Raw genomic sequence first — 115,343 nt, 5'->3', positions numbered from 1 at the left:
TTCAATTTCAACTGGTGAAACATGAGGTCGAACGGCCGGGAAAGACCGGTCTCAATGATCGCCTTGTAAATGAAATAGATCGAAATAAGAATCAGGAAGTGCCCGACGGCATTCAGGAAGCCATATGCGTCGGTGTAGAGGGTAAACGCCATCTCAGCCGCTATGTTCACCAGCATGGCGGCTGTGAGGTAGGAGACGACATTGAGTCCGAACTTGGCTCGATGCCGCCGGAGCAGCAGGGCGGCACCCAGCAGGATCCCCGAAATGGCATACTCGCTGATGATTTTGAAAGCGGTAAGTCCGCTCCCTGTGACAAAAGCGGCGGGAAAGACCTGCCAGACAAGAATTGACATGATGATCAATGCCGTGGCAATGCCAAAGACTGTGAACGCAAGGTTGGAATTCAACCGGCGGTGGATGAATAAGGGCGCCAGAATCAATGTGAAACTTTGCAGGTAACGGGCGGCAATCCAAAATTGGGCGGCGAGGTTGGTGGGTTCAAAGCCAATAAAAACTCCCATGCCGCGGTAGGACAGGGTATGCATGGCGCTCAAAATGCTGACAAATAAAAAACCGACGCCGATAAACAGCAGATAATCGTTCGACATAAACCGGCGGGCGTTCCACGCGATAACGAAGATGCTGAACGTAATGGCGACGCCGAGCAGTTCCACAATGCTGTGGAAAAGGAGGTAATCCGCCCTTGATAAGATGTAAAACCCGGCAAAAGCCAAAACCCCGGCAATGAGCATTCGTACCGAAATTGTGGCGGTTTTGGTCTCAGGTGCTAACATTACGTCTTAGGCAACATAAAATGGGTTATTATACCTTTCATGTGGACCAGGGCAAAAGTGGAACGTTTTTTGTCAAAAACTGTTTTCACGTTGAATGAAGTCAAAATTCAGCCCGCTTCGATTTTCCAGGGCCTTGGAGTAGATCACGCGAGCGGTTGCGATGTCCTGGATCGCCAGCCCGGTTGAGTCGAAAACGGTAATATCTTTCGGGTCGGCGCGCCCCACCTTTTTCCCAGACGTCAGCTCGCCCAGGGTGGCGTAAATTTTCGCTGGGCTGAATGACCCGTTTGAAACCGGAACATTAAGCTCCCCGGCGTGGGTTGATTGTTCAATGTCGTCGACGACCACTTTGGCAATCTCCAGCACCTCAGGTTCCAATTCCTCTTTACCAGGCGCGTCAGCGCCGATGGCATTGACATGCGCCCCCGGCTTGAGCCATGCGAGTTTGAGGAAAGGGCTTCGCGTCGGCGTCAGGGTACAGACGATGTCGGCGCCGCAAGCCTCTTTAAGGGTCACGATCTTGACGGGAAAATGGGGGAACAGCGATTTGAATAGTGTTGCTGATTCAAGCGAGCGGTCGAAGACCAGTATCTCGTCAAAATTGAAAAATTCGGCATGGGCCAGCAGTTGCGTTTGTGCTTGCTTGCCAGTGCCGATGAGCCCCAGCGATCTGGCATCCTTCCGGGCCAGGTATTTACTGGCAATGGCGCCAGCCGCCCCGGTCCGGTAAGCGGTGAGTTCGGTGGCGTCCAGGATCGCCAACGGGTAACCGGTATCCGGATCAGAATAAACAACGATCGCCATGACCGTCGGCAATCCGCGTTTATTGTTCTGGGGATGCACGTTGACCCATTTCAGGCCGGCCGCGCCCGGCACGGATGCCGGCATCGCCCGGAAATCGCCCGAAGCTAAAGTCAGATAAGCCTTTGAGGGCATTACTGCCTTGCCCAGGGCATAATCTGTAAACGCCTGTTCGACGGCTCTCAATGTTTCCGGGATGGTGATCAGTGCCAGAACGTCATGCCGGGTGAGGAGCAAAGTAGACATCGGGAAACTCCCCTCTTTATCGCGATTTTCCTATCTAACAATCAGGTGGCGGTTTATCCCCGTTTGTAATCCCGGATCAAATAGAAGAGATCCAGCCCTGTTTCCCATTCCCGGTCCTTATCGCGCGAGTTTTTCCGCCGTATCGAGGACGGAGAGATCAAGTTTTTTGAGGTTGGTTACGACGTCCGCGTACGGGGTCGCGGCGATTTCCCCGCAAGCCAAACCGAGCAGCGAGCCCGCGCGGCCAGATACAAGTTCTTTGACGGCCGCCACACCAATGCGGGTACCGAGCATCCGGTCAAAGGCAGTGGGCGCCCCGCCGCGTTGGACGTGGCCCAGGATGGTCGTTCGGATTGAAAATCCCAGGCTGGCATTCTCTTTGAAGTGTTCCTGGAGCCTTGTTGCGTTCCAGTAGGCGCCTTCGGCAACGACAATCAGGCAATGAGATTTACCACGCGCATAAGTCTCTTCGATGACCTGGGCGATCTGTTTGGGTTCAACCTCTACCTCGGGGATAACAATGAATTCCGCTCCCCCGCAGATACCGGCGGTCAAAGCCAGGTAGCCGTGGCTCCTTCCCATCGTCTCCACGATATGGGCTCGATGGTGAGATGTGGCCGTGACTTTGATGCGGTCAATAGCTTCCAACACGATATTTAGCGCCGTGTCGACCCCAATGCTCTGATCCGTGCCATACAGATCATTATCGATGGTCGAAGCAATTCCAACAACCGGGAAGCCCATCTCGTTAAGAAGATGAGCGCCGGTCTGGGAACCGTTGCCGCCGATGACGACCAATGCCTCGATCCCTGATTTGACAAGATTATCGAGGGCTTTTTGTCTTCCGGACTCAGTTTCGAATTCGGCAGAGCGGCTGGAGCCCAGGATGGTGCCCCCTGATTGGATGATTCCGGAGACATCGCGCGCGCCAAGAGGCCGGAACTCTCCAGCAATGAGTCCGCTATAGCCGTTATTGGTGCCTATAACCTCTAAACCGGAAGCGATGCCAAGCCTGACGACGGCTCTAATCGCCGCGTTCATCCCCGGTGCGTCACCGCCGCTGGTGAGAACGGCTATCTTCTTCAACTGAGCCTCTCCAGATAAGTTCTTTTCAACTATTATAACGCAAAATTTTTGGAATTCAGGATGTTTTGGGCTCCCTGGCGCCGAGGAATTTAGCGGCAGATTCACCCGCTACCCAGCCGGTCGAAAACGCGGCCTGGAGATTATAGCCGCCGGTATCGGCGTCTAAATCCAATACCTCGCCAGCCAGGTAAAGACCCGGCACCAGCTTAGAAGCCATTGTTTTCGGATCGACTTCGCTAAGTTCGACGCCGCCGGCCGTGACCATGGCCGCACCCAGAGGCAGGGTACTCCTTACTTCGAAAGTCAGGTTTTTGAGGAGGCTGACCAGGGCACGTCGATCTTCGACGGTAAAATTTGAGGCGGTCCTGCCTAACGGGATCCCTGACATTCCCGCCATAACCTCCACCATTTTTTCAGGCAACAATTCCCGCAGGATTGCCGGAAGTTGGCGCTTCGGAGAAGCGGCAAACTCCCGCTGCAAGCGCGCATCGAGTTCTTTGTTTGAAAGTGCCGGTTTGAGGTCGATGCTGATTGATACCGGTCCGGAATCCAGAGCCCGCGCTACCGCCTGGCTCATCAGCAGCGTTATCGGTCCGCCGATTCCGAAATGGGTGAACAGCATCTCGCCAAAGCGGCTCTCGATGATCGGTTTCGCGGGTTTTTCATAACCCGTGCCGCGGCCGTAATCATGCTCGATGGTCATCTTCGGGATGGAACCTTTATCACACCCGAAGGCGGTAAGGCGGATGTTCTTCAGGGCGACACCCTGGCAGGCGATAGCGAAACTGATCTCTTTTAGAACCAGCGGCACCAGGCCTGGATAGAGTGGATTGATCTTGTGGCCGAGTGCTTCGGCGAGGTTGAAGCCGTCGCCGGCGGATCCCGTGGCGGGGTAAGAGGCACCCCCAGCGGCCAGTATCACGGCGCCGGCGGGAATTATCTCACAAGATTCGAGACGAACCCCGGTGACGGCGTCGCAATCGCGCTCAATGGTAATAACGCGGCTATTCGGCCTGATTTCTACCCCGTGGCTCTCGCCGTAAGACACCAGCGCGTTAACTACGTCGGCAGCGTTGTCGGAAACGGGAAAGACCCGGCCGCCCCGCTCATTCTCGGTTTCGACGCCTTTCTGCCTGAAAAGTTCCAGCAGTTCATCCCTGAAAAATCTATGGAAGGCGCCGTGGAGGAACCTGCCGTTGGGTCCGAACGCGGTCAGGAATTCCTTGAGAGGAGCGGTGTTGGTGATATTACAGCGACCTTTGCCGGTGATGAGGAGTTTCTTGCCGGGAGCTTCCATTCTTTCGAGGAGGGTAACTTGGGCGCCAAGTTCAGCCGCCCGGCCCGCGGCTATCAGTCCGGCGGCTCCCCCGCCTATAACGATGACGCCGGCTTTATTCGAAGGATTAATCATTTGCCTGTCAATAGTCCCAGAGGTCAAGCCTATAAGTCCGCCAGTTCTTCCCACAGGATATCGTGCGCTTCGAACACGGGACCGTCTTCACAGACCTGTTTGAGTCCGCTCTCCGTCTTAATGGTGCAGCCGTAGCAAAGCCCGATTCCGCAGGCCATTCGGACTTCCAGCGATACCTGCATCGGCTTGGACTTGAATCGGGCGTCTTTCATCAGGGCGCGGTACATGGGCAGCGGACCGCAGGTGAAGATCTGGTCGGCGGCTTCGATATGGGCGTCCGGGCAGTCGGTGACCCGGCCTTTGATGCCCACTGAGGCATCTTCGGTGCAGAAGACACACTCGTTGACTTCAGGGAGATACGTCGACGGGCAAAGGAGCTCGCCGGTTCGGGCGCCTAATACTAAAGTGACCCTTTTTCCGAGTGTGGCGGCCCTTGTTGCCAGGAAATTAAGCGGGGCGATACCCATGCCGCCGCCGATCAAGAGCAGGTTTTCAGCCTTGTCGCCGATGACGAAACCGTTGCCCAGTGGCCCTATGATATCCAATTCCTCGCCAGGCTTTCGTCCCGACAACCAGTCTGTGCCTTTTCCAATATTGGCGATCAAGAGACCGATCTGGCCGCTGGGAGGGTTAGCCTCGCTGATGCTGATCGGGCGGCGAAGCAGCAGACGATCGCCGCACTTCAGCATGACGAACTGGCCGGGTTGGGCCTTTGCGGCGATTTCGTCGCATTGTAGTCTCAGCCGGAAAACTCCGGGCATGACCGGTTCATTTGACAGGATGCTGGCGATACCAAGGTATGGTCTATTGTTTGCCACTGCGGTATTCCGGCATGGATTTGATATTGTAATTGTAGCTCCTATCGGCCAACGCGTCGATGGCTACCCGCGCGGTATCCAGGGATGTGAAGCATGGGACACGTTTTTCGGCGGCCGCGCGCCTGATATGGAAACCATCCCGAAGCGGTACCCTGCCGCCGGTTGAGGTGTTGATAACCCCCGATACAATCTCGAGGCGGATCATATCTACGATATTTGGATGGCCTTCGGACAGTTTTTTCGAGATCTTTTTCACAGGCATCCCGGCGACCTCGATCATCGCCGCCGTACCTTCGGTGGCATAGAGGCCGTAGCCGATGCCATGCAACTTGCGGATAAGCGGCAGCGCCTCGGCTTTATCCCGGTCCGCAATCGAGAGCAGGATGCTGCCTTCGGCAGGCAATGCCAGACCAGCCGCAATCAGTGCTTTGATCAAGGCGCCTTTGAGGTCATGATCAATACCCATGACCTCGCCGGTCGACTTCATTTCCGGCCCAAGATAGGTATCAACGCCGATCAGCTTGGACATGGAGAATACCGGGGCTTTGACAGCCACCAGCGGCTTAGCCGGCCAAAGACCGCCCTCGTAGCCTTGATCTTTGAGGCTTTTGCCCAGCATAACGTTAACCGCGACATCAACCATCGGGACGCCGGTGACCTTGGACAAGAACGGAACAGTACGGGAACCCCTGGGATTAACCTCCAGGATATATACCTTGCTCTGGCCCTCGGAGCGCATGATGACAAACTGGACGTTCATCAAGCCGCGGACGTTCAGCGCCAGACCGATACGGCTGGTGTAATCGACAATGGTCTCGGTTTCCTCGGCCGTCAGCCCAAGTCCGGGATAAACAGCCATGGAATCCCCGGAATGGACGCCGGCGCGTTCAATGTGCTCCATGATGCCGGGGATGAGGACGCGCTCCCCATCGGCGATGGCGTCGACTTCGCATTCTTTCCCCATGAGATATTTATCAATAAGCACCGGGTGTCCGGTCTGCAACTCCATCGCCAATTTCATGAAGCGGACCAACTCCGTAGCATCGTAGACAATTTCCATGGCCCGGCCGCCCAGGACGTAGCTGGGTCGCACCAGCACAGGATATCCGATCAGGTTGGCGACATTCAGGCCCTCGTCGAGCGTGGTCACCCCGGCGCCGGGAGCCTGCGGGATATCCAATTCGGAAAGGAAAGCCTCGAAACGGCGCCGGTCTTCTGCCAGGTCGATAGTCTCTGCCGACGAGCCGATGATGGGGTTTCCAGTGCGTGTCAGCGGGTAAGCAAGGTTGATCGCCGTCTGACCCCCGAACTGGCAGATCGAGGGCGTAGGACGGGAGCAACCTGAGTTTTCGTTGTCCAGGATATCCCGGACGCTCTCGTTATCAAGCGGCTCGAAGTACAATCGGTTGGACGTATCGAAATCGGTGGACACCGTCTCAGGATTGGAGTTTGCCATGATGGACTGGTAACCGGCCTTGGACAGCGACATGGCGGCGTGGACGGAGCAATAATCGAACTCAATGCCCTGTCCTATGCGGATCGGGCCGGAACCGATAACCAGGGCTTTATCGCAGTTTACAGGGACTGCCTCATTTTCCGACTCATAGGTCGAATAGAAATATGGCGTCTCAGCGTCGAACTCGGCGGCGCAGGTGTCAACCATCTTGTAGGTCGGCAGGATTCGCCATTGTTTGCGCAGTTCACGGACCTGTTCGGGCAACCTGTCGCCCAGGGTGCCGATTTGTTCATCGCCGAATCCGAGCCGCTTAGCTTCGTACAACAGGTCCGGGTTCAATGTTTCCGACAGCAGGCGCTTTTCCATCGCGATAATGTTAAGCAGCTTGTTCAGGAACCACAGGTCTATCCTGGTGACTTCAAAGATCTGCCGCGGGGAGATGCCCCGCCGCAAGGCAGCCAAAATCGCCCAAAGCCGCAGGTCGGTCGGCTTCAGGGGATAGCTCGAGATATCGCCGTTTAGCACCCAGGATGGGTCTTCCCATAGGATCGATTTCTTACCGAATTCCAGTGAACGCACCGCTTTTTGCAGCGCCGCCTCAAAAGTTCTGTCGATAGCCATGACTTCGCCGGTGGCTTTCATCTGGGTATTGATGATCCTGTCGCCGGTGGCAAACTTATCGAACGGCCAGCGCGGTATCTTGACCACCACGTAATCCAGAGCCGGCTCGAATGAGGCCATGGTTTTTCCGGTAACGGCATTGGGTATCTGGTCGAGCGTTTTGCCGGTCGCTATCTTGGCCGCCACCCTGGCGATCGGATATCCGGTCGCCTTTGACGCCAAAGCGGAAGACCGGCTGACGCGGGGATTGACTTCGATTACATAGTAGGTGTCGCTGTATGGGTCCAGGCCGTATTGGATATTGCAGCCACCCTCGATGCCTAGGGCGCGGATGATATTTATCGATGCCGTCCTGAGCATCTGGTATTCCTTGTTGGTCAAGGTTTGTGACGGCGCTATGACGATGGAGTCCCCGGTGTGGACGCCGACCGGGTCGAAGTTCTCCATGTTACAGACGGTGATGCAGTTGTTGGCCGCGTCCCGCATCACCTCATATTCAATTTCTTTCCAGCCGGCGATCGATTTCTCGACCAGGATCTGGTGGATCGGCGAGGCGGCAATACCGCCCGCGGCGATTTCCTCGAATTCATCCATGTCGGTGGCGATGCCGCCGCCGGTGCCGCCGAGGGTGTAGGCGGGACGTATGATGAGGGGCAACCCCAGTTTTTCGGCAACTTTCTTTGCCTCATCCAGGGTAGTAACCGTCTCGGACGGCGGAACGTGCTCGCCGATTGACAGCAAAAGTCTCTTGAAGAGTTCCCGGTCTTCGGCCTTACGGATGGTGTCGATAGGAGTGCCCAGGACGCGGACATCGTATTTTTCCAGCACTCCGGAATCGGCAAGGTCCACTGCGAGATTGAGGCCTGTCTGACCGCCCAGCGTCGGCAGCAGACCATCCGGGCGCTCTCGTTCTATGATTCGGGAGACCGATTCCACGGTCAGGGGTTCGATGTAGACAATGTCGGCGATCTCTTCGTCGGTCATGATAGTGGCCGGGTTGGAATTGACCAGGACGCTGGTCACCCCCTCCTCGCGCATGGCTTTGCAAGCTTGCGTACCGGCGTAGTCGAATTCCGCCGCCTGACCGATGACGATCGGACCGGACCCGATGATCAAGACTTTAGAAGGTTTAACGGGCATCGGTCCTCCCCATCATTGTCATAAACTGTTCAAATAAATATGTGTTATCCAGCGGCCCGGGCGACGCTTCGCTGTGATACTGGATGGTGAAGATCGGCAGAGATTTGTGTTTCATACCTTCCACTGTGCCATCGTTCAGGTTGATGTGGGTCACTTCCAAACCGCTGCCTTCGATGGATTCCGGGTTGACTGCGTAACCGTGGTTCTGGGCAGTGATGTGAACGCGCCCAGTGGCAAGGTCTTTGACCGGGTGATTGCCGCCACGGTGGCCGAATTTCAACTTGAAGTTATGCCCGCCGAAAGCTTTTGCGATGAGTTGGTTGCCAAGGCAGATGCCCATGATCGGCTTACCGCTGTCGACTAGTCCCGTGACCGTCTCGGTGGCGTAATCCAGTAATTCCGGGTCTCCGGGTCCGGGTGAGAGTAATATCCCATCGGGGTTTACGGCCAGCATTTCTTTGGCAGTGGCTGTGCATGGAAAAGCCGTGACCCGGCAACCATGATGCCGAAGTATCCTCATGATGTGGAACTTGCAGCCGCAGTCCAGCAGGGCGACACGTGGGGCTGTCTCGGGTATATCTTCCAAGTCCCAGTCATAAGTTGCTTTGGTGGACACTTCTTTAACCAAGTCTGTCGTACCGTATATTGGAGACATCCGCAGGATTTCGAGTGCTTGCCCCGGCGTCTTGTCCGAGGTTATCATGCCCATCATCACGCCATGGCTTCGCAGTTTCCGGGTAATGGCGCGAGTGTCGAGTCCCCATATCCCCGGAATGCCGCCCTGTTTCAAATAGGAATCAATCTTTGCTTCGGATTGGTAGTTGGACGGATCAGTACACTCTTCCCGAACCACAAAACCCTTTACCTGAAGCCTATCTGATTCCCAGTCGGCGGGATTTACCCCATAATTACCGATCAGCGGGAATGTGGGGATGAGTATCTGCCCGGCAAAGGACGGGTCGGTCAACATTTCCTGGTAGCCGGTCATGCTGGTGGAGAATACCACTTCGCCGAAAGCATCGGTTTCGGCTCCGAAGCTGTTGCCCTCATAAACCGACCCGTCGGCCAGGACCAGGATGGCGCGTTTGGTCATCTGATGTCCTCTTCGTGTACGATGTTGCCATTATAGATGGTGACGATCACCTTGCCCTTGAGTTTTTCGCCGGCGAGCGGGGAATTCTTGCCTTTGGACGCGAATTTGGCGGTTTCAACGATCCATTCCGCAGCCGGGTCGGAAATTACTAAATCGGCGGGGTTTCCAACCTTGAGGGAACCGGCCGTTTCAAAGCCATTACCGAGAACCCGGGCCGGCCCGGCGGTCAATTTCTCGACGATCAGCGGCAGCGGCATTTTGCCGCTGTGCACCAGTTTCATCAGGCTGCCAAAAGCTGTTTCCAGGCCGGAAATACCGAATGGGGCAAGGGCAAATTCGCAGCACTTGTCGTTTTCAGTGTGCGGCGCGTGGTCGGTCGCGATGGCATCGATCGTGCCGTCAAGCAGTGCCCCTATAAGCGCCTCGATGTCAGCGTAAGTCCGCAGCGGCGGATTGACCTTGGCGTTGGTGTCGTAGCCCAGGCACCGTTCCTCAGTCAGGGTGAGGTGGTGTGGGGTGACCTCGGCGGTCAGTTTCAGGCCCCCGGTTTTGGCAGCCCGTATGAGATCAATCGAGCCTTTGCTGCTGATGTGGCACAGGTGCAGCCTGGCGCCGGTAAGTTTAGCCAGGGCTATGTCGCGTGCGATCATAGTCTCTTCTGCGGCGTTGGGTATGCCGGCAAGCCCCAACCGCGTGGCGACAATTCCTTCGTTGATCTGGCCGCCCTCGGCCAGGCTGGGCTCCTCGCAATGATCGATAATCGGCAGGTTGAGGCCAGCGGCATATTCCATTGCCTGTTTCATCAAGCGCGCGCCGGGAACCGGCGAACCGTCATCTGAGAAGCCGATGACACCCGCGCCTGCCATTTCACCAAGTTCGGCCAGAGTTTCACCCCTTCGTCCTTTGCTGATACATCCGATAGGGAGTACTCTGACTACAGCTTCACGGGAGGCGACGCACTTGACATAATCGACGGTGGCGCGGTTATCAACCGCCGGGTTGGTGTTGGGCATTGAGCAAATCGTGGTGAAGCCGCCTCGGGCCGCCGCGGCTGTTCCCGTCGAGATCGTTTCCTTTTCTTCGAATCCAGGTTGCCGCAGGTGGGTGTGCAGGTCGATAAAACCCGGCGTTACGGTCAGGTTGGTGGCATCGATAACGGTATAGTCGTTTTTCGGCGGTTCCCCGGCACCGATCCATGAGACTTTACCGTCTGCCATCGCGATATCGAATTTACCGTCGATACCCTGCGCCGGATCTACCAGCCTTCCGCCTTTTATCAAAAAGTTTTTCATAGTTCACCCTGTCTGCCGGAGAGCAGGTAGAGAATCGCCATGCGGATGGCAACGCCATTACTCACCTGTTCATTAATGACCGATTTTTCACCGTAAGCTGATTCTGTCGCCAGTTCGATATCCTCGTTTACCGGGCCCGGATGCATTACCAGGACATCTTTGGCAGCCTTTTTCAGACGTTCAGACGTGATCTGGTAGCGCTCCACATATTCCCGCACTGATGGCAGCAGCCCGCTCTGCTGCCGTTCACGCTGTAACCTCAAGGCCATGACGACATCGGCGTTGGCAACGGCTTTTTCTACCTGATTTTCGACCCTGACCTTCGGAAAATTGGCGCCGGGATTATCAAGCCCGTACGGAAGGAGCGTTGGCGGCCCGCATAAAGTGACCTCCATCCCCAGCTTGGTCATGCCCCAGATATTGGAATGGGCTACCCGGCTGTGCCGCACATCCCCGACGATAGTCGCTTTGAGCCCGGCCAGGCTACCTTTATGCTTCCGGATTGTATACAGGTCGAGCAACGCCTGGGTTGGGTGGGCGTGCCAACCGTCGCCGGCGTTGATGATGCTGGCTTTACTGTGTTTCGCTGCCAGGTATGGGGCGCCGGAGAAATTATGGCGCATCACGATGATATTCGCGCCAAGGGCTTCCAGCGTTTTCAGCGTGTCGATGAGACTTTCACCTTTAGTTATCGAGGAAGCCGTTGAGGTGACATTCAGGACATCCGCGGAGAGGTTCTTGGCGGCGATTTCGAAGGAAGCGCGGGTCCGGGTCGAGTTCTCGTAAAAGAGGTTGACTACCGTTTGGCCGCGAAGCGCCGGCACCTTTTTGATTGGCCGGGATAGAATTTCCGACATGGCGTCTGCCGTTGAGAAGACTATTTCGAACTCTTCAGGCGTGAAATCATCGACGTCAAGGAGGTGACGGTGATTCCAGGCGTTCGTCTTGGGCGCGGCGGTAGTTTCGTTCAACATGTTATTCACCTGAGGAGATGAGTACTTCATCCGCCCCATCAGTCTCAGCCAGCTTTACCTTGATGTCTTCATTGGCCGCGGAAGGTATGTTTTTGCCGACGTAATCGGCGCGGATGGGCAACTCCCTGTGACCGCGGTCAATCAGGACCGCCAATTGAATGATTTTCGGTCGGCCGTATTCGATCAAGGCATCCATGGCAGCGCGGGTCGAGCGGCCGGTGAAAAGTACGTCGTCCACCAGGATGACAACCTTACCTTCTATGCCGACCGGGATGTCCGTCGATTTCACCTGCGGATTGAAATTGCGCCGTCCGAGGTCATCACGGTAGAGGGAGAAGTCAAGCGCGCCGACCGGCGCCTCTATCTTTTCATACTCGGTGATCAGACTCGCCAGGCGGTTTGCCAGAGGTACTCCCCGAGTCTGCATTCCCACAAGCACCACCGACCTGATATCCCTGGTGCGTTCGACAATCTCGTGGGCGATCCGGGACAGCGTTCTCCGCATATCCTCGGCAGTCATAACCGTTTTATTTGGCATGAAAAAACCTCTTGCGACTCAGTGCCGGCAAGAGGTGTCTTTGCGTGCTTAGTCCCGCTAACCCTTGCCGGCCTCACAGGACCGGGTTTAAAGGAGTGGGGTCCGATATTTAATTGATGGTCATTATAGCAGGGATGGGCGGATTAGACAATAGGTCATTCGTAATGCGGGCACAAGCTTAAAACTGCCGCCGGAACCCAAAAATGCTATAATAAGCGGCTTTGACGACCGACCTTCTAAAAGAATTGAATCCCGCCCAACGTAAGGCGGCAGAGGCTATCCACGGTCCCGTGTTGATACTGGCAGGTCCCGGTTCGGGCAAGACCAGGGTTATCACCTATCGGATCGCCTACCTGGTGAGGACGGTGGGTATTAACCCGCACCGGATCCTGGCCGTGACCTTCACTAACAAAGCCGCACGTGAAATGCGTGAACGGCTTGAGAAGCTGCTTTCCGGGTCGGTCAAGGACATGACCCTGGGGACTTTTCATGGTATCTGCGCCGGGATTCTGCGCAAAGACGGCGAGAGCATCGGCATCCATCCCGAATTTGTCATCTTCGATGCTGATGACCAGGAAAAGCTGCTTAAGCAAGCGGCAATCGACACCAACGTGGATCCCAAGCAATTCCCGGTGCCCAAGATCGCCGCGGCCATCAGCCAGGCCAAAAGCCAGATGGTGACGCCTGAAAAATACCGGGAGACCAACAAGAGCTACTTTGACGAGATAGTGGCGCGGGTTTATGAACGCTATGAAAAGATGCTCTCGCAGAACAACGCCGTCGATTTTGACGATCTGCTGCTCAAAACGGTTTTCCTTTTCAAGCGGAAACCTGAGATACTGAAACGTTACCAGGACCGCTATGTCCACATAATGGTTGACGAATTCCAGGATACCAACCTGGTACAGTACGAACTGGTGAAACTGCTGGCAGGCGGACACCGCAACATCGCTGTTGTCGGAGACCCTGACCAGTCCATTTACTCATGGCGGGCTGCCGACCTGCGCAACGTGTTCAATTTCGAGAAAGATTTTCCGGACGCCCAGATACATTACCTGGAGCAGAATTACCGTTCGACCGCCAAAATTCTGGAGACCGCCTCCAACATTATCGCCGACAATCGGGCCAGAAAAGGTATCAAGCTGTGGACGGAAAACGAACCGGGCGAACCGGTCTGCCTTATTGAAGCCTACAACGAGCAGGAAGAAGCGCAGATGGTCGTCAGGGAAACCGAGCGGCTGACGGCTTCGAAAAAGTTTCGCCTCAATGACATCGCGGTGATGTACCGCACCAATGCCCAGTCCCGGGCGCTGGAAGAAGCTTTCATCCGGTACGGCGTTCCCTATAAACTCGTGGCCGGTACCCGTTTCTACGAACGGCGCGAAGTCAAAGACCTGATCGCCTACTTCAGGCTGATCCATAATCCCGCCGATTCGGTATCCCTGATGCGCGTGATTAACGTGCCCCCTCGCGGGTTGGGTGATAAGTCGATCGTCGAAATGCAGGCTTGGGTGAAACAACAAGACGTCTCTTTTTTCGAAGCCCTGGAACAGGCATCGGCCGGTGCCGATAAACCGCCGTTAACCGCGAGGGCTCTCGCTTCTTTCGATATTTTTTACAAGCTGATCCATGGTTTTATCGACGAAAGTAAGACCCTGCCGATTCTGGATTTGTTTGACCACGTCCTCGAAAAATCCGGCTATTCCACTTATCTCAAGGCTCAACCCGACGGCGAGGAACGCCTGGAAAATATCGCGGAGTTGAGAACCGTGGCCGAGCCGTTCAATTCCCTGCCCCCGGGAGAGGCGCTTTCTCCGTTCCTGGAGAGCGTCAGCCTGGTTTCCGATGTCGACAATCTCGACGAGACAGAAGGGGGGGTCACCCTGATCACATTGCATCAGGCAAAAGGACTCGAATTTCCGGTGGTGTTCATGGTCGGCCTGGAAGAGGGAATTCTGCCTCATTTCCGGTCCTTCGATGATACCGCCCAGATGGAAGAAGAACGCCGGTTATGCTACGTCGGTGTAACTCGCGCCAAGCGGCGGCTGTATTTGTTGAGGGCGTTCCGTCGGAGCCTGATGGGCGGAAGCACGGTCAACGAACCGTCCCGTTTCCTCTCATCTATTCCCGCCCACCTCACCACGGCAGCGCCTTTCCGTGAAGAGCCGGTCAAGCCGCTGATCCCGCTCCAGAAAAAGCTCTATGACTACGCCGAGCGGCCGCCGCAACCGTCCGTTCCGGTGAATCCCGCGACCGGCGGACTAGCCCGAACTCACGTTAAGGCAACACCCCAGGCTTTCAAGACCGGGGACCAGGTAAAACATTCGATGTTCGGTGACGGTGTAGTTATCAGCACGCTGCCAGTAAAAGAAGATACCGAGGTTGTCGTGGCGTTCAAAACAGCCGGACTTAAAAAATTGCTCCTTTCCTTCGCCCGTTTAGAGAAGATGTAAATGCCCATCCGTCTCCTTGACCCCAAGACCGTGGCTAGGATCGCCGCCGGCGAGGTAGTCGAGCGGCCCGCTTCGGTGGTGAAAGAACTGGTCGAAAACGCGATCGACGCCGGTTCAAGGCGGATCGACGTTGAAATCAGGGGCGGCGGCGCCAGCCTGATCAGGGTTACGGATGACGGCTGCGGCATACCGTTAGAGGACCTTCCGTTGGCCTTTACCCGCCATGCCACTTCCAAGCTCTCGTCCTTTGACGACTTGAATACCATCGGGACCCTGGGGTTCAGGGGTGAGGCGCTCGGTTCGATCGCCTCTGTCGCTGACATTGAAGTGACTACTGCTACCGCCGGCGGCATCTCCGGCAGTGTGTTGGCACTTCGAAGCGGGCGGGAAGACACTATTCGACCGGTCGCCCGGTCCTGCGGCACCACCATTTCAGTGTCCCAACTCTTTCGTGAAATTCCGGCCAGATTGAAGTTTCTTAAGTCGGATGGCACTGAAACAGGGCATATAGTGACCACCGTCAGCAATTACGCTCTGGCTTATCCAGAAATTCGGTTTCGACTGACTGTTGATGGGCGTGAATCATTGGCCACCAGCGGCAACAGCAAATTGAGAGATGCGGTAGCTGCGATTCTCGGCCGGGAAACCTCAGCCCGGATGATCGATCTTTCCGGTAACGATGGCGCTTTTTCGATCAATGGGCTGGTTTCAGCTCCGGAAAACTCCAGGGCGAATCGTACCGGGATGTACTTTTTCGTTAATAGGCGGTGGGTCAGGAGCCAGATTTTGTCCCGCGCCGTTGAAGAGGGCTACCGCGGCTTATTGACCGTGGGCAGGTATCCGATCGCGATTATCAACCTCTCGCTTCCGCCTTACGACATCGATATCAACATCCATCCGGCTAAGACCGAGATAAAATTCAGGGAAGACGGCAAGGTATTTGAGTTTGTGCGCCGCGCAGTCCGTTCGGTTCTTCTTGGAGAAGCGCCGGTTCCTGTAGTTCCTATTTCACCTCCGATGATTGGGGACACGGTTGCGGCCTATCGGGCGCCAGGTTTTCAGACAATGCGTCAACCGGCGGATTTGTACGGAGAGAGACAGAATGTCCAAGCCACCCCATCCCAAACCCTGCCGGCCTTGAGGCCTTTGGGGCAAGTTGGCGGATGTTACATTCTTGCCGAGGGGCCGGAAGGGCTGTACATCATCGATCAACACGCGGCTCACGAGCGCATCATGTTTGAGAAAGTTCTGGACGAACGTGAAAAGCGCTCGCCGATGTCCCAGGCTTTCCTTGAGCCGCAAAATCTGGATTTAACCCCGGCTGAGATTAGCAGAGTGACTGTTTTGGCAAAAACACTTGCCAGCTATGGATTCATCATCGAATCCTTCGGTGAGCGCACTTTGCTGGTCCGCGCCATTCCCCAAGCATTATCGGGCAAAGATTGGCAATCCGCCCTGCATGAATTTCTGAACTCGCCTGAGTCGCTTGCCCGCGAGGAGGCAAGATTGGCAGAACTTATTGCCTGTCACGCAGCAGTGAGGGCTGGCAAGGCACTAGCGATGGACGAAATCAGGGCTTTGCTGCTTGATCTGGAAAAAGCCCAGGTGCCTAACTCCTGCCCCCACGGCCGCCCCACCCTGATGAAGCTGGAAATCTCAGCTTTGGAGCATTATTTTAAGCGAACCTAGATTAAACTAATTCTTTCTTCATCTTGAAATATTCCAGAGGTTCGTCCTCAACCATTTCAACTTCGTGAGAGATAACGATCCAGCCCAGCCGTTCCCAGAAACTTCTGGATGTCACAGAGGCATCGAGTTCCAGTACTCTTAGGCCTCCCGCTCGAGCTCGATTCTCCAACTCCCTGGCGATCATTTTCCCGACGCCTCGTGATCGATACTGGTTGCCGACAAATACCCGAGATATGTAATTTCCCACCAGGGTACCGGTGGCGACCGCCGCCTTTCCTTCCCAACCGATCAGAATTATGCCCGCGGCAGCGTCCCGGAGAATATTGACCCTAGCGTGGTAATCGAGGAAAAAGCGTACCGCCTTTGGAGGATAGGCGCGCACATAAGATCGCTCTATCGTCTCATTGATTAGACGCGTAAGGAGTGGTAAATCGTCTTCAATGAATGGTTTGATTAGGTATTGGGTATCGGTAGACATTTCCTATAATTCTTGAGAATCGATTTCCGGCTCACATCGTCGCTCGATGATTTCCCAGCGCACCATGCCGTCTTCGATGAGTTCCTGGATTTTCTTTTCGGAAGGCGTCAGCGCGCAATTCTTGCCGCTCTTGACCTCGACGATGACCACTTCTTTGGGATCGCCGGCGGCAAGCCCTGGAAACACGACGAAATCGATAGGTGAGCCGATAAATCTGGCTTCGGTCGGGTCGTACTTGAATTCAGGCAGGTAAGGGGTCATCTGCTCGGTGAACTTGCCGCCGAGAACCGCCCGGCTCTGGATAACGGCTTGTTTCGAGGCCCGCCCGACCTCGTTTTGCCAGTAGACCTGCTCCTGCGCCTGCCACTGTTTGAACCGGGACTCGAAGCGCCTGCGGATCAGATAATAATTGATCGTGATGACGATAAAAGCCAGCAAAACGATTGCGGCGATGGCCAGCGCCGTACCCACCCTAGCTGCTTCCTGGCTTTTTTAAAGGTTGGCCGGACTTACATAGGGGGCAATCTTCCGGACGGTAGGTGGGCGGCGGAGCAGGCCTCAGGCAGGAGTAAAGTTCGGCTCCGAAGCCGAGAGGGGTCTCGGAACGATCGATCAATACTCCGAAACCGACGATGTCGCCACCATGCTTGCTGACTGCGTCGATTACCTCTCGGATACTCTTGCCGGTGGTCAACACATCATCGACAACCAGGATTTTTTCTCCGGGCTTGATCTTGAAACCTCGGCGGAACTCTCGTTCACCGGATGGCAGTTTCTCGGCAAAGGCGGCAGGCAAGCCCATGAGACGGGCTACTTCGAAAGCCAGGATGATGCCGCCGGTGGTGGGACCGACGACAAGTTCGATCCCTTTGCCTTTGAAATGATCGGCGATCATCTGGCACAGGGGCACCGCTGCCGCTGGATTTTCGATGATGCGGAATTTCTCCCAGTAAACCGGGGAGTGAAGACCGGAAGTCAAGAGGAAGTGACCTTTTAAGACGGCTCCGGATTCGACGAATAATGCTTCGACGTTTTTAATTGGAGTTCTCCTGGCGGCGAAGTATGAAAATCGGCAACAGCAAAGCGCCGGCGGCAATATCGGCAAATTTATGGTTCGGTGCGAGCCCAAAACTCTTGAACGGCCAGAATACCAGCCAGGCTTTACCGTTGATATCGTCGCGCTTTATCGTCCACCCCTGGCGCGAATCGAGGCTTACGGGCCGGTTGTCGCCCAGCACGAAATATTCGCCGTCGGGAATGACCGTAGCGGGATAGCTCCTGGTGTCCTTGTTCACCAGGTACGGCTCGTCAATCGGAGTTCTGTCGATGCTAACCTGTCCGGAGACGATCTGAACCGTTTCACCCGGTAAGCCAATGATGCGCTTGATGAATTCCCGGCCGTCGCCGTACGGTGAGGGGAAGATCACTATATCGCCGCGCTTAGGTTCGCTGAACAGGTAGCTGACCTTGCTGACCAGCAACCGGTCGCCGTTCATCAGATTGGGTTCCATGCTGGAACCGTCGACGATGGAGTTTTGCAGCGTGACCTGGAACAGCAGAAATATTATCAGCGCCCCGGCCAGGATGTAGGCTAATTCCATGAGGGCGGATTTAAAAACTTTCAAGAAGTCTCCAGAGTTTTTCCTATTATAACAGCGCAGTTCTTATTAGTTAAATTAGTTTCACGTTTGGTTCCAGCCCGATGGCGTTGAAGGCGTCTTCAGCATATCGTCGTAAAGAATCGGTGTCGGTCCCGTAAAAAAGGTGAGAACGGCAGCGGCAATCGCTGCAGCCGAACCCTCTGATCGATTTCAGGTCATCGAGCCGCCCCGCCAGTTCACATTCCATCCTCGAGCCGGTCTGCGCCCGGAACACCGCCATTATCCGAGAAACGTCAAGCAGATAGTCAATGTGCCAGTGCCGCTTTTTGTTCGGAGAAAGGTGCCGCGCTATCCTGGTTTCCAGGTTGTTCATCGCCGAACCGACATAGAGATAGAAACCCTTGGGCAAATTGAATTTTCGCCGCAGGGTGTTGATCTCGCTGTCTTTCGGCAGCTCGACAAGCAAAATATAGACGCCTTTGACCGCCATCCGGACGTTTAACCCGTAACGTCTCTCTTCTTGAACAGGTAAAAGGCATAAGTGACGAAAGCGATGGCATAGATGCTTAACACGATCGTTGCGTGAAGCACACTAGGCGCCGCGGCGTCGCCGGCGCCGCCGAAACCACCTCTGAATCCTTCTGGCAGGTTGGCCAGTGCCGTGATGGCGTTTACGTTAGCCCCTAGCAGGTACTTGGGTATCTCAGCCACCCAGCCCCCGGCCAACGTCATCAGCCCGGTGATGACGGGCTCGAAAAACAGAACACCGATCCCCAATGCGATGCCCGGCATTGCGGAACGTCCGGCTATCGAAAGCATAAAACCGAGGAAAATGAACGGCAGCATGACGAAAAACGTCCGCCAGAATTGGAGGAACTGGTCCCAGGCATAACTGCCGGTAAAGAAGCTGAAATTGAAACTGTTGCCGCCTATGGCAGTGGTGATCATGCTCATTACGAAGCCTGTGATCACACCTATGACCATGCCGATAAGGATGAATATGAATGCCGAGATCAATTTTGCACCCAGCAGTTTGAACCGGCTCTCGCTGGCGGTGACGGTATTGCGGATGGTTTTCCAATTGTATTCGTTGCCCATCGAACTGGCCACCAGGATGACTGCCAGGACCGTGCCAAGAGAGGCGATCATGTTGAGGGCGAACGGAATGGCAACAGGGAGGCCTAAAACTGTCTGCAGGTCGCCTTGCCCTGGACCGCCCGGGACGGAAGGCACGTTAGCTCGGGACACTGCGTACAAGATGAGATACAAGATTGCCAATATCCCCATCAGAACGAAAAGGAGTATCCGGCTCATTCCCCGTTTACGAAGTTTGAAGAGTTCGGCGCCGATAAGCCTAAACATGGCTTTCACCTCCGGTAAGCTCCAGGAATATATCCTCGAGGCTGGCCATGTGAGGCACTATTTCTGAAGCGAAGATATTTTTCTCCGCCAATGCCTTATTGACCGGGGCACCGCTTTCCTTGGGGGCATCTACGATAAGGTAACCATTTTCTGATTTGACCGACCTTATCCAAGGGAGACCTTTTAGAACCTCTGAAGCAGCAAGTGAATCCGCATCCGTGACCCTCACCTGCAGCACCTGTCCGGTGGTGACCAGTTCGCGGACCGGGGCGTTTGCTATCATTGTGCCTTTCTTGATGATCGCCACCCTGTCGCAGACAAGCTCGACTTCATGAAGAAGATGGCTGCACAGGAATACCGCCCGGTTTTCGTGGGCTAATTCTGGTATCAAATCCCTGATCTCCTTGGTGCCGGCGGGATCGAGGCCGTTGGTTGGTTCGTCGAGAATTATGAGTTCCGGGTCGCGCACCAATGCGGCTGCGATGCCCAGCCTCTGTTTCATGCCCATCGAGTATGTTTGGTAACGGTCCTTTGACCTGTCTAGAAGGTTGACCCTTTCCAGCACGTCCTTGATCTTGGAGTCGGTCACTCCGCCGATGGCTTTTCCCAAAGCCTCCAGGTTGTCCCAACCCGAAAGGTAAGGATAAAAAGCTGGTTCTTCGATGATCGCGCCGATCCGCCTGAGTATCGGCCATCTGTTTTCTTCCAGCTTGAGGCCGAAAATTTCTATGTCACCGGCGGTCGGGGCGATAAGCCCCAGCAGCATGCCTACGGTCGTGCTTTTGCCGGCTCCATTGGGTCCCAGGAAGCCGAAGACTTCACCTTTTCTGAGCTCCAGGTTCAGGTTCTTGACTGCTGCCAGTGTTCCGAAATATTTGGTCAACCCGGAAGTTCTGAGAATCACATCTCCATTTGAACGTGAACTGTTGTCCAGACTCATATTCTACCTTTTCTGAAGGTCGTTCGACCTAACCCTTTAACCTAGAATAACACAACATGAATGTACCTGAAACGAGAATAGGTGCCGGTTAGACTGATAAATCAAGGGTAAATCGGGTAATTACCGTACCGCCTGGTATCCCCCTGCCACCCCCCGTTTTGAAAGAACCAACTGCCACAACTGATTCTTACGGGCACGGAAAGATCCGGCGCAGGAAAGTAGGAAGTAGCTCCACATCCGGTAAAATCTTTCATCGTATTTGTCCGAAAGATTTGGCCAGTTACCGGTGAAGTTCCTATGCCAGGCCATGAGCGTCCTGTCGTAATCGGCACCAAAGCTGTGGCAATCTTCCAGAACGAAAAGTCCTTCGATCGACTTCGTAATCTGGGCCATGGACGGAATCATCGAATTTGGAAAAATGTACTTAGTGATCCACGGGTCTGAACCGGTCGTTGATTTGTTTCCTCCGATTGTATGGAGCAGGAATAGTCCTCCGTCTTTAAGGAGACGATGAACCGTTTTCATGAATACCCCGTAGTTTTTCTGCCCCACGTGTTCGAACATCCCCAGGGAAACCACATTATCGTACTTGCCATCGATGTCGCGATAATCTTTCAGCTGAGTGTTGGCTGGGATCCCGCAACACATTTCATCGGCGAGTTGTTTCTGTTCCTTGGATACCGTGATGCCGTCGCACTCCGCGTTGTAATGCTCGGAAGCGTATTTGATAAAACATCCCCAGCCTGAGCCGATATCGAGGATCTTCTGGCCGGGTGCAAGGTGGATCTTTTTGCATACTAACTCAAGTTTGGCCTCTTGCGCTTCCTCAAGAGTGCTTGAGTTCTTCCAGTAGCCGCAGGTGTAGGTAAGGCGTTTATCCAGCATCGCCCGGTAGAGGTCGTTACCGATGTCGTAATGCCTCTGGCCGACCTCGAAGGCTTTAGATTTTCTACCCGGGTTGGCAATGGCGTTCCAGGCGAACGATAAGATCAGCCGGGGGTTATTTCTGACTTGTTTATCCAAATCTGCGCCGAGCAGCCGGTAGAAAAACTGGTCTAGGCTTTTGCAGTCCCACCAGCCGTCCATATAAGCCTCCCCCAACCCGAGGGACTTTTCTTGCAGGACCCGCTTGTAAAAACGGGGATCGTGTACCTGGGGGTCGAAGTCTTTATCCCCGTTTAAGGTTATTTCCGCTCCCGATAACAGCTGTTTGAGGATTTCCTTTTCGTTGCCCATCGCACAACTTTTCAGCCGCAGGTTGGCGTCGAATTAGGTCGGTGGAGAGGCGGCGCCGATGCCGGAAGGCCGGTTCCTCCGTTGCAAAAGCGATATTTTTGATAATTATACCATCGGTTTTTATGAAGCCTATAGAGAATTTAGGTTTTTGAAGTTTGGAACTAACTAATGCAGGGACGGGCCGTTATATCTGTTGAGACCAATCGAAAAGGAGATTGAAGAAGATGAAAAAAGGAATCATGGGAGCTTTGATCGCGATTACCATTTTCGCTGTCGGGCTCGGAGTCATGGGCTTCACCTCAGCGCAGTCTGGTGAACTCATCAACACCACCCAGCAGGTTGGGATTTGGGTTTCCGGTGAAGGCAAAGTCACGGTTGTCCCGGATGTGGCTAACCTGACTCTGGGCGTCCAGGTCGAATCCGCTACACTGGCTGATGCCAATCAAAAAGCCTCCGCCGCAATGGATGCTCTGGTAAACGTCCTCAAGACTCAAGGTGTCGCTGATAAAGACATCAAGACTCAGAACTTCAACATCTACCCCGTTTATGATTACACCAAGGACATCGGCACGCCGGTGATCCGCGGCTACCAGGTGACTAACACCGTTACCGTTAAGGTTCGCGTGATCGCCAACACCGGCAAAATTATCGATGCCTCCGTTGCCGCCGCGGGTGACGCTATCAGGGTTAACAACATTTCCTTCTCGGTGGATGATCCCACCAAATCGATCGACCAGGCCCGCGAGCTTGCCCTGCTGGACGCCAAGGCCAAGGCTGAACAGATCGCCAGAGTTACCGGTGTTTCGCTGGGTTCGGTCAGCTACGTTAGTGATTCCTCCAGCAATGTTGCCCGGATCGTCCCACCGTCATTCGACTCCAAGGCTGGAGCCGCCGGTTCGACGACTCCGATTCTTCCCGGTGATACCGACCTGACCGTTTCCGTTCAGGTCATCTACAACATCAAATAGCTCCTCCTCCCTTCCCAAAATAGAAACACGGCCTTCGTTTAGAAGGCCGTGTTTCGTTACCGATGGTTTTTATCAGGACTCGGTCAATTTCCAAAGTTCTTCGACAATACGGACCATGCCGTAGGTATCTTGGCCGCAGTATTCGAGGAGATCTTCAAATATCTTCGTCCTTTCATCGTCTGAAAGACCGCCGAAAGCGGCACTCATGAATTTCAGGCTTGCCGTCTGACCTTCGGCTATGTTCATGCCCTCGTATCTGATACCGGTGACCGATGGCAGCACGTGTTTGAGCGAGGCGCTGCCGCGTTGCTCAGGATGATAATAATGAAAATTCCGGAACGGAATTATCAGGTCGGCCATTCGGGCAATTACCGTTTCAATCCATTCCCGGTATTCAGCATACGTCTCCGCGAGTTTTTCCAAAATCCCCTGCTCGAAACCCTGGTTGTAAACAATTATGGTGCCGCCTTCACCGAGGGAAGTTTTCAGCGCCTCGATGAACTCGATACGGGGATCTCCAGGCCCTCTAGCAAGAAAATACCGATGTACGGCTCCTGACGTTTGCGACTCGACGGTATGCAGAGAAAATTGAAATGGGATGGCCTGGAATGGTTTGATGCCGTTGAATATGGGTATCGCTGTGCCAAAGGTCTCGAAGTCGAGGAAGTGATGAGGGTATTTCAAGTCTCCTAAAAAACTGGCGATCTTACCGCGTTCAATGTGAGGCTGACCGCATTCGACGCACGTTTTCTGGACAAGCTGTTTCTCGTTTAACTTGAAGCCTTCAGGGATATCTCTGATAGAGGTGATTCCCCGCTTGAATAGTTCGTCCATTTTCGATCCGATGCGGTACAGATCGCTCACCGGATGCTCAGGTACGGATGACCAGCACTCGTCCTTGAGAGGACAGTCATAAGGCGAGTCGCAAAGCCTCCCGATGATCGAATCCGGGCAGTCTCCGGCAATGGTTTCGAGCATGTCCTCCACCATGTCTGCCATGCCTCCGGAAACCTCGGAAACCCGCTCCGTAATGTCTTCCGAAATCAACAGACCTGCCGGGTCGATGGGGCCTTGCTTAATGTATTCCCGGTTGATGTGAACGAGGTGGCATCGGTTGACGGTTATTCCGCATCTCTCAACGACGTACTTCTGGAAAGCGACGTCGGCGATGTTTTCGTCCTTGACCTCGGTAGCGCTCTTGACCTCAACAATGTCCCAGCCGACAGCACCCGATGGATTCAGGATATCGACGCGGGCGTATAGCTGATTGCATTGGAAAGCCGCCTCGAAGATGGGCTTGCCATCGGCGAGCCTCGCCGAAGTTTCCGAAAGCATCTCGCGGAAACCAAGGCCGGACATGTCGATGCCGCCCGTGAAAAGCCTCTTGGCGACCTCGCCGACCTCGTGACCCTGGTCAAAGGTATGCTGAGTCACCAGGTCAGGCTGCGGAATGAGGGAAGGATCGTTGACGTAAATCCAAAGGTAGCGTGGGCATTGAAGCCCTGCCATGAACTTGGATTTGGTCAGTAGTTTCCCGCTGCTCCGACGTTTCATCTATTAATTGTAATCCGTTCGTCCTGAGCTTGTCGAAGGATGGACGGAACTTACAGTCAGGTTTGGCTTCTCACCTTATTGATTGCCGCGGTGACGCCGCGGGTTACAGCCCGGGCGATCAATTCGCCCAACTTGACCTGCCCGGAGACATAGAAACAGCGGTCGCCGTGGCCGGGAACGATACAGATCTGGTCGGTACTGGTGCCGGTCGCCAACAGTTTGGGATTATAGGAACTATGGATATCAAGGTCCTGCAGGGCGGCCGTTTTAGCCTCGGTGATGGTGATGAAACTGGAAGCCATCGCTGCCTGTCCGAGATCGGAAGATGTCAGGACTATGATGTTGATCGTACCCGGTTGCGGTGGCTCTTTGTGGTCGAACGGCTGCCACAGGCCTTTGCGTTCTATGCCGTAGGCGGCGTCCCGGCCAATCCGCAGGGCGTTGGTCTTGACGCCGGCGGTGACCCACGCCTGCACCCACAGTTCCTCGTAAGTCTCTTCCACCATAACATGGTTGTGCATGTCCACTCCGGTAAATAGAAGCGCCGTCTTCTCGCCCGGAGCCACTTGTTTCAGCATTTCGCGGTGGATCCAGCGGGTGTATTCCCAATAGGTGCGGTTGGTGTTATCCACGGCATGCCATGACTCCGGCGGGTGGAAGCAGTTGAGGACTGAGGTCACCTTGCGGTAACCCTGGTAAGCGCACAATACCCACTTCGGCTGCGGCAAACGGAGCGCGAGGGTGTTGGCAGGGTAGTCCCAGACACAGTGGCCGATAATCTCAGCCTTGACGCCGTGGAATTCGCCAAGCGGTTCTCGGTACGTCACTTTGGATTCAGGATGTTTGGGATCAGCCGTGCAAGGGTCGAGTGACATAATACCTCCACCAGAAGCGGATGACCCTGAGGAATTCCTTCGGGCTGGGGTTGACCGGGATGTAGAACGAGAACATGCCGTGCCTCAGCGCAAAGAACGTCCGCCGCCAGAAGTAGTATTTTACCAGTTTTTCCTTGAAAGCGGCGGTCATTTCTTTGGGCACTTCCGACCACCTAATGCCGCAATCTGGTTGAGAAATGAAATCAGCCCATTCTTCCGTGGTTTTGGGAGGCTGTAACCCGCGGGCGACGCAATAGTCATAAAGCCCCGTGCCCGGATAGGGCAGGTAAGACACGTATTGGTGCGGCGGGTTGCCGAGTTCCTTGATGAGGTGTTTGGTGGCCTCGAAGTCCTCGACGGTTTCGGTTGGTAACTCCGATATCAGATACAACTTCGGCAGGATTTTAAATTTCACCAGCAGCCTGAAGGTCTGCTTGATGTCCTCCAGGTTAGCCGTCTTCCTGATAAATTTGAGCATTCGCGTCGAACCGCTCTCCACACCAAAGCCGACTGAGGCGCAGCCGCTTTTCTTCATCAAGCGGACGTCCTCCTCGGTCAAGCCGGCTCGAGCGTCGCAATCCCAGCGGATATGCATTTTCTTTTCGATCACAAGTTTACAGAAACGATGCAGCCGTGGCCGGTTGTGGCAGAAATCGTCCTCGAAGAAACGGAAAAGGGTCACTCCGTAGCGTTTCTTGAGGATCTCCATCTGGGATACGATGCGTTCGGCGGAGAACTCGCCGAGCTGGCCTTTGTGGAACGGCGGGTTGTAGCAGAAGATGCATTTGCTGGGGCAGCCGCGGGAGGTGTTCAGGGATTTTTCCCAGTAGTCCTCCATGGGCACCAGGTGCCAGGCGGGGTCCGGCAGTTCATCGAGGTCCTTGATGAATGGGCGGTCCGGGTTGACGATGATTTTACCGTTCTGCTTGTAGGCAAGTCCGTTGATGCCGGAGAGAGAGTCGGGGGTGCCTTTGTCAAGGTGATCGGCCAGTTCCAACATGGTGTACTCGCCGGGTCCGATGGCGACGTAGTCGACATAATCCTCGGTTAAAGTTTGCTCGGGGAGCATGCTCGGGTGAACATTTCCCCAGGCTATTTTGATCGAGGGATCGAGGCGTTTGAAATCCTTGGATTGTTCGATGGCCTCGTAAATGATGCCTCCGACCGAAACGGAAAAACCGACAATCTGAGGTTTGAACGTGGTGAAGAAGTCGTTTGGTTGCCGGCTGTCTACCTGCTGGTCCCAAATCATCACCTGGTGACCGCCCCGCTCCAGTACAGCCCCGATGTAGAGCAGGGAATTCGGCAGCACGGTCGGCTGCAGGGATCTCGTCTTGCCGAGGAACCCCTTGAAACGTTTAGCCGGGTTGACTAGTAAAACACGCATCTACTACGATTTGTCATTCTGAGCGCAGCGAATAATCTCGATGCTGGTTATCGTAACTGCCCCCTGACCTTGCCCTCCGGTACCGGCCGGGTGTTGAAGTAAAGGATGAACCGTTTTATGCCTTTCCATAACTCGTGCGGCCATGGCCTCAAACGGATGAAATAGAATGGCATATGGCGCAAGGCGAAGCGCAGCGGCCGCAGAAAATACATGTTCCTTAAATCGTCTAGGGCTTTATCCAGCATTTCAGGGGGCACTTTCAAGTAATCAGGGTTCGCCGCCCGGAGCGTCACAACTTTGGCCCATTCCGCAAGGCTTGACGGTGCCTTGATCAAGCCCTCCTTGATGCAATAATCATACAGGACGGTGCCGGGGAAAGGATTATAAGGCATGTACTGGTAAGGCGGTCTGTCCAGGCGTTTGATCAGGTCCTGGGTCTCCCGGAATTCTTCAATCGTCTCCGTCGGCAGTTCAGCGATGAAATACAGCCGAGGCATGATCTTGTGGCGTGCAAGCCGGGCTATCGTCTCTTCCACCGCCTTGACCGTGATGCCTTTTTTGATGAACTTGATGATGCGGGGCGATCCGCTCTCGATACCCAGGCCGACGCTGACGCAGCCGGCTTTGGACATCAGCCCGATGTCTTCATCCGACAAGCCGATGCGCGAGTCGCAGTCCCACTGAACCGGCATTCTCTTCTCGATCATCAGACGGCAAAATTCGCGCAAACGGTCGCGGTTGCAGGTGAAAGTGTCTTCAAAGAATCGTACAAACTTCACGCCATAAGTTTTGTGAAGGTGTTCGATTTGGGACACAATGCGGCCGGCCGACAGGTCGCCCGAATACCCCTTGTAGAACAGAGGCGAATAGCAAAAGGTGCACTTTGAAGGGCAACCCCGGGACGTGTTGAGCGATTTTTCCCAGTACCTGGGAACGTCGATGAGGTGCCACGCCGGATCGGGAAGTTCGTCCAGGTTTTCGATGAACTTGGAGGGTTCGTTGAAAACGACCTTGCCATCGTCTTTCCACACCAGGCCTTTTATCCGGTCGACCGGAGGTGTGCCCGTCTCGAGGAAGCTGGCCAGGTCTGCCATCATGTATTCGCCGGCTCCCACGCACAGGTAATCGATGTAATCCTCATCGATCGTCTGCTCTGGCAGGACGCTGGGATGGACGTTCCCCCAGACTGTTTTCACTCCCGGCAACAGGGTTTTAAATTGCTTTGTTTGCTCGATAGCTTCGGCGATGTTCGGCCCGGAGAGTACGGAGAAACCGACTAACCGCGGATTCCAGTCCACAAAGTCCCTGGGCTCGCGCAGGTCCACCTGGTTGTCATAGATCTTGACGTCATGGCCCGCCTGCTCCAGCACGGCGGCGATGTACAGTAAACTGTTGGGAAACACGCTGTGATGGCCGAAGGTGGCCAGGTGTTTTCTCGCCGGATTCACTAAAAGGATACGCATGCGTTGAAATCTCAAATCCTAAGGCTGATCACTGAATGGATATCGGCGCCCGGTCATTGCAGATGCCTGTACACGCCGGCGATAACCCACACCGCCAGGTAGATGACAACAACCGCGCTGATAAGAATGATCACCATTGCCGGAAATTATGCCTTATTGATCAGAGTCGGCGCAAACACCGGAATTGTTTTGCCCCCGTTTGCTAATCACCTATAATGAAATGGTTAAGTTTACTTCGGGAGCGGGATCATGAGACTGAAATTGTCAATCCTCGGGCTGGCCGTAATTTTGAGTTCATTCCTTGGCGCCTGCGGTAACAATCCCGGTTCAACCACCTCGAAAGGCCCGGTGACTGTAGGGTCCAAGCTGGATACTGAAGCCACAGTGCTCGCTCAGGTTATCATACAGATGCTCCGGGCAAACGGATTCACTGTAATCGACCATTCGTCCACCGGCCAGACCGACATTGTGAGGTCGGCCCTGATCAACGGGGATATCGACATCTACCCTGAGTACACCGGCAACGGCGCCTTCTTCTTCAATGAAGAGAATTCCCCGGTCTGGCAGGACTTCCAAGCCGGCTATCAAGAGGTGAAGACGCTAGATAAACAGCAAAATAACATTGTTTGGCTGCAGCCCGCACCCGCTAACAATACCTGGGCGATAGCCGTCCCCAAGTCCTTTGCCAGCAGCAATAACCTTGTTACCCTGGATGACCTCGCCGCCTATATCAACAAAGGCGGAAATTTCAAGATCGCCGCTTCGGAGGAGTTCCTGACCAGCGCCGTGGCTTTACCCGCCTTTGAATCGGTCTATGGTTTCAACCTCGGCGCCAATCAACAGGTGGTGGTCTCTCTCGGCGGTACGGCGGCCACTGAAAAGGCGGCGGCGGAAGGCACCAGCGGGGTCAATGCGGCCATGGCTTTCGGCACTGACGGGGGACTGGCGGCGCTCAACCTGGTTGTTCTTCAGGACAACCGTCACGCCCAGCCCTATTACGCGCCGGCGCCGATCGTGCGGGGAGTCGTCTTCGATAAATATCCTCAGTTGGCCGGTATTCTCAATCCCGTTTTCGCCTCTCTCGACCTCGTTACCCTGCAGACGTTGAACGCCAGTGTCCAGGTCGAAGGCAAGAACGTTGCTTCGGTCGTGCAAGATTACCTGAAATCCAAGGGATTTGTTCCTTAAATGACGCGCAAGCCGGAGATAAACCCGGTGCTGGTGGTGGCCGCGGTACTGGGGTTATCGGCAGCCATCCCGGATTTTTTTAAACTTAAAGCCAATCGCCTGGTCACCGGTGACGGGATAGGCTTTTTTCAAAGTCTCGACCTGCCGGTAGCCGTCCTCCTTTTGATCTCGTGGTTGGCTTGTGCCGCCGCCGCCGTGTACCGGAATTCCCGGCTATCGATGTACGGCGTCGCAGGTCTCTCATTTGTGACCCTGGTTTTATTGGTACCGGGGGCCGGAATCGGGGCCAGGAATCTTCTTTCGGGGGCACCTGAATTAACCCGCGTCAGCCCTTCCGGCGGCTTCTGGCTTTCCGCGCTGGCGGTTTACCTGTTGTATTTTGCCGCCTCCAGGCCAGGCCAGCCTGCCAGGACTCTAATCACCGCCTCGGGCCCCCTGATTGTGGTAGCCGCGGCGGCCTCAGGGTTACTCAATGGTTTCTCATTTGTGGTGGAGTATCAAAATCAGAGCTCCCGCTTTTTTCAGGAACTGCTGAGGCACCTGTTAATATTCGGGGTCAGCATCGGCGCCGCGATAGTCATCGGTCTGCCGACGGGAATTATTGCGGCCAAGTCCAGATTTGCCGCCCCAGTTCTGTACCTCTTCGGCGTCATTCAGACTATTCCCAGCCTGGCGTTATTCGGCTTACTGCTGGTAGCTCTCTCGGCGCTGCGCCAGGCTATCCCCGGTCTGGGTATTTCCGGGATCGGGTTGTTACCGGCTATCATCGCAATAACCCTTTATTCTCTGTTGCCCATCGCCCAGAACACATTTTCCGGCATAAAAGGTGTAGCCAAAGACATCAGGGATGCCGGCGCCGGTATCGGTATGAGCTCCCGGCAACTGTTATTGAAAGTTGAAATGCCCCTTGCCGCCCCGACCATTTTATCCGGACTGCGAATTGCCGCCGTCCAGGCGGTCGGAGGAACCGCGGTAGCTGCCCTGATCGGGGCCGGAGGCCTCGGCTTTTTCATTTTTCAGGGGCTTGAACAGGCGGCCTCCGATCTGATCCTGATGGGCGCCATTTCCGTAGTCGTCCTGGCGCTCGTCATCAACGGTATTTTCCAGTTTCTCGAGGAAAGATTGAAAGCCTCTCTCCCGGGGATGGTAACGGCATGATCGAATTGGAAAGGTTGACCAAGAACTATGGCGATACCCGGGCGGTGGCTAATGTTACGCTTCAGATCCCTGACGGTCAGGTAACAGTGCTTATCGGTCCTTCGGGTTGCGGTAAGACTACGTTGCTGCGCCTGATAAATCGCCTGGTGCGGCCCAGCTCCGGACGGATCCTGATAAACGGCAAAGATAATTCTGATTTCAAACCGGAGGAACTCCGCCGGGGTATAGGTTACGCCATTCAGGGCGTCGGTCTCTTCCCTCATTGGACGGTATATGAAAATATCGCGACCGTGCCGAAACTCCTAGGATGGGACCGGCAGCGTATTCGCCAGAGGGTAATGGAACTGCTTGACCTGATCGGCTTGGACGCGACAGAATTCTCGGATCGGTATCCCGCGGAACTCTCCGGCGGCCAGGCGCAGCGCGTTGGCGTCGCCCGGGCTTTGGCGGCGGATCCCCCGGTCCTGCTCATGGACGAACCCTTCGGCGCCGTGGACCCTTTGACCAGGATCAGGCTGCAAAATCAATTCCTCAACATCCAGGACGAAGTGAAAAAGACCGTTATTTTCGTGACTCATGATCTGGAAGAAGCCATTCGTCTGGCGGACTGCCTGGCGATAATGAACGCCGGGGAAATTGTTCAATACAATACGCCGGAGGAGGTACTGGCGCAGCCGAAGAATAAGTTCGTCCATGATTTTGTCGGCACGGATCGGGCTTTGAAGCGCCTGACCCGCTTTATGGTAAAGGACTACCTGAAACAAGGGCTGACAGTCAAGGAGTCTGATATCGGGCGGTTGGACACCAATGACGAACGTTTTTACTGGGTCATTGACTCCCTTGACAGGTTCCGGGGCTGGGTGGATCTTTCCATGGTGCCGCCAGGCGGTGACGCTTCCGGGGAGATCGTCAAACCGGGATCGGATATTGTTTTAACCGGAGATGACACTATGCGTCAGGCGCTTTCGATTATGTTGGGGCAGGGTGTCAGGAGCCTGCCGGTAGTCGATAAAAACGGCAAATTTGTGGGAGAAGTGACGCTTGCTGATATCGAAAAAGCCACGGCCGATGGCAAGATCACGGCGGCATAAACTCCGCTGGCTCGTACTGGCGGTTTTTACCGTTCTATTTATGGTGATCGTCGCCAATGATAGTTGGTGGCAAGCGGTCCTGGGATTCCTTTTCCCAGCCCAGGACCAGGTGCTGCATCCCAGGGCGCCCCTCTGGGTGTTTGTTGTCGAGCACCTCCGGATCGTCTCCGTTTCCTCTGCACTGTCGATAGCCCTTGGATTGCCCCTGGGCATTCTCATTACCCGGAAGATCGGGCGGAGCCTTCAGCCTATGGCTACACACCTTACTTCCCTGGCCCAAACGTTCCCGCCTGTCGCTGTTTTGGCGCTGGCAGTCCCGGCTTTTGGATTTGGTTTCAAACCTACCGTTTTTGCCCTCTTCCTTTACGGGCTTTTCCCGATAGTTGCCAGCACGGCGGTGGCTTTGAACGGCATCCCGGCGACGGTTATAGATTCGGCCTCGGGAGTCGGCATGACTCCGTTGCAGAGATTGTGGCTGGTGGAGTTGCCCCTGGGCGCGCCAGTGATTCTGGGGGGTATCCGCATCTCGGTGATGATCAACATCGGTACCGCCATGATCGGGGCGGTCATCGGCGCCGGCGGGCTCGGCTCCCCTGTTATAGCCGGATTGGTCCGGTTCAATCCTGCTTTTATTCTTGAAGGAACGTTGCCTGCTGCTTTCCTGGCGATCCTTGCCAGTGGTATTATCTCAACACTCGAACTTAGCCTCACGCCACGGCCAGAACCGGCCGTCTCGGGCTGATCACACGGGAAGTAATTGGGTACCGGCGCGTTAATGCTATAACAGTTCTTTCTACATATCAAAATTAGCTCAAAAACGTTAGACATAATATCCCCTGATAATGTAAACTTGGGCATTCTGAATCTATTCTCTAAGGAGGAGAATCGTGAAAAAGTTTACCTGGTTGGCAATCGCCGTTGTCGCCATGTTGGCTTTGGCATTGCCGGGTTGTTCTAATGGCGGGACTAGCAACACCACCTCCGCCGGTCCTCTTAAGATTCGCGTAGCCACTGACGCCACCTGGGCGCCGTTCGAGTATGTGAACGAGACCACCAAGAAGATCGAGGGCTTTGACATCGACTTGCTCAATGCCATCGCCGCCAAAGTCAATTTGGAGATAGAGTATGTCAACGTCGGCTTCGATCCGCTACTCGCCGGAATGGCGCAAGGTACGTATGATGCGGCCATTTCTTCGATAACCATCACTCCTGAACGGGCAGCCCAGATGATGTTCTCCGATCCTTACTTCACCGCCGGTCAAATGATTACTGTCAAACTGAATAACACGACCATCACCGGTCAGGCATCTCTGTCTGGGAAAAAGATCGGCGCCCAACTGGGAACCACCGGCGAGGTACTGGCACAAGACATCCCCAACGCCACGGTCAGGTCATATGATGAGATCGGGTTGGCTTTCCAGGATCTGTTGAACGGCCAGATCGATGCCGTCATCTGCGATACCCCCATTGCCAATAACTACGTTAAAAAGAATTCCACGGCGCTCAAGACGGTCGGATCAGCCCTTTCCACTGAGGATTACGGCATTGCCGTCGCCAAGGGTAAAACAGACCTGCTGAATAAGATCAACCAGGGCCTGTCTCAGATCAAGTCAGACGGCACCATCGACCAACTCGTCACCAAATGGCTTGCAGGATAAGGAACTGAATCAGAGAGGGTGCTGAAAAGCACCCTCTCTTTTTTACCATCATGAAGCAAGAAACAGAACCAGTTGTAGCTCCAAAAGAAGAGCTCAAATTCGTCACCGGCGGCGAGGTCAATATCCGGCAGGATCCGTGGTGGTGGCTTGTCGCCGGCGTGGCTGGATTGATCATCCTGCTTGTCGTAGTCAAACCTGACCCCTTCAAAAATATCGTTACTTTCGTCTCCGACGGAATCGCTATCACCGCTTTGGTGACCATCGTTTCTTACATTTTGATGGTGGCGCTCGGTTTGTTGGGTGGCTTAAGCAGGCTGGCTAAGAATAAAATAATTTTCGGCATCGCCACACTCTACGTCGAGATCATCCGAGGCATCCCTCTTCTGGTTCAGCTTATCGGCTGGTATTTTGTATCCCCGGTTGTCGTGCAGAAAATCGGCGGCTGGGTTCACATTGCTGCTTTGGCCAACTACCAGGCCAATCCGATCGTCACCGCCATCATCGGCATCACCGTTTGTTACGGCGCCTATATGAGCGAGATTGTCCGGGCAGGCATCCAGAGTATTCCCAAAGGGCAAATGGAAGCTGCCAGGAGTCTGGGCATGAGCCATTTCCAGGCGATGCGTTTTGTCGTCTTGCCGCAGGCGTTCAGGGTTATTCTTCCGCCGATGGGCAATGAGTTCATCGCTTTGCTCAAAGATTCTTCGCTGGTATCAGTAGTTGCCGTTGCCGATCTGACCCGCCGCGGAAGAGAGATCATGGCCACCAACTTCAGTCCCATTGAGACCTGGACAATGGTAGCGCTTCTTTATCTGATCATGACGCTGTTTGCCGCGCGAATCGTTTCGTTTATCGAACGTAAGACTCGCTACGAAAGATAAGAATGCCCGAACCGATTATCGAAATAGAAAATGTTCATAAGCGCTTTGGCCGCGTTCACGCCCTGCGCGGGGTGAGCCTGACCGTCGAAAAAGGTGAAGTGGTTGTGATCATCGGGCCTTCAGGATCCGGCAAATCGACTCTTTTGCGTTGTATAAACCGGCTTGAGGAATACAACTCGGGCAGTATCTCCGTGGACGGAATTCCTCTCGATAGTACCGAAAATATAAACGCGGTACGCCAGGAAGTCGGCATGGTTTTCCAGCAATTCAACCTTTTTTCGCATCTTTCGGTGCTGGACAATCTGGTTCTGGCCCAGTGCCAGGTCCGCAAACGCTGCAAAGAAGAGGCTGTTAAAATCGCCCGGGAATTACTTCAAAAAGTGGGTATCCCGGAAAAAGAGAAGGCGTTCCCCGGTCAGCTTTCCGGCGGCCAGCAGCAGCGGGTCGCCATTGCCCGGGCCCTGGCCATGAATCCCAAGATCATGCTGTTCGATGAACCGACATCGGCGCTCGATCCCGAGATGATCAAGGAAGTTCTGGACGTCATGACCGGGCTTGCCGCTGAGGGCATGACCATGGTGGTTGTTTCTCATGAGATGGGCTTCGCCCGGGCAGCCGCCGACCGCATGATATTTATGGACGAAGGCCGCATAGTTGAGATGGCGTCACCGCATGATTTTTTCACCAATCCCAAGGAAGAGCGGTCCCGTGCCTTCCTCTCCAAGGTCCTCCACATTCACTAGGGATTAACTTCGGGTCACACCGCAATTTTCAATATTGCCTCAAGAGTCACGTATAATTAGTATTGTGACTCGACAGTGGTTGCACGACACCATTTCGTCATCTCTTCCGGTTATCTGCGGTTTGGCAGCCGCCACCGTAGTCATTTGCGACGCTATCGGGGTCAGCCTGAATCCGGGGTATAATCCGCTGAAAGAATCCATCAGCGACCTGGTATTCTATCCCTTCGGGTGGCTGGAACAGATCGGCATGGCCGCTGCCGGCCTCACCCAGGCTCTGTTCGCGGGATTCATCCTGTCCTCCAGATCTGCCAGGATCAATCACTGGGTGAGAATTTCCGGTTTTATTTTCGCCGCGATGTCGATCGGGTTCGGCGTAATCACCTTGTTCAAAACTGATCCCGGGTTGGGCATAGAATCGCTGGGAGGCGGGGTTCACGTGACCACGGTGATCGCCATGGCCGCTTTGTTTCCGGTCAACTGTTATCTGCTTTCCAGGGCCATAGGCGGCAATCCGGATTCGGCAACCATCCTGCATTTCTCGTATGTAATGGCTGCCATCGGCGGGCTGATCGCTCTTCAGCTTCTGCCATTGAACCCGATCAGGTTCATCGGCATCAGTGAAAGGTTGCTTGCGGGGGTAAATCTGGCCTGGATTGTATTTGCCGGTTCTCACTTGCCACACCTGGTGGATACGCCGTTGGAGCCTCCGGCCCGACCCGCAAAATAGTCCTTCAAGCGGTATCGCGGCGTCTGTTGCGCGAGAAAGACAATCGGTTGCGGATCAAGGCGGCGCTCAGTTTTTTCCAGGTGTCTATCAGTTCATTTCTGCTGGCGATGTCGGCACAGCGATTCGTCCCGTAGCGGTAACGGGAAAAGGCATCCGCTATTACCGATATTTCCGTTGCCTTGTCGGTCAGCCTGAAGCCGAGCCGGTTAGAGTATTCCAGCGGCGTATCGGCAGGTCGCCCCTTTTCACCATAAAGCCTGCCCAACCACCTGAGCCGGGCATACATGGCCTGGGGATTTGAAGCCCGAATTAGGTATGCGGTTCCACCGCCTGCGGTCACTATTAATCCGGCGAGCAGACTCCACAGCACCCAGATTATCTGGAAATTGCCGCTCCGGCCGTCCGGCGCGGTTCCCGCCGGGGGACTCAGGGCTGGTTCAGGGTCTTCTCCCGCGATCGGAGCGTCACTTGCCAGAGGAATGGTCCCGTTCGGGATTTGGGTCGAAAACTCGGTGAAGTTGTCCGTAGGTTTTCCGGGAGTAGCCTCAGCGATCACCCAGCCGTAGTCCGGGAAATACACCTCAGCCCAGGCATGGGCATCGCGGCCGTAGATAGAAAGGCTTTTCCCATCGGCGGCGACCTCGGAGCCGAGGTAGCCCTGGACAAACCTGGCGGGCACGCCGGCGGCTCTCAACATCACTACCAGGGCTGAGGCGAAGTTGACGCAGTTGCCTTGGCGGTCAGATAGGAAAGCAGCCACTCCGTCGGCGTTACCGTTGACTATCGCGCCGTCGATGTCATATTTGAAGTTCAAAAGGTAATTTTCGATAGCGACGACCTTGTTGTAGGTCAAAGCACCTGTTGTCGAAAAAGGGATTCCTTGAGTCAATTGCAGGGCAAGTGATTTCAACGATCGCGGCAGATTAGCCGGCAGTTGGAGATATCTTTCCGAGACCCATTCCGGGTAAGGGGCATTGGCCTTGAGAAGGTCGGCGACCGTGGCGACGGGAAGATGGGCAATAACGGAGTAGGAAGCATAGGCAGAAAGGACCCTGGCTGCCGATAATGAAGACACATCTAAACCGCCCGTAGTTGGCAGACCCTTTGCGATAATCGAAATGTCGAGGGCTTGAGGGCGGCCATTGATGAGCACAATATCGGTTTTTACCTCGTTCTCGACCCGGTAATTGATGGTGGTGGCTTTCAGCGGCGGAACGGCTTCTCCGATAGACTGGTTTGCCGGTACACTCGTATCAGTAACCTGGCTGTTGCTCCAACCGCCGGCGGAATACACATCGTAGTAGCGGGTCGCGAAATACCCGGGCATCGCCGGTGTAATGATGAATCTGACCGTGTCGCCCAGGTCCGGCGCCACGCCGAAATCTACCGTGTCTTGATTGGAACTCAAAATAGTTTTTACTTTGGAAGGCACGGCCTCAAAAATATTGAAACCGTTATTCTTGATCGCGGAATATATGGCGCCGCCGTCTAGGTTCAAACTCAGTTTTTCGGCCGGAGATTGGGGCAGAGCAAAAGCTCCCAGGGTAACGAGAACACACACTAGCGCGCCAGGGATCAATCGGAGCCGTAAGCTTCCGGCGCTCTTATTCCGGATGGATTTTGCCCAGTTTGCTTGAACGATCAGAGCCAGCCCCAGAACAATAAACAGCGGCAAGACATAGGAAAAATTCCGCGGCAGATTCACCAGGTTCAGGACGGCCAAAACGGATCCCAGGCCAAAGGCTACCCAGCCGTTCCTCCGCCGCACCGCGTACCAGGCTCCGGCGGAACCGATCAGCCAGGTCACCATGACCAGCACCACGACAAACGCTGCGGGATCCCTGGCCGGTTCTGACAGGGCGGCAAGCCACCGTGCCCAGGTATCGGCTCCAGGAATTTTAGGCATGGAGTTGATAGATTGCCAGATGGAAAGCGGTACCCCAGCCAGAACTAGAACGGGAATCGCCAGCCGCTGCCTTATGCTCGTTAAGGCGAGTATGGTACTCAAGACTATGCTGAACAATAGGATCGCTGCGAACGGGGGATTCGGGTTAAACCAGTCCGCAGACTGCAACGACCAAACCGACACGCCCAGTGCGCAGGCGGTTAATATCGCGCTTGCCAGGGCGGCCCCCAAGGAAGACCTCCCCCGGATATACTCATCGTGACGGAAGCTGGTTTTCATGAACGGCTGACACCATCAAGCCACAGTATAGCGTTGGCTGCTTTATCCAGGGATTGTTTGAACGTTTCTGCCCGCCGGAGCAGATACACCGGGGCTCCCAGCAGGGTCAGACTCCTGCCGGCTGCGGCTGGACTGGAACCGCCGAAATCGGCGCCGTCGATCAGAAAATATGCCACGGCACAGCCGCGGGAACTCAACTGATGGTAACTTTCCGTCAGCGAACTTGCCGGCGAAGCGGTAATTATGATCACCGTTGAATTTGACCCGAACAGCCCCTGGTGTCTTGCCAACCGTTCGTTGAAGGAAAATGAGTCGCCCGAATTTAGGGTTGCCAGGAAATCGAGAACCTCCGTCAAATGATCCTGACCGCTACCCAAAGGAAACACGACAGGTTCAACGCCGAGGCTCAGCATACCGAAATTATACCCGTGCGAGATATATTCCCTGGCCAGCGACGCCGCCATCGTAACGGCGTACTCGGTGGTAGAATCGTTGCCCCGGCCTGAGTGACCGTTTCCCATGTCAAGGATCACCCAAAAGTTTTCGGGGCGGTGGCGGGACCGGTCGGCATCGAACACCTTGACCATGTATCGACCGGTGTGGGCCGTACTCCGCCAATGGATATGACGCATGCTGTCTCCGGAAGTATATTCTCGGATGTTGGAGGCAGACGCCGATAGTGATTCAGGCATCCGCTTGGATAGGCCGCTGCCGTTCAAACCGGGCAATGAAAACGGCGGCAACGGCACGGTCAGGGGGTGGATGAGTATTTCAGAGGCCGATCCAATTGCGATTTCACGTCGGAACAGACCTAACGGGTCGATTGATTGCAGCCTGAATGAGCCCAGATGATACCGCCCGCGGCGCTCCAGGCTATAATCCGCCTGCCACAGGAAAGTCCTGCCCCCTGGCAAGTCTACCGCTGTCGAGAGATGTTCTCCGGGCAGGTCACCGGCAGCCTGTAACTTTAGGCCGGGTTTCGGGAGGAATCCCTTGGCCGAAATTGTGACTTGTTGACGCAGGCAGGTACCCACCTGGGCGCGGTCCGGAAGTGGAGTTGTGCTGAGGGAAATCCCCCTCGAAGTGAATGCAACCCAGAAAATGCCCAGGGCAAGGGAAAGCCCCCAGGCGTAAAAAATCCTTAGGACCAGGACCGAACCTGTCAGGACCACCGTCCCGGCCAGCAGGACGGTGACTGTAATCAGACCCCACCGGTTTCCCATCCGCCGTTCCCCCCAAACGAGATGTTGTTACCTGCCGGAAGCTCCCGGCACCGGTAGTGTTGCGATCAGGTCGCCGATAATGTCGCGGCTACCTGTTTTATGCGCGCTCGACGGATCGAGTACCAGGCGGTGAGCTAGAACCGGCACCGCCAAAGCCTTGACGTCATCGGGCAGTACAAAATCTCGCCCTTCCAGAAGCGCATGGGCCTGGGCGGTGCGGTATAAGGCCAATGAACCTCGGGGCGAAACACCCAGATAGAGTGCGGCATGCTTTCTCGTGGCCCCGGCGATGGCCACGATGTATTCACTGACCAGCCGATCAACGAACACGTTCTTAACCGTCGATTGTAGAGTGAGCAATTCCTCGGCGTGGATGACCGGTCCGAGGTTTTCGATAGGATGGTGATGGCGCTGGTTTTCTAGAATCGTGAGTTCGCCGCTTGCGTCCGGAAAACCGAGCGACAGGCGGAGCGTAAACCGGTCGAGTTGCGTTTCAGGCAGAGGAAATGTGCCCTCGTACTCGATCGGATTTTGAGTTGCCAGCACGTGGAATGGCGCCGGCATGGGATGGGTAACCCCGTCGACGGAAATCTGGCGTTCTTCCATGCATTCGAGCAGAGCTGACTGGACCTTCGGCGTCGCCCGGTTGATCTCGTCGGCCAGTACAACCTGAGCCATGACCGGACCGGGTCTGAACTCGAAATCCCCCGATTTCTGATTGTATACGGTTGTTCCGGTAATGTCTCCGGGCAACATATCGGGGGTGAATTGGATGCGCTTGAAAGAACATTCAAGCGACCTTGCTAAAGCTCGCGCCAGCATCGTTTTACCGACTCCCGGCGCGTCCTCGATCAACAGGTGCCCGCCGCTCATCATGGCGACTACAGCCAGTTTGATAGCTTCAGTCTTGCCGACGATAACTCTGCTAACGTTATCGACGATTCCGGAGGCTGAACGATGAGCCCAGGAGAAAGATCGGTCGAGGCGACTGGTAACGGACGAACTTTCCATAACCATGACATTCATTATATGTCAGGCAGGCGATTCTGGAAAGTTCGAATTTGGTTTAAGATCGAAATGCCGGGCGGCGAAAATTTCCCGGCTGTTACTTTTCCAGGTATTCGCGCAGGCGGTCCCAGTAGAAATCGTGCCAACCTTGAGAGATTTCTTCGGCGAATGCCTCAGGCACACCCTCCTGGGTCAGGCGCAACGTGGTCAAACCATTCTTTTCTTGAAGGTCGATCGTCACCCTGGAAAAAATACCGGAGGGCCAATCGGAGGCGCGCCACTCCTGGACAATTTTTCTACCGGGAACGATTTCCAGGAAAGTGCCGTTTATGTATTCGCCATATGCCTGGAACTTTCCTCCGACCCGTGCGTCGATTGAAGCCGCATCTCCGGTAAAATCCGAGTGTTGTTTGGAATCAACCAGTGCCCTGTACACGAGTTTCGAAGGCGCTTCGAATACAGCCAACTGGACGATGGTTTTCCCGTCCATCAACTAACGCTCACAGCGCGGTGGCTTCCCGCGCCTCTCATGGTGTTCGCGGCAGGGCACACAATCGCCGTGGCGTTCACATTTCACCTTGGGACAGGTGCAGACCGTTCCTGAAGTAGATAGGGCGCCAGATATCTCTGGATGGGAATGGTCTGCTCCAGCCCTGTTTATTCTAAACAATTCTAGGTTTCTGAAATTTCGATGGTGTTGATCACAGGAGGATCGACCGGGCTGGACATCTCGCCATGAGGTGAACGTCTGACCGGAACGCCGGCGATTTTCTGCACGATATCCATGCCTTCGGCGATCCGGCCGAATTGAGTGTAGTTCGGGCATCCGTCGAGTCCTTTTGATTGAGGTCCGGTACAGATGAAGAACTGGCTGCCGTTGGTATTCGGTCCGGCGTTAGCCATGGCCACGATTCCGGGATCATATGAATGCTTGACCGGGAGTTCATCGGCAAATCTATAACCTGGACCTCCGGCGCCGCTGCCGGTGGGGTCGCCTGTTTGGACCATGAACGGCTTGATTATCCGGTGAAAAACGACTCCGGCGTAAAATCCCTGGCGCGATAAAAAGACAAAATTATTGACCGTCCTGGGACTTTCCTTGGCAAGCAACTCAATTTTGAAAGACCCCACGTTGGTGGTCACTGTGGCGGTGTATTTTTTCGCCGGGTCGATCTCCATTGCGGGTGGCGTATTCCAGTGTTTGGTGGAGTCGGACATCAATTTTCCTTTCTCGATATTGTCGGTGAGCTATTCTTTTTCGATTGTGATCTTGATTATATACGGTGGGTCGACAGGTTTGGAAACCTCGCCAGCTCCGTTGTTCACTACAGGGACAGCGGCGATCTTCTGAACCACGTCCATGCCCGACACTACTCGTCCGAACTGGGTATAGTTGGGTGTGGAATCGAGGCTCCTTGCCGTCGAACCGGTGCAGATGAAAAACTGGCTGCCGTTAGTGTTGGGACCGGAATTGGCCATGGCGACGATGCCGGGGTCGTAAGGGCGTTTGGGCGGCAGTTCATCGGCGAAGGTATAGCCCGGTCCCCCGGCGCCCGTACCGGTGGGATCACCGGTACGGACCATGAAATTTTGAATGATACGATGGAAAATGACCTTGTTTCCGGCTGTCTGATCGTAAAACCCCTTGTTGGTCAGGGAAATGAAATTCTCGCACGTTTTGGGGGCATCCTTGGTGAAAAGTTCGATCTTGAATGAACCCATATTCGTTTCGATTGTCGCGTAGGTGATTTTCGAAGTGCAGCCGGTTGTGGCGGGAAATAACATCAGGATCAGAAGAAGTACAAATGTTCCCAGTAATTTCATACCTATCCTTTTTGGACACTTTTTCCACTTAATCATACGGGAAAATGGCACATCTTACCAACGGCTGAAAAAAGACTGATACATGGATGTTATTCAACTAAGAAGTGATCAAAAACCGGATCGTTTTAATCACGCTCCGGTTTGCGGGTGGTGAATCCGAGCAAAGCGTATATGGGACAATACCCAAGAACCGCCGTAAATATCAGAATTACGGCCGCGACCTCGAGTACTCCATCCCTAATACCCTCTACAGTCAAATTGGCTAACAGAAATAGTCCTACACCCAGGAGAGCTCTGATCAAGCCGTCAACCGGTCCGAGATTTTGCTTTAGTTTCATTTCATCCTCCCGCCAACCCCCGGTTTATAATATCGGATCGTTTTAACCGTGTTTCAATTTTTCCTGTTCTTCAAGCTTGCATGAACTGACCTTAAGGGTTTCAACCTCCGAAAGTTTGATAGGCACCGCGCCCGGCGGGATTGAATCTCCACCAAGCGGTTCAGGTGAGGTAACAATAGCCCGGTAGCCATCGTTGAGTCCGAAGGTATTACACTTGTCAGGGGTGACCATGCCGCACGATACGATCATTCGCATGGCGCAATCGACAGCAAGTTCAGGTCTGACAATTTGGTTTTCGCGGAGAAGCTGTAGGAATCCCGACGTGGGATTTGGCGAACCCGGGACGTACACCACGTAAATCTTCTGGCCGTCGTTGTCTTCCAACTCGTTAGTAATGAAAGCCAGCGATTTTACTCCTTTTTGAGGAAAATCAACCAACACGGCTTCCTTGAAAGCCGCGTTTTTGGCGCCCCCGATGGAAGTCATAACCTGTTTGGCTCCGGTGTATATTTGGGAGAAGATCGGTACATGTTCCAGAGCTTTATCGATATTTCTGAGTACGAAGCGGCCGAGGTAATTCTGGAGGACCAGACCTGTGACGAAAATCAGGACGATTGTGCTCACCACCCCCAGGCCTACTATTTCATGGCCAAAAATAAGCCTGATCACGGGCTGAAGGAATCCGTCTATCGTGTTGAAGACCCATAACAGGATGACAATCGCCGCAAGGAAAGGCACCAGGAATAATAGTCCGGCGACAAAATCTTTCCGGAGTGTAGCTGTTAACCGGTGACGCTTTGTTTCTGCCATATATCTCGTGCCTTCAGTAAATTATGGCAGGAATCTACCATTTTTGGAATAAGTACAAATACCTATTTAATATCTGCTTATTACGGTATATCGGATTCGTTTTTCGTGGTATTGATATCCACTGAATGCTGCCGAATCACCCGCGGTCAACGTCGTCATGTTTGACCGCGACTTTGACCGCGGCTTTCTGGTCATCCCGCACCCGCATGTAGAGCATCCACGCCACGGCGAACCCCATGAAAAACCAGGCAACGCCCAATGCGATGTTGCCCTTTGACATGAGATCTATACCCAGTCCGTTCATCAGACCACCCACCAGTCCAATCATTACAGGCATTTTGTTTCTCCTCTCCCGCCTCACCGGCTTTACCCGATTCTGTTTTTTTCGATATACCAGAATCGTACCAATTGGACCGGCTTTGCGAAATTGGGAAACCTACCTGATTAAGGACCGCCACATGCGTATTGTTGTTTTGAAAGTCCCGTAACCTTAATAAAATCAGCCTGTAGAAGAAGGTTGTAAAGGTACTAAGTCTTTGGGACGATGGTACTGATAAAAAGAGATCTGAATACTTAGCTCGATCAGGTTCCGGACTGTAGCTTCTTTTCCAGTTCCGAATTGGATGGTTCAACGAGGATGGAACCGTCCGGAAAGACAATCGTGGGTACGCTGCGGTTGCCCTTGTTAATCCGTTCCACTTCGGTCGTGGCGGCAGGATCAACGGCGATGTCGATCCACTTGAAAGAAATTCCCCTGCTTTTTAGGAAACTCTTAGCCCGGTAGCAATCGGGGCACCAGGTAGTGCCGTACATTATGATTTCTTCTGACATCGTTTCTTCCTTATTGCGCTGAACGGCTGACACATTCAATGATATATTGCTTTGGGTTTTCCAACAAGAAGGATGCCAGCGGATTTTTTGGACCTAATCGCTGACGAAACCTCAAAAACGGAAATGCACGAAAATCCGCCCGAAATTTTTATCGTCTTTCTCAAGCCGGTGGTAGAGCTTTTTTATCTCGGGTTGCGCCAGGAACCTGAGAACGTGTTTCTTCAATTGACCGGACCCTTTTCCGGGGATAATCTCCACTACCGATATCTTATTGGCCACAGCCTGGGAAATTACACGGTTTAATTCCGATTCGATCGCAGCTCCGCGATTGTAAATATCATGAAGATCGAGTGCCAGTTTTGCCAACCAATTCCCTCCGGTGAATACGGACTTGGTTATTGTATATCTGACGTTCCACAAAGAACAAACCTACGGTGAATCATGCACAGCCAGGCACCGTCCTCCAGCTTGTGTATCGGAATTGATCTACCTTAAACCACATCCGGGCGGTAAATTTTGAGTGGTGTGCATGCCTTAAAGGCTGAATGAGAGAGAATCAGTACCGTTCGTGTAAAAAATAAGTAACAGTACGTATTTTTCATCCCTTTGATAAGAATTAAAATCAGATTGCTGGACGCTGAGTAGCACCGTACTAGCGAGAGGACAGAAGGAAAGGGTGTCCGGACTGTGAACGCGGGTCCGGCTTAAAGCATTGTGAAATTCTCCCCAGGGACTGTGCCCACATGGTTGAGTTTCATCCGCGAAGCCTGGCGAATTTATAAAAACGTGAGGAGAAGATGCAGACTAGGGTTTACAATATCGCCTTTGCCGATTCCATCAAGCAGGCGTATCTCCATTTTCGCGATTGTAACCTGACCTGCCGGGGTTGCATCCTCCGGAAAATTCCATTCGATTCCATGCTGGATCGGAACATGCATCTGTATCTGGCTGAACCAAATGGAGAAGCTTCGATGCCAAACCGGTACCTCGATTTTGACGGGGTTATTGATGCCCTGGTCGGCCTCGGAGCCACGTCGGTCCTCTTCGAAGGCCAGGAAGCCTCTCTTGATCCAACCATGCCTTTGATTGCTAGGACACTGCATCAAAAACTTTCTACTTCCAATATTCTTCTTACCAACGGCCTCAATATGCCGGACCTTGCTCATATCGACAAAGTTGCCTTCAGTTTGAAGGCTTTCGATGAAAATCTCCACCTGGAGTATACCGGCCAATCCAATCGTGTCATCCTTCGCAATTTTAAGAGAATCTATGATTCGGGAGTCCCGATGCTAGCTGAAACCGTCGTTATCCCCGGGTACGTCGACGCCGATGAGGTCGCCAATCTAGCCCGGTTTATAGCCTCAGTTGATCCGGGTATGTTGTATCACCTCGATGCTTATTCAAAGGTAGCTGATAATCCCTGGCCCCGAGCCACGGTCGAAAACGTCGAGAAAGCGGCTTTGGCTGCTGGCAAGTATCTCAAGAATGTTCACTTTCTACGGGAAGAACCGAGGGAGTTCAGTGTCAGAAGCGTTTTCCCAACTGAAGCCGAATTGGATTTCGCCGAACAGCCGAGCGTCGATCTCGTAAGGATGCCAGTCCTGGTTTAGCTCTGAGAATAACTGGGAGGATTGCAATGGTTTTTGGCTTCCGGGAAAGACCGGATGGCGTTAACACGGATATCAAAACCGAAAGGAGACGAACACAATGTCAATGTTTCACAGCACGGTAAGCCGGCGGCAGTTCATGAAAGCCCTCGGCTTGGGCGGCGCCGGTGTCGGCGTCGCATCCCTTGTCCGGCCTGTTTTCCACGATCTCGACGAACTCATTTCATCGGGAGTCGCCCAGGCCAAGCGACCATGGTGGGTCAAGGAAGTCGATAAACCGACTATCGACATCGACTACACAATGATGACCCGGCATGATTCCACCCTGCAGGGACAATCCTCCTACATGCGCGCCTACTACCTGGGCAAAGAACGCGTATTGGCTACTTCTACCACCGGAGCCGCCTATGAAAAGGCTCAGATTGCTGCCGGCAAACCCGGCTGGGATACTCGTTTCCAGGCATTGCAAAACGCCTATAAAAGGGTTGCCCCTTCGGCCAACCCTACTTGGTCGGAAGCCACAGTCCCAACGCCATCAAAGAGCCCTTCAGAACGTGGTGATGTTAAATGGACCGGTACTCCTGAAGAAGCGACCGCAATGCTTCGGATGGCCATGCGCGTTTTCGGTGCGGAACTGGTTTTCCCGTTTGAGATGACCCAGAACGAAAAAGACCACGTGATTTTCAAGAATTCAGATAAAGCAAACGGCGATCAGTACATTGATGCATGGCCTCCGCCAGATACCGCTGCCCGACCGATCGTCTTCGAAAATGTACCGGCGCCGTATTCCACCACTACCAAGCTCGTGATTCCCGACCAGATCCAGCTTTCTGAAATCAGTCTTACTATGGGAGGCGCCAACGAACTGTGGCGCATGGCTCCGACTCCTATTGGAAGCCTGGCCAATGCCAACACTTTCAACAACACAGCTAACTGCCATGCCTCCACCTACAGCTTCCTGCGCTATCTCGGTTATTTCCAGATAGGCATCATTGGCAATGATTCAACCTATCTCGGATCTGAGGGTGGCGCCGCCATCCTTTCTGGTCTCGGTGAGGCTTCACGCCAGCAATTGTACACTTTGACCCCGGAAAAAGGTGCCCCCGGACGGCTTTACACCATCGCCACCGATCTGCCTCTCGAACCCAGCAAGCCAATCGACGCTGGCCTGTGGCGCTTCTGTCACGCCTGCCACAAATGCGCCGATCATTGCCCGCCGCAGACCATCTCTCAGAACAAAGAGCCGTCATATGACCGCGATGCAGCTAACGCCGGCGCCCGTGATCCTGCTTCTGTTCCCGATTATGCCGGCAAGACAGCGCGCTGGGCGGTTGATGGCACTAAATGCTTCCTGTCTGATAGTCCGCTTTGCCGTCAGTTTAACGCCGAGACCGGCCGCTGTCTCGTGTGCTGGGGTGAATGCACCTTCACCACCAACCGCGGCGCTATGGTCCATCAGGTCATCAGGGCGGTAATCTCTAACTTTAGCGCCTTGAATGGCCAGGCTTACAAGCTTGGCGATCTCTTCGGCTATGGTTGCTGGCCGCGGACCGACGTGGACCAGGTCAATAACTTCTTCGAGTTGCAATTACCCGTTCTGGGCCATGACTCTACCGTCTGCGCCTACGACGGTGGTTACAACAAGTGGGAAGGTCCTCCTTTCCTATAGTCCTTTTGAGGGGCTCCTCGACAGGACAACCTGTCGAGGAGCCTACCTAGGAATAAAATTAGGATCACCAGTCACGATGAAAATATTACTCATAAACGCCAAGCCACAGCCCGACAACGAGCCTTACAAAAAAGCATATACAACGTTGCCCAATGGTATTTTGTATATTGCCTCAGTTCTAGAGAAAGCTGGCCACGAGGTGCGCGTTTGCGATGGTTTCATCGACGGTCGTCGACCGGAAGATTTCGTTGACTGGCAGCCAAGGATCATCGGATTTTCGGTCATCGGTGGTCCGTACATGGAAGCCGCGATGGCACAGTCAGCTAGGTTTAAAGAACTTCTGCCGGATTGCGCAATCGTGTGGGGAAATGTTACCCCGAGCGCTATCCCCGAGCAGGTGCTCGCTGAACCCTACGTCGACTTTGTTGTGATCGGTGCCGGCGAGTTTACCATGGTTGAATTGGCTGCCAGTTTCGAAACAGGCTCTATTGAGCTTTCGGATATCAAGGGTCTTGGCTATAAGCTGGATGGCAATGCGGTATTGAACGAACGCCGACCTTTTATCAAAAATCTCGATGATCTGCCTGATCCAGCTTGGCATCTAGTGGACATGAAAAAGTACACCGAGATTGGCCTGACCACCAGCCGTGGGTGCGCTTTCCAGTGTGCTTACTGTTACCATTCCTCGCTTTCAAAGGGTTACACCGCTGAGTTCTCAGCAGAGCGGGTGATTTTACAGATTGAATATGTCCACTCCCAATATGGCGCCAGGTTCGTCAGCTTTTTCAACGAAGATAATTTCACTTTTAATCGTAAAAGGTTGCGTGAATTCTGCCGCTTGATGATTGAACGCAAAATCAAGGTCAAATGGAGTTGCGATTCTCGGGCGGATCTCTCGGAAGCCGATATTGCCCTCATGGCGAAAGCAGGTTGCGTCACCATCAGGTTTGGCTTGGAAACCGGTTCACAGCGAATGTTGGATTTCTTGCACAAAGGCATCACCCTGGCGGACATGGAGCGAACTGTCGCCTTATTGGTGAAACATAGAATCCACACCCTTGTTTACATCATGTATGGCTTCCCGACTGAAACTGTGGCCGATTTTCAGGCTACGCAGGAATTATTAAAGCGTATGGATAACCCGCCCCATCTATTTAGTAGGTTTGTCCCGTTCCCGGGAAGTGCACTATCAGACTATTGTGTTTCGCACAAACTGGTTGTTTTTCCTGAGAAACTAGGAGATTGGCCGGATTTCCTCACTGCTCACGGACATCGAATCAACCTCAGTCAGGTCCCCGACAATATGATCGCCGAAACTGCCGCCAGGTGGCGCCATAACTACGCCAAGGACCGTTTCATATTCACCATGAAACACTATCCAGTGGAGTTCTGGCGGATGGTGGCTAACCCGGTCAAGTTCTCCCGTGAATTAGCCGGGTTACTCCGCAGATATTTTCAATTGAATCGTTTCAATGAATCGGTAATGCACCAAAGGAACTTGAGTCCTAATCAAAGCTCTCGTTTAGCCAAGGAGGTCACCATTTCGTGAAAGTTCTGCTAGTCACCTCGGCTACCCCGGCCTACAAGCAGTACTACTCGCAGGCTTACACTAACCTGCCTAACGGGCTTCTCTATATCGCCTCAGCATTGGAGAATGCCGGCCACGAAGTTCAGATCTATGATGGCTTTGTGGACGGGAGAGAACCAAAAGATTTCGTTTCCTTTAATCCCGACCTCATCGGTTTCTCGGTCATCACCGGCCCCAACCTTGAGGGTTCGGTGGCCCAGTCCAGGGAATTCAAATCACTGCTGCCTGACGCTAAAATCGCCTGGGGCAACGTTCATCCGTCCATAATGCCAGAGCAGACCCTCGCTGAAGGTTCTATCGATTTCGTCGTTATCGGCGCCGGTGAGTTCACCCTATTGGAACTACTTGATCATTTGAGAATTGGTACCTCCTCGCTCGACTCGATAAAGGGGCTGGCCTTCAGGCGCGATGGGAATGTCGTCGTCAATGAGCGCCGCGAGTTCATCAAGGACCTTGAGTCCATGCCCGATCCGGCGTGGCACCTGGTTGACGTCAAGAAGTATTCGGTCATAGGCCTGAACACTTCTCGGGGCTGCGCCCATCACTGCGCCTTCTGCTACAACAAGACCTACAACAAGGGTTACGTCGGCTTCCTGGGTGCCGAGAGGATCATCTCCCAGGTGAAACACCTCAAAGAGAGGTACGGCGCCAAATACATCCGCTTCAATGAAGATAATTTCACCTTCAATAGAAAGAGACTTCGCGAGCTCTGCAGACTTTTGATCGAGCGCAAGGTGAAAATCACCTGGAGCTGCGATTCAAGGGCTGACCTTAGCGACGCTGATATCGCCCTGATGAAGAAAGCGGGCTGTGTCGCTGTGGGCCTCGGTCTTGAGACCGGCTCCCAGAGGATGCTTGATTTCATTCAGAAGGACATTACCGTACTTGAAATGGAAAAGACCTTCTGGGGTATGGTCAGAGCCGGGATCCGCACTTCGGTCTATATCATGTACGGCTTCCCCACCGAGACGGGGGCGGATTTCAAAGCGACTCAGAATATGCTGAAACACTTGGACGATCCCTATTACATGTACAACCGCTTTGTCCCTTTTCCCGGAAGCGTACTTTTTGACTACTGCGTGAAGCATGGCCTGGTGGAACTGCCGGAGAAGCTCGAAGGCTGGCCGGACTATCTTATGAGATTCTCCAACGAGATTAACATCAGTGAAGTTCCTGAGGCGATGATGAGCGAAGTCGCCGCTCACTGGAGGGCGACTTATGCGGTGCAGCGTATCCGTTTCACCTTAAAGCACAATCCTTCTTACTTCTTAACCGCCTTTACCGACCCGAAGAAGTTTACCCGAGAACTGTGGGAACTAATCAAATACCACACCCAGGTCAATGGCTTTTACAAAGTGGTCAAGAAGAAACTTGATGGTGAATCCAAAGACCGGTCGCTTGTCACCGCCGCGGCCACTTCAAGGAGGTCCCTGTAGCGGTACGGCATGCCGTGCCCAAATTGGAGCAGGATAAAATTCATGAAAGTCCTACTGGTCAACGCCGCCTCGCCGACTTACCAGGCTTATTACAATAAAGCCAGGTGCACCATGGCCAACGGCCTTTTTTATATTGCTGCCACTTTGGAGCGGGCGGGACATGAGGTGCAGATCTACGATGGTTTTGTGGATGAGAGGAAGCCTGAGGATTTTGTCGAGTGGAAGCCCGCTTTAATCGGCTTCTCGGTCATCGCCGGTCCTTATCTTGAAGGCTCGATCTTACAGTCCAAACAGTTCAAAGAACTGCTGCCTGATGTGAAAATCGTCTGGGGGAACCTGCAGCCCACCGTCCTCCCTGCCCAGTGCGTCATTGAGCCGTACGTGGACTTTGTCGTCATGGGTGCCGGGGAGTATGCCATGCTTGATCTGGTGACTCATCTTGAGACGGGGACACCTTCTCTGTCTGAGATAAGAGGCCTGGGCTACAAGGTGGACGGCAGGCCGGTCATCAATGAGAGGCGTCCATTTATCAAGAACCTAGACGAGCTTCCGGATCCAGCCTGGCACCTGGTGAAAATGGAGAGATACTCGGAAATAGGGCTTTCAACCTCAAGAGGCTGCGCCTACAAGTGCGCCTACTGCTACCACTCCGCTTTCGACCGCGGCTACGCCTCCGAGCTTTCGGCGGAGAGGGTCGTCGAGCAACTGGAGAGGGTGCAGAAGCTCTACAAAGCCAAATTTGTAAGGTTCAACGAGGACAACTTCGCCTTTAACAGGAAGAGGCTCCGCCAGGTGTGCAAGATCCTTATCGAGCGCAAGAACAAGGTGAAGTGGGCCTGCGAGAGCCGGGCCGACCTTTCCGAAGCCGATATCATCCTGATGAAAAAAGCGGGCTGCGTCGCTATGGGACTGGGACCCGAGACCGGCTCCCAGAGGATGCTTGACTTCATCCAGAAGGGCATTTCCCTTGAGCAAATGGAGAAAACCTTCTGGCTTCTCACCAAGCACAAGATCAGGATCGTGATTTATTTGATCTACGGCTTCCCGACTGAAACCACTGAGGATATGAAATCGACCAGGGCGTTGCTTGACCGGCTGGATAATCCTGCCTATCTCCTCTCACGTTTTATCCCCATCCCGGGAAGCGTACTCTACAACTACTGCGTCGACCATAACCTGATCAAGGCCCCGCAGACCCTGGAGGAGTGGCCGGAATTCATCGTTTCCCATGGCCACAAGATCAACCTTTCCCAGGTACCCCAGGAGATGATCGACGAATACGTCGCCCATTTCAACCACACCTACGCAAAAGTCCGCTTCATGTTTACCGTCCGCCATAACCCGGCTTACTTCCTGCTGGCCTTCACCAACCCGGCCAGGCTCTACCGGGAGATGAAGGAACTCCTGAAATACCACCTGCATATGAATAAACTTCAGAAGATCAGAAAAGAGCAGTATGCCGGTGTGTTTAACAGCAAGCCGTCGACGGTTGAAGCCGCGTCTCTGAAGCCGAAGTGCTCTCCTTGAACGTTAGAACGGGAAAATCGCTTCTTCCTCTTTATCATTCGGAGAGATAGCGTGAGATGATTTCTCCCAGGTCCTCAATATCCTTCAGGTAGACGAATTCATCCTTGCCATGGATGTTGCTCTCGGTACGGATAACCCCCAACCCGAAATCCTGCCCCTGCCATTCTTCATGGACTATGATGCCCATGTCCCCGGAACCCATTTCCCCAAATCGTCCGGACGTCCCTGTCACTTCCTTGATCAGTTTTTCCAGGCGTTCGACCGCGGGTCCATTGGCTGGAGGCACTGTTGGCACCCGTAAACCGTACGAAATTTCCCATCGTATGTCTTTAAACTTGCCCAACAGATCTCGGATTTCATTGTCCGCTTCTTCCAGGGTTTCTTCGGGAATAAGGCGCCGGTCGACGGTGATGGTGCATTCATCGGGTACGATATTTGATTTAAGACCGCCGTGGATCATGTTTATATTGAGGCGGGGCTCCATGAATTTGAGACCGGTGTCGGGATGGGCCGGAACCGCGGATCTTTTGGCAGTGATTTTGGATTTGAGTTCAAGAAGGGCGTTCATGACCGGTACTGCCTGTTCCACGGCATTTGTGCCCAGGTGAGAAAGCCCGGAGTGCACCGATTTACCGTTGATCTTGATATCCACCTGCAGAGCGCCAAGCCCGGCGATGGCGACGCCCCCGGTGTTTGAGTCGAGCGACCAGACGATGGAGCCCGCGACCGGTTCCAAAAACCGTTTGAGAAAACGGATCTGTCCGGACTGGCTGAGTTCCTCATCGGTGGTGATCATGATTGAGACATCGTATTTATATTCCCGGTCTGCCATCTTATTGAGACCGATGAGCAGCCCGACGATACCGCCCTTCATGTCGGCGCTGCCTCGGCCGAACATCTTGCCGTTCTCGACGCGGGGCTCGAACGCCGGCCAACCCTGGGCAGGCACGACATCGATATGTCCGTAAAAAATCAGGCGCGGCTTGGCTTGGGATTTCCTGTGACTGATCAGCGCGAACCTGCCCGTTCGGCCCTCGCAGAATTCAGTGGGGATCTCCACCAGCTCTGACTGGAATCCGGCGCCCTCAAAATGGGGGACAAGGTATTCCAGCGCCAATCGGTAATTATTGCCAGGCGGAACGGTCGTATCTATGGCAACGAGGTCTGAAAGTGTCTTTACATAATCCATCTGCTGTTTCCTATTGAATCTTCGAATCTTTAGCTCTGTGAAAAGATTTAACCGGCTTCGAACCCGCGGCTCATGTCCTGGAGAAACCTTTCGATCTCCGGCGACAGTCTGACCTGCTCCCGGTTCTTGACCCTGGCGTCATAATTGTCTTCCAGTTGGGTCAGCATGAATCTGAGTTGAGGATGCTCCTTGAGGAAGGCCTCCGCCATGGCGGTAACTTGCTCGTTCTCCTCTTTGGCCTGTGCCAGATCGGCGCCTGGGACCTCGATGCCGTAGAGGGATTCGCAGATCTCCAGGAGGCGCACCTCACCCCGGTGATCCGCCGGGACCGGGAGGTATATCGGCAGATGGACAACCAGGCTCAGCGTCTCGATGCCTGTTCTCCTGGCTTCCTGTGCCAGGAGGCTCATGATCGACGTCGGTCCTTCGTAGTTGCCCGGGACAGCCCCGGTAACTTCGATACTGTTTTGAAGCAATTGATTACTCGCCGAACTGGTGACGAAGGGGGGGCGGGTGTAGGGCAGCATCTCGTACATGGAGCCCAGGAGACAATACCTTTTCACGTTGAAGTGCTTGAGGAGCTCAAGGATAGATTCGATATATTGTTCGGAGCGCATGTGAGGTTCGGGCGCCCGCAGGAAGATGAAATCCGAAGCAGAAATGCTGCCGAACCGGGCGATGGCATTGGGAATTTCGATCTTGGATTCGCCGTTCACCATCGAGACCGTCGGTCGGTAGCGGGTAAAATCGAAAAATTCCCCGGGAACCGAGATCTGAGCCAGGGGTTGGGCGTCTGCCAGCTTTTCCAGGTATTCTACGGCCAATCTCGCTGATTCCCCGGCGTTGAGCCAGGGCGGGATGGTAACGAAAACATGCGGATTCTTGAGTTCCGGGACCGGATCGACCGAATCAAAAAGGCTTATCTTCATGTTTTCATTTTATCACGAATGTGATATCCCGAAGGCTTTATAAAGCTCCCTCCAGAAGCGCCAGCGCGTTTTGCAGCCCAATCCGCAGTTCTTCCTCTTCCAGCATCAGTTTTTCCCATTCTTCGCTCCTTCGCTTGATGCTGTCCTTGAGGGCTTTATGGCGGTCGATCCGCCCTACTATTGACTGTGAGTCGGTGTAGGCTCCGGGATTGGCAAATTCGGTTTCGATGCCTGACAGCTCTGCTTCTTCCCGCTGCAGTTCTTCCTCAATCTGGGCAATCCTGTTTTTGATGGGCGTTAGTCTGCGGTTGAACTCGTTCCTGATTTCACCCGCCGCCGACCTTCGCCTCCGTGGATCCATGGCCGGTTCAGGTGCTGCAACCGGCTTTAAGAGCTGTCTTGTATCCGAGGCGGTTGATTGCGCCTCTGATGATTCCTGGTGATACAGATATTCTTCATAACTGCCGTCGAAGACGGTGGCATGGCCGTCCCGGACGTCGATTATCTTATTGGCCGTCTGGCTTATCAGGGTGCGGTCGTGTGTGATGAAACACAGTGTGCCTTGATAGCTTTCGAGGGCGTCGGCCAGGACTTCGCGGGAAGCTATATCAAGGTGATTGGTCGGTTCGTCCAAGAGGAGGAGGTTGGCGGGTTGCGTCAGCATCTTTGAGAGCGCCAGCCGGGCTTTCTCGCCGCCGGAAAGCACGCTTACCTTTTTCTGGATGTCGTCTCCGGCAAAAAGAAAGCCGCCTAAAATCGCTCTCAGCCGCTGCTCTGTTTCCTTCGGGGCGACGCGTTGCAGTTCTTCCAGGACGGTGTTAGCGCTGTTCAAGAGGTCGAGCTGGTGCTGCGCGTAGTAGGCAGAGGTGACGTTATAGCCTAACCGTCGCTCGCCCCGTTCAAAGGGCAGGACGTCCGCCAGTATTTTAAGCAGGGTGCTTTTCCCGGCGCCGTTGGGTCCTATCAGCGCTGCCCGGTCGCCGCGGCGCAGGGACAGGCTCAGGTCCGCGTAAACTGTCTTTTCCCCGTAGGCCTTGCTGACTTTGCGCAGACTGATGACCTCTTCGCCGGAACGAGGCGGCTCGGGAAATGAAAACTTGATCTTCTTTACCAGCCGCGGCACCTCGACCCGCTGCAGCTTGTCGAGAGCCTTGATTCGGGACTGCACCTGCCGGGCTTTGGAGCTCTTGTATCTGAAACGTTCGATGAACCGCGTTTCCTTTTCGATCTTGACCGCCTGCCTGCCGGCTGCCGCCTCGATCCCCTCTATCTCCTTTTGCCTCGCCACGACAAAATCGTCGTGGTTCCCGGTGTACACCTTTGCCCTGCCGTTCTCCAGAGACACCACCCTGCCTACGACGCGGTTCAGAAAAGCGCGGTCGTGAGACGTCAGCAGTACGGCGCCTTGGTATTGGGTCAGGTAGTTCTCAAACCATAATTGCGTTTCGAGATCCAGGTGGTTGGTAGGCTCGTCGAGGAGCAGCAGGTCGGGGTTTTGCAAAAGTATCTTGCCAAGCTCCGCCCGCATCAACCATCCGCCGGAAAAGACCGATACCGGCCTGGTGAAGTCGCTTTCCTTGAAACCAAGCCCGGTCAGGATTACTCTTGCGTCGTGATCTGTGTCATAGCCGCCGCTGGTCTCAAAACGGTGTTGCAGCTCTCCTAATTCCCTGAGCAGCGGCGCCTGTTCCTCGTTCGTTACGGTTTGGGCGATCTCTTCCTGGAGCAGCCTGATCCGGTGTTCCAGAGTTGCGATATGTCCGGCGGAAGCGATCACGTCTTGCAGGAGAGGCCTGGCAGACTTGTTGTCGACCTCCTGCCTCAAATAGCCGACAGTCAGATCCTTGGGCCTGGTGACAGATCCTTCGTCTGATGTCTGTTCATCAGCGATAATCGAGAACAGAGTCGTCTTCCCCGCCCCGTTAGGCCCCAGGAGAGCCGTCCTGTCGCGCGCGCCGATGTGAAAAGTCACTCCGCTGAAGAGGCTCCGCGCGCCGAAAGACTTCGAAATGTTGTTCAGGGTGAGCATTGAAACGAACAATTATAGCTTTGGAATGAGAGTTTGGGAAATCCCTCGGTTACGGGAATGGTGAAATTAGGTAGTCATACGGATTGAATAACGCCAAAAACCGGTATAGGTTGAATTCAGTGAATTATGTGGAAGGCGGGTCAACTGATGGCTTCGAAGATTACAAACACTGAATCGCCCGAAATTTCTCTTGAACTTATAGCCTCCGGCTTCGTTTCTCCTATAGCGCTGGTCGAAGCCCCTGACGGGAGTGGCAGATTGTTCGTTGCCGATCAAACTGGGATCATCTCCGTTCTGAAATCGCAAGGGGAAAAGAGGGAGTTCCTTGATTTAACGCAGAGAATGATAAAGCTAAACTCGAGTTACGATGAGCGCGGCTTGCTGGGTCTCGCCTTTCACCCGAGATTCAAAGACAATGGTCGCTTTTTCGTCTATTATTCTGCGTCCCTGCGGTCCGGCGCGCCTTCAGACTGGGATCATACCAGTCATATCTCCGAGTTCAAAGTCTCCTCTACTGATCCTGATCGGGCGGATGTGGAATCAGAAAAGATCATTCTAAAGGTAGACGAACCCGAATTTAACCACAACGGAGGTCAGATCGCATTCGGACCGGACGGGTTTTTGTACATCCCATTGGGAGATGGCGGCGGCGCCAATGACGTAGGCCGGGGGCATCTCCCGGGGGGTAACGCCCAGAATACGGATGTACTGCTGGGGAAGATCCTTAGGATCGATGTCGACGAAGGGAGTCCTTACGGGATACCCGAGGACAATCCTTTCTCTGGTGGTGATGGAAAGCCCGAGATCTTTGCCTGGGGGTTGCGCAACCCGTTCCACATCGCATTCGATATGGGGGGAGACCACGAACTTTTTGCCGGTGACGCCGGGCAGCACCAATGGGAAGAGGTCGACATCGTAGTCAGGGGTGGAAATTACGGCTGGAATTTGATGGAAGGCGCCCATGGTTTTGACCCTGACGATCCCCGAACTCTGCAAACCTTGCCGCCACCACGGGTGAATTCCAGGAATGAACCCCTTATCCGCCCGATAATCGAATACCAGAATGCCTCGGCAGGAGGTATAGGTTCTTCAGTAATCGGAGGCTATGTGTACCGTGGCACAGCGTTTCCCGATCTGGATGGCGCCTACATTTTTGGTGATTACAGCGACAATTCTGATAATCCCACCGGCAAGATATTTGTCGCGCGTCGCCTCGGGAAGTCCGCAGAGATGTGGACCTTCGAGGAAGCGGTGGTAAAGAACGGCCGCGAAGGAAGAATGAATACATTGCTGAGGTCGTTTGGACAGGACGCAGACGGGGAAGTCTACGTCCTGGCGGCCGATAACGCCGGTCCCAGCGGCGAAACCGGCAAGGTCTTTAAGATCGTGGTGTAGTCGATGGGGGCATCGGCGAAAGCGATGCCCCCTTTATTTTGTTGCTAGATTGTCTTTTTCAGCGACAGCGTCGATGTCCGGCCATTCAAAACGGCGGTGAAAGTATAAGTCGCCTCGCCCGCGGGCACATGGGAGTTGATGTTCCACGTCCAGGTGATCAGCCCGTCAGCGCCGGCGGTCTTCTTGTTATCCGCTGGAAGGGTACTGTTCGTGCCGTTGGGCATGGTGAACAGAATGGTGACTTCAGCGCCTGGTGTGGTTTTGATGGTCACGGTAACGTCGTCGCCCGGATGGGCATCGGAGATACTGACCACCTGTATCGGCACGGCGGCGGCAGTCGTAACCGGGGGTACGGTTGTCGTCGTTGGTGGTGGAGGCGTAGTGGTTGGAGGGACATAACCGCCCGGCAGAGTGATCGCTGCATCCTGCGTGAGGCTCACGTGCATCCGCAAAAGCGGGATGGCGTTGGTCTTCTTGTAGTTCTCCCAGAACTGGATCCAGTCTTGATTGTTGGCTTTGATGTCGATTCCTTTAGCCGTCGCCTGCTTCATCGCGTCCTGGTAGCCAGTGACCCATTTCTGGAATAGGGCGATGTTCGTCTGGTTGCGTTTTTCATAATCCGCGTTCCAGACGCCTTTTTCTTTGAGGTATTTGACCAGGCCCGGATGAACTGGCATGAAGGTGGTCTGGAGGGCGGAGATGACATCCTGAAAGGTCATGTTGGTATTCGAAGCGTAGGCATCCTTGTAGGAAGAGTAATTTTCATCGAGCCATTTGACCAGCCGATAGACCATTTCCGCATCGGTGTTTACATCGGCGGCGAGATACTTGTAGCTCGAAATCGCCCACGTTCCTATGGTGCTCGCCGGCCCGGCGGTGATCGGGGCGAAATCATACATCGGGCTGATCGCCAGGAACGCTGCCGCGCCCTTGGGGTTCTCGGCGGGCTTCATCGAAAGGTATCGGATGCCTGATGGGGCCGCCGAGGCTTCCATGACCGCAGGGGTAACGGGAGCTGCCATGGCGATATCCGCCCGTCCCTCGACCACCGCCCTGGGGCAGGCGTTGTAATCGCCGGTGTTAACCCAGACGATATCTTTTTCCGAAACACCAGCCCAGGCAAGCAGAGACAGGAACGGCGACATTGTGGCTGACTGGTTGTTCCAGATGGCGATCCTTGTACCAGGCTTGATGTCCTCCGGCTTGTACATGCTGGAATTGCCCCGGACCAAAAATCCGGTGGAAGCTAGCGAGTCGATCCAGACCATGCTCGCCATCCACGGACCGCCGTCAGGCATGGCATACTCGTTTTTAGCCTCGATGTCGTCAGCCAGCGTGACTTTATCGCACTGAGAAAGGACCATCTTGCCCGCTTTCATATCTTTGTAGGTATTGGTCCAGGCGGCTTCGGTAACCACCCGGATCAACGGCCCGTTCAGCCCGTTTTGCATGGCTGAAGCCCACGAGACCATTTTTGCCTGCCCGGAATCTCCCGTGGCGGCGAAGAGCAGTGCGTCCGGCCACTTAAAGGCGGTCCCGGCTGGTGATGTCGAATTGTAAATCGCGTTCCCGCCGCAACCCCACAACATCACCGCCGCTACGACAACCGCGGCAACAGCAGCCAGTTTACGCCAGATTGGTTTCATCTCTCTCATCCTCCGCCAGATTTATTAGGGACCAATGACTTCAGGCATTTCTACCGAGCCGGTAGGCTTTTGCAGAATTGTAACGGCGATCGTGACCAGGCTGATGATCAGGCCGGCGCCGAATACCGCCGGTTGCGGGAAAGCCAGGGAGAATCCGCCGAGAATCAGCAAGAATCTTGAAATCCGGTTGAGTTGGCCGACCTTAACCAGATATCCCGCCAGTCCCGATGACAGCAGCCAGACCCCGGTGAAAGCCTGTACGAAATGGATCAGCGTCTGCCACCAGGGCGTGTAAATGATCAGCAGCGAGGGCTGCAGCACATAGAAGAACGGAATAAATGCCAGGACCGCGCCCATGCGGCAGGCTATCCAGGCAGTCTTCATAGGATTGGCTCCGGCGATATTGGCCGCAACAAAGGCGTTGATCGCGACGGGCGGAGTGATGCCGCCCAGGTTTGAGTAAGAAATTATGAACAGGTTGATGCCGATGATGGAGATGCCCCCTGCCGCCTGGAATTCCGGCGCCGTTTTGCTGAGCGTCACTATCGCCGGGACCGCGATGATCGCCAGAAAAATGTATGCCGTGCGTTCCAGGCCGAAAGTGCCCATGGCAATACAGAACGCGAGACAGATAAATAATATGAGATACAAATTGTCTCCGCCCAGGCTGATTATCCATGCTGCCAGCCCCGCTGCCACCCCGGTTTTTAGAAGACCCACCAGTAGGAGACCCATCCCAATGAAGATAGCCACCACGTAATTGATCAGGCCGGCTGTTTGGACCAGCCCGGTTTCAGCCCTTTTCCAGGCGTTGCCGGCGCTGATTTTAATTGACGGTCGGGCAGTTTTGGTCGGTACAACTCGCCGGAGGGCCCATTGGATCATCTGAAGCGCGATTACTACAACCGTTGCGTACACCGGCGTTATCGCCCCCCAGCGCATGTATACCAGCCCGAAGGCCAAAACGCCTAAACCCGCCACGTACACCCAGCCGTCCCGTAAAACCCTCCACCATTTAGGGATGGCGTCGCCCGATAATCCATGCAGGTTGTGCCGGGCGGCGTAACCGTCGACCTGTACCAGCAAGCCAAGATAGAACAGGACGGACGGCAGGAAAGCGGCCACGACGACATTGGCGTAATCGACACCGAAGATGGCCACCATGAAGAATGCAAGTCCCCCCAGCACCGGCGGCATGGAGTCGCTGCCGGATGAGGCGCAAGCCTCGATAGCCGCGGCGTCTTCCGCCGCGAAGCCGGATTTCTTCATCGCCGGTATGGTGAATGAGCCGGTGCCGGCGATGTTGGCCATGGCGCTGCCCGTTATGCTGCCAAAAAAGCCGCTGGCAAGGACCGCCACCTTGGCCTGGCCGCCTCGCACCTTGCCCATGAGAGACGTCGCCAGGTTCATGAAGAAATTTCCGCCGCCCATTCCCATGATCAGCCCGGCAAACAGAAAGAAGCCAAGGATGAGTTCCCCCAGCATCCGGGCGGGGATACCGAGCATCCCGTCCGCCCCGAAGGCGAACGAGCTGACGATTTCTTTGAAGGGAAAAGACGCTCCAAAAAACACGCCGCCGAAGTGGCTGGCCAGGAAATGACTCGATGAAAACAGCGGATACACCATGGAGAACACAAGTAGGGCTGCCAATCCCCATCCCCCAACCCGCCGGCCGGCTTCGATGGCAAGCAAGCTGATCGTTACCGCCGAGGCGAAAACCCAATTATTCGGCGGCGAGTCCCAGTTGTGGTAGGTGATGTCGTTGATGTTGAACATGAATAAGACGACGATGCCTGCCAGTGTTACCGCCAGCACATAGTCGTACCACGGCGGGGCTTGCCGGTTCTGTTTTTTGGTGGCGCCCAGTCCAAGAAAGATGTTCAGGCCAAGGATGGCGTAGAGCAGGTATGAATAGACAGTACCGGCCAGGACGTGGCCGAAAATTGGTATCGAAAACCAGTGGATGACGAAAAGAATAGAGGCAATAACCGGCATGGCCAGGAAGACGGCTTTTACTGTCCTGGGCATATAGTTGTATCGAGAAAGTCCTCCGCCAGCGTTTTGTTTTTCCCCCTTTGGAAAAGGGGGATTAAGGGGGATTTTTGATCCTCGATTGGCTACTGTCGCCATTGTTGGGTTTGATATCTCCGCCAATTAGTCAGTTTGTACCTGCAGCAATACCTGAAGGTCGATACGCGCAATAAGGTTCCGCCGCAAGGTAATCGCCGCTGGTTTCGTAAGCTCTCGCCCGACAGCCGCCGCAGACTGTTTTAAACTCGCAACGACCGCACTTGCCTTTGAGTTTCGATAGATCGCGGATTTCGCGGAACAGGGGAGATTCGTTCCACACTTCTGAGAAGGTATTCTCGCGAATATCACCGGCTTCGATGTCCAGGTACCCGCAGCCCTGGACCTTGCCGGTATGAGAGATAAAACAGAAACCGGTACCAGCCAGGCAGCCTCTGGTGTGAGCGTTCATGCCCTGATGGCCCGTTTGTTGTCCTTGGCTCGGGCGATGTCCGTGCCCGAAACTGACCGTGCCGCCGCACTGCTGGACTATCCGGTAATAATGGGGGGCGTCGGTCGGCTTGAAATTCAACTTGTCCCCTAGTTCTTTTTGTTTCTGGTAGATCCATTTGAGCGTGGATTCATAATCGTCGGGCGACAGTTCCTCTTGAGCCAGACCTTTGCCCCGGCCCGTGGGCACCAGCATGAACGGGTGGAAGGCGGCGACTCCGAGTTCGAGCGCCAGGCCGACGAGTGCAGGCAGATATTCGGCGTTTTTCCGGGTCACCGTCATATTGATCTGGACTTCAATACCCGCCTTCTGGGCATTCCTTATCCCGGCCAGGGCGGACTCGAAGGCTCCTTTGGCGCCGCGGAATTCATCCTGGAGCTCGGGGGTTGGATAATCGAGGCTGATGCTGATACGGGAAAGCGGCACAGTTTTCATTCTGGAAGCGATCTCTTCAGTGACCATGGTGCCGTTGGTCCCCATCACCACTCGCAGCCCTTTACCGATGGCGTATTTGCCGATGTCGAAGACGTCTCCGCGAAGAAGAGGTTCGCCGCCGGTCAGGATCAGGATCGGTTTCCCCACTTCGGCAATTTGATCGACCAGTTTGAAACACTCTTCGGTCGAGAGTTCGCCTTCGTAACCGCCGCTTTGCGCCGAGGCCCGGCAGTGGGCGCAGGAAAGGTTACAGCTTCGAGTGATTTCCCAGGCAACAAGTTGAGGAGCGGGTGCAAGTTCGTTGTTCAATCGTGAGTTTCCTCGCCTGTGATAAGAGTCGTTCTTTCATGAGCCTCGACCAGAGAGATCAGGGCTTCATCCATAGCCCGGTCGACCAGTGGGATTGCCTCGGCTATCTGGCGTTCGGTTACTTCGCCCCGCTTCATCATGTCGAAAGTAGCGGTGAGCATCGGCTGCCTGTGTTGGATGAAAGCGCGGACCGAAGCCCCCACCGGTATTTCGAGATGCTTGGTCAATTCGCCATAGCTTCGGCCGATTTCTCTCGCGGCATCTATGGTTTCCTCCGGCCTGGAGGGTTTGGTGACGCATTGGGTCAATAATCCGAGTAGCCGCCTGCCGAGGTCCCCGAACCTCAGTTGGGTGGTTTCATCGAGGTGCTCACGCCAGGGGTCTGTGGCGGCCATGGTGGCTCCGATTTCCCGGTGAAGGGCAGCGGTGCTTTCCAGCTTTTCGGTCAGGCTTTTGATTCCCAACCGTTTTTGATTCAGTCCGATGAATTTCTTGAGTTCGGACTTGAGATACCGCCGGTGTCCCCCGGGCGTTACGAAGGCTTTGATCTGTCCCTCGTCGGTCCAGGTACGCAGAGCCGGCTCACTGACCCCAAGAGCGTCGGCGGCCTCGCTGATCGTAAGCAGGTCTTCGTTCACGCCAAAAAAATCTGTAAAAATCTCATAAAACATATTATAAACTAATTTAAGACCGAACTGAAATAAGTAGTCTTACGCAATTATGATTGCCAAAGACACTTATATTTGGGTTGAGACCGGGTGTTTTTATGCTAATATGGGAGTTATGAAAACAATAATCGTTCTCGTGATGCATGGCGCTCCCCCCACCGATTTTCCCCGCCAGGAACTTTCCGAGTTTTTCGTTATCTATGGCAAGATGAAGCGGGAAGGGGGTCACGGCGCCGTGGTCAATCCTAGGTATGCCGAACTGGAAGAGAAAATCAAGAATTGGCCCCGTACCGCCGCCAATGACCCCTTTTATGCGGCATCCGAGGCTTTGGCCTCCGAACTTTCACTGGCCACCGGCTTCAAGGTGGTTGTCGGCTACAACGAATTCTGCGCTCCGGATGTAGCCACCGCGCTTGAAATCGCCGCCGATGAAAGCCCTGAAAAAATCATTGTTGCCACTCCCATGATGACCCGTGGCGGCGAACACGCCGAAGCCGAGATCCCAGCCGCCATAAGAATCTTCCAGGAAGATCACCCCAGGATCGAAACGGTATACGCATGGCCCTATGATAAGGCTGAGATTGCCGCCTTCCTTAAGCAACATATCACCCGGTTTGTCTAGCGCCGTTCATTAGTATTATCCTGCGCTTCTAAGTCCGTTCGTGGTGCTCGCCCCTCGATGAAGTCGGGGAGCCTTTGCTGGGCTGAGCCTGGCGAAATGAACCATGAGCGGACTTGTTTTTTGCAGGGGCGAGCGGCCGCTCGCCCGCTCCATCCATCCTCCCCCCAAGAAACGAGGCGTAGGGGCGGGTCTTGGACCCGCCCGCAATAATCATGTCTTGATGAGGTTTCCGTGTAGGCTTGTATTCATAAAGGCGTGTGCTCGGCAAAAGCTTATAAATCAATAAAATCAATATCAACGACCAAAGAAATAAAAATTATTGAAAAGACTATTGACAATATCAAAAAGCAGGCTATAATAAGGTCATAAAAGTTAAAGTCGCCGCCAAGTGGAGTTGAAAATGATTAGAGATTGGACCGAACTTACCAGGCTTACCGGTGGGGGTTCGATTGTCGTCGAGAGGGTAAAACTCGCGGATTCCGGGATTGCCATCGAGGGTGAGTTCGCCCTGCCCCCTCTGGCGCAACTTGAATCGGATGACCAGGTTTTTGTCATGGCTTTTATCAGCGCCCATGGCTCGATCAAGGATATGGAGCGCATGTTCGGCATCAGCTACCCTACGGTGAAGAACCGGCTGGACAAACTGGCTGGCAAGCTTAAGATGGTGGAATTCGAGCCGGCGGTGCAAACGGAACCGGAAAAAGAAGATGTTTTAGGCATGCTGGAACGAGGTGAAATCACTGCTGAAGAGGCGGTCAGGAGACTCTCATGAGAGGTGGCTGCGGTTGCTTCGGATTCCTGCTTTTCGTAGTTTCATTGATTCTTGTGGTGTTTGTTCTGACCCATATCTCGGAGATCTGGCAATGGCTCGAAGGGTTGTTCGCCTAGAAGGAGGGTGAAAATGAATTGGCCGCCCCTTTTGTTACACCTGAGGATTCCCTCGCGTGAAAAGTTCGTTGGGCTCTGGCTTCCGTGGTTTCTGATATATCCAATTTTGCTGGCTCTCATGCTTATTGCCCTTCCTTTTATACTCATCGCCGCCATTTTCCTGGTGCCGGCAGGCAGGGCGCGCCCTCTGATTATGGCTGGTCCCTATATCTGGCGGGTGCTTTTCGCCATGCGCGGCTTGAAAATGGACATCCAAACCGGACAAAAAGCCCTGTTGCTTGATTTTGTTTAAGGAGAAGAAATATGTCTGATAACCGTAAAAAGATACTCGAAATGCTCGACGCCAAGAAGATCACCGTCGACGAAGCCACCAGGCTCCTTTCGGCCATCGACCGCGGGGGTAGTTCGTCCTTTTCAGATGAAAAACCCGTGGAACAGATCTTGAACCGGGTAGGCTGCAAGGTAAAGTACCTCCGCGTGATGGTGGATAATCCGCAAGGGCATCATGGTGAAGGTCCCGAACGGGTGAATGTTCGTGTACCGGTCAGCCTCATCAGGGCGGGCATGAAGTTTACCTCCCTCATCCCCCGCGAAGCCGGGGACAAGGTGGAGGAGGAGCTCCGCTGCCGCGGCATCAATCTTAACATCAAAAATATCAAGGACGAGGATATCGATGATCTGATCGAAGCTCTTTCTGAGCTCGAAGTGGATATCGACGGTGGTGAAGGCAAAGTTCGGGTCTTCGCTGAATGACATTAGCCGCAGGCTGGGTCGAAATTTAAATTTTTCAAAATTGTGAGGAGAAAAACATGGACAAACGTGGAGGAGCCTGCGGTGGTGCCATCTGGTTCATCGGCTGGCTGTTTACCATCGGCTTTGCAGACCTTTCATTCTGGAAAGGCGTCATCGGGATCATTATCTGGCCGGTATTCTTGGGGCAGTCCCTACGTTGAATCCGGTACAAAAGCCTTGCGCTCGGTAACTTTTTCAACGGCCTGCCCATTCGGCTAGTTTAAAAACCCCCACCCCCGCCAGTGAAAATCCGTTCATAAGGCAGTTATGGGTGAACTGTTGCCATTTTAAGATATAGGCGAACAATTAAAGGGAGGAAAGCAATGAATCTGGTCAATGGTATCTCAAGTCTGGCTAGAGGCTCGGCTCGCCGGCCGTGGCTCACCATCGGCATGTGGGTCGTTGGTCTCATCGCGGCGGTCGGTTTCTTGGTCACCGGGAATGATCTTGTAACCAAAGTTGATGTCACTAATAATCCCGAGTCCCGGCAGGCCGACACCCTGATTACCGACAGGCTGTCCAATCCAACCGATGAGAGTACCCCGCCAACTGAAGATGAAATCATCATTTTGAAATCAGACGCGCTCACCGTCGACGCCCCGGAATACCAGGCCGCCATCGAGAAGCTGTATGCCGACATCATGGGTCTGGGAGATAAGATCGTCCTGGGCGGCGTTCACTACTACATGACCTACGACGCATCTCTGGTTTCGGCCGATCGCCATTCAACAATGATACCGCTGGTTATGGTCGATAAAGCTGAGAATTACATCGACCAGGTCTATGCCATCGGCGACACAATGGCTGCGGGCAACAGCCAGTTCAAGGTCTATTACACCGGAACCGCTTCTTTCAATGCCGACACCATGGCCCTCGCCGAGAACACCATGAGCAAGGGTGAAAGCATCGGTATCATGGTCGCTCTGGTCGTCCTGGCCGTCGTCTTCGGCGCCCTGGTCGCTGCCCTTCTGCCCATCGCCCTGGGTGTCGTCGCCATTGTCGCCGCCCTGGGTCTCATTGGCCTTACCAGCCACCTGATGGGTCTGTCATTCTTCGTCACCAACATGGTCACCATGATGGGTCTGGCAGTGGGTATCGACTACTCGCTCTTCATCGTCTCCCGCTACCGCGAGGAGCGCAAGAAGGGCCTGTCTAAGGTTGAGGCCATCGCCGTGACTTCGCGCACCGCCAACAAGGCCATCTTTTTCTCCGGCATGACCGTCGTCCTAGCCCTGGTCGGCCTCCTGATCTTCCCCCTGTCCATCTTCAAGAGCATGGGCCTGGGTTCGATCATGGTTGTTGTCAGCGCTGTCCTCGCCTCGATGACCATCCTGCCCGCAATCATCAGCCTCCTCGGTGACCGGGTCAACAAGATCCGCATGCCCTTCACCGCCCGCGCCGAGAAAAATGAAGCCGTCGAGCACAGGGTCACCGGTTTCTGGGCTGGCCTGGTCAAGGTCGTCACCCACAAACCCCTCGTCAGCATGGTCATCGTCGCCGGTATCCTGATCGCCGCCCTGACCCCCTACTTCGACAAACAGTCCGGCTTCTCCGGCATCTCCGGCCTGCCCGATGATCTCCGCGCCAAGGAAGGTTTCATGGTTCTCCAGGCTGACTTCCATGTCGGCATGGATGATCCCGCCCGGATCGTGGTCGACGGCGACATCGATTCCTCCGCCACCCAGGCCGCCATCGCCAAACTGCTGGCTTCGATCGGCAGCGACGACAGCTTCAGCTCGGCCAACGTCGTCTCCTATGCCGATAAGAACCTGGCCATCATCTACGCCAACCTGTCCGGTGACCCGGCTTCCTTGAAATCCATGGATGCCGTCAGGGCCTTGCGTAATGACTACATCCCGGCTGCCTTCGGTGACACCCAGGCCCAGGCTCTGGTTACTGGCGGCACCGCCAGCACCCTGGACTTCAACGCCACCACAGATTCCTATACCCCCGTCATCTTCGCCTTCGTGCTGGCCCTGGCTTTCATCATCCTGATGGTCGCCTTCCGCTCCGTGGTCATCCCGCTCACCGCCATCCTGATGAACCTGCTCTCCGTCGGCGCCGCCTACGGCCTGCTCGTCCTGGTCTTCCAGAAGGGTGTCGGCGCCTCGCTCTTCGGCTTCATTCAGGTGGATGTTATCGAGACCTGGCTGCCCCTGATGCTCTTCTCCTTGCTCTTCGGTCTGTCCATGGACTACCAGGTGTTCCTGTTGAGCCGCGTCCGTGAGCACTACCTGAAGACCGGCAACACCTCTGAAGCCGTGGCCTTCGGTCTCAGCTCAACCGGCAAGCTCATCACCGGCGCCGCTTTGATCATGGTTGCCGTCTTCGGTGGGTTCGCCCTGGGCGATATGACAATGTTCCAGCAGATGGGCTTCGGTCTCGCCGTCGCCATCCTGGTAGACGCCACCCTGGTCCGCTGCGTCCTGGTACCTGCCACCATGACCATGCTGGGCAAAACCAACTGGTATCTGCCCAAGTGGCTCAACTGGCTGCCCAATGTCTCCCTCGGTGAGACTGATGAAGCGCCTGAAGCCATCAAAACCGCTCCCGCTCCCCGCCTGCCCCGCGGCCTGGTCCCCGCCCCGGTCCCGGTCACCGTGGACGAGTCCGAGATCATCAACCGCGGGTACTAGATTTCTCCTCCTCTTTTATTGTTCGAAGGGGGCGGGTCGCAAGACCCGCCCCCTTCAATTTACCCGAGTGGGTAATGAGGTTATAGAAAGTTCCGGTAGATACGATTCATGACCTCACCATATTAACCACACGTTAACGAAAAATACGCATAAATGCTTATTTACATCAAACCATCCATGGTTTATCATGTGATAGGTTAAATAATAACCATAAGGTAATAAATACTGAAAGGGGTCTCAATGGGCAGTAATTTTCATTCCACACTCAGCCGCCGGGATTTCATGAAGGCAATCGGTATGGCGGGTGCCGGCGTTGGCGCCGCGTCTCTCGTGGCTCCAACCTTCCATGATCTCGATGAGATGGCTTCCGCGGGCACTGGCACAAAAAGGCCATGGTGGTGCAAGACCGTTGAAACCCCCACAACCGAAATTGACTGGCAGAACATGAAAAAGTTTTCCGAAGGCAACACCATGCGCGGCAAGGGCACCGAATACCTGGCCACCTATATTGATAAAGCGGAACAAGATCGACGCGCCGCTGCCAAAGCTGAGGCTACCTTGGCTCACAAAGCCGCCAAGGATCCCGGTTACACCGCCAGGGATTACGCCTTCAGCGGCAACGCCAGCCGCGGTTTGACCTCAAATGGTTTTGAGACCTGGAAAACCGCTTCAACTCCGGAGAAACTCGGCGTGCCTAAATGGGTAGGGACCGCCGAAGAAAATGCCGCTGTGATTCGTACATTCTTGAGGTTTAACGGAACTTTAAGCATCGGTTACACGCAGCTTGAAACCAATACGACTATGAAATTGATGTATGAATACGGCCCAAATAATAGGGAGAAGTACACCTTTGCGGATGTAGATGTACCCTCATATACCGCGGGCAAGGAACAGGTCTATCCCAACAAATGCAAGTCCGTGATAACCATTGTGAACCAGGAAAGCCAGGAACTGTGGAAGCGCAATCCTTATCCGTTACAGGTGCAGATCCGCTACCCACGCGCCCAGTTGATCCAGGAACAATTCCAGGGTTTCATGACCTCGCTTGGATATTACGCGCTTTCTGAAGGCGGTAACGGTACCGGTATCGCTCCTGCCTTTGGCGTCATGTCCGGTCTCGGGGAAATGGGGCGCATGAACCGGATGATCACCCCGGAGTGGGGACCGACAGTCGGTATTTTCCGCTACGTGTCCGATATTCCCCTGCCGGATGACCAGCCAATCAACGCGGGTTTCCTCCAGTTCTGCAAGACCTGCAAAAAATGTGCTGAGGCTTGTATTGAAGGCGCGCATTCCACGGAGACTGAACCGACCTGGGACGTCAGCGGTCCCTGGAACAATCCGGGACACAAGGCATGGTTTGAAGATTCCCGCAAATGCCGGGCTTACCAGTCTCTCCCCGATTCCTGCAACGCCGGCACCTGCCTTTCGGTTTGCACCTTCACCAAATACGAAAAGGCCGGTATTCACAACGTCATAAAAGGCGTCGTCTCCACAACTTCTGTCTTCAACGGATTCTTCCGTCAAATGGACGATGCCATGGGTTACGGCCTCAAAGATCCGGCCAGCTTCTGGGATGCCTGCCCGCCGATCTATGGCGTTGATGGCACCGTCGGTTATAATTACTGATAGTGATCTGGTTAAAGTCAAGACAGAGGCAGCGATCGCTGCCTCTGTCTTGTTAAATTTTGAGGTGTCTCTCAGTCGAACCTGTTATCATTAACAGGCTATTTTTGGGGGGAAAGAATGGTTCAACATCGAATGCCAATCTGTTATATCGTTGGAATAGGACCTGGTGGTTCGCCAAAGTGGCTGACCCATGCGGCGGAGGAAGCCATAAAGGAATCACATCTCATCCTGGCTTGGGACTGGTCGCTTAAGCCGGTGAAAGACCTCGTAAAAGGGAAAACCTTGTTTTTCCAGGAAACCAGGAACTATCTCCAGAAAGAAAAAGATGCCGCTGAACAGGCGCGAACCACCGGAGAAACGGTCGCTGTCCTGAGGGTCGGGGATCCGTGCGTGTCTTCCAGCCTGGCGCAGGTCCTCGAAGTATTCGATGGTTTTGATATCCGGATTATTCCATCCGCTGGGGCGGCTCAGTTCGCGGCCGCGGCAGCGCGCATCTGCCTGGATGAGTCAGTATTGGTTTCGTTTCATGATGGCCGTGAAGCTGAGAAACAAAGAAAGCTGAAATTTTTGGTAGACAGTTTTAGGATCGGTCGGCACCTGCTGGCTCTGACCAATGAAACCCAGGTACCGCGAGAGACGGCGGCTTACCTGCTAGAACACGGGCTTGCCCCCGAAACTCCGGTGCTCGTATGTGAATATATGACCATGGAAGATGAACAGATTCACCCGACTACCCTTGCCGAGGTAAAAGACACCGATTATCGCCTGACTTCCGTGATGGTCGTCAAAAATCAGGGACACAGATAGACTCTAAGGCCCGCGGAGCCTCGTTGATAGGAAAGAATCGTCTTCGACCGCTGGGATTTCGCCGAATTTCCTCGTCAGGTTTTTAACGTCTATATCCGCTTAGTTGTATCTTACGCTATCGCGGGCCCAACTCGTCAGGGCGTTTTCTCCGATCATTAACCGCCCGCTGCAGGATCATCTCGATCTGCCCGTTCAGGCTCCTGAACTCCTGGTCCGCCCAGCGGTTAAGCTCGGTCAGCAAGCGCTCGTCGATGCGTAGCAGAAAGCTCTTGCGCCTGGGTTTAGCCATCTCATCATCCGGCGCCATGATCATTGATACAGCGTTCCCGCATTGATCACCGGCGAAGCGGCAGACTCGGAGCACAGGACCACCAGCAGGTTGCTGACCATGGCCGCCCGCCGTTCCTCATCGAGTTCGACCAGGTGGCGCTCGGACAGTTGGCTGAGGGCCATCTCGACCATGCTGACGGCGCCCTGGACGATGCGGCTCCGGGCGGCCACCACTGCTGTCGCCTGCTGCCGCCTGAGCATGGCCTCGGCGATCTCAGGGGCGTAGGCCAGGTGGCTGATCCGGGCCTCGATGATGGCCACACCGGCGCGGCTGAGGCGCTCCTGGAGTTCGGCTTCTAGGAGCCTGTTGACTTGGTCGGCGCCGGAACGCAGGGTCAGGCCCTCTTCCTGCTCTTCGTTTTCGAACGAGTCATACGGGTACTGCTGCGCCAGGTGGCGCACGGCGGCTTCGGACTGGATAATGACGTAATCCTCGTAGTTATCGACGTCGAAGCTGGCCTTGAAGGTGTCTTTGACCTGCCACACGATAACCGCGGCGATCTCGATGGGGTTGCCGACTTTGTCGTTTACCTTGAGCTTCTGTCCTGAAAGGTTCCGGGCTCTGAGGCTGATCTTTTTCTTGGTCAGGAACGGGTTGGCCCAGAAGAAGCCATTCTGGCGCACCGTCCCGGTATATTTGCCGAAGAGGATCAGCACCTTGGCTTCGTTCGGGTTGACTACGAACAGCCCGGCGAAGATTAAAACCGATACCAGGTAACCCAGGACGAACAGGATAATCTCCGCAACGTTCGGATTAGCGGTGTAGGCTACCATCAGCCAGATAGATAGCCCGAGGATGACGATCGCCGTGATCAGCATGGGGTACCCGGGCAAGGCTTTGACGGTTTTTTCCATTTCCGATCCTTTCATAATATCAAAATGATATCATAATAATATCATATCAGGTGCTTGTCAATAGTTCCGGAAATGCCCTGAAATAGGTATTTCTACGTATTGCCTTGACCCCCCCGCGGGAGCAAATAATTGTTTGGATATCCATTATACGGATTTGCCCGATTATCTGAATCTGTTGATGCTTCAAATGAAATACTCAAAATCAGGAGAGGAGGAATCTATGTTTGCAAGAGTCACGGTCATGAAAAGCGCTTCTGATAAAATCGAACAGGGGGTCAAGGATTTCCGCGACGGCATGCTTCCCCAGGCTCGGAAACTCCCCGGCTTCAAAGGCGGGCTGCTGCTGGTTAATCGCAAGACCGGTCGACACCTTGGTATTACCATGTGGGCTACTGAAAAAGATATGCAATCGAGTTCAGAAGAGGCGAACAAGCTTAGGTCGGCGGCAGCGAGAAATATCGATGCGGCGAACCCCGAGGTTGATATGTACGAGGTCGCCGTTCAGGCTTTGTCTTAGTCCAAGGGGTTTAACGAACCTGCGACGAAATCGGCTCCGTGGCAATCGTCCCATCGGTTATCCCCTCGCCCGTTGACGGCGGGAGAGGGCTAGGGTGAGGGCAGCACGATGCCAACGTTCTTGTAGGGGCGATCGCGAACGCGTCGCCCTCGCGGTTGCCCTTTCATGTTGTCATTCCGGCGGAAGCCGGAATCTATCGTTATTCCATCCTCCCCGCCCGACCCCTCCATCCATGTCTTTACGAGCCCGCGATGAAATCGGGCTGTTGCAATCTTCCCCGAATAGTACCCCGATCCAAACGTAGGGTCGGGTTTTTAACCCGCCCGCCTTGCCCAAGAAGACATCTGATTCCACTATACCCAGACCGGATCGGCATGGCATTGGAAATTGGATAATTTGAAATTGGTATTATCGGATTATTCCTCACCCGCCTTACTTTCCCGAATCCTCTTATGCTAGACTGTGTTTTACCACGCACTCGAATTTCAGGAGGGCATGATGAACGGTAAGGTCCGCGTCGGCATCAACGGTTACGGCGTCATCGGCAAGCGCGTCGCCGATGCCGTCTCGCTCCAGGACGACATGGAAATAAGCGGCGTCACCGCCGTCAACGCCGACTACCGCGTCCGCATCGCCGCCGAAAGGGGCTACCCCATCTTCAGCGTCCGGCCCGACCGCCGCCAGATGATGACCGAAGCCCACATCCCCACCGCCGGTTCCCTGGAAGACCTGATCAAGCAGAGCGACATCATCGTCGATTGCGCCCCCAAGGGCATCGGTGCCGAGAACAAGCCTCTCTATGAAAAACACCGCGTCAAGGCCATTTTCCAGGGCGCCGAGAAGCATGAACTGACCGGCCTGTCGTTTGTCGCCCAGGTCAACTATGATCAGGCCGTCAACAAGGACTTCGTCCGCGTCGTCTCCTGCAACACCACCGCCCTATGCCGGGTCAACAACGCCCTCAATAAGCGCGGCTGGATCAAGCGCAGCCGGGCGGTCCTGCTTCGCCGCGGCACCGACCCCTGGGAAAGCCACCGCGACGGCATGATCAATACCGTCATCCCCGAGACCAAGGTCCCCTCCCACCAGGGCCCCGATGCCTGCACCGTCATCCCCGGCCTCGACATCACTACCATGGCCGGCGCCGGTCCCTACAACCTGTCCCACATCCACTATTCCATGGTGGAGACCAATCGGCCGGTCAGCCTCGCCGAACTGCGGCAGGCTCTCTGGGAGGAGCCGAGGATCTCCTTCGTCCGGTCTTCGGACGGGCTGGTGGCGCTGAACTCCGTCATCGAGCTGATGCGGGACCTCGGGCGGCCGCGCAATGATATGTGGGAAGTGGCGGTCTGGGAGGATGCCCTGGCGGCGGACGAGCGGGAGCTTTACCTTGTCTTCCAGGTTCACAACGAGGCCATCACCATACCTGAAAACATCGATGCCATCCGCGCCATGTGTGGCATCGAGACCGACAGCGCCGCCTCGATTGCCAAAACCGATAAGTCCCTCGGCGTGCTCAAGAACTTCCTGCCCAAGACGATCCCCGAGCCCACCCGGCCTACTCATGTCGGTCATGCGCTGGCGGAAGAGCGGGAAGAGTATCAGGACGAGGGTTACAAAGGGGCAGAAGAACCGTTCTAGCACCCCCTGCAACCTCCCTCGCCTCGGTGTCAAAACTCCCCGAAAGTACAGGTGAAAGTCTATGCTAAAGGCTGGTTGACCTTCTCTGCCTTTCGGATAAACTTGTCACATGGAGAAGTCCCGGGAAACAACAGAGAACAATTCAGACCGGGAAAATTGCACTGACATGAGCACGATGGATTATCCGATTATTTCCGATTACAGCCTTTTCGACGATTTCAGCATCACCGCCGGATACACACAGCATGAACGGATGGCCGAAGCTGAAGAAGAACGGTCTCGTTTGTGTGTTGATCGCGACTGCGGTTAAATAGTCCGAAGAGAGGGCGAAAACATGGATACCGGAATGACGGAACAGGAAATCCTGGAAGAAGCCAAGCGAAGGGTCAAGAAAAAGAGAGAGTTCCTCGGCCACCTTGGATCGTACGTGGCGATTAACGCGGTGCTTATCGTCATTTGGGCGTTGTCCGGCCAGGGCTACAAGTGGTTCCTGTGGCCGCTCGGCATCTGGGGCGTCTTTGTCGTCTGGAACTTCCTGGATGTCTATGTTTTCCGTACCACCTTTCAGTCCGAAAAATCGGCGATACAAAAAGAAATTGATCGGATAAAACGGGGCGGGTAGTATTACCCGATTAAACCCAAAACTGTCTTTGCGAGTCCGCGATGCAATCGGAGGCGTGGCAATCGTCCCCGAATAGTCCACCGATCCAAATGTAGGGCCGGTGGTGAGGGCTTGTACACTGCCCGATATGTTACAATACCCGCCAAAACCGTTTGAGGCCGAACCGTGATGAACCGTCTGACAAAAGCATTTAGCCTGGTTGCGTCCGTGGCTCTGATCGTCTCCGTCCTGGCCGGCTGCGGCAAAACCAAAGAAGATGCCGCCCAGGCTCCATCCTTCTTCCTGTTCCAGACGGTATCGCACGGCGCTTTTGAGAACGGCGTTTTGTCCCTGGAAATGGCTTCGCCCCGCCTCTTTTTTGTCGCCCAGGCCCCTGATCGGATCGAGGGCCATCTTGCCGTCGCCCAATTCATCGACGCTTGGAACTCTGACTCCGAAGGCTACCGGACCAATTCTCCGAAGGCCCTGCTCACCATCGGAAACAACACCGTTGAATTCTCGTTGGCTTCGCCGCAATGGGACGGCATCAAATTGAGTTTCTCGGCGGAAGTGGTCTCCGGAACTCCCGCTCCCAGGTTCGATGCCGCCGAACTTTTCATCGACGCCATTCCCACGCAGACAGCCGCTACCACGTCCACACTTCTCGGCGATGCCCCGGCTATAGCCATGGGAAACCTCTACCAGGCCACATCCCAGGCGATTGCCAACGCTGCCCACAACGTCCACTAGGCGAACACCGCTTTCTCCTCGCCCGCTTACGACAGCCAATTCCCGGGCGCTCGCCGACGGTAACGAGGAGGCGATTGTGGTCGCGGGCTTTTACGGCAGGGCGCATTAATCGAAAATATAAAGAATACCTGCGGTCGCGTGTAAACACATCCAGTATCAACCACCCTTTGAGGTGATATCCCATATTTTATTGAGCAATGAATCCTGATCGAAGGGCTTGGTGATAAACGGTATATCGTGAGATTCCAGGTATTCCCTGGTTGCTGCGTCGGAAACGTCGCCTGTGATAAATATTACCTTTTTGGCCAGCTCGGGGTTTTCCCGGATCAGCCTTTCATACAACTCCATCCCGGAAAGATCGGGGATTCTGATGTCGCATAGGACTGCGTCGAAATGTTCAGTTTTCAAACGTTCCAGCGCTACGAGCGGGTCGGGTTCCGTCGCAGTATCGTAACCATTCCTCTCCAATATCGCTTTGGTTACAGAGCGCACAGTGTCTTCATCGTCGATAACTAACACACGAGAGTTGCTACTCGCAAAACGAATAGACGCCACGGGGTTTGTTGAGTCTCCTTCCTGGACAGGGAGCACCGAAAAACCGATCGGCAGATCGATAACGAAGGTGGAACCACACCCCTCGGAGCTCTCGGCCTTAATTGTGCCGTCATGCTCCTTGATTATGCCGTAAGAGAGCGCCAAACCTAGCCCGGTACCCTCACCCGGCGCTTTGGTGGTAAAGAAAGGCTGGAAAAGTTTGCTTAGCGTTTCCCGGCTCATCCCCGGCCCATCATCGGTAAAGGAGAAGCGGACTATTTCGCCACAGTTCTCCGCTTTGATGGTAAGTTTGCCTCTATTGTGGGCTTGCTTCATGGCATATTCGGCATTGACTATGATGTTGAGAAATACCTGCTGTAGTTGCCCCGGATCCACTATAAGCCACGGCAGGTTTGGAGAGTAGTCCTTGATCACTTCAATATTTGCCGTCTTAAGTACGTAGGACCTGATTTCAAGGGTGTTGTCGATAAGTTCGGTGATGGAACTGGCCACCCTTAACGGTTTTTGCTGCCTGGCGAAAGTAAGCATCCGTCCGACGATCTCTTTGACCCGCCGGCCTCCGTCTCGGATGATCTTGAGGTCTTCCCTTACCTCATCGGGCAGGTCATCCCTCTCAACGAGCAGTTCGGAGAAACCGACAACTCCGGTTAGCGGATTATTTATCTCATGGGCTATGCCTGAGGCCATTTCGCCCACAGCCGCCAGGCGGGCAGCCATCTCGGCTTTATCGCGAAACCGTTGTTGCTCGATCTCAGCCTTTTTCTTTTCGGAAATATCCCTCGTGACGCCGAGAAAATACTTCCGGCCGCTCATCTCTACGATTGACGACGTAAATTCTATCGGAATGATAGTCCCATCAGGCCTTTGGTAGCCGGTTTCGCTAGATCGTCCTCCACCTGTCTTCTTGATTCTTTCGAAGATAACTTTGTTTTGTTCTTTCTGGTCAGGCGGGCGAATTTCCCATATCTTCATCTTCTTCAGGGTCGCCTGGTCTCTTCCAGTCTGTCGCTCATACTCCGGATTACAATCGACAATCGTCCCGCTTTCGTAGTCGATAAGCACTATACCTTCGTGGGCATTTTCGAATACCGCCCGGAACTTGGCTTCGCTCTCCTCGACCATCCGGGATTTCATCAGCTGTTCGGTGATGTCTTCTGTAACGCCGAGGATCTGGGTGACATTTCCCACGGTATCTCGCCTGAAGGGCACATCTCGGGATCGAAGGTAACGCCATTTCCCGTCTCTGTTCTTCATCCGGTAAGTCAATTCCAGGATATCGTCATCACTGGCATGAGCGCATCTGGAATGATGGACGGCCACCAGGTTCGCATCGTCAGGGTGCAGAATGTTATTGAAGAGCGATGATCCCATGGCTTGCACCTCTCCGGAAGTGTAGCCCAGGAAATCCATTACCGAACGGTTGGCATACACATTGCTGTTCGTCCTAATGTCGTGGACATAGATCAGTTCCGGGGTGGTATTCAACAGCGTCCGGGTGAAGTGTTCGCTTTCGTTTAAGTCATCTTCGGCCTTCTTGCGCTCTGTAATATCGATAATCGATCCATGGAGCGTCTTGTTATCCGGGTTAAGTGTTAGCGATGTAAGGAAATCACGTACCCCATTATGCTTGGTGATCAGTTGGCATTCGAAGTTTGTTACCCTGCCCTCGGACTTAAGAATGTTGACCATTTTCTCTCTCTGGAGAGGATTAGCCCAGAAATCCCGGGAGGGTTTCCCGATGAATTCGGCGCGAGACAGACCTAACATCTCAAGGTATCTCTCGTTTGCATCGAGCATTTCGGAGCCGTCAAGCCTTGAAATAAACATACCTATCTGCGCGTTTTCGAAGAGCTCGCGATATTTAGTCTCGCTCTCGATCAGCGCTTTTTCCACTTTTCTGCGATCGGTGATGTCGAACGCGAAATGCATATAAAGGTCTTCACTAATGCGTATCCAATGTGCATCCCAGGTTATGCCGCCGTCGCTTGGTTCGGAAGATTGGGGCTTTCCGGTTTTCCAGACCACCGGGGCCAGGCACCATGGACAAGGGGTACTTCGCTTTGCCCAACTTCCATAGCAGGTCTGGCCGATGACGCATCCTTCCAGAGCGGCTTTCTTGTTCATCGCGACGATCACGTGAGATTCCGGCCTGAGCAACAGCGCTACGCATGGGAAAGCGTCCAATAAAATCTGATTTAACCGGGTTTTGGCGAGGCTTTCCTCTTCAGCCTTTGCGCGTTCAGTGACATCCCAGAACACTGCAAGGAGAGATGGCTCCCTTCCCTCGGTCACGGTCAGACGGACGACTCTCCCCTCCCAGACGGCATCTGGTTTCAAAGGAACTTTGGCTGGATAATTAACAACGTCCCATGGTTCTCCGGTTTCGAGAACGGCAAGCATTTTGGCTTCCGCGCCTGCGGCGGCGGCTTCAGGGAAGGCATCTCTGTATCTTCGTCCCGTCAGGGGTTGAGGATGGAATTCTTGAAACTTAGAGTTGACTAAGGTGTAGCGAAGCTCTCGGCCTTCGACAACTGCGACGCAGGCAGCGGTACTGTTGACGATGTGCTCCAGGAATTCAACTTCACGCAGATTTTCGTGTGACGAAACCATCGCGCACCTCCTGCACCGATGAAGTAGCGAACAATGAATCTAAGTGTTCAGTTACCGGTTCTCCCTGTTTGGGTAATTTCTGATACTTTATAATAAACCTTTTTTACAATAATTCAAACCATTTCCCGACAGGTTTACAGTGCTTTTTTGACTGAACAATGCAGGATGACTCTAGTTCAGGCTAGCGGTCGCTCGCCTTTCTTCTTCATTACAAATCTCATCTCCCGCTGACGTCGGGACGCCCGCCACCCCGTAGGGGCACGGCATGCCGTGCCCGCCTCGTCGTTGCAAGCCGTTCAAAGAGGACGAAACAATCCCCGCTTACCCCTTCGCCCAACCCCACATGTCTTTGCGAGGATTGCCTGACGGCAATCCGGGCAATCGTCCTCCCCAAGCACTGAATCAAAATCTCCTCGCCCGCTGACGGCGGGAGAGGGTAGGGTGAGGGTCGGTACAATGCCGCCCTTAACATCGGGTCGTAGGGGCACGATACATCGTGCCCCCTCATTTCCAACCCCGTGTTGTCGGGGCGATCGCGAATGCGTCGCCCGCCAACGTTGAGCTGACCGCTGATGGCTGAGGGGCTGACGGCTGACAGAAAAGGGCGCCCCACCTGTATCGCTCAAAACGGTTAGTTATTCTAAAGACCCGATCAAAACAATGGGCGGGATGACCATAGTGCCCGATTGCTTGATCGATGATATCGTCGTGAGTGAAACAAACGCGCTGCTATTGCCGGGCGCAAGTACCTGGAACGACCCGAAGCATGGCGCGATTATCGGGAAAGCCAGCCAATTTCTCTCTTCAGGCGCTACGGTGTGTGCCATCTGTGGGGCGACTGCTGCGCTTGCCAACTTTGGGCTGTTGGATAAGCTTCCGCATACCAGTAATGGACCGGGATTTCTTGAAATGGTTGCTCCGGGTTATAAAGGCCAAAGTTTTTATATGGACAAGCCGTCCGTAGCGGATAACAACCTTATTACTGCAGGTTCCACCGGGGCTTTGTTGTGGGCGAAATAAATCATTGAGCATTTGGGTGTTTTTCAATCAAACACCCTGGAATCTTGGTATGACTACTTTCGTACCGGTGAGCCTGGGCATTTCTTTGCCCTCATGCAAACTTTGCCATCTGGCGATGGAAACTGATCCACCGGAAACTCGAGTTTGATCCGAAGAGTTTTGAACAGGAAGTGAACGTGTCATTACATTTGGGAGTCTTATTAGTTTTTTATCACAGATTCGATTAATTCTTGCCGCTGCAGATCTGCCTTACAGCTTGCGCGGACAGCGTCAATCCATTTGTCATACCAGAGCCATTGGCCAGCAATCCCAATGCCGTAGCCTTTTCCAGGGTTTTTTCCGTCCAATTCGCGCCATAGAGCTGTGTGGGAGCCCATGGTGAACCAAGGGAATCCTTCAGCCTTCATCATCTTTACTATTTCAGAAGCACGGTGCTTCGGACGTTCTACTTCCCTTAGAACCCAATAGTCTTTGTCTATCGTCTTAGCCAAATCGGAGTCTGCAGAGATAAATTCAATCGCTCTGTCCGCTTGGCCTCGTTTGCTGGTTAGTTTTCGTACAAATAATAGGCGATATGAAAAATAAGGAGATTGAAATTCATCCTCTGGCAATTCGGATTCAAATTGTTGAACATATCTTGCCACTTCTGCAGGCAATGGGTTTTTAGCCTCCGTGGCTAAAATTGGAGCAGTTAAGTCCCTAAACTGAAGAACGTAACCCAAGGCGGTCCCTAGTGAAAACTTGTCACCAAATTGTTCCACCAATACCCGCTCATAGTTTAGACAACAGGCGAGGTACCTCCCTGCAAATTGTTCATCAACGCCCGCTGATTGATGGTGCTCTATTTCGTGCCGTAATCCTATTAAGAAGCGCAAGTTGCTCTTCATAGCTGGATCGAGAGGACATTTTTCTTCGATAAGGCAGCGTTCGAGCTCCCAGTATCTGTATGTTCCGCCTTGGGTCAGATGAAATCGTTTGCGCATTGTTTTTTGGTCGTAGTATCTATACTCAATACCGGCTTTTCGGAAATACGCATGCATTAAATAAGTCCAAGATATCACCATTAGGACAATGAACGCTTCCGTTCTAAAAGTTGCTAAGGGATTATTGAAAGCTTGAACTGCTTGCATGGCTGCCTCTCGTGATTTGACGAGCAAATCACAGGTAATCGGTCCCCTTCTTAAGCGCGGCATTTATTCCCTCCTGAGTCGAAAAAATCGTTTCAACCGGTCAAGAAACGAAATTCTGCGCTGAGGTTCTTGCCCTTGGAGTTTTCGCAGCTTTCTTAAAGTCAATCTTCGCCAATGCCCGCTCAAAGCCTGTCTGCGTGTCAGCATCCGTTTGAGCAGAAGATCATATTCGCAGAAGATTTTCCCGTGGGCCAAAACGGTGATTCGGGTTAGATGTTCGTTAAACTGAGGCACGGTGATTTTACTCAGATGGGACCAAATTTCATCAAATTGATAGTTTATATCTTTGAACGCAATTGTAGAATGAAATGAATAATCCGATACTTGGTCCCAACTTTGGCAGGTGGAAAAATCAATCAATTTCCGCGCAAGTTGTTCCCGGAGGTCTTCAAGTTGATCAGATGCCCTGATTTTGAAGTATATTACCTTATCTTTGTTATTAAAACGCCCAAAACCATCGAATTGAAAAGGAACTAAAGTGAACTCGCGTCCGATGGTTTCGACCGCCTTCCGAACTCGCCGTAAATCCCTAGTCTGACCTGGACCGTAAAGAGTCACGTGAGGAACAACCCTGCGACGGGTCATGCCTTTAACACGGAATTTCTTGGCGACGGAATAGACAGCTTCTTTGGCAAATTCCTTTGCCTCTTTTTGAAGCCTAATGCCAATATAGAAACCAGTCATCTACTGTTTCGACTCAAAGAATTTAGCCATCATTATCATCAACATCTGTTTCATCAACGTCCTCGAGATTCTCTTCCAACTCTTCTCGGATCGTCTTTCGTTTCTCAGCGGCGCTGAACTGTTTCCAAGCGAGGTATTTATCGATAATCTCAGCCGTAGTCATGGAAATCCAAACGCTGCCCGGTCCGGTGTAATAGCCTAGGTATCTTGCGTCGCCTCCACCCGGTCGGGGGTTACCTGTTGCCTTAACAAGGCAGACGGTATGGTGATCTTGGAAAAGGTGCTTTCCTGAACGTGTGGGCCTGATTTTGCCCTTGTGATTGAAAATAATGTGAGCCGAGTATGGTGATAGATGTGTTTCTTCACTTAATTCTCTGAGTGCGGCAATGAACCGTGTTTCATCTCTTTTGGCTCCTCCTCCAGGGAGGATGAACGGCTGATCCTTTTGTGTCTTCGTCAGCAGAATTCCTCGTGATGTTTCAATAATTACCGTTCCCCGCCTGCGTCTTTTGACGTCGCTCATCTAATAATTACCGCCACATTTATTTTTTATTTACATCGGTTACGAAGAATTGTATGATTCTACCACATTATCTAAAAGGTAATAACCGTGCCGAAACGGGAAAACGAGTATTTCGCGGGTAGAAATGAACCTGGCAGAGGACTGTGCCCTTTTTGTGGATCGTTAGCAGTTTATTACATAAAGACAACCGGTACTTGGCGCTGCCAGCAGTGTGAAAAGATATTTCCAAGCCCTAGCTACGGCCCTGGTGGTCAGAGACTATCTGATCCAGAACCTAAAAATTCCAAATCAAAATTGAAAATATGTCCAAAATGCGGCCAACAATCTTTGTGGCAGAATCCGTTTTCAAACACCCAGGAGTGCCTTAACAAAAGCTGCATTTCATTTAACCAGCCCAAAGGAACGACTCCTATCTCCCCACAATCGGTCAAATCAGCTGCGTTTCCAAGAATTAAGAACCCGTTTCCAATTTGGAAGGTCAAACGTTTTGTTAAAGGATTTTTTTGGCTTTTGGTCAGGCTGATCTTGATTGCAGTTGTATTGAGTCTTACTGCCATTGTTCTCGCTGCAGTCGCTAACGTCATCAATATTCAACCGATAAAACCGGCGATGTTAGCAATAGCTGCTATCGGGACAATCGCCGTTTTTATGGCTTTAAGGGAGACCGTCCGTCGATACCTCAGCATTGTGCGTGCCTTTATGACAGTGCTTCTATCCATAATCCTGATCGCTTTTTCTTGGTCATATTTAAAGATCGAGTCGGTACAAGATCTCAAAAACCGTATCGAGAACCTCTTCAACTCTAATAACTCTCTCCAAGAGACATTGGACCTGACACTTGGCAAACTCAATTTTTCGTTTGACACATCAAACGGCGGCGCGGACAGTACGTCCCAACCGCCCGGTTCAAAATTTACGAAAGAATACGTCACCATCGATGGCGGTAGACTTATCGGTGCCGATGGCCACTCAGTAACTCTTTGGAATAATCCCCAAGCTGTGGATCCGAGTTGGTCGCAGCTTCTTTTATTCCTGCAATCCGACGCAACGGACGCCCGGAGTTATGACTTCGCATCCTATGTTTGTGCTGATTTTGCCGAGACTCTGCACAACAATGCGGAGGCAGCCGGGATTAAAGCGGCATATGTGTGTATAGATCTTGGTCCGAGCCCTGGCTATCCGTCCGGAGCAGGGCACGCCCTCAATGCTTTCCAAACCACCGATCGCGGGCTAGTTTTTATCGATGACACTGGATTAACCTCCGGGGGTCCTTCCAACGCAGATAAATCTGTAATCGTTAGGGTAGGTTCAAGTTACATCCCAGAAAGTCTGTTCCCTGAATCAGGGTGGAGTTCCCAGTGGGAGAGCATGGGAACAGTGCTTAAGATAGATATTATCAAATGGTAAAAACAGAGAAATAAATGAACTCTGACAAAGAATGTTGTAGTTGCGTCTTTAGGAATACACCAAATACGAGCGCATGTCGTAATTGTTCTCACTTTCATCCTGCCACATCCGTCTCAACTGGGTACGTAAATATTTTCGACATGGCAAAAGAGCTAAGGAAAATCGAACAACAACAAGCTCAGATTGGTTCATCAAATATGCCCAAGAGTGATTCAAACCATTCTTCTGAGCTGAGTATATGTCCCAAATGTGGGCAAACATCTCTGTTCCATAATTGGGTGAACAATGCCGAAGAATGTTTTAAACCTGGTTGTGAACTGAATCCCAGGTCAACCAAGCAAAAAACATTATGGTTTGAATCCACGACTATCGAGTACAAAGAAACAATATCGACAGCCACTGGAGGTTTGAACAATCCCTCTTTGCTGAGTGTGAAGATGTTTCTCGCTGACATAAGATCCTGGCGCCGTGAATATCAAGAAAACGTCTATGTCTGCGCCGATTTTGCCCAGGACGTGGTCGATAAGGCAGCGCAACGAGGAATAAAATGCGGCTACGTCGTTATCCGTTTCGCAAATCACGCTATTGGCCATGCAGTAAATGCTTTCCAAACTGATTGGGGACTTAAGTTTTTTGAACCTCAGAGTGGAAACGAAGAAGATGTTATCGTCGGTCGGAGATATTCGGGTGTTCTAGCGGGTGTACCCGGAGGCTCGAAGATCGCTGAAATAGAGATCCGTTGGAATGATGGGAGCTTGACTCGGCTTCCTTGATGTGAGGTGGCGCTTAACATAACAAAATAATCCGCCAAAAACGACACGAGACGCTTGACACCCGTAGGGAACACGTGCGCTATACTATTCGGTATGAATATTAGAACACGTGTACAGCAATTAGAACAGCCCCACTCGCAACCCGAAACCGGAGAAGCCGCCCTGAGGGGGTCCGGCAAGGACTCCCGTGAGGGTCTCACCTCGCAACCAACACCGCCCCGCCGCCGCCGCGGTGGGCAGAAGGGGAACTGTAATGCCGTCCGGCACGGGCTCTATTCCCGCAAGAACTTCGAAGCCAACATGGCCTGGCTCAAGGAGAACACAGACCTTGGGCGCACCGACCGCGAGATTTTCCTCGCTGTCTGGCAGATCGCCGAGGCTGTCCACCGGGATCCTTCGAATAAATCGCTTCACGCTTCGGCGGTTTCCCGCTTTTACAAGCTGGTGATGCGGAAATTCGGCATCAAGGACTACAGAGACACGGGTGCGCTGGACTTCGCATTGGCCCAGGTCGAACGGGACATCCGTTTCCCGCCGGAACGATTCGCCGAGATCGTGCGGCACCTGGTTTAGCATCGTAATGGGATGGCTTGCCCCGACTCGTCGGGGGAATCGTTTCACAGCTCTGCCATTTGTTTTATTTGATTTTGAACGTATCGTTTTAGAAAAAACGTTTTTCCCCAACAATTCAAATAACGAACCGGCTCCGCCGGCAAAGAACGCTTCCTTTTTACTCCCTCTCCGCCAGGCGGAGAGGGTTGGGGTGAGGTGCCCTACGTCCCCGCGAAGGCGGGGAAAGTGAAGGACCTCGGCTCAAAACGCGAAAGGCGCAACCCGCAACGCGAAACCAGGGACGCGGGACGCGAGACGCGTGACGCGCGACGCGTTATTTCCCCAGTCTCCACACCGTCTCTTCCACGAGTTCCCGCCACCGGCTGCCCAGTCGCAGGTAATCTATCCAGACCTTGTTGGTCGAAGCGCGGAGGCCGTCCTTGAGCGGCGATATCTTCTTCAAATCGGTTACGATCCCCGGCAGGAAGGTGATGGCGATAAGCCCGCTCTCCATGCCGATAGCCTTGATCCCGGCCTTGAGCCCCATCAGCCTCAGTCGGATGATGTACGACAGGTTCTGCGCCTCGACGGGCGTCTGCCCGAAGCGGTCGACGAGTTCGCGTTCGAAATCGGCGATCTCTTTCTCGCTCTTGATGGCGGCCAGCCGTTGATACAATTCCAGCCTGAGCGATTCCTCGGGGATGTAGCTCTCCGGGATGAAGGCGGTCAGCGGCAGTTCGATGGTCGGTGGCGGTATCTTCGACGACTTCAAGAGCTCGACTTCCTTGCCGGACCGCTTGGTCTTCTGTTCTTCGACGGCTTCAGACAGCATCTGGGTGTACAAATTGAAGCCGATGGCCGAGATATGGCCGCTCTGCCTCGTGCCGAGAAGCGATCCCGCGCCCCTGATCTCGAGGTCCTTCATGGCGATGCCGTAGCCCGCCCCCAGTTCCGATGCCTCGAAGATGGTCCTCAGCCGTTTTTCGGCGTCTCCGGTGAGGCGCTTGCCTTTCTCGTACAGGAAGTAGGCGTAGGCCAGGTTGGCGCCGCGGCCGACTCTGCCCCTGAGCTGGTAAAGCTGGGTCAGGCCGAACTTGTCCGCCTGGTTGACGATGAGGGTGTTGGCGTTGGGCACGTCCAGGCCGCTCTCGATGATGGTGGTGCAGACGAGTACGTCGACCTCACCTGCCGCGAACTGGGCCATGGCCGCCTCGAGTTCGCCCTCCGGCATCTGGCCGTGGCCGACGATGAACGATGCCTCGGGCACCAGTTTCCTCAGCCTTTCGGCGATGAAATAGATGCTCTGGACGCGGTTATGGACGAAGAAGACCTGGCCGTTCCGCTCTTTCTCCCGCAGGATGGCCTCGCGCACCAGGTGATCGTCATACCCGGCGACGAAGGTCTTAATGGGTAGGCGTTCGTTGGGCGGCGTCTCGATGACGCTCATGTCCCTGACGCCGACGAGCGACAGGTGCAGGGTGCGCGGGATGGGCGTCGCCGAAAGGGTCAGCACGTCGACTTCCTGGCGCATCCGTTTCAGGAACTCCTTGTGCATCACGCCAAACCGCTGCTCCTCGTCGATGATGAGCATGCCCAGCTTCTTGAACCTGACATCCGGCTGCAGCAGCCGGTGCGTGCCGATGATGATGTCGATCTCGCCCTTTTCGAGGGCATCGAGGATGGCGGTCTGCTCCCTGTCGCTGCGGAAGCGGGAGATGACCTCGATCTTGACCGGGAAGGCCGCCAGGCGGGCCCTGAAGGTCGAATAATGCTGCTGGGCGAGGACGGTGGTGGGCACCAGTACCGCCACCTGCTTGCCGTCCATGACCGCCTTGAAGGCGGCGCGCAAGGCCACCTCGGTCTTGCCGTAGCCGACGTCGCCGAGGATGAGGCGGTCCATGGGGCGGGGCTTTTCCATGTCCTCTTTGACGTCGGACAATGCCGATGCCTGGTCGGGCGTCTCGACATACGGGAAGGAGCCCTCCAGTTCCTGCTGCCACAGGGTGTCGCGGGAGTAGGCGTAGCCGGGCACGATCTGCCGGGCGGCGTAGAGCTCGATAAGTTCGGCGGCCACCTCCCGGGCGGCTTCCTGGGCCCGTTCCTTGGAGCGGGCCCATTCCTGGGTGCCGAGCTTGTTCAGCGTCGGCGCCTCGCCCTCCCCGCCAATGTAGCGGGAGACGCGGTCGACCTGGTCGGTAGGCACGTACAGCTTGTCCTCGCCGGCGTACTCCAGTTGCAAGTACTCGCGGCGGGCGCCGGAGACCTCCATGGTGACTGTCCCGGCAAACCGGGCGACGCCGTGGTCGACGTGCACCACGTAGTCGCCGGGTTCGAGTTCCGGGAGCATAAGCCGTTTGCTGCTTGCCAACCGGCGAGTTGTCCACCGCCGTTCCTTTACAAAGCCGAAGAGTTCGTTGTCGGTGAACAGGTACGTTTCGCCGGACAGCGTCCACCCGTGGCCGAGCAGGCCGTGCAGCAGGGTGATGGCGCTTTTGGCGGGGGGCTTGCCCAGGCCTTCGGCAAAGGAGAAATCGACGTGTTCCTCGCTGAAAAGCTCTTTCAGCCGGTCGGACTGGTAGCTGACGACGATCAGGCGGGCGCCCTGGTTTTTCAGTTCCTGGGCTTTTTTGAAGAAGGCCGGCAGCCTGCCGGCGTAGCTCGGCGACGGGGAGATGGGCAGCTCGACGACGCCTCCCGCGCCGGTGCCCCACGACGCCAGTTCGACGCTCTGGAAGTGGGCGAGGGACTTTTTGAGGGTAGCCCACTCGATGTAAGGTTGAGGGTACCGATTTGGCAGTTCCCCGGCGGAGGTCTTTTCGGCGCGCAGGCATTCGGCTTCGTCGCGGAAGAACTGGGCCGCCTGTTCCACCGAGTCCGGCTCGTCGACGATCACCAGCGTGTTGTCGGAAAGATAGTTCAGAATGGTCGAGCTATTGGTATAGGGCGCCCAGAAGGCGGCGGTTTCCGGCCTGCTGCCGCGTTTAAGTTGCTCCAGTTCCTCGGTGAATACCGGGCGCATCTCCTCGCTCGCGCCGCCGAGGTCGATATCCGGGATTTGACCGATATCCAGGAGCAGTGTCGCCGGACCGACGACGGCGCTCTCCAGCCTCTTCGACGAGCGCTGCGTGGCCGGGTCGAAGGTGCGGAGGCTCTCGATCGTATCGCCAAAGTACTCGAGGCGGATCGGGGAATCCTCGGTCGGCGGGAATATATCCACGATGCCGCCGCGCCGGGAATACGTCCCCGGCGCTTCGACGAGGTGCTCTGATTGATAGCCGAGTTTATCCAGCGCGGCGACCAGTTCGAGCGGCGGGTATTCGGCGCCGGCGGTGAGGTGGAGCCAGCCGTTCCGGAAAGAGTCGGGTTTTGGCGCCCACCTGGCCAGGGCATCGAGCGAGATAACGGTGACCAGGGGCTTTTTTTGCGGCAGTCCCGCCAGGCTGGAAAGCGCGCTGACCGTCTCAAGTTCCGTTGCCCGGTCCACCGCCGCCCGCTGGTAGGGCAGGAGTTCGGGTTGAGGAAAGAGTTGCACCTCGAGGTCGCCCAGCCACAGGGCTATCTGCTCGGTGAGGTCCCGGGCTTTCTCGGCCTGCGATGTGATGACCAGGATCGGACGTTTCAAATCACGGAAAAGGCTGCCGGTGAGATACGGCCGGGCGGCCTCGATCACGGAGATCCGCGATGAGGTGCGTGCCGGCTTTTTGGCGGCCGCCAACCACTCTTTGTAATGCGGCTCTTCAGATAGAAGGTCGAACAGCCCGTGCAACTCGGTCATCTTTTCTCCAAACGCAACAAGGGCTAGATGTAACCTCTAGCCCTGTTCGAATTGTACACCGGGGGTGCTGTCTTGTCCAAGACTAGAGCCGTTGCTATAATTCGGGGAATTTATGAACTCCGAATTCTGTTACAAGCGAATTGTCATCAAGCTGGGTACCAACCTCCTGACCGGCGGGGCGGGCAAGCTGGACCGGGAGGTGATGTCCGGATTGGTGGCCCAGATGGCCGCGCTTGTTAAACGCGGCGTTGAGATCACCGTGGTCACTTCCGGCGCTATCGCCGCGGGGAAGGAGAAGCTCGGGCTGTTCAAGAAGAACAAGGATATGCCGTTCAAGCAGGTCCTGGCTTCCGTCGGGCAGAACCGGCTGATGAACGTTTATGACAGCCTCTTCGCCGAACACGGCCTGACCGTTGCCCAGGCTTTGCTGACCAAGAGCGACCTGCATGACCGGTCGGGGTACCTGAACGCCCGGAACACTCTTCTGGCCCTGATCGAGCTCGGAGTGGTCACCATCGTCAACGAGAACGACGTCGTGGCGGTTGACGAGATCCAGGAAGCCAAGTTCGGCGACAACGATAATCTCTCGGCGATGGTGGCCAACCTGGTTGACGCCGACCTGCTTCTGATCCTCTCCGACATCGACGGGCTGTACACTGCCAACCCGCGCACGGAACCCAGTGCCACTCTGATACCCGTAGTTGAAAAGGTGACACAGGAAATCGAGGCGTTGGCTGGAGGTGTCGGCAGCAATGTAGGTACCGGCGGCATGATCACCAAGATCGAGGCGGCCAGGCTGGCGACCTCATCAGGGGTCCGGGTCATCATAGCCTCTGGGCATGCCCCTGGTGTCGTCGAGAGGGTAATCACCGGAGAAAGTATCGGGACGCATTTCCTACCGCATGCCAGCCCCGATGCCCGGCACCGTTGGCTGGTTTCGGGGTTATCCTCCCGGGGTAGGATCATCATCGACGGCGGGGCGGCCAGGGCGGTCGCCAGGTGCTCCAGCCTGCTGCCGGCCGGGGTTAAATCGGTCGAAGGCGCGTTCAAACGCGGCGATATCGTTCGCCTCACGGACGAAGCTGGAACGCAGGTCGGCTACGGTATTACCAACTATGATGCTATAGACGTCGACCGGATAAAAGGCCTTCATTCCGAAGCCATCGGCGTTGTCTTAGGCCACGATTTCGGAGACGAGATCATCCACCGGAATAATTTAGCGGTCTGCTGAATGACAGTAAGCTACAAGGGCGGCGTCGCCAAACTTTTCGCCAAGGACATTGATAAGCCGGTGGCAGACGCCCGCTACCAAATGATGTTGACCAGGGGCACGCGCTTCACTCCCGGAAAATGGTGGGGTGATTTTTCCACCAATAAGGAACTCAAAACCCTGGGTGAGTTAATCATGGAGTTTGAGGACGGATCGCGCGGCGAGATCTTTGTTTATGCCAGCGGTATGTCATCCGCCAAAAACAGCCGATTTCAATACACATTTAACGGACGCGGCAAATTGGGCGGTTTTCGCGGCAGGGGAATGGCACCTGAGAGGTGATGGCAAGCCATAACCACGCAGGATTTCTGCGATGCGCCTAAACTTTGAATGAACGTCCGACCAGCGAAAAAGGCTAAAAAAAAGGCCTAGGCGTCCTTTATGCCTTTCGCCTTGGCGTATTCGACGACGTCCTTGACGGTCAACAGCTTCTCTGCTTCCTCATCAGGGATCTCCAGCTTGGCTTCCGGTGTGGAGAACTCCTCTTCGAGGGCCATGATGAGCTCGACCAAATCGAGGGAATCAGCGCCCAGGTCGTCGGTGAACTTGGACTCAAGGGTGACGTCCTTGTCCTCAACGCTGAGCTGTTCAACAGCGATCTTTTTAACCCGTTCAAAAACTGTGGCCACACAAACCTCCTGATTTATTGGCGTTGAACCAGTGTCGCCACCGAACTCAACACCCCGTTAATAAACTTGGCGGAACTGTCAGAGCCGAAGTCCTTAGCCAGTTCCACGGCTTCGTTTATGGCTACCCTGACAGGCACAGTATTATCGTGTAAAAGCTCGTAGATTGCAAGCCGCAGGATGTTCCTGTCGATGGGGGAAAGCTGCGCTACGGGATAAGCTGGAGCCAATCGGGTGATGATGCCGTCGGCCTCGGCTTTGTTGGATTGGGCTCCCTCAACCAGCCCGCGCGCGAAAACCTGGTTTTCAGCTTCAAGATCACTCGAGACAAGCTGGCGGTCGAGAATGACAGCGGGATCATGTCGGGCGACATCGGCTTCGTAAAGGACCTTCAGGGCGAGGGCGCGGGCTTCGTGACGTTTGGTCATAGACTAGAGAGTCATGCCACCGTCGACGGTGATGGTTTGGCCGGTGATGTATTTAGCCTCATCCGAAGCCAGGAACGCGGCGACGGCGGCAACGTCATCCACGGTTCCCAGCGAACCCAGGGGAATCCGCTTAACAAGAGCTTCTTTGGCCTCTTCGCTGATCCCGGAAGTCATGTCGCTGACGATGAAGCCTGGGGCGATGGCGTTGACGGTGATTTGCCGGGAAGCCAGCTCTTTAGCCATGGATTTGGTCAAACCTATAATACCGGCTTTAGACGCGGCGTAATTGGCTTGTCCCGCGTTCCCCGAGAGCCCGATAACGCTCGACAGATTGATAATTCTGCCGCCGCTTTTGCTTCTGAGCATCGGGCGGATAGCTGCTTTGGTGCAAAGGTAAACGCTTTTTAAATTGGTATCGATCACCGCGTCCCAATCCTCCTCGGTCATGCGCATAAGGAGGTTGTCACGGGTGATTCCGGCATTGTTTACGAGAATATCCAGGCGGCCGAAATGTGTTGTCGCCGCTTCTATCACCCTGGCGACATCTTCCGCTTTGGAAACATCACCATGTACGAACGAAGCTTTACCGCCTGAAGCTATAATCTCTTCCGCTATCCTGGCGGCGCTGTCCGACAGGCTGTTCAGAACTACCGAGGCGCCCTCAGCGGCGAAACGGCGGGCGATGGCAGCGCCGATGCCCCGGCCAGCGCCCGTTATCAGGGCGACCTTACCCTCGAGCCTTTTCAGGTCCAAGTGGTGGCCTGCAGGTTCTTGATAGCCTGGGTATCGGAGATGTTTATAGTTTTGACGTCACGGTTGACCCGCCGGATGAGTCCGGATAAAACTTTCCCCGGGCCAATTTCAACGAAGGTATTGATTCCAGCGGCAATCATATACTCGACAGATTTCTGCCAGTAGACACTGGTGGTCAGTTGTTTCAATAGCTCGGCCTTGATGTCGTCGGCGGCGGTCAAAGGCTCCCCGGTGGTGTTGGCGATAATCGGGATGGCGGCGTCTTTGAATGCCAACCGTTCGATGACCTTAGCCAGGCCGTCGGCGGCTGGGGCCATGAGCGGCGTGTGAAAAGCGCCGGATACGGCAAGTGGAACAACTTTGGCGCCTTTGGCCATGAGTGCCTCGCCCGCGGCGGTCATCTTGTCTTTTTCACCCGAGATAACTACCTGTCCCGGGCAGTTGTAGTTGGCGACATAAACCCCGGTCTCAGCGACTACCTGCTTCAGCGAAAGTTCGTCGATTCCTAGCACCGCAGACATCGTGCCGGGGGACTCGATCGCGGCAAGGTGCATCATCCTGCCTCTAAGAGCGGCTAATTGCACCGTATCGGCGACGTCCAGGACACCGGCGGCGGCAAGGGCGGTGTATTCACCCAGAGAGTGGCCGGCGACGAATTCCGGCTCGGGCAGAACTTCCATCTCCCGGAGGGCAGCGAGATAGGCCAGACTAGTGGTGACGATAGCCGGCTGGGCAATAGCTGTCTCTTTGAGTTTGTCTTCGGGGCCTTCGAAACAAAGTTCGGAGATGGCAAAGCCGAGCCGTTCGTCGGCGGCTTTGAACACGGCTTTAGCCGCGTCGTATTCCTCGTAGACGTCCTGTCCCATGCCCGGCGCCTGGGCGCCCTGGCCGGGGAAGACGAAAGCCAACCTGGGTTTATCCACTTATGCCCCCTTGTTGGTAGCAGGTACGGAACATCGAGACCGTTAGGCCTCTTTCTTCTTTTCCTTTTTTACCTTCGCCGGTTTTTCAGCGGCTTCCGCGGCTTTAGCTGGTTTCTCAGCTTTGGCTTTTTTCTCTTTTTCAGGCTTTTCAGCCTTGGCCGCTTTTTCCTTCTTGGTCTTCTCGGGTTTGGCGGCTTTGACCTCAGCTTCAGCGGCTTCGCCCTTGGCGGCTTTTTCAGCCTGGGCAGCCTTCTCAGCCTTCTTTTTTACCTTGGTCTCAACATCCAATACAACGCGCCCGTCGTAGGTGCCGCAGGAAGGGCAGGCGACGTGCGGCAGTTTCGGCTGGTGGCACTGCGGGCACTCAATCAGTTCCTGGGCTACCAGGTGAAGGTGGCTGCGGCGATCACCCTGGCGTGATTTGGTAGTCTTCCGTTTGGGTAAAGGCATTTTGGTTCTCCGTTATCTACTATCTATTTTACTATTTTGTTTGGATACCGGGGCAATCAATCCGGCACAGAGGCTTCATCGGTTGGGCTAAAATGACGTACTGGCGGATGGCTTCGGTAAGGTCCAGCACGTGATGCTCATCGATGGTGAAATTTTCTTCGGCGTCTTCGACATCCAGAGGCAACCCGCTGGTGACGTCGAGTGTGGGGAAGAACTCTTCCTCGAACCGAACCTCAAGCGGACATTCGTATTGGTTAAGGCATCTGCAGCACTCAAGCGGCAGGGCGGTTTTCAGATCGGTGCTAACCAGGATGGAACGATTGGTCCGGGTGAACTTAACCGAACCCTTGACGTTGATATTCTGCCCGTCCACCGTAAGTGGGTCGTCAATCTGGTATTCACGTGTGGAGCCGATCAGCCCCTTCTCTAATTGAGCTACATTAAAACTCAGCACGCCGCTTTCTCCACAAGGGTTGTATTATAGAGAACGTACCGGTTTATCGCAAATGAGCGGCGGTTTATCGTAGTTTATCACTGTTACTAAACGTTCTCCCCTCAACCCCTTATTCGATGGCTAAGGTATTTGAAAGCGCCACGCCGAACTTGCCTCATGGTTCGAGAGAAAGATCGCTGGCGAGCTTGGGCTTCATCATAAGCGCCTGACGCAAGGCTGGGATTCTTCAATTCCACCCGGGAGCCGGAAACATGATTACGCCTGAGCGGCAAAATACGCATAAAGTCCAATAAGGTACTAATACCAAAGTACGATGTGCGGCAGTTATTATAATGTTATAAAAGGGTAGTGAAAAATAACAATGTAGAATGTCGTCATAGGTATTCTACCCTGGGGGAAAAATGACGTGACATCCCAAAGACCAAAAACCCAACCTGACAAGAGATCGAAAGGAGAAATTAATGAGAAACTTTCATGCGACACTTTCTCGAAGGGATTTTATGAAGAGTCTCGGCTTAGCCGGTTCTGGGTTGGGCGCGGCCGCAGTAATTGCCCCTTCATTCCATGATTTAGATGAAGTACTTTCATCTAAACCCCAGAGTGAGTGGAAGAATCCGTGGTGGGTAAAAGAAAGAGATTACGAAAACCCCACCATCGATGTTGATTGGGATATGTACCCCACACCGCCGGTTAAAGATCAGGAGTGGGGCACGGAGCAGACTGCCAAAACTAATGATTTGATCAAGCAGTTGTATGGCAGCAATGATAGTGACGAACTAAACAAAAAATGGGCGCAACAAGGCATGCAGGGAATGGCCTTGAGAGATCAGGCCTTAGAAAATGCTTGTACTTGTTGTAACAACGGCCTTAAAACAAACTTTGCGGGTATCTCCCCTGAATCCCTAGGTGTGGCCAAATGGCAGGGCAGCCCTGAGGAAAACCTTCACATGATGCGCGTGGCCAGCCGATTTTTCGGTTCATATTGGTCTGGTTCTGTAGAGTTGAACCAAAAGACTCTGAAGGTCATAGCGGCCCGCAGGGATGGCTTACGCCGCACAACGGTATTCGAGGCTGGCGCTGCCTATAAGGCAACCACAACTCAGGTTACCATCCCCAAGGGTTCGACGAACGTGTTCAATTGGATTATCCAACATCCTCAACATGCTTTGGGCACCGGTCCTGGAAGCACAAACAATCCTTACGGCTATTTCTTTGCCACAAACACCTCTGCCCGCGTCCGGCAGTTTATCCAGAATTTGGGCTACAGCCAGGCCAACCCTTCGGTGGGCTCAGGGGCTATGTCTACCTTGTCCGGCGTTACCGAAATGTCACGCATGGGGGCAAATGTTATTGTGCCCAGCCACGGCGCTATGCCTCGCATCTGCGACGCTGCCGTGACGGATCTGCCGTTAGCATATACTCCGCCTGTTGACAGTGGCATTTTCAGATTCTGCAGGACTTGTAAGAAATGCGCAGAGAACTGTCCGACGGGTTCGATGAGTCTGGAAACCGAACCTTCCTGGGATGTCGCTGACCTGATGACAAATATCGGCGGTCTGAAACACTACTACCTGAATTACGCAACTTGTAATCCATTCAAGTCTTCGATGGCTCCGGGGTACTGCGGCATATGTCTCTCGGGTTGTGTTTTCCGCAACTTCAATGATTCGATGATTCATCCGGTGATCCAAGCGGTGGTAACTCAAACCACCATATTCGACGGCTTTTTCACTAATATGGATCGAATTGTTGGATACAAGGCGAACCAGGCAGGCGATAAAGCTCACCAAAATGACAGATATGTCGACGAATGGTGGAACACTATCGGACCTGAACTCGGGTTTCTTACGCACTTCGGATCGCACCAGTGAAATATCTAAAAGGATAAATGGAGGTAAAGTTATGTTGATGATCGCTCTCATTGGATTCATTGTTGGAGCCGCCGTTGTGGCTTTGATCGCCAAACTTCGGAGCAATCTTAAATTAACGTGGTACGAATGGTTGATCGGTGTCATAGGCGCACTCCTCTTGGTCTTCAGTGTTTTATTGATCGAAAGCGCTCTTGGAAAGCCAGGTGAACCGACAAATGTTGTCTGGTGGTTCCTTCTGGGTGTCAGCCTTCCGGGAATCATCTTGTTAATTATCGCCTGGCGTCTGGTTTCGAGGCACCGCGAACCTGCCTCCTAGTTTCTGGTCGGCAATGTTTCCGCGTTAGCAGGCTCTGACTCTTCCACCATTAATCAGGAAGACGACGGCCTGCTAACAATTTTCTATCATCGCTTGATGGCAGTCAGCGTCCCAAGAGAGCCAATACGCACTATCCGATTGCTGCCCGGATCGGGAAAACTCCAAACGACACCGGGACGGCACCGAGTTTCTTCGCTTCGCTCAGAAGACATTACCGGGCGGTTCAGATTGACCGGATAGCCCCTGCCGAGTATAATTAGTCAAGTGACAGGGCTGATAACCCCACTGACAGAGTCGCCGCGAGAAGAATGCGGCGTTTTCGGTATATACGCCCCCGGTGAAGAAGTCTCCCGAATTTCGTTCTTCGCCCTCTTCGCACTGCAACACCGCGGCCAGGAATCTTCCGGCATCGCCACCGCCGACGGCTACACCATCCGCAATTACGCCCGCATGGGCCTGGTATCGCAGGTCTTCTCCGAACCGGTCTTAAACCAGTTAACCGGTCATATGGCTATCGGCCATAACCGGTATTCGACATCAGGGTCGAGCGTTTCCTGCAACGCCCAGCCGATCATCGCCGGTGAAGGCGAATTCCAGATCGCCCTCGCCCACAACGGCAACATCACCAACGCCGCCGAACTCAGGCGCGAACTCGACGAACTTGGCTATATCTTCAAATCCAGTACCGATTCCGAGGTTATCGCCAATCTCATCATCTCGGCGCCCTATATCGACATGATAGAGCGCATCCGCTACGCCATGGGGCGGCTGCAGGGCGCCTATTCGATAACCATGCTAACCAAGGAAACGCTCTACGCCTTCCGCGATCCCCTGGGAGTGCGCCCTCTGTGCCTGGGCAGCATCGGCAACGGCGGCTCGGTCATCGCCTCCGAGACCTGCGCCCTGGGACATATCGGCGCCGAATTGGTCCGCGAGATCGAACCGGGCGAGATCATCCGCATCGATCCCAACGGCATTGAAAGTTACAAAGAAGAATCAGGCAGGCGCGCCCTGTGCATTTTCGAGTACATCTATTTCGCGCGCCCGGACAGCATCATGAACGACCGCCTGCTGTATTCGGCACGGCAGGCGATGGGCGCCGAACTGGCTAAAGAACACCCGGTCGATGCCGACATCGTCGTCGGCGTCCCGGATTCAGCCACCGCCGCCGGCGCTGGTTACGCCCTTGCAAGCGGTATTCCGCCGGCTGAAGGCCTGATCAAGAACCGCTACATGGGCAGGACGTTCATCGAACCCACACAGCGCATCCGCGATCTGGGCGTAAAATTGAAGTTCAACCCGTTGCAGTCCATCCTCTCGGGAAAGAGGGTGGTCCTGGTTGACGATTCCATCGTCCGCGGCACGACGACGCCGCAGGTCATCAAGCTTCTCAAAAAGGCCGGCGCCAAAGAGGTCCATATGAGGGTCTGCGCCCCGCCGATCCAGCACCCCTGCTTCTTCGGCGTAGACATGGCGACCCGCAGGGAACTCATCGCCGCCCGGATGAGCGTACCGCAGATCAAGGATTATATCGGCGCTGACTCCCTTGGTTATCTTTCTGTCGACGGCCTGATCCGCGCCGTGGGCGCGCCCAAGAACAAATTCTGCCTGGCGTGCTTTACCGGCGAATACCCGGTGCCGGTGCAGCTCGAAATGGACAAGTTTGTCCTCGAGGGCGGGTCGGAAAAACGGGAAGATGTCATCAGGGTGCTGGATTCGGAGGAAATTCCGGCCGTGAGTCTCTAAGCGAGTCAAATTCGAAATTCGAATATCGAAATACGAAAAAATACTAAATCCAAATTTAGAATTTCGAAACAACCGAAAACCGTCGAAAGACGGTTTTTTATTTAAAAAGACCTGTTTGAATTAACGCGCAAGCCCTTTGACCATTTCTTTAGTTATGTTAGAATACATAACAATAATCGCGGTTGCGAGGTGCCGGGTTGAAAACTGACATCGAGAATTTTCTGAACTACCTGATGGTCGAAAAAGGCTTTTCGGGGAACACCAAGGAAGCCTACCATAATGACCTGTGCCAGCTTGCAGACTTTGCCGGCAATTGCCTCTCCAACCGCGGCGCCCAGCACCTGTGGGATAATTTCAACCGGCAAGACATGCTTTCATACCTCCTTGACCTCAAGGAGAGAAAGTACGCTGTCACCACCGTCGTCAGGAAATTGGCGGCAGCCAAGAGTTTTTTCGGTTTCATGATCGAAGAAAAGAAAGTACGGCAGAATCCGACCGATAACATCGAATCGCCCAAAGTGGGCAAGCCCCTCCCCGGCGCCATTTCAGTGGGCCAAGTCAAGCTCCTGCTGGAACAGCCGGTCAAGTTATCTGCCCCGGAAGCCAAGCGCGACCGGGCGATGCTGGAACTGCTCTACGCCAGCGGCATGCGCGTGTCTGAACTCATCAACCTCAACGTCGAAGACGTCGACTGCGACGAAGGTCAGGTGAGGTGTTTCGGCAAGGGACAGAAGGAACGCATCGTGCCGATCTATCCCCAGGCTGCCCGGGCAACCGCCGAATACGTGAATGAAGTGCGCCATCGCCTGCAACGCGATGAGTCCGAAAAAGCCCTCTTCCTAAACCGCCGCGGCGAACGCCTTACCCGCCAGGGTCTGTGGCAGATACTCAAGGAATACGCCAGGGCCGCGGGCCTGGCAGACCAGGTAACTCCGCATACGCTGCGGCACAGCTTTGCCACCCACATGCTGAACGGCGGCGCCGACCTCCGTTCGGTACAGGAGTTGCTCGGCCACGCGAACATCTCGACAACCCAGATCTATACCCACCTGACTTCGGACCACATCCGAAGGGCTTACGACAGCGCGCATCCGAGAGCCAAAAAATAATTCCAATAATCAAATAATACCAATCATCTAATAAATACAAATAATCAAATAGGAACGAATTATGCCCGATAAATACTCCTACAGACCAGGCAAGAAAAAGAAGGGCGCCCGCCGGCCGGTTGTTACCCAGCCGACCCCGCCTGAGGCCGTGATTGAAGCCGAACTTACCCCGGTCAGTGACTTCCACCCGATTATCGAGCCTAAAACCGCAACAGCGGCGCGTTCCGCGGCAGCGGCCAAACCGGGTGTGGTCCCGGGCGAGGGCAGGGGCATTTCCCGGGTAAGCGACCTGGGCGCCGAGTTGAGGCGTTTTGCGGTTATCGGCAGCCTGGTGGTTATCGTCTTGGTGGCTGCCGCCCTGGTGCTGAAGTAACAAACAACGCGGGGGCAAGCTATCGCTCGCACCTAGGGCAATTGAGGTTGTCGCGAGATGGAATATCCCGCATGATCCCGCCCCTTTTGATTTCCTTCGGCTTTGCTCCCCGACTTGTCGGGGCAAGCCAGGGCAGGCTCAAGTTCACCACGAACGGGACTTTTTGCCTCAATTATTCCGGGTTATGGAACCTCTGTTGGAGAAGTTCTTGAGGGACATTAAATGAGCTTGAGGCGCTGGTTGCTTATCGCGGCGGCGCTATTCTGCGCCGGGCTGGTAATCGGGCTTTTACTGCCGGACAGCGCCGCTGATTCGATCGAGCAGACTTTCAAGGACATCGCCGGGAACGCCGCCTCCGCCGAGGGGTTCGGCCTATTTGTTTTGCTCCTGTTGAACAACACGCTGGCCGTAGGGGCCAGCTTCTTATTCAGCCCGATTTTCCTTATTTTACCTGTCGTTTCACTGCTGATGAACGGCGCCCTGATCACCGTCGTCGCCAGGCTCACCCTCCAGGACCATTCCCTGGCCTTTCTGGCTGCCGGCATACTGCCCCACGGCATCATCGAAATTCCCGCTTACCTGCTGGCTCAAGCGGCGGCGATCTGTTTCGGCTTCAATGTGCTGAAGGCCATTTTCGATACGCAGCGAAGGTCTGAAGCCGGCCCGGTGCTCATAAAATGCCTGAAATGGCTTGGGCTGGCGATAATCCTGCTTATCTCTGCGGCGCTGATCGAAGCTTTTATCACCCCGCTGCTCCTGGGACTGTTCAATTAAACCAAGCTGTCAGGTATCAGCAGTCAGCTATTAGTTTCATCGGCGCGCAATCTGGGTAATTTGCCCTAACGTCGGTGCGTGGTTATAATAGCCGCTAATGATTAAATACAGGGCAGGTGTTGCATGGAGAACTATGGCATAGCCGGCATCCGAAATGTGGCGCTGCTGTCTCACAGCGGCGCCGGAAAAACCACCCTGGCCGAAGCAGCGCTCTACAGCGCCGGGGCAATCAGCCGAATGGGGAAAGTCGATGACGGGACAACGGCGTCCGATTTCGATCCCGAGGGAGTGAAGCGAAAGATCAGTATAAGTCTTTCGCTTCTGCCTTTTATATGGCAAAAAACCAAGGTCAATCTGCTGGACGCGCCGGGTTACGCCGATTTTGCCGGGGAGGCAGCGGCGGCGGTTAGAGTCGCAGAGTCTGTGATCATACCGGTGGCGGCATCATCGGGCGTCGAAGTCGGCACTGAGACTGCCTGGGACCTGGCCGAGGGAGCCAAACTGCCGCGGTGCTTCGTAATCAACAAAATGGACCGCGAGAATATCAATTTCGACAACGTCGTAAATTCTATCCAGGCCAAATTCGGCCATAAGTGCCTGCCGGTAAACATCCCGGTAGGCTCGTTCAAGGATTTCAAGGGCGTGGTCAATCTGATAAATATGAAATCCTACAACGGGGCTCATCCGGCTGTTGAAGCGCCCATGCCGGAAGGCAGCGAGGCGCCGGCCGCGGATTATCGTAGTAAACTTGTCGAGGCAATAGCCGAGCAGGACGACACCCTGATCGAAGAATTTCTGAACGGGCAGGAACTCACCCCGGAGGAAGTGGTCAACGGGTTAAAGAAAGCCGTCGCCGCCGGTGAGATCGTTCCCATCCTGTGCGCCTCGGCGCTCACCAATACCGGGATCGATCAACTGCTGGATTTTATCGTCAATTTCATGCCTTCGCCTGAAAATCGCGAAGTCGCCCTGGCCGGCGGCGGGACATTAAAATCTTCCGAATCCGGATCGTTGGAAGCACTAATCTTTAAGACGACCGCAGACCCGTACGTGGGCAAGCTGACCTTCTTCCGCGTGTTCCGGGGCGCTCTGGTGAGTAATTCACATGTGTGGAATGCCACCAGGAACGCCGATGAAAGAATCGGGCAACTGTACGTCATGCGGGGTAAGAACCAGGAACCGGTGGCTCAACTGGGCGCCGGGGATATTGGCGCCGTGGCTAAGTGCGCCATTACTTTCACCAACGACACGTTAGCCATGCATGATTCCCCGCTGGTGATCGCTCCCATCGTGTTCCCGACGCCCACCTTCGCTGTGGCCGCTCACCCCAAGTCTAAGGCTGACGTAGACAAACTGGGACAGGCCATTGCCAAGATCCTCGAAGAGGACCCGACTCTTCAGAGCCATCGGGATGCGGACACCTCTGAAACGATCCTGGTGGGATTAGGCGACACCCAATTGGACGTCATGGCGGAAAAAATGGCGCGCAAGTACGGCGTTGCCGTCGATTTGAAGCCGCCGAGAGTACCTTACAAGGAAACCATCACAAGTTCAGCCCGGGCGGAGTACCGCCACAAAAAGCAGACCGGCGGCCACGGTCAATTCGGGCATGTCGTGCTTGAGGTGGAGGCGCTACCCGCGGGTTCCGGCGTGGAATTCGTGGACAAGGTGGTCGGCGGCGCCGTTCCGCGCAACTACATCCCCGCCGTCGAAAAAGGCATCAAGGAAGCGGTGCAGGAAGGCGGTTCGCTGGGCTTCCCGATCGTCGATCTCCGGGCTACCCTGTGCGACGGCAGCTTCCACCCGGTCGACTCTTCCGAAATCTGCTTCAAGATCGCCGGGGCCGGCGCCTTGAAGAAGGGTATGGAAGCCTCAGGGCCGGTGCTGCTGGAACCTATGGTCACGATGCGTATTTCCGTGCCTTCGAGCGTCGTGGGCGACATCATCGGAGATCTCAATACCAAGCGCGCCCAGGTCCAGGGGCTTAATCCCGAGGGCGAAAAGACGCTCATCGATGCGATGGCGCCTTTAGCCGAAGTTCAGCGCTACGCCATTGACCTGAAGAGCCTGACCCACGGCAGGGGGCATTTCACCATGAAGTTCGACCACTACCAGCAGGTGCCGTCACACCTGACCCAGAAACTGGTGGCGGACAGGGCTGCTGAGGTGGCGGCGGCTCAAGCCGCACATTAACCCCAAGTACGAAACCCGAATATCGAAATCCGAAACAAATCCGAATTTCGAAATACCAAATTCAAAAGGGAGGGGCGAAAGCCCCTCCCTCGTTGTTAATTCCTTCGGACCCGACTTACGCTTTGACGGCGTGAATGGCGGTGGCTTTGAAGCTTGCGCAAACCATTTGTCCGATGGCCAGTTTCAGATCTTCAGCTGATTGACGCGTTACCACCGCCAGCAGTTTGAATCCGGAATCAATCTCTAATCGAACCAGAGGACCAATGATGCTCAAATGCGAAATTGAACCCTCGACACGGTTACGGGCGCTGGAACACGGATTTTCCATGGTGGCGATTGTGATATCCTCAGGGCGGATGAATAAATTCACCCTGGTGCCATTTTCAAAGGTACCGCTTCCCTGTAACTTTCGCCCCTCGATCTCCGCGGTGAAAAGTCCATCCTCGTTATCTGAGACCGTACCGGTGAGTATATTTCCGATGCCGATGAACTCGGCAACCTCACGGCTAACCGGTGCCATGAATATATCCGCGCTTTTACCGATCTGAAGCAACCTGCCTTTCATGATCACACCGATGCGATCCGCAAGCCGCTGCCCTTGAGACAGGTCGTGAGTCGCCATGACCACAGTCAGATTGCGCCGGTGGATAATGTCGGCGACCAGGGTTTCCACCATCGTCGTCGAATTTGGGTCGAGATTGGCGGTCGGCTCATCGAGGAACATGACCTCTGGATCGGTGACCAGGGCTCGAGCCAGGGCCACCCTCTGGGTCTCGCCGCCGGAGAGCGTTTTAGCCTGGCGCGATTCGAAACCGTCAAGATTAACCAGATGAAGCGCTTCGGTGACACGTTCTCCAATGATCTGCTTATCAGCTCCACGCCATCGCAATGGCTGGGCAATATTGTCAAATACGCTGGTAGAAAATACCAAAGGTTTTTGATGGACGAAAGACATTTTCCGTCTCAGTGACAATCGATTACTTTTATTCACCAATTCCCCGCCGACGCTGATCGAGCCTGAATATGGGGATTCCAGCAAATCGAGTAACCGGAGGATGGTGCTTTTACCGGCGCCGCTGGGACCGATCACGGCCACCGTCTCACCGGTTTCGATGGATAACGTGATACCTTTCAAAATTTCGCTGTCGCCATAATGGTGCCGTACGTCCCGGGCTTCGAGAATGTTCATATTTAGACCACTGGCCTCGTTTTAATGACGGCGCCGCGCTGTTGCAGCCAGGATAACACCAGGTTGATGAACAGAGCGATGGCAAGGAGAATGATGCCCATGGCCAGCGATAATTCAATATCGCCTTTGCTCGTCTCCAGTGAGATCGCGGTGGTGAGCACCCGTGTGAAACCACGGATGTTGCCGCCGACCATGAGTGCGAGGCCTACTTCCGAGATAGCTCTGCCAAAACCCAGGATGAAAGCCGTGAAGATGGCATATCGGGCTTCCTTGACCATAAGAATGCTCATTTGCCACCGGTTGGCGCCAAGAGCAATAGCGGTTTCTTTAGCGAGGCGATCTATGCCAGCGAGCGCCGAGATCACCAGACCAAGCATAAGCGGTGTTACCAGCAAAGCCTGGCCGATAATCATGATGGTCGGGGTGAACAACAACCCAAATTCACCTAGAGGTCCAGACCGGGAGAACAGCAGGAAGACAAACAAGCCAACAAGCACCGTGGGCAGGCTGAACAGGGTGTGGATGAAACTGATGAGCAACCGCTTGCCAGGGAAAGAACTGTGGAAGATAAGTGAGCCCAGTGGTAACGAAATAATGGCTGCGATGACGCTGGCGGTCGCTGAAATACTCAGCGACCGCCAAGCGGCTTCCTTTACATCCTGGTCGGCCGTTAGGATCAATTCGACCGCCCGTTGAAGACCCAGCCAAATTTCTTCCAACGTATATCCTAACCGGTCGGTTCATTACCGGCGCAGGGCGTGAACAGCGGCGTGCCGAAGTCCTTGACACCATAATCGCCGATAATTTTTTGAATTGCTGGTGACATCAACCACTCTGCCATTTTTGTAGCCATAGCACTGTTGGTGACTGCCACTTTAGCAGGATTTACGGGGATGGCGGCATAGACATTCAGCAATATCGAGCCCTTGTCGACGATTGACGTTAAACCGGTCTGGCTTTTATACGCAAGGAAAGTCCCAACATCAGAAAGCGTATAGGCCTGTTTTTGGGCAGCTAGTTGGAGGGTAGGCCCCATACCCTGGCCAGCTTCAACATACCATGCGCCGGAGTTACGAATATCGGTGTAGTTGAATCCGGCAGCTTTCCAGATTGCCTGCTCCTTGGAATGGGTGCCGGAACTGTCACCTCGGGAAACAAATGGCGTTGTCTTGGAGGCGGCCAGTTTTTTGAAGGCTTCCTCAGCGGAGAGACCCTTGAGGCCCAGGGGATCTGAGGCGGGTCCCACGATGACGAAATAGTTATAAGCGAAGGCACTGCGGGTTGTGCCGTAACCGTCGGCGATAAATGTCAGTTCGCGCGCCTTGTCATGTACGGTGATGATATCGACATCGCCGCGCTGACCGTACTGGATGGCGATACCGGTATTCGCGTAGAGAACGTCAACCTCGACACCGTATTCCTTCTCGAACATGGGTTCAAGGAGCGCCCAAAGGCCGGTGTCATACAGCGAACTGGTGGTGGCCACTTTCAGCCGGGAAGCTGGCTTCAATACACCCACGCCCTGGTCGGTCGTAGTCGGGGTGGAGGTCGTCCCGGGGGTGTTGGAGCAGCCCGCTATCGAGCCCAGGACCAGAACCGCGGACAAAACGAAACCCGAAATCCGCAACCATCTATTCTTCTTCAAATTTCTCACCTCAAAAGTAATATTCGGACAAAAAAGAAAAGCACCTCTTTTTGTCAGGGAGGTGCGCGGACAACCGAGAATCCGGTCATTGCTTTCTCTCCTTTCCAAACCGCGGGAGGCGGTGCCGTTTCCGGCGCTACCCTTGGGGCGGTTGCCCGCCCGCTGGCCTTTCAACCATGTCGTGAGATTTAGGTTGCCAGGCTCGGAGACAGATATTTCACTGGTATGATATTAACATACGGTACTAGTACCGTCAATATGGATTACAAAAATTAATTAAAGGTTCAAAAATAGGTCAAGATAAAACCGGATGTCCTTAACCGCCAGTCAATTCCTTTATTTTAACCGTCAACGCCGGGACTACCTTTTTCCAGTCGCCAGTGACACCGTAGGTCGCTGCCTTGAAAATGTTGGCTTCGGCGTCTTTATTGATAGCCACGATGGTTTTACTGCCCGTCACTCCGGAGACATGCTGTGAGGAACCGGAGATGCCCACAGCGATATAGAGATCCGGTGAAATAATCTTGCCCGTGATGCCGATCTGGCCGGTTTCGGGCCACCAGCCCTGGTCGCAGGGGGGACGGGAAGCGCCGACAACCCCGCCGAGGAGATCAGCAAGTTGTTTCAGCTGGGTAAACCCCTCCGGCCCACCCAGACCGCGCCCTCCGCCGACGACGACCTTGGCTTCTTCTATCCTGGGTCCCTGCTGTTGAACGGCGACATGCTCGATAACGCGGATATTAGCCGGAGACTCAGCGGCCAGTTCGATGGTCTCGGCCGTCTGGTTCCCACCTGAGGCAGCCGGGGCAAAAACCTTGGGACGAATGGAAATGATTTGGGGTTCGGTATCGATAGTGAAATCCGCCATGGCGTTGCCGCCATAGACAGGGCGGGTGATAATTAACTGTCCATTGTCATTCCGCAGGGCGACGACGCCGGTGACAGCCGCGGTGCCAAGCTTGGAAGCCAATTGCGGGGCGATATCGGCCCCCAGATCGCTCTCAGCCATCAAAATGACGGCAGCCCTTGACTCAGCGGCCGCCTTTCCGATGAAAGATACGGCGAGTTGCGGGGTCAGGTCCCGGGGTTCGGCGAGGAATACTACGGACGCGCCGAGGTTTGCCAGGGAAAGAACGGCAGATTTAACCCCATTGCCGATGGCGACAACACTGACCCTGGAATCGGCCGAGATTGTCCTGGCGGCGGTGAACAGTTCGGTGGAAACCGGCGACAGCGCCCCGTCTTTAACCTCGGCGATAATCAATATGTCCATTGAATTTCATCCTCTCGTTTAATCCCTCAACCACGGCGGTCGTGGACAATGCGAAATCAAATCAGTTTTAGTTCGCGGAGTTTGAGTGCCAGGTTGATTCCCTGTTCCTCCGGCGTGGCGCCGGGGATAAGTTCACAGCTGGCTTCGCGCTGGGGCTGATAGAGCCTGACGAGTTTTACCTTTCGACCGGGCGCCGCGCCGAGATCGGCGGCTTTCCAGTAGACCGGTTCCTTCTTCTTGGCAGCCAGGACGCCCTTGATGTTGGGCAAACGCAATTTACCGATTTCCGAGGAAACGGTGATGACCGCCGGAATCGCTGATTCGATTACATCATAACCGTCGGAAACGACGCGCTCGACGCGGAGTTTGCCCCCGGAGAACTCCACTTTTCTTGCGTGAGACACGGCCGGGGCGTTCAAGCTGCCTGCCAGCAGCAAGCCGGTCTGCCCGGCGTCCCAATCGGCCGCGGCGCGGCCTGTCAGAATGATATCGAACTTGACGATCTTCTTGACTGCTGACGCCATGACTCCGGCGGTCGCCGGGGCGTCAAGGTCGGCGTAAGCGGGGTCATCGATCAGGATGAGTTCATCTGCGCCGAGCGCCAGGGCCTTTTTCAGAAGTTCCTTGTTCAAATTGGCACCCAGGCTCAGCACCTTGATGACGCTGCCGGGGTTGGCGTCTTTCAACCTTAAGGCAGCCTCAAGGGCGTGCTCCGAATACGGGTCGATGACCGGGGCGACGCCGGCCGGAGGAACAACCTTATTCGTCGCGGCATCAATTTTGAAGCTGGCGGGGGGAATTTCTGGATCGGGGATCTGCTTGACCAGGACGATAATATCCAAGGCGAATCTCCTCGGTTAATCATTGAACGATTGCTCAATGGCGCGGTTAATTTAGCACCGGCGGCGGGTAGGGGTCAAATACTATGCCCGCTGTTCATCCTTCGACAGGCTCAGGACGAACGGAGGGTTAAGCGGGTAACCGAGACACGATCTAGCGGGACGAAGTCTCGGAGAACCTGAGTCTGGCTGCCCGGTAGAGAGGCATCGAGTATAAACTTTACCGCGGCGCCCTGCCCGGTGCCGAATTCCAGTAACAGCCACTCTGGTTTATCTTCTCGCGACGCGATTTGCCGGACCAGTCGGCGGATGACATCCAGCCCGTCCGGTCCGCCGTCCAGGGCGAGTTGCGGCTCAAAACCGTTGGTCTTTGCCTCGACGGTGGGGACATAGGGCAGGTTGGCGCAGAGGATGTCGAAATGATGATCGGAAACGGCGCCGAGCAGATCACTCTCGATGAATTCGATGTTGTCGAGGTCATTTTTCGACGCGTTGCGCTGCGCAAGGTCGATCGCGGTCGTGGAGATATCGAGGGCGATGATTTTGGATTGGGGCAGGTGCTTAGCCAGGGTAACGGCGACGGCGCCGGAGCCGCAGCCGATATCGGCGATGGTCGGGAAGGGATAGTTTCGGCCGATTTCGATGGCTTTTTCAACCATGACCTCGGTTTCAGGCCGGGGGATCAAGACCGCTGGGTTTACATAAAAATCCAGTCCGTAGAACTCGATATGTCCCGTCAGATATTGCAATGGCTCGCCCTCTCTGAGGCGGTCGACGAGATCAAGATAGGTTTTTGCCGATTCCGGGTCAATTTCCCGGTTCGCTTGAAGCAACAAATCGGTGCGGGACAGGCCGGTAACGTGGCGGAGCATGATCTCGGCATCGGAACGGGCAAGGGGCCCTTTTAGCCTCGCCGCGCCTGATTCAAGAGCCTGGCCGAGGTTCATATACCCGCGGATTGAAGCAGCCGCGCCTGTTCATCGGTCGCCAGCGCGTCGATGATATCATCCAGGTCGCCGTCCATGATCTTGGGCAGATTATGCTCCGAAAGGCCGATGCGGTGGTCAGTCAGGCGATCCTGGGGGAAGTTGTAGGTCCGGATCTTCTCAGACCGCTCCGCGGTGCCGACCTGCGACCGTCTGGTATCGATCATCTCGGCGTCTTTCTTTTCCTGCTCGATGGCCAGTAACCGCGCCCGCAGCACGTCCATCGCCTTCTGGCGGTTTCTGAGCTGGGAGCGTTCGTCCTGGCAGATGACCACCAGACCGGTGGGCAGGTGGGTAAGTCGGACTGCCGTGGCTACCTTGTTGACGTTTTGGCCGCCGGCGCCGCCGGAATGGAAGATGTCGGTCCGGATCTCATCGGGGTTGATTGAAATGTCCACTTCCTCGGCGACAGGCAGGACAGCCACCGTGGCCGTTGAGGTATGGATGCGGCCGGCGGCTTCGGTGGTCGGCACGCGCTGGACCCGGTGCACGCCGCTTTCGAATTTGAGGCGGGAATAAACGTCCTCGCCGTCGACCTCGAAGATGACCTCTTTGAAGACGCCGGCAGACGATTCGGTAAGATCGATAACATCGACCTTCCATCCCTTGGATTCGGCATACCGGGTGTACATGTGGAAGAGGTCGGCGGCAAAAAGCTTGGCTTCGTCGCCGCCGGTGCCGGCGCGGATCTCCATGATGATGTTGCGGTCCGCGTTCGGGTCTTTCGGCAGCAAGGCTATCTTGAGTTCTTCGTAAAGGGCTTCTTTCTGTTCCTTGAGGCTGCGGTGTTCCTCCCGCGCCAAGTCCAGCATTTCTTCGTCCTGCTCTGTCTCGAGAAGGTGCTGGGTGTCATCGTAGGCTTTCTCGGTTCGCTGGTATTTCCGGTACAGGCCGACGATCTCTTCGAGGCCGGCGCGTTCCTTGGCCAGCCGGGTGAGCTGGGGGATGTCGGCGGCGACTTCGGGCGAGGCGATTGCCTGCTCGATCTCGTTGAACCGCCGCTCTATTTTTTCAAGTTGTTCTAGCATAATCTCAAATTATATCACGTACCGGCATGCCTTCTCACCTTCCCATGGCGGCTTCGATTGAAATAAGTACGCAAAAATGGGTATAATCTTTTTTTGCGCGGTGGGTATAGCCGAGTGGTTAAGGCGTCAGGTTGTGGCCCTGAAGACCGTGGGTTCGAATCCCACTACCCACCCCACTACTTTGAATAACCAAGATACAAGATACAATAAACCAAACCTATCAGAATTCAACAATAGACCGGCTGGTGCTTGTTTCTTGGTCAGTGTTTATTATCGTACAAGCGCCTGTAGCTCAGTGGATAGAGCATCGGTCTTCGAAACCGAGGGCCAAGGGTTCGAATCCCTTCAGGCGCGCCACTGAAATAAAGCTAAAAGCCCCCAAAGTCGGGGGCTTTTTGTTTACCATAAAGATTATGTCGTCTTTCTTGTCGTCTTTTTTGAAAACACTCGGTTAAGGCGGGGCCGGAAATTTTGGTTTTTACGTTCCAACCGGTAGAACCGCATAGAATCCCAGTGAATGTGTAGATACTTTTCGCAGAACTTCGAAACCGAGGGCCAAGGGTTCGAATCCCTTCAGGCGCGCCAACTACGTCTTCTTCCGCCCCCGATATTCAGGTGGCTCGCCTTGTCCACGCGGATTGTGTATCGTAACGAATGAAACCCCGGCCGCCCCGACGGCAAGCACCCCGGCGGTGCCCATGACCCATCGGAACGAGTAGACAAAAGAACTCTTCACCGCTGACTCGGCGGACATTCGAGCCTCGTTCCCGAAATCGGCCGGGATCACCACCGCTCCGACCTTCTCCGACTGGTCAAGTATCTCCTGCCGCTGCGAAGACGAAAGGCTGGTGTTATCTATGGCTTGTTCCAGCCTTGTTGAAAACACCGTCGCCATCACCGCGCCCAGCAAAGCCACCGCCAGCAGCGCCGCGATGCGCGCTACGGCGTTGTTCAGCCCGGAGGCGGCGCCGGAAGCGGTCTCGTTGACCGAAAGCGCGGATTTGGTTAAAGGCGCTATCACCGCCGACATCCCCAGGCCGATCAGGACAAGACCGGGGAAAAAGGTTATCCAGTAATTGGCTCGGACGCCTGATAAGGCCAGCAGCCCGATGCCGGATGCCACCACAAGCGGCCCGGCGATCATCTGGGTTCGCGGACCGATCCTGTCGGCCAGGCTGCCGAAAGCGCCTGACAACAGCATGATGATGAGCACTGAAGGCAGCAGGCTCAGTCCGGCGGTGGACGGCGAGAACCCCTGGACCTGTTGGAGGTTAAGCACGGTGAAATAGATCGTCCCGTTCAATGAAAAATACAGGAGCAGCGTTGCCAGGTTCGCCCCCGTCACCAGGGGCGACTTGAATAACGAAGGAGGCAGGATCGGCCGGGCGAACCGGCGGTCCAATACAGCGAAAAGTACGAGGAGCATCGCGCCGGCAACCATCGCCGCGATGATTGGGGGGTCGGTGAATCCCCAGACCGGAGCCTCAATAAGGGCGAAGGTGATGGCGGCCAGCCCCGCAAAAATGGAGATGGACAGCCACCAGTTTGGCGGACGTTCCGCCCTGGTGGGGTTTTCAGGAATGTACCTGCGTGACAGCCACAAGATGAGAAAGCAAAGCGGCAGCGGGATGAAAAATACCGCCCGCCAGGAAATCTGTGTCAGCAAACCTCCGATCCATGGCGCTCCCGCCGATACCGCCCCGGAAAGGCCTGCCCAAAGCCCGATGACCCGCCCGCGTTCCGAAGAAACAAAACTGGCATTGATAATGGCGAGGCTCTGAGGCACCATCAGCGCCGAACCGATTCCGGCTAATCCTTGGAAAGCGATCAAGAAACCGATATCAGGAGACGCCGATGACAGAGCTTCTCCGACAAAAAATATGATGACGCCGACGTTGAATATCCGTTTGCGTCCGAAATGATCGCCGAGTGCGCCTCCAATGAGAATGAGGGCTGACAACGACACCAAATACGCGCTGGCAACCCACTGGATGCCGGAAAGAGGGGCGTTGAAATAGGATTGGATTACCGGCAAGGCAACCCCGATGGCGGAACCGACGAGGAAGGTCATGCCGCTGGCGATGGTGGTCGTCGCCAGCAACCATCGCCCGGAATTTTCGGTGAGCTTGAACAGCCCGGAGGAAGAGGTGCCTGCCGGATTTTCTCCTGCCATGATACCAATGTACCAGAAACAGCCGGCTCGTCGAAAAACAGCCTTATGCGAAGAAGATGGGTCACAGAGTCAGACTGAGGGGTTCCCGGTGTTCCAAGGGGGCACACAGGGTTTTTATGACCACATGGTATTCTTAGTGGGGAACGTAAAAACTGAGGCGCGACGTTTGAAATATACCTACCGTCGTTTAACCGGGCTCGATTTACCTGAAATGAATGCCCTGCTGAAGGTATTTGGCGAAGCTTTCAAGGAGCCTGCGACCTACCAGGGGAATGCTCCGAGCGAAGCCTATCTGAAGAATCTCCTGGATAAAACGGAATTTATCGTTTTGGTGGCTTTCATTGGAGAGGAAGTGATCGGCGGTCTGGCCGCTTACGTATTGGAAAAATTCGAGCAGGAACGCAAGGAGATCTATATTTACGACCTGGCGGTTGCCGAACGCCACCGGAGGCGGGGAGTTGCCAAGTCGCTGATCACAAAATTGAAATCGATAGGCAGGGCAACCGGCGCTTACATTATTTTCGTCCAGGCGGACAAAATGGATACCGCGGCGATTCGACTCTACGAATCACTGGGCGAAGGCGAAGAGGTACTCAACTTCGATATACCCATGACATAGCGGACGGCGATACAGGCATCAAGCAACCCGGAAGCCATTTGTGTTAACATAATACATCATGTCGATGGTTCACGGTTTCCCTTATTCGTTGAGCTCCCCCGATGAGAAGCCCAAAGTCACCCGCGGTCTCTTAAAACGGGTAATGGGCTATGCCCGGCCTTACACCAGGCTGATCTTAGTGATGTTCGCTATCACTATTGTCGTTGCCGGCTTATCGCTGTTGATGCCCCTCATTCTGCGCCAGCTCATCGACGTTACCCTGAAGGAACGCAATCTCTCGCAATTGTGGTGGTTGGTAGCCGCTCTCGTTGCCCTGCCGTTAGCCACCAGCAGTCTGACTGTGCTTTTGCGCAGGATCAACGCCCGGGTGGGTGAGGGTGTGGTTTACGACCTTCGGGTGGCCCTGTTCTCCCACCTCCAGAGGATGGCGCTCAATTTTTTCACCAATACCAAAGTCGGTGAACTGATGAGCCGCCTCAATAACGATGTCGTCGGTGCGCAGAACGCCATCAGCAACACCATGGTCGGCATAGTATCCAGTTTCATCCAGACGGTGGCGCTTCTGATAGTCATGTTCAGCTTGGAGTGGCGGCTGACGCTTTTGTCCATCGTCATCCTGCCGCTCTTTTTAGTCGCCGCCAGAAACCTCGGCCGGCGTTTACAGAATATCGCCAGGGAACAGCTGGACTTCAATGCCAAGATGAACGCGGTCATGCACGAACTGCTGAATATCTCAGGCGCCCTTTTGGTGAAGCTTTTCGGCCGAGCCAAAACGGAAGATGAGAGGTTCAAGGAAAGGGCGGCGGCGGTGCGGGATTCTGGCGTGCGGCGCGCCGTTACCGGCATGCTTTTCTTCGCCAGCATCGGCCTGATCAGCGCCATCGGCGTGGCCCTGGTGTACGGACTGGGCGGCTATCTGGTGATTAAAGGCAGTCTGACCATCGGCACCATCGTGGCCATGGCGGCTTACCTGGGCAGCCTTTATTCAGCTTTACAAAACCTGACCAACGCCCCGGTGGACTTTGCCACTTCGATGGTCAGCTTTGAGAGAGTGTTCGAGGTGCTGGACCTGCCGCACGAGATTGCGGAAAAACCCCAGGCATTGTGTCTCCAGGACGTCCGGGGTGTTCTTGAACTCGACGACGTAAGCTTCAAGTACTCCCGGGCTGACAGGGGACTGTTGAAGGACGTCAAGCGGTTCGGCCAGATGCAGGACGTGGTGGCCGTCTTATCGGGCGGCGCCCAGACCGAAAAACCGGTCAACGGGGAAACCGAAAAGGCCCCGGCAACCCAGGCGCGCGAGCAAGTATTGGACCATATCTCTTTCCGCGCCGAACCGGGGCAACTGGTGGCCCTGGTCGGTCCCAGCGGCGCCGGAAAAACGACGCTCACCTACCTGATTCCCCGGCTTTACGATCCCACCGGCGGCCGGATATTGATCGACGGCCACGACCTGCGCGACGTCACCCTTGATTCTCTGGCTAACCAGATAGGCATGGTCACCCAGGAAACCTTCCTGTTCCACGACACCATCAGGGTCAACATGTTGTACGCCGATCCGGACGCCACTCAAGCCCAGGTCCAATCGGCGGCGAAGGCGGCCAACATCCACGACTTCATCATGGGTTTGCCCCAAGGATACGATACCGTAGTCGGTGAACGCGGCTACCGGCTTTCCGGCGGCGAGAAACAGCGCATCGCATTGGCGCGGGTCATTCTCAAGGATCCTCGCATCCTGGTCCTCGACGAGGCCACCAGTTCGCTGGACTCCGAATCCGAGGCCCTTATCCAGGAAGCATTAAAACGGGTGATGACCGGGCGGACCAGCATCGTCATCGCCCACCGCCTCTCGACCATCCTGGCGGCGGACCTCATCCTCGTTATGGACCGGGGGCAGATCATCGAGCGGGGAACGCATCAGGAGTTGCTGGCGCGCGGCGGACTCTACGCCCGCCTGTACGAAACCCAGTTCCACGGCAGCAAGGCCGGCCTCCCGGCCAACGGTTAATCCTGTTTTGCGCTCATCGCCGCAGCGGTTACAATGTCTCTTAAGAGCATTTATCCGTTTGGGGAGGCATTTTTGATGATCAAGACAGGAACTGAGGCCCCGGATTTTACCTTGAAAGACCAGGACGGCAACCCGGTCACTCTTTCCAAATATCGCGGCAAAAAAGTTCTTCTTTCCTTCCACCCCCTGGCCTGGACCAACGTTTGCCAGGAGCAAATGCTGTCTCTTGAACGAAACTTTCAGAGACTGGCTGAATTGAATGCCGTGGCATTCGGCATCAGCATCGACACCGTCCCGACCAAGAACGCCCAGCCAAATCAATGGGGATAAAACATACCAGGCTGCTCTCGGATTTCTGGCCCCACGGCGAAGTTTCGCGCAAGTACGGACTGTTTCTCGAATCCGAGGGTTTCGCCAACCGGGCCAACGTGGTCCTGGACGAGCAGGGCAAGGTCATCTTCGCCAAAGAATACAACATCGACCACGCCCCCGATATGGATGAAGTCCTGGCGGCGGTGGCGCGGGGGAAGTAAGTTGTATCGCCGGGCACCTTTGCCTTAAGATTGGCGCTATGTCTGAAATCACCGTCCGCCGCGCCGGTCCCGGAGACTCGGGCGCCGTCATCAGCCTTCTGGTAGCCCTTGCCGAATACGAGCGGTTGACTCCGCCGGACGCGGCGGGCCGGCAGCGGCTAACCGAGGAAATGTCCTCCATAAACCCCCGTTTCGAAGCTTATCTCGCGGAATTTGGCGGGCGCGCCGTCGGTTGTGCCGTAGTGTTCGAGACCTTCGGCAGTTTCCGGGCAAAACCGAAACTTTACATCGAAGATCTCTTTGTCCTACCGGAAGATCGAGGCCGCGGTGCCGGTAAAGCGCTATTCCGGGCAATGGTCGAACTGGCCCGGGATCGGGGCTGCGGCGCGGTGGAATGGACGGCGCTCGATTGGAACACCCCGGCCCATGACTTCTATCGCAGGATGGGCGGCAGAATGCTCGACACCATCAAGGTTTTCCAACTGGAACTTTGAGCCGTCTGTTTCCATGCCCCATAATTTTCGCCGTCTTTATCCCTTTCGTGATTGGCCTATTGACAACCGCTACGTGATGCGTTATATTGAAGGATAGTTGTTCAGTTCGTGTCATTATTACCGCGCCTCGAGCCTAAGTATAGATGACCGCAACTCTCACAACGAGTTTTAAGAGAGGAGGTCATACAATGGCTCAGGACAAGCAGATCCAGTGCACCGATTGCGGCACTACCTTCACCTTCAGCGCTGAGGATCAGGAGTTTTTCCGTTCCAAGGGTTATACCAATGAACCCAAGCGCTGCCCGTCCTGCCGCGCCGCTCGCAAAGCCGAGCGTGGTGGCAGCACCGGAATGGGTGGCGGCAGTTTCGGCGGCGGTCAGAGGGCTCAGATGTACCCGGCCGTGTGCGCAGCCTGTGGTCAGAACACCCAGGTTCCGTTCCAGCCCCGTGGCGACAAGCCCGTCTACTGCAGCGATTGCTTCCGCAAGATCAAACCGCCGACCCGGTAGTTTGAACTAAAAAGCAAAAATCTGAGGCGCCTCGCAAGAGGCGCCTCAGTCATTTCCGGGCTTTATAATTTTATCGGGACGATCCGGTTTTCCAGGTCTTCGTCGCTGTCAACCGACACACGGATATAATTGTCGGTGTAGCCCACCCACCTGCCCTCTTCACGGGCCTCGACCAGGACTTCAAGGAATTGTCCTTTGAATTTCCCCTTGAACCAGGCTTCGCACTGCCGCCCCAGTTTCAGCAGCCGGGCTACCCGGGGTTTAACGGCACTGTGCTCAACCTGGTCGGGCATCGAGGCGGCAAGGGTGCCGGGGCGGGGAGAATACGGAAAAACATGCAGGCGTGAGAAGCCGATCTGCTCAATGAACCTGAAACTGTCTTCGAACTCGGCATCGGTCTCGCCGGGGAACCCGGCGATAATGTCGGTGGTGACCGCCGCTTCCGGCACGATGTCCCGTATAAGTTTAACCGCCGAAAGGTAGCCTGCCGTGTTATATCGCCGTCTCATGCGCCCCAGGACGGCGTCGGAACCGCTCTGCAGAGAAAGATGGAAATGCCGGCACAGGCGCGGGTTATCCCACAGCCTGATAAGTTCCGGAGTCACTTCCTGGGGCTGAAGCGACGAAATCCGGATACGTTCGATCCCCGTCTCCAGGAGGATTCTTTTTAGCAGTCCCGCCAGGTCCAGCCCATCGCAGGCATATTCCCCGATTTCCG

The 115,343-nt window shown here is 54.6% G+C and carries 109 protein-coding genes, 2 tRNA genes, 2 pseudogenes and 1 riboswitch (2 of these 114 cut by a window edge); of the genes and pseudogenes, 51 read left to right on the top strand and 62 right to left on the bottom strand.

Going from position 1 to position 115,343, the window contains the following annotated elements:
* The 10 genes from Dform_RS07100 to pyrR form a co-directional block, all read right to left on the bottom strand.
* Positions 1–794, bottom strand: partial view of an MASE3 domain-containing protein gene (locus Dform_RS07100; RefSeq protein ID WP_083635395.1) — the 5' portion only. The gene continues 2,929 nt to the left of window position 1, outside the view; 794 of the gene's 3,723 nt are visible here — the first part of the coding sequence; the start codon lies at positions 792–794; its stop codon lies beyond the left edge, outside the window.
* A gap of 72 nt (positions 795–866) precedes the next feature.
* Positions 867–1,841, bottom strand: a complete 975-nt coding sequence (locus Dform_RS07095) for an ornithine cyclodeaminase family protein (protein WP_076004400.1) — start codon at positions 1,839–1,841, stop codon at positions 867–869.
* A gap of 117 nt (positions 1,842–1,958) precedes the next feature.
* A complete protein-coding gene (gene pfkA / locus Dform_RS07090) occupies positions 1,959–2,927 on the bottom strand; it encodes a 6-phosphofructokinase (protein WP_076004399.1) in 969 nt (322 codons plus the stop codon).
* A gap of 55 nt (positions 2,928–2,982) precedes the next feature.
* Positions 2,983–4,338: a BaiN/RdsA family NAD(P)/FAD-dependent oxidoreductase gene (locus tag Dform_RS07085; RefSeq protein WP_076004398.1), complete on the bottom strand. Its 1,356-nt coding sequence runs from the start codon at positions 4,336–4,338 to the stop codon at positions 2,983–2,985.
* Positions 4,339–4,367: 29 nt separating this feature from the next.
* Complete coding sequence (locus Dform_RS07080; RefSeq protein ID WP_225973656.1) at positions 4,368–5,156, bottom strand: dihydroorotate dehydrogenase electron transfer subunit; 789 nt, start codon at positions 5,154–5,156, stop codon at positions 4,368–4,370.
* Positions 5,143–8,373 (bottom strand): carbamoyl-phosphate synthase large subunit, encoded by a 3,231-nt coding sequence (gene carB, locus Dform_RS07075; protein ID WP_076004397.1) that lies wholly within the window; start codon positions 8,371–8,373, stop codon positions 5,143–5,145. The genes Dform_RS07080 and carB overlap by 14 nt, the downstream gene beginning before the upstream one ends.
* On the bottom strand, positions 8,363–9,466 hold the full coding sequence (gene carA, locus Dform_RS07070) for a glutamine-hydrolyzing carbamoyl-phosphate synthase small subunit (RefSeq protein ID WP_076004396.1): 1,104 nt from the start codon (positions 9,464–9,466) through the stop codon (positions 8,363–8,365). Before carA ends, carB begins: the two co-directional genes overlap by 11 nt.
* Positions 9,463–10,758, bottom strand: a complete 1,296-nt coding sequence (locus tag Dform_RS07065; RefSeq protein WP_076004395.1) for a dihydroorotase — start codon at positions 10,756–10,758, stop codon at positions 9,463–9,465. Before Dform_RS07065 ends, carA begins: the two co-directional genes overlap by 4 nt.
* Positions 10,755–11,732, bottom strand: coding sequence for an aspartate carbamoyltransferase catalytic subunit (locus Dform_RS07060; protein ID WP_076004394.1), 978 nt, complete (start codon positions 11,730–11,732; stop codon positions 10,755–10,757). Before Dform_RS07060 ends, Dform_RS07065 begins: the two co-directional genes overlap by 4 nt.
* A 1-nt stretch (position 11,733) precedes the next feature.
* The gene (gene pyrR / locus Dform_RS07055; RefSeq protein ID WP_076004393.1) at positions 11,734–12,270 is read right to left on the bottom strand and encodes a bifunctional pyr operon transcriptional regulator/uracil phosphoribosyltransferase PyrR; all 537 of its coding nucleotides are present in this window, start codon (positions 12,268–12,270) and stop codon (positions 11,734–11,736) included.
* A gap of 221 nt (positions 12,271–12,491) precedes the next feature.
* On the opposite strand from pyrR, the gene Dform_RS07050 reads away from it, so the two are divergent.
* Positions 12,492–14,723 carry an ATP-dependent helicase gene (locus Dform_RS07050; protein ID WP_076004392.1) on the top strand — a complete coding sequence of 744 codons (2,232 nt, stop codon included), beginning with the start codon at positions 12,492–12,494 and terminating at the stop codon, positions 14,721–14,723.
* Positions 14,724–16,412, top strand: coding sequence for a DNA mismatch repair endonuclease MutL (gene mutL / locus Dform_RS07045; protein WP_076004391.1), 1,689 nt, complete (start codon positions 14,724–14,726; stop codon positions 16,410–16,412).
* 1 nt (position 16,413) lies between these two features.
* On the opposite strand, the gene Dform_RS07040 is transcribed toward mutL, so the two are convergent.
* The 8 genes from Dform_RS07040 to cfa all read right to left on the bottom strand — a co-directional run bounded on the left by Dform_RS07040 (position 16,414) and on the right by cfa (position 22,029).
* Complete coding sequence (locus tag Dform_RS07040) at positions 16,414–16,890, bottom strand: GNAT family N-acetyltransferase (protein ID WP_076004390.1); 477 nt, start codon at positions 16,888–16,890, stop codon at positions 16,414–16,416.
* Positions 16,891–16,893: 3 nt separating this feature from the next.
* On the bottom strand, positions 16,894–17,361 hold the full coding sequence (locus tag Dform_RS07035; protein WP_076004389.1) for a Holliday junction resolvase-like protein: 468 nt from the start codon (positions 17,359–17,361) through the stop codon (positions 16,894–16,896).
* A gap of 1 nt (position 17,362) precedes the next feature.
* Positions 17,363–17,929: an orotate phosphoribosyltransferase gene (gene pyrE, locus Dform_RS07030; RefSeq protein WP_076005104.1), complete on the bottom strand. Its 567-nt coding sequence runs from the start codon at positions 17,927–17,929 to the stop codon at positions 17,363–17,365.
* Entirely contained in the window at positions 17,925–18,515 is a 591-nt protein-coding gene (gene lepB / locus Dform_RS07025; RefSeq protein ID WP_076004388.1) for a signal peptidase I, read from the bottom strand. Before lepB ends, pyrE begins: the two co-directional genes overlap by 5 nt.
* 46 nt (positions 18,516–18,561) lie before the next feature.
* Positions 18,562–18,981 (bottom strand): GIY-YIG nuclease family protein, encoded by a 420-nt coding sequence (locus Dform_RS07020; RefSeq protein WP_076004387.1) that lies wholly within the window; start codon positions 18,979–18,981, stop codon positions 18,562–18,564.
* Between the two features lie 8 nt (positions 18,982–18,989).
* Complete coding sequence (locus tag Dform_RS07015) at positions 18,990–19,853, bottom strand: ABC transporter permease (RefSeq protein ID WP_076004386.1); 864 nt, start codon at positions 19,851–19,853, stop codon at positions 18,990–18,992.
* On the bottom strand, positions 19,846–20,793 hold the full coding sequence (locus tag Dform_RS07010; protein WP_076004385.1) for an ABC transporter ATP-binding protein: 948 nt from the start codon (positions 20,791–20,793) through the stop codon (positions 19,846–19,848). The genes Dform_RS07015 and Dform_RS07010 overlap by 8 nt, the downstream gene beginning before the upstream one ends.
* A gap of 120 nt (positions 20,794–20,913) precedes the next feature.
* A complete protein-coding gene (gene cfa / locus Dform_RS07005; RefSeq protein WP_076004384.1) occupies positions 20,914–22,029 on the bottom strand; it encodes a cyclopropane fatty acyl phospholipid synthase in 1,116 nt (371 codons plus the stop codon).
* A 224-nt stretch (positions 22,030–22,253) separates the two neighbouring features.
* On the opposite strand from cfa, the gene Dform_RS07000 reads away from it, so the two are divergent.
* Positions 22,254–22,997, top strand: a complete 744-nt coding sequence (locus Dform_RS07000; RefSeq protein ID WP_076004383.1) for an SIMPL domain-containing protein — start codon at positions 22,254–22,256, stop codon at positions 22,995–22,997.
* 72 nt (positions 22,998–23,069) lie between these two features.
* Here Dform_RS07000 and Dform_RS06995 read toward each other — a convergent pair whose 3' ends face one another.
* The 4 genes from Dform_RS06995 to Dform_RS06980 are packed head-to-tail and all read right to left on the bottom strand — an operon-like array spanning position 23,070 to position 28,276.
* Positions 23,070–24,551: a DUF2779 domain-containing protein gene (locus tag Dform_RS06995; protein WP_076004382.1), complete on the bottom strand. Its 1,482-nt coding sequence runs from the start codon at positions 24,549–24,551 to the stop codon at positions 23,070–23,072.
* A 56-nt stretch (positions 24,552–24,607) separates the two neighbouring features.
* On the bottom strand, positions 24,608–25,426 hold the full coding sequence (locus tag Dform_RS06990; protein WP_076004381.1) for an adenosylcobinamide amidohydrolase: 819 nt from the start codon (positions 25,424–25,426) through the stop codon (positions 24,608–24,610).
* Positions 25,401–26,813, bottom strand: a complete 1,413-nt coding sequence (locus Dform_RS06985; RefSeq protein ID WP_076004380.1) for a B12-binding domain-containing radical SAM protein — start codon at positions 26,811–26,813, stop codon at positions 25,401–25,403. Before Dform_RS06985 ends, Dform_RS06990 begins: the two co-directional genes overlap by 26 nt.
* 47 nt (positions 26,814–26,860) lie before the next feature.
* Complete coding sequence (locus Dform_RS06980; RefSeq protein ID WP_076004379.1) at positions 26,861–28,276, bottom strand: B12-binding domain-containing radical SAM protein; 1,416 nt, start codon at positions 28,274–28,276, stop codon at positions 26,861–26,863.
* Positions 28,277–28,525: 249 nt separating this feature from the next.
* Between Dform_RS06980 and osmF the strand changes: the two genes are divergently transcribed.
* The 8 genes from osmF to Dform_RS06940 all read left to right on the top strand — a co-directional run bounded on the left by osmF (position 28,526) and on the right by Dform_RS06940 (position 35,722).
* Entirely contained in the window at positions 28,526–29,464 is a 939-nt protein-coding gene (gene osmF, locus Dform_RS06975; protein ID WP_083635394.1) for a glycine betaine ABC transporter substrate-binding protein OsmF, read from the top strand.
* Complete coding sequence (locus Dform_RS06970) at positions 29,465–30,622, top strand: ABC transporter permease (protein ID WP_076004378.1); 1,158 nt, start codon at positions 29,465–29,467, stop codon at positions 30,620–30,622. It begins immediately after the preceding gene.
* A complete protein-coding gene (locus Dform_RS06965; protein WP_076004377.1) occupies positions 30,619–31,713 on the top strand; it encodes an ABC transporter ATP-binding protein in 1,095 nt (364 codons plus the stop codon). The genes Dform_RS06970 and Dform_RS06965 overlap by 4 nt, the downstream gene beginning before the upstream one ends.
* The gene (locus Dform_RS06960) at positions 31,664–32,455 is read left to right on the top strand and encodes an ABC transporter permease (protein ID WP_225973655.1); all 792 of its coding nucleotides are present in this window, start codon (positions 31,664–31,666) and stop codon (positions 32,453–32,455) included. The genes Dform_RS06965 and Dform_RS06960 overlap by 50 nt, the downstream gene beginning before the upstream one ends.
* Before the next feature lie 145 nt (positions 32,456–32,600).
* Entirely contained in the window at positions 32,601–33,371 is a 771-nt protein-coding gene (locus Dform_RS06955; protein ID WP_076004375.1) for a basic amino acid ABC transporter substrate-binding protein, read from the top strand.
* Positions 33,372–33,421: 50 nt separating this feature from the next.
* A complete protein-coding gene (locus Dform_RS06950; protein WP_076004374.1) occupies positions 33,422–34,252 on the top strand; it encodes an amino acid ABC transporter permease in 831 nt (276 codons plus the stop codon).
* Between the two features lie 2 nt (positions 34,253–34,254).
* Positions 34,255–34,995: an amino acid ABC transporter ATP-binding protein gene (locus Dform_RS06945; protein ID WP_076004373.1), complete on the top strand. Its 741-nt coding sequence runs from the start codon at positions 34,255–34,257 to the stop codon at positions 34,993–34,995.
* 64 nt (positions 34,996–35,059) lie between these two features.
* Positions 35,060–35,722, top strand: a complete 663-nt coding sequence (locus tag Dform_RS06940) for a DUF998 domain-containing protein (protein ID WP_158513480.1) — start codon at positions 35,060–35,062, stop codon at positions 35,720–35,722.
* Between the two features lie 4 nt (positions 35,723–35,726).
* Here Dform_RS06940 and Dform_RS06935 read toward each other — a convergent pair whose 3' ends face one another.
* The 11 genes from Dform_RS06935 to Dform_RS06880 all read right to left on the bottom strand — a co-directional run bounded on the left by Dform_RS06935 (position 35,727) and on the right by Dform_RS06880 (position 44,307).
* Entirely contained in the window at positions 35,727–37,907 is a 2,181-nt protein-coding gene (locus Dform_RS06935; protein ID WP_083635392.1) for a DUF4129 domain-containing transglutaminase family protein, read from the bottom strand.
* On the bottom strand, positions 37,904–39,130 hold the full coding sequence (locus Dform_RS06925) for a DUF58 domain-containing protein (protein WP_076004369.1): 1,227 nt from the start codon (positions 39,128–39,130) through the stop codon (positions 37,904–37,906). The genes Dform_RS06935 and Dform_RS06925 overlap by 4 nt, the downstream gene beginning before the upstream one ends.
* Before the next feature lie 27 nt (positions 39,131–39,157).
* Entirely contained in the window at positions 39,158–40,141 is a 984-nt protein-coding gene (locus Dform_RS06920) for an AAA family ATPase (protein WP_076005102.1), read from the bottom strand.
* 94 nt (positions 40,142–40,235) lie between these two features.
* Positions 40,236–40,628 (bottom strand): SRPBCC family protein, encoded by a 393-nt coding sequence (locus Dform_RS06915; protein ID WP_076004368.1) that lies wholly within the window; start codon positions 40,626–40,628, stop codon positions 40,236–40,238.
* Positions 40,629–40,810: 182 nt separating this feature from the next.
* Positions 40,811–41,356, bottom strand: a complete 546-nt coding sequence (locus tag Dform_RS06910) for a peptidylprolyl isomerase (RefSeq protein ID WP_225973654.1) — start codon at positions 41,354–41,356, stop codon at positions 40,811–40,813.
* A 30-nt stretch (positions 41,357–41,386) separates the two neighbouring features.
* Positions 41,387–41,923, bottom strand: a complete 537-nt coding sequence (locus Dform_RS06905; RefSeq protein ID WP_225973745.1) for a peptidylprolyl isomerase — start codon at positions 41,921–41,923, stop codon at positions 41,387–41,389.
* Between the two features lie 164 nt (positions 41,924–42,087).
* On the bottom strand, positions 42,088–42,300 hold the full coding sequence (locus Dform_RS06900) for a YgaP family membrane protein (RefSeq protein WP_076004366.1): 213 nt from the start codon (positions 42,298–42,300) through the stop codon (positions 42,088–42,090).
* A 42-nt stretch (positions 42,301–42,342) separates the two neighbouring features.
* Positions 42,343–43,110: a DUF502 domain-containing protein gene (locus Dform_RS06895; RefSeq protein ID WP_076004365.1), complete on the bottom strand. Its 768-nt coding sequence runs from the start codon at positions 43,108–43,110 to the stop codon at positions 42,343–42,345.
* 136 nt (positions 43,111–43,246) lie between these two features.
* Positions 43,247–43,447 carry a hypothetical protein gene (locus Dform_RS06890; RefSeq protein WP_076004364.1) on the bottom strand — a complete coding sequence of 67 codons (201 nt, stop codon included), beginning with the start codon at positions 43,445–43,447 and terminating at the stop codon, positions 43,247–43,249.
* 245 nt (positions 43,448–43,692) lie between these two features.
* Positions 43,693–43,941, bottom strand: a complete 249-nt coding sequence (locus Dform_RS06885) for a glutaredoxin family protein (protein ID WP_076004363.1) — start codon at positions 43,939–43,941, stop codon at positions 43,693–43,695.
* 111 nt (positions 43,942–44,052) lie between these two features.
* Positions 44,053–44,307 (bottom strand): Smr/MutS family protein, encoded by a 255-nt coding sequence (locus Dform_RS06880; protein WP_076004362.1) that lies wholly within the window; start codon positions 44,305–44,307, stop codon positions 44,053–44,055.
* 431 nt (positions 44,308–44,738) lie between these two features.
* Here Dform_RS06880 and Dform_RS06875 point away from each other — a divergent pair, with 431 nt between their 5' ends.
* The 5 genes from Dform_RS06875 (at position 44,739) to Dform_RS06855 (ending at position 51,768) form a co-directional block, all read left to right on the top strand.
* Positions 44,739–45,551, top strand: a complete 813-nt coding sequence (locus Dform_RS06875; protein ID WP_076004361.1) for a radical SAM protein — start codon at positions 44,739–44,741, stop codon at positions 45,549–45,551.
* A gap of 97 nt (positions 45,552–45,648) precedes the next feature.
* Positions 45,649–47,217, top strand: a complete 1,569-nt coding sequence (locus tag Dform_RS06870; protein ID WP_076004360.1) for a reductive dehalogenase — start codon at positions 45,649–45,651, stop codon at positions 47,215–47,217.
* Between the two features lie 76 nt (positions 47,218–47,293).
* The gene (locus tag Dform_RS06865) at positions 47,294–48,766 is read left to right on the top strand and encodes a B12-binding domain-containing radical SAM protein (protein WP_076004359.1); all 1,473 of its coding nucleotides are present in this window, start codon (positions 47,294–47,296) and stop codon (positions 48,764–48,766) included.
* Positions 48,763–50,241: a B12-binding domain-containing radical SAM protein gene (locus tag Dform_RS06860; RefSeq protein ID WP_076004358.1), complete on the top strand. Its 1,479-nt coding sequence runs from the start codon at positions 48,763–48,765 to the stop codon at positions 50,239–50,241. Before Dform_RS06865 ends, Dform_RS06860 begins: the two co-directional genes overlap by 4 nt.
* A 42-nt stretch (positions 50,242–50,283) precedes the next feature.
* The gene (locus Dform_RS06855) at positions 50,284–51,768 is read left to right on the top strand and encodes a B12-binding domain-containing radical SAM protein (protein WP_076004357.1); all 1,485 of its coding nucleotides are present in this window, start codon (positions 50,284–50,286) and stop codon (positions 51,766–51,768) included.
* Positions 51,769–51,802: 34 nt separating this feature from the next.
* On the opposite strand, the gene Dform_RS06850 is transcribed toward Dform_RS06855, so the two are convergent.
* From Dform_RS06850 to Dform_RS06840, 3 genes are read right to left on the bottom strand one after another with little or no spacing between them, the layout of a single operon-like run.
* Complete coding sequence (locus tag Dform_RS06850) at positions 51,803–52,957, bottom strand: M20 family metallopeptidase (protein ID WP_076004356.1); 1,155 nt, start codon at positions 52,955–52,957, stop codon at positions 51,803–51,805.
* Between the two features lie 47 nt (positions 52,958–53,004).
* Entirely contained in the window at positions 53,005–53,886 is an 882-nt protein-coding gene (locus tag Dform_RS06845; protein ID WP_076004355.1) for a PAC2 family protein, read from the bottom strand.
* Between the two features lie 37 nt (positions 53,887–53,923).
* Positions 53,924–55,915: an ABC-F family ATP-binding cassette domain-containing protein gene (locus Dform_RS06840; RefSeq protein ID WP_076005100.1), complete on the bottom strand. Its 1,992-nt coding sequence runs from the start codon at positions 55,913–55,915 to the stop codon at positions 53,924–53,926.
* Between the two features lie 147 nt (positions 55,916–56,062).
* Here Dform_RS06840 and Dform_RS06835 point away from each other — a divergent pair, with 147 nt between their 5' ends.
* The gene (locus Dform_RS06835; protein ID WP_083635389.1) at positions 56,063–57,310 is read left to right on the top strand and encodes a PQQ-dependent sugar dehydrogenase; all 1,248 of its coding nucleotides are present in this window, start codon (positions 56,063–56,065) and stop codon (positions 57,308–57,310) included.
* A gap of 44 nt (positions 57,311–57,354) precedes the next feature.
* Here the strand turns inward: Dform_RS06835 and Dform_RS06830 are convergent, their stop codons facing one another.
* The 4 genes from Dform_RS06830 to Dform_RS06815 all read right to left on the bottom strand — a co-directional run bounded on the left by Dform_RS06830 (position 57,355) and on the right by Dform_RS06815 (position 62,856).
* Positions 57,355–58,956: a TAXI family TRAP transporter solute-binding subunit gene (locus Dform_RS06830; protein ID WP_076004354.1), complete on the bottom strand. Its 1,602-nt coding sequence runs from the start codon at positions 58,954–58,956 to the stop codon at positions 57,355–57,357.
* A gap of 24 nt (positions 58,957–58,980) precedes the next feature.
* Positions 58,981–60,984 carry a TRAP transporter permease gene (locus Dform_RS06825; RefSeq protein WP_076004353.1) on the bottom strand — a complete coding sequence of 668 codons (2,004 nt, stop codon included), beginning with the start codon at positions 60,982–60,984 and terminating at the stop codon, positions 58,981–58,983.
* 130 nt (positions 60,985–61,114) lie between these two features.
* Positions 61,115–62,218, bottom strand: a complete 1,104-nt coding sequence (locus Dform_RS06820) for a radical SAM/SPASM domain-containing protein (protein WP_076004352.1) — start codon at positions 62,216–62,218, stop codon at positions 61,115–61,117.
* Positions 62,215–62,856 (bottom strand): MerR family transcriptional regulator, encoded by a 642-nt coding sequence (locus tag Dform_RS06815; protein WP_158513479.1) that lies wholly within the window; start codon positions 62,854–62,856, stop codon positions 62,215–62,217. Before Dform_RS06815 ends, Dform_RS06820 begins: the two co-directional genes overlap by 4 nt.
* Positions 62,857–63,001: 145 nt before the next feature.
* Between Dform_RS06815 and Dform_RS06810 the strand changes: the two genes are divergently transcribed.
* The 8 genes from Dform_RS06810 (at position 63,002) to cbiE (ending at position 70,260) form a co-directional block, all read left to right on the top strand.
* On the top strand, positions 63,002–63,508 hold the full coding sequence (locus Dform_RS06810) for a sirohydrochlorin chelatase (protein ID WP_158513478.1): 507 nt from the start codon (positions 63,002–63,004) through the stop codon (positions 63,506–63,508).
* Positions 63,509–63,908: 400 nt separating this feature from the next.
* A complete protein-coding gene (locus Dform_RS06805) occupies positions 63,909–64,280 on the top strand; it encodes a DUF2089 domain-containing protein (RefSeq protein WP_076004349.1) in 372 nt (123 codons plus the stop codon).
* Between the two features lie 129 nt (positions 64,281–64,409).
* Positions 64,410–64,688 (top strand): hypothetical protein, encoded by a 279-nt coding sequence (locus tag Dform_RS06800; RefSeq protein WP_076004348.1) that lies wholly within the window; start codon positions 64,410–64,412, stop codon positions 64,686–64,688.
* Positions 64,689–64,699: 11 nt separating this feature from the next.
* Positions 64,700–65,149, top strand: a complete 450-nt coding sequence (locus Dform_RS06795) for an SHOCT-like domain-containing protein (protein ID WP_076004347.1) — start codon at positions 64,700–64,702, stop codon at positions 65,147–65,149.
* 56 nt (positions 65,150–65,205) lie between these two features.
* Positions 65,206–65,349 carry a hypothetical protein gene (locus Dform_RS11450; protein WP_192846583.1) on the top strand — a complete coding sequence of 48 codons (144 nt, stop codon included), beginning with the start codon at positions 65,206–65,208 and terminating at the stop codon, positions 65,347–65,349.
* A gap of 162 nt (positions 65,350–65,511) precedes the next feature.
* The gene (locus Dform_RS06790; RefSeq protein WP_076004346.1) at positions 65,512–67,824 is read left to right on the top strand and encodes an MMPL family transporter; all 2,313 of its coding nucleotides are present in this window, start codon (positions 65,512–65,514) and stop codon (positions 67,822–67,824) included.
* A 240-nt stretch (positions 67,825–68,064) separates the two neighbouring features.
* Complete coding sequence (locus Dform_RS06785) at positions 68,065–69,453, top strand: reductive dehalogenase (RefSeq protein ID WP_076004345.1); 1,389 nt, start codon at positions 68,065–68,067, stop codon at positions 69,451–69,453.
* A gap of 117 nt (positions 69,454–69,570) precedes the next feature.
* Positions 69,571–70,260, top strand: coding sequence for a precorrin-6y C5,15-methyltransferase (decarboxylating) subunit CbiE (gene cbiE / locus Dform_RS06780; protein WP_083635386.1), 690 nt, complete (start codon positions 69,571–69,573; stop codon positions 70,258–70,260).
* Between the two features lie 115 nt (positions 70,261–70,375).
* Here cbiE and Dform_RS06775 read toward each other — a convergent pair whose 3' ends face one another.
* Complete coding sequence (locus Dform_RS06775) at positions 70,376–70,549, bottom strand: type II toxin-antitoxin system antitoxin (RefSeq protein ID WP_145925545.1); 174 nt, start codon at positions 70,547–70,549, stop codon at positions 70,376–70,378.
* 20 nt (positions 70,550–70,569) lie between these two features.
* Positions 70,570–71,445, bottom strand: a complete 876-nt coding sequence (locus tag Dform_RS06770; RefSeq protein ID WP_076005098.1) for an SPFH domain-containing protein — start codon at positions 71,443–71,445, stop codon at positions 70,570–70,572.
* Positions 71,446–71,665: 220 nt separating this feature from the next.
* Between Dform_RS06770 and Dform_RS06765 the strand changes: the two genes are divergently transcribed.
* The 5 genes and pseudogenes from Dform_RS06765 to Dform_RS11250 all read left to right on the top strand — a co-directional run.
* Positions 71,666–71,962: a hypothetical protein gene (locus Dform_RS06765; RefSeq protein WP_145925544.1), complete on the top strand. Its 297-nt coding sequence runs from the start codon at positions 71,666–71,668 to the stop codon at positions 71,960–71,962.
* A gap of 498 nt (positions 71,963–72,460) precedes the next feature.
* Positions 72,461–73,603 carry a type II glyceraldehyde-3-phosphate dehydrogenase gene (locus Dform_RS06760; RefSeq protein WP_076004341.1) on the top strand — a complete coding sequence of 381 codons (1,143 nt, stop codon included), beginning with the start codon at positions 72,461–72,463 and terminating at the stop codon, positions 73,601–73,603.
* 109 nt (positions 73,604–73,712) lie between these two features.
* A complete protein-coding gene (locus Dform_RS06755; RefSeq protein WP_076004340.1) occupies positions 73,713–73,913 on the top strand; it encodes a hypothetical protein in 201 nt (66 codons plus the stop codon).
* A 24-nt stretch (positions 73,914–73,937) separates the two neighbouring features.
* Positions 73,938–74,225 (top strand): 2TM domain-containing protein, encoded by a 288-nt coding sequence (locus tag Dform_RS06750; RefSeq protein ID WP_083635385.1) that lies wholly within the window; start codon positions 73,938–73,940, stop codon positions 74,223–74,225.
* 639 nt (positions 74,226–74,864) lie between these two features.
* Positions 74,865–74,945 (top strand): annotated as a pseudogene (locus Dform_RS11250) (RebB family R body protein); the annotation flags it as partial.
* Between the two features lie 165 nt (positions 74,946–75,110).
* Here the strand turns inward: Dform_RS11250 and Dform_RS06740 are convergent.
* Entirely contained in the window at positions 75,111–78,119 is a 3,009-nt protein-coding gene (locus Dform_RS06740) for a hybrid sensor histidine kinase/response regulator (protein WP_076004339.1), read from the bottom strand.
* Positions 78,120–78,725: 606 nt separating this feature from the next.
* Between Dform_RS06740 and Dform_RS06735 the strand changes: the two are divergent.
* Positions 78,726–79,265, top strand: a pseudogene (locus Dform_RS06735) (DJ-1/PfpI family protein); the annotation flags it as partial.
* 74 nt (positions 79,266–79,339) lie between these two features.
* Here the strand turns inward: Dform_RS06735 and Dform_RS06730 are convergent.
* Genes Dform_RS06730 through Dform_RS06720 form a run of 3 tightly spaced genes read right to left on the bottom strand, consistent with a single transcriptional unit; the run spans position 79,340 to position 81,536 of the window.
* Positions 79,340–80,332, bottom strand: a complete 993-nt coding sequence (locus tag Dform_RS06730; RefSeq protein ID WP_076004338.1) for a DUF3644 domain-containing protein — start codon at positions 80,330–80,332, stop codon at positions 79,340–79,342.
* Positions 80,333–81,013 (bottom strand): 2'-5' RNA ligase family protein, encoded by a 681-nt coding sequence (locus Dform_RS06725; protein ID WP_076004337.1) that lies wholly within the window; start codon positions 81,011–81,013, stop codon positions 80,333–80,335.
* Positions 81,014–81,035: 22 nt separating this feature from the next.
* The gene (locus tag Dform_RS06720) at positions 81,036–81,536 is read right to left on the bottom strand and encodes an NUDIX domain-containing protein (protein WP_076004336.1); all 501 of its coding nucleotides are present in this window, start codon (positions 81,534–81,536) and stop codon (positions 81,036–81,038) included.
* 87 nt (positions 81,537–81,623) lie between these two features.
* Here Dform_RS06720 and Dform_RS06715 point away from each other — a divergent pair, with 87 nt between their 5' ends.
* The 3 genes from Dform_RS06715 to Dform_RS06705 all read left to right on the top strand — a co-directional run bounded on the left by Dform_RS06715 (position 81,624) and on the right by Dform_RS06705 (position 84,289).
* Positions 81,624–82,943 (top strand): transposase, encoded by a 1,320-nt coding sequence (locus Dform_RS06715; RefSeq protein WP_145925543.1) that lies wholly within the window; start codon positions 81,624–81,626, stop codon positions 82,941–82,943.
* A 140-nt stretch (positions 82,944–83,083) separates the two neighbouring features.
* Positions 83,084–83,716, top strand: coding sequence for a hypothetical protein (locus tag Dform_RS11245; RefSeq protein ID WP_145925542.1), 633 nt, complete (start codon positions 83,084–83,086; stop codon positions 83,714–83,716).
* 93 nt (positions 83,717–83,809) lie between these two features.
* Positions 83,810–84,289 (top strand): hypothetical protein, encoded by a 480-nt coding sequence (locus Dform_RS06705; protein ID WP_076004333.1) that lies wholly within the window; start codon positions 83,810–83,812, stop codon positions 84,287–84,289.
* 313 nt (positions 84,290–84,602) lie between these two features.
* Here Dform_RS06705 and mfd read toward each other — a convergent pair whose 3' ends face one another.
* The gene (mfd, locus tag Dform_RS06700) at positions 84,603–88,043 is read right to left on the bottom strand and encodes a transcription-repair coupling factor (RefSeq protein WP_076004332.1); all 3,441 of its coding nucleotides are present in this window, start codon (positions 88,041–88,043) and stop codon (positions 84,603–84,605) included.
* A gap of 112 nt (positions 88,044–88,155) precedes the next feature.
* Here mfd and proB point away from each other — a divergent pair, with 112 nt between their 5' ends.
* Positions 88,156–89,274 carry a glutamate 5-kinase gene (gene proB, locus Dform_RS06695; RefSeq protein WP_076004331.1) on the top strand — a complete coding sequence of 373 codons (1,119 nt, stop codon included), beginning with the start codon at positions 88,156–88,158 and terminating at the stop codon, positions 89,272–89,274.
* Positions 89,275–89,595 carry a hypothetical protein gene (locus Dform_RS06690; RefSeq protein WP_076004330.1) on the top strand — a complete coding sequence of 107 codons (321 nt, stop codon included), beginning with the start codon at positions 89,275–89,277 and terminating at the stop codon, positions 89,593–89,595.
* 86 nt (positions 89,596–89,681) lie between these two features.
* Here the strand turns inward: Dform_RS06690 and acpP are convergent, their stop codons facing one another.
* From acpP to Dform_RS06660, 6 genes are read right to left on the bottom strand one after another with little or no spacing between them, the layout of a single operon-like run.
* Positions 89,682–89,942: an acyl carrier protein gene (acpP, locus tag Dform_RS06685; protein ID WP_076004329.1), complete on the bottom strand. Its 261-nt coding sequence runs from the start codon at positions 89,940–89,942 to the stop codon at positions 89,682–89,684.
* 14 nt (positions 89,943–89,956) lie between these two features.
* Positions 89,957–90,367, bottom strand: a complete 411-nt coding sequence (nusB, locus tag Dform_RS06680; protein ID WP_076004328.1) for a transcription antitermination factor NusB — start codon at positions 90,365–90,367, stop codon at positions 89,957–89,959.
* Between the two features lie 3 nt (positions 90,368–90,370).
* The gene (gene fabG / locus Dform_RS06675) at positions 90,371–91,114 is read right to left on the bottom strand and encodes a 3-oxoacyl-[acyl-carrier-protein] reductase (RefSeq protein ID WP_425481073.1); all 744 of its coding nucleotides are present in this window, start codon (positions 91,112–91,114) and stop codon (positions 90,371–90,373) included.
* Positions 91,111–92,043: an ACP S-malonyltransferase gene (gene fabD / locus Dform_RS06670; RefSeq protein WP_076004326.1), complete on the bottom strand. Its 933-nt coding sequence runs from the start codon at positions 92,041–92,043 to the stop codon at positions 91,111–91,113. Before fabD ends, fabG begins: the two co-directional genes overlap by 4 nt.
* Before the next feature lie 42 nt (positions 92,044–92,085).
* Complete coding sequence (gene rpmF, locus Dform_RS11825) at positions 92,086–92,493, bottom strand: 50S ribosomal protein L32 (RefSeq protein ID WP_076004325.1); 408 nt, start codon at positions 92,491–92,493, stop codon at positions 92,086–92,088.
* A gap of 31 nt (positions 92,494–92,524) precedes the next feature.
* A complete protein-coding gene (locus Dform_RS06660; protein WP_076004324.1) occupies positions 92,525–92,947 on the bottom strand; it encodes a YceD family protein in 423 nt (140 codons plus the stop codon).
* Positions 92,948–93,408: 461 nt separating this feature from the next.
* Here Dform_RS06660 and Dform_RS06655 point away from each other — a divergent pair, with 461 nt between their 5' ends.
* From Dform_RS06655 to fusA, 7 genes are all read left to right on the top strand, one after another.
* Complete coding sequence (locus tag Dform_RS06655; RefSeq protein WP_076004323.1) at positions 93,409–94,818, top strand: reductive dehalogenase; 1,410 nt, start codon at positions 93,409–93,411, stop codon at positions 94,816–94,818.
* A 31-nt stretch (positions 94,819–94,849) separates the two neighbouring features.
* A complete protein-coding gene (locus Dform_RS06650) occupies positions 94,850–95,134 on the top strand; it encodes a hypothetical protein (RefSeq protein ID WP_083635384.1) in 285 nt (94 codons plus the stop codon).
* Positions 95,135–95,398: 264 nt separating this feature from the next.
* Entirely contained in the window at positions 95,399–96,880 is a 1,482-nt protein-coding gene (gene purF, locus Dform_RS06645; RefSeq protein WP_083635383.1) for an amidophosphoribosyltransferase, read from the top strand.
* A 197-nt stretch (positions 96,881–97,077) separates the two neighbouring features.
* Positions 97,078–97,989, top strand: coding sequence for a site-specific tyrosine recombinase XerD (gene xerD, locus Dform_RS06640; protein ID WP_076004322.1), 912 nt, complete (start codon positions 97,078–97,080; stop codon positions 97,987–97,989).
* Positions 97,990–98,050: 61 nt separating this feature from the next.
* Positions 98,051–98,362 (top strand): hypothetical protein, encoded by a 312-nt coding sequence (locus Dform_RS06635; RefSeq protein WP_076004321.1) that lies wholly within the window; start codon positions 98,051–98,053, stop codon positions 98,360–98,362.
* A gap of 222 nt (positions 98,363–98,584) precedes the next feature.
* Positions 98,585–99,136: a stage II sporulation protein M gene (locus Dform_RS06630; RefSeq protein ID WP_076004320.1), complete on the top strand. Its 552-nt coding sequence runs from the start codon at positions 98,585–98,587 to the stop codon at positions 99,134–99,136.
* A gap of 123 nt (positions 99,137–99,259) precedes the next feature.
* Positions 99,260–101,329: an elongation factor G gene (fusA, locus tag Dform_RS06625; protein WP_076004319.1), complete on the top strand. Its 2,070-nt coding sequence runs from the start codon at positions 99,260–99,262 to the stop codon at positions 101,327–101,329.
* Between the two features lie 115 nt (positions 101,330–101,444).
* On the opposite strand, the gene Dform_RS06620 is transcribed toward fusA, so the two are convergent.
* The 7 genes from Dform_RS06620 to prfA all read right to left on the bottom strand — a co-directional run bounded on the left by Dform_RS06620 (position 101,445) and on the right by prfA (position 108,289).
* A complete protein-coding gene (locus tag Dform_RS06620; RefSeq protein WP_076004318.1) occupies positions 101,445–102,518 on the bottom strand; it encodes an ABC transporter ATP-binding protein in 1,074 nt (357 codons plus the stop codon).
* Between the two features lie 2 nt (positions 102,519–102,520).
* Entirely contained in the window at positions 102,521–103,237 is a 717-nt protein-coding gene (locus Dform_RS06615; protein WP_076004317.1) for an ABC transporter permease, read from the bottom strand.
* 8 nt (positions 103,238–103,245) lie between these two features.
* Positions 103,246–104,163, bottom strand: a complete 918-nt coding sequence (locus Dform_RS06610) for an ABC transporter substrate-binding protein (RefSeq protein WP_083635488.1) — start codon at positions 104,161–104,163, stop codon at positions 103,246–103,248.
* Between the two features lie 81 nt (positions 104,164–104,244).
* Positions 104,245–104,383: riboswitch (molybdenum cofactor riboswitch) on the bottom strand.
* A gap of 96 nt (positions 104,384–104,479) precedes the next feature.
* Positions 104,480–105,436 (bottom strand): electron transfer flavoprotein subunit alpha/FixB family protein, encoded by a 957-nt coding sequence (locus tag Dform_RS06605; protein WP_083635382.1) that lies wholly within the window; start codon positions 105,434–105,436, stop codon positions 104,480–104,482.
* A gap of 56 nt (positions 105,437–105,492) precedes the next feature.
* Positions 105,493–106,278, bottom strand: a complete 786-nt coding sequence (locus Dform_RS06600) for an electron transfer flavoprotein subunit beta/FixA family protein (protein WP_076004316.1) — start codon at positions 106,276–106,278, stop codon at positions 105,493–105,495.
* A 110-nt stretch (positions 106,279–106,388) separates the two neighbouring features.
* On the bottom strand, positions 106,389–107,222 hold the full coding sequence (prmC, locus tag Dform_RS06595; protein ID WP_076004315.1) for a peptide chain release factor N(5)-glutamine methyltransferase: 834 nt from the start codon (positions 107,220–107,222) through the stop codon (positions 106,389–106,391).
* Complete coding sequence (prfA, locus tag Dform_RS06590; RefSeq protein ID WP_076004314.1) at positions 107,219–108,289, bottom strand: peptide chain release factor 1; 1,071 nt, start codon at positions 108,287–108,289, stop codon at positions 107,219–107,221. The genes prmC and prfA overlap by 4 nt, the downstream gene beginning before the upstream one ends.
* Positions 108,290–108,389: 100 nt before the next feature.
* On the opposite strand from prfA, the gene Dform_RS06585 reads away from it, so the two are divergent.
* Together Dform_RS06585 and Dform_RS06580 are read left to right on the top strand one after the other, a co-directional pair.
* Positions 108,390–108,465: transfer RNA gene (locus Dform_RS06585), tRNA-His, on the top strand.
* A gap of 105 nt (positions 108,466–108,570) precedes the next feature.
* A tRNA-Arg gene (locus tag Dform_RS06580) sits at positions 108,571–108,646 on the top strand.
* 229 nt (positions 108,647–108,875) lie between these two features.
* Here the strand turns inward: Dform_RS06580 and Dform_RS06575 are convergent.
* Positions 108,876–110,462: an MFS transporter gene (locus Dform_RS06575; protein ID WP_076004313.1), complete on the bottom strand. Its 1,587-nt coding sequence runs from the start codon at positions 110,460–110,462 to the stop codon at positions 108,876–108,878.
* A 124-nt stretch (positions 110,463–110,586) separates the two neighbouring features.
* Here Dform_RS06575 and Dform_RS06570 point away from each other — a divergent pair, with 124 nt between their 5' ends.
* From Dform_RS06570 to Dform_RS06550, 6 genes are all read left to right on the top strand, one after another.
* Entirely contained in the window at positions 110,587–111,081 is a 495-nt protein-coding gene (locus Dform_RS06570) for an AAC(3)-I family aminoglycoside N-acetyltransferase (protein ID WP_076004312.1), read from the top strand.
* 58 nt (positions 111,082–111,139) lie between these two features.
* Entirely contained in the window at positions 111,140–113,089 is a 1,950-nt protein-coding gene (locus Dform_RS06565; RefSeq protein WP_076004311.1) for an ABC transporter ATP-binding protein, read from the top strand.
* Positions 113,090–113,164: 75 nt separating this feature from the next.
* Positions 113,165–113,419, top strand: a complete 255-nt coding sequence (locus Dform_RS11750) for a redoxin domain-containing protein (RefSeq protein ID WP_335583009.1) — start codon at positions 113,165–113,167, stop codon at positions 113,417–113,419.
* Positions 113,410–113,622 carry a thioredoxin domain-containing protein gene (locus Dform_RS11745; protein WP_335583008.1) on the top strand — a complete coding sequence of 71 codons (213 nt, stop codon included), beginning with the start codon at positions 113,410–113,412 and terminating at the stop codon, positions 113,620–113,622. The genes Dform_RS11750 and Dform_RS11745 overlap by 10 nt, the downstream gene beginning before the upstream one ends.
* Positions 113,623–113,660: 38 nt before the next feature.
* The gene (locus Dform_RS06555) at positions 113,661–114,116 is read left to right on the top strand and encodes a GNAT family N-acetyltransferase (RefSeq protein ID WP_076004310.1); all 456 of its coding nucleotides are present in this window, start codon (positions 113,661–113,663) and stop codon (positions 114,114–114,116) included.
* Between the two features lie 188 nt (positions 114,117–114,304).
* Entirely contained in the window at positions 114,305–114,625 is a 321-nt protein-coding gene (locus tag Dform_RS06550) for a CxxC-x17-CxxC domain-containing protein (RefSeq protein ID WP_076004309.1), read from the top strand.
* A 62-nt stretch (positions 114,626–114,687) separates the two neighbouring features.
* Here Dform_RS06550 and mtaB read toward each other — a convergent pair whose 3' ends face one another.
* Positions 114,688–115,343 carry the 3' portion of a tRNA (N(6)-L-threonylcarbamoyladenosine(37)-C(2))-methylthiotransferase MtaB gene (gene mtaB / locus Dform_RS06545; protein WP_076005091.1) on the bottom strand. 544 nt of this gene lie beyond the right edge of the window, so 656 of the gene's 1,200 nt are visible here — the last part of the coding sequence; its start codon lies beyond the right edge, outside the window — the gene reads right to left on this strand; its stop codon occupies positions 114,688–114,690.

The sequence above is a fragment of the Dehalogenimonas formicexedens genome (assembly GCF_001953175.1).
Classification (GTDB): Bacteria; Chloroflexota; Dehalococcoidia; order Dehalococcoidales; family Dehalococcoidaceae; genus Dehalogenimonas; species Dehalogenimonas formicexedens.
Note: the sequence above shows the minus strand (reverse complement) of the source record. Positions and strands in the feature narration are given on the sequence as shown.

Bases quoted from the DNA above. Each gene is read 5' to 3' on its own strand.
- Dform_RS07095 (WP_076004400.1), bottom strand. From the start codon at position 1,841: ATGTCTACTTTGCTCCTCACCCGGCATGACGTTCTGGCACTGATCACC.
- Dform_RS07085 (WP_076004398.1), bottom strand. From the start codon at position 4,338: ATGATTAATCCTTCGAATAAAGCCGGCGTCATCGTTATAGGCGGGGGA.
- carB (WP_076004397.1), bottom strand. From the start codon at position 8,373: ATGCCCGTTAAACCTTCTAAAGTCTTGATCATCGGGTCCGGTCCGATC.
- carA (WP_076004396.1), bottom strand. From the start codon at position 9,466: ATGACCAAACGCGCCATCCTGGTCCTGGCCGACGGGTCGGTTTATGAG.
- Dform_RS07065 (WP_076004395.1), bottom strand. From the start codon at position 10,758: ATGAAAAACTTTTTGATAAAAGGCGGAAGGCTGGTAGATCCGGCGCAG.
- Dform_RS07060 (WP_076004394.1), bottom strand. From the start codon at position 11,732: ATGTTGAACGAAACTACCGCCGCGCCCAAGACGAACGCCTGGAATCAC.
- pyrR (WP_076004393.1), bottom strand. From the start codon at position 12,270: ATGCCAAATAAAACGGTTATGACTGCCGAGGATATGCGGAGAACGCTG.
- mutL (WP_076004391.1), top strand. From the start codon at position 14,724: ATGCCCATCCGTCTCCTTGACCCCAAGACCGTGGCTAGGATCGCCGCC.
- Dform_RS07040 (WP_076004390.1), bottom strand. From the start codon at position 16,890: ATGTCTACCGATACCCAATACCTAATCAAACCATTCATTGAAGACGAT.
- Dform_RS07020 (WP_076004387.1), bottom strand. From the start codon at position 18,981: ATGGCGGTCAAAGGCGTCTATATTTTGCTTGTCGAGCTGCCGAAAGAC.
- Dform_RS07015 (WP_076004386.1), bottom strand. From the start codon at position 19,853: ATGTTTAGGCTTATCGGCGCCGAACTCTTCAAACTTCGTAAACGGGGA.
- Dform_RS07010 (WP_076004385.1), bottom strand. From the start codon at position 20,793: ATGAGTCTGGACAACAGTTCACGTTCAAATGGAGATGTGATTCTCAGA.
- cfa (WP_076004384.1), bottom strand. From the start codon at position 22,029: ATGGGCAACGAAAAGGAAATCCTCAAACAGCTGTTATCGGGAGCGGAA.
- Dform_RS07000 (WP_076004383.1), top strand. From the start codon at position 22,254: ATGAAAAAAGGAATCATGGGAGCTTTGATCGCGATTACCATTTTCGCT.
- Dform_RS06995 (WP_076004382.1), bottom strand. From the start codon at position 24,551: ATGAAACGTCGGAGCAGCGGGAAACTACTGACCAAATCCAAGTTCATG.
- Dform_RS06990 (WP_076004381.1), bottom strand. From the start codon at position 25,426: ATGTCACTCGACCCTTGCACGGCTGATCCCAAACATCCTGAATCCAAA.
- Dform_RS06985 (WP_076004380.1), bottom strand. From the start codon at position 26,813: ATGCGTGTTTTACTAGTCAACCCGGCTAAACGTTTCAAGGGGTTCCTC.
- Dform_RS06980 (WP_076004379.1), bottom strand. From the start codon at position 28,276: ATGCGTATCCTTTTAGTGAATCCGGCGAGAAAACACCTGGCCACCTTC.
- osmF (WP_083635394.1), top strand. From the start codon at position 28,526: ATGAGACTGAAATTGTCAATCCTCGGGCTGGCCGTAATTTTGAGTTCA.
- Dform_RS06970 (WP_076004378.1), top strand. From the start codon at position 29,465: ATGACGCGCAAGCCGGAGATAAACCCGGTGCTGGTGGTGGCCGCGGTA.
- Dform_RS06965 (WP_076004377.1), top strand. From the start codon at position 30,619: ATGATCGAATTGGAAAGGTTGACCAAGAACTATGGCGATACCCGGGCG.
- Dform_RS06950 (WP_076004374.1), top strand. From the start codon at position 33,422: ATGAAGCAAGAAACAGAACCAGTTGTAGCTCCAAAAGAAGAGCTCAAA.
- Dform_RS06945 (WP_076004373.1), top strand. From the start codon at position 34,255: ATGCCCGAACCGATTATCGAAATAGAAAATGTTCATAAGCGCTTTGGC.
- Dform_RS06935 (WP_083635392.1), bottom strand. From the start codon at position 37,907: ATGAAAACCAGCTTCCGTCACGATGAGTATATCCGGGGGAGGTCTTCC.
- Dform_RS06925 (WP_076004369.1), bottom strand. From the start codon at position 39,130: ATGGGAAACCGGTGGGGTCTGATTACAGTCACCGTCCTGCTGGCCGGG.
- Dform_RS06920 (WP_076005102.1), bottom strand. From the start codon at position 40,141: ATGGAAAGTTCGTCCGTTACCAGTCGCCTCGACCGATCTTTCTCCTGG.
- Dform_RS06915 (WP_076004368.1), bottom strand. From the start codon at position 40,628: ATGGACGGGAAAACCATCGTCCAGTTGGCTGTATTCGAAGCGCCTTCG.
- Dform_RS06910 (WP_225973654.1), bottom strand. From the start codon at position 41,356: ATGTCCGACTCCACCAAACACTGGAATACGCCACCCGCAATGGAGATC.
- Dform_RS06905 (WP_225973745.1), bottom strand. From the start codon at position 41,923: ATGTTATTTCCCGCCACAACCGGCTGCACTTCGAAAATCACCTACGCG.
- Dform_RS06900 (WP_076004366.1), bottom strand. From the start codon at position 42,300: ATGAAACTAAAGCAAAATCTCGGACCGGTTGACGGCTTGATCAGAGCT.
- Dform_RS06895 (WP_076004365.1), bottom strand. From the start codon at position 43,110: ATGGCAGAAACAAAGCGTCACCGGTTAACAGCTACACTCCGGAAAGAT.
- Dform_RS06890 (WP_076004364.1), bottom strand. From the start codon at position 43,447: ATGCCTGTAATGATTGGACTGGTGGGTGGTCTGATGAACGGACTGGGT.
- Dform_RS06885 (WP_076004363.1), bottom strand. From the start codon at position 43,941: ATGTCAGAAGAAATCATAATGTACGGCACTACCTGGTGCCCCGATTGC.
- Dform_RS06875 (WP_076004361.1), top strand. From the start codon at position 44,739: ATGCAGACTAGGGTTTACAATATCGCCTTTGCCGATTCCATCAAGCAG.
- Dform_RS06870 (WP_076004360.1), top strand. From the start codon at position 45,649: ATGTCAATGTTTCACAGCACGGTAAGCCGGCGGCAGTTCATGAAAGCC.
- Dform_RS06865 (WP_076004359.1), top strand. From the start codon at position 47,294: ATGAAAATATTACTCATAAACGCCAAGCCACAGCCCGACAACGAGCCT.
- Dform_RS06855 (WP_076004357.1), top strand. From the start codon at position 50,284: ATGAAAGTCCTACTGGTCAACGCCGCCTCGCCGACTTACCAGGCTTAT.
- Dform_RS06850 (WP_076004356.1), bottom strand. From the start codon at position 52,957: ATGGATTATGTAAAGACACTTTCAGACCTCGTTGCCATAGATACGACC.
- Dform_RS06845 (WP_076004355.1), bottom strand. From the start codon at position 53,886: ATGAAGATAAGCCTTTTTGATTCGGTCGATCCGGTCCCGGAACTCAAG.
- Dform_RS06840 (WP_076005100.1), bottom strand. From the start codon at position 55,915: ATGCTCACCCTGAACAACATTTCGAAGTCTTTCGGCGCGCGGAGCCTC.
- Dform_RS06835 (WP_083635389.1), top strand. From the start codon at position 56,063: ATGGCTTCGAAGATTACAAACACTGAATCGCCCGAAATTTCTCTTGAA.
- Dform_RS06830 (WP_076004354.1), bottom strand. From the start codon at position 58,956: ATGAAACCAATCTGGCGTAAACTGGCTGCTGTTGCCGCGGTTGTCGTA.
- Dform_RS06825 (WP_076004353.1), bottom strand. From the start codon at position 60,984: ATGCCCAGGACAGTAAAAGCCGTCTTCCTGGCCATGCCGGTTATTGCC.
- Dform_RS06810 (WP_158513478.1), top strand. From the start codon at position 63,002: ATGAAAACAATAATCGTTCTCGTGATGCATGGCGCTCCCCCCACCGAT.
- Dform_RS06805 (WP_076004349.1), top strand. From the start codon at position 63,909: ATGATTAGAGATTGGACCGAACTTACCAGGCTTACCGGTGGGGGTTCG.
- Dform_RS06800 (WP_076004348.1), top strand. From the start codon at position 64,410: ATGAATTGGCCGCCCCTTTTGTTACACCTGAGGATTCCCTCGCGTGAA.
- Dform_RS06795 (WP_076004347.1), top strand. From the start codon at position 64,700: ATGTCTGATAACCGTAAAAAGATACTCGAAATGCTCGACGCCAAGAAG.
- Dform_RS11450 (WP_192846583.1), top strand. From the start codon at position 65,206: ATGGACAAACGTGGAGGAGCCTGCGGTGGTGCCATCTGGTTCATCGGC.
- Dform_RS06790 (WP_076004346.1), top strand. From the start codon at position 65,512: ATGAATCTGGTCAATGGTATCTCAAGTCTGGCTAGAGGCTCGGCTCGC.
- Dform_RS06785 (WP_076004345.1), top strand. From the start codon at position 68,065: ATGGGCAGTAATTTTCATTCCACACTCAGCCGCCGGGATTTCATGAAG.
- cbiE (WP_083635386.1), top strand. From the start codon at position 69,571: ATGGTTCAACATCGAATGCCAATCTGTTATATCGTTGGAATAGGACCT.
- Dform_RS06775 (WP_145925545.1), bottom strand. From the start codon at position 70,549: ATGGCTAAACCCAGGCGCAAGAGCTTTCTGCTACGCATCGACGAGCGC.
- Dform_RS06770 (WP_076005098.1), bottom strand. From the start codon at position 71,445: ATGGAAAAAACCGTCAAAGCCTTGCCCGGGTACCCCATGCTGATCACG.
- Dform_RS06765 (WP_145925544.1), top strand. From the start codon at position 71,666: ATGTTTGCAAGAGTCACGGTCATGAAAAGCGCTTCTGATAAAATCGAA.
- Dform_RS06760 (WP_076004341.1), top strand. From the start codon at position 72,461: ATGAACGGTAAGGTCCGCGTCGGCATCAACGGTTACGGCGTCATCGGC.
- Dform_RS06755 (WP_076004340.1), top strand. From the start codon at position 73,713: ATGGAGAAGTCCCGGGAAACAACAGAGAACAATTCAGACCGGGAAAAT.
- Dform_RS06750 (WP_083635385.1), top strand. From the start codon at position 73,938: ATGGATACCGGAATGACGGAACAGGAAATCCTGGAAGAAGCCAAGCGA.
- Dform_RS06740 (WP_076004339.1), bottom strand. From the start codon at position 78,119: ATGGTTTCGTCACACGAAAATCTGCGTGAAGTTGAATTCCTGGAGCAC.
- Dform_RS06730 (WP_076004338.1), bottom strand. From the start codon at position 80,332: ATGCCGCGCTTAAGAAGGGGACCGATTACCTGTGATTTGCTCGTCAAA.
- Dform_RS06725 (WP_076004337.1), bottom strand. From the start codon at position 81,013: ATGACTGGTTTCTATATTGGCATTAGGCTTCAAAAAGAGGCAAAGGAA.
- Dform_RS06720 (WP_076004336.1), bottom strand. From the start codon at position 81,536: ATGAGCGACGTCAAAAGACGCAGGCGGGGAACGGTAATTATTGAAACA.
- Dform_RS11245 (WP_145925542.1), top strand. From the start codon at position 83,084: ATGGCAAAAGAGCTAAGGAAAATCGAACAACAACAAGCTCAGATTGGT.
- Dform_RS06705 (WP_076004333.1), top strand. From the start codon at position 83,810: ATGAATATTAGAACACGTGTACAGCAATTAGAACAGCCCCACTCGCAA.
- mfd (WP_076004332.1), bottom strand. From the start codon at position 88,043: ATGACCGAGTTGCACGGGCTGTTCGACCTTCTATCTGAAGAGCCGCAT.
- proB (WP_076004331.1), top strand. From the start codon at position 88,156: ATGAACTCCGAATTCTGTTACAAGCGAATTGTCATCAAGCTGGGTACC.
- Dform_RS06690 (WP_076004330.1), top strand. From the start codon at position 89,275: ATGACAGTAAGCTACAAGGGCGGCGTCGCCAAACTTTTCGCCAAGGAC.
- nusB (WP_076004328.1), bottom strand. From the start codon at position 90,367: ATGACCAAACGTCACGAAGCCCGCGCCCTCGCCCTGAAGGTCCTTTAC.
- rpmF (WP_076004325.1), bottom strand. From the start codon at position 92,493: ATGCCTTTACCCAAACGGAAGACTACCAAATCACGCCAGGGTGATCGC.
- Dform_RS06655 (WP_076004323.1), top strand. From the start codon at position 93,409: ATGAGAAACTTTCATGCGACACTTTCTCGAAGGGATTTTATGAAGAGT.
- Dform_RS06650 (WP_083635384.1), top strand. From the start codon at position 94,850: ATGTTGATGATCGCTCTCATTGGATTCATTGTTGGAGCCGCCGTTGTG.
- Dform_RS06635 (WP_076004321.1), top strand. From the start codon at position 98,051: ATGCCCGATAAATACTCCTACAGACCAGGCAAGAAAAAGAAGGGCGCC.
- Dform_RS06630 (WP_076004320.1), top strand. From the start codon at position 98,585: ATGAGCTTGAGGCGCTGGTTGCTTATCGCGGCGGCGCTATTCTGCGCC.
- fusA (WP_076004319.1), top strand. From the start codon at position 99,260: ATGGAGAACTATGGCATAGCCGGCATCCGAAATGTGGCGCTGCTGTCT.
- Dform_RS06620 (WP_076004318.1), bottom strand. From the start codon at position 102,518: ATGAACATTCTCGAAGCCCGGGACGTACGGCACCATTATGGCGACAGC.
- Dform_RS06605 (WP_083635382.1), bottom strand. From the start codon at position 105,436: ATGGACATATTGATTATCGCCGAGGTTAAAGACGGGGCGCTGTCGCCG.
- prmC (WP_076004315.1), bottom strand. From the start codon at position 107,222: ATGAACCTCGGCCAGGCTCTTGAATCAGGCGCGGCGAGGCTAAAAGGG.
- prfA (WP_076004314.1), bottom strand. From the start codon at position 108,289: ATGCTAGAACAACTTGAAAAAATAGAGCGGCGGTTCAACGAGATCGAG.
- Dform_RS06575 (WP_076004313.1), bottom strand. From the start codon at position 110,462: ATGGCAGGAGAAAATCCGGCAGGCACCTCTTCCTCCGGGCTGTTCAAG.
- Dform_RS06570 (WP_076004312.1), top strand. From the start codon at position 110,587: ATGGTATTCTTAGTGGGGAACGTAAAAACTGAGGCGCGACGTTTGAAA.
- Dform_RS06565 (WP_076004311.1), top strand. From the start codon at position 111,140: ATGTCGATGGTTCACGGTTTCCCTTATTCGTTGAGCTCCCCCGATGAG.
- Dform_RS11750 (WP_335583009.1), top strand. From the start codon at position 113,165: ATGATCAAGACAGGAACTGAGGCCCCGGATTTTACCTTGAAAGACCAG.
- Dform_RS11745 (WP_335583008.1), top strand. From the start codon at position 113,410: ATGGGGATAAAACATACCAGGCTGCTCTCGGATTTCTGGCCCCACGGC.
- Dform_RS06555 (WP_076004310.1), top strand. From the start codon at position 113,661: ATGTCTGAAATCACCGTCCGCCGCGCCGGTCCCGGAGACTCGGGCGCC.
- Dform_RS06550 (WP_076004309.1), top strand. From the start codon at position 114,305: ATGGCTCAGGACAAGCAGATCCAGTGCACCGATTGCGGCACTACCTTC.